At 34.1% G+C, this 115,343-nt stretch carries 85 protein-coding genes, 1 tRNA gene and 3 pseudogenes (2 of these 89 cut by a window edge); 35 read left to right on the top strand and 54 right to left on the bottom strand.

Annotation, left to right across the window (positions count from 1 at the left end; all coding sequences use genetic code 11):
• The 13 genes from P5P87_RS10495 to P5P87_RS10550 all read right to left on the bottom strand — a co-directional run.
• Nucleotides 1–444, bottom strand: partial view of a glycoside hydrolase family 95 protein gene (locus P5P87_RS10495; RefSeq protein WP_278022498.1) — the 5' portion only. Its footprint begins 1,440 nt before the window's first position; only the first 444 of its 1,884 coding nucleotides appear in the window; the start codon lies at nucleotides 442–444; the stop codon falls past the left edge of the window.
• Between the two features lie 127 nt (nucleotides 445–571).
• On the bottom strand, nucleotides 572–3,517 hold the full coding sequence (locus P5P87_RS10500; protein ID WP_278022499.1) for a discoidin domain-containing protein: 2,946 nt from the start codon (nucleotides 3,515–3,517) through the stop codon (nucleotides 572–574).
• A 190-nt stretch (nucleotides 3,518–3,707) separates the two neighbouring features.
• Nucleotides 3,708–5,240, bottom strand: a complete 1,533-nt coding sequence (locus tag P5P87_RS10505) for a RagB/SusD family nutrient uptake outer membrane protein (protein WP_278022500.1) — start codon at nucleotides 5,238–5,240, stop codon at nucleotides 3,708–3,710.
• Nucleotides 5,241–5,266: 26 nt separating this feature from the next.
• The gene (locus tag P5P87_RS10510; protein WP_278022501.1) at nucleotides 5,267–8,293 is read right to left on the bottom strand and encodes a SusC/RagA family TonB-linked outer membrane protein; all 3,027 of its coding nucleotides are present in this window, start codon (nucleotides 8,291–8,293) and stop codon (nucleotides 5,267–5,269) included.
• Nucleotides 8,294–8,741: 448 nt separating this feature from the next.
• Entirely contained in the window at nucleotides 8,742–9,008 is a 267-nt protein-coding gene (locus P5P87_RS10515) for a hypothetical protein (RefSeq protein WP_278022502.1), read from the bottom strand.
• 299 nt (nucleotides 9,009–9,307) lie between these two features.
• Nucleotides 9,308–10,180: a sodium:solute symporter family transporter gene (locus P5P87_RS10520; RefSeq protein ID WP_278022503.1), complete on the bottom strand. Its 873-nt coding sequence runs from the start codon at nucleotides 10,178–10,180 to the stop codon at nucleotides 9,308–9,310.
• A gap of 158 nt (nucleotides 10,181–10,338) precedes the next feature.
• Nucleotides 10,339–11,355, bottom strand: a complete 1,017-nt coding sequence (locus P5P87_RS10525; protein WP_278022504.1) for a GntR family transcriptional regulator — start codon at nucleotides 11,353–11,355, stop codon at nucleotides 10,339–10,341.
• 69 nt (nucleotides 11,356–11,424) lie between these two features.
• Complete coding sequence (locus tag P5P87_RS25875) at nucleotides 11,425–11,709, bottom strand: GH36 C-terminal domain-containing protein (protein WP_340696671.1); 285 nt, start codon at nucleotides 11,707–11,709, stop codon at nucleotides 11,425–11,427.
• The gene (locus P5P87_RS10530) at nucleotides 11,678–13,630 is read right to left on the bottom strand and encodes an alpha-galactosidase (RefSeq protein WP_340696672.1); all 1,953 of its coding nucleotides are present in this window, start codon (nucleotides 13,628–13,630) and stop codon (nucleotides 11,678–11,680) included. The genes P5P87_RS25875 and P5P87_RS10530 overlap by 32 nt, the downstream gene beginning before the upstream one ends.
• A 4-nt stretch (nucleotides 13,631–13,634) precedes the next feature.
• Nucleotides 13,635–15,614 carry a sialate O-acetylesterase gene (locus P5P87_RS10535; RefSeq protein WP_278022505.1) on the bottom strand — a complete coding sequence of 660 codons (1,980 nt, stop codon included), beginning with the start codon at nucleotides 15,612–15,614 and terminating at the stop codon, nucleotides 13,635–13,637.
• A 10-nt stretch (nucleotides 15,615–15,624) separates the two neighbouring features.
• Entirely contained in the window at nucleotides 15,625–17,580 is a 1,956-nt protein-coding gene (locus P5P87_RS10540; protein WP_278022506.1) for an alpha-galactosidase, read from the bottom strand.
• Between the two features lie 437 nt (nucleotides 17,581–18,017).
• Complete coding sequence (locus P5P87_RS10545; protein ID WP_278022507.1) at nucleotides 18,018–20,105, bottom strand: T9SS type A sorting domain-containing protein; 2,088 nt, start codon at nucleotides 20,103–20,105, stop codon at nucleotides 18,018–18,020.
• A 237-nt stretch (nucleotides 20,106–20,342) separates the two neighbouring features.
• Nucleotides 20,343–20,702: a carbohydrate-binding protein gene (locus tag P5P87_RS10550; protein WP_278022508.1), complete on the bottom strand. Its 360-nt coding sequence runs from the start codon at nucleotides 20,700–20,702 to the stop codon at nucleotides 20,343–20,345.
• A gap of 334 nt (nucleotides 20,703–21,036) precedes the next feature.
• Between P5P87_RS10550 and P5P87_RS10555 the strand changes: the two genes are divergently transcribed.
• Nucleotides 21,037–21,120 (top strand) — tRNA-Ser (locus P5P87_RS10555).
• A 162-nt stretch (nucleotides 21,121–21,282) separates the two neighbouring features.
• Nucleotides 21,283–22,887, top strand: coding sequence for a class I SAM-dependent methyltransferase (locus P5P87_RS10560; RefSeq protein ID WP_198856741.1), 1,605 nt, complete (start codon nucleotides 21,283–21,285; stop codon nucleotides 22,885–22,887).
• Between the two features lie 302 nt (nucleotides 22,888–23,189).
• Here the strand turns inward: P5P87_RS10560 and P5P87_RS10565 are convergent, their stop codons facing one another.
• The 6 genes from P5P87_RS10565 to P5P87_RS10590 all read right to left on the bottom strand — a co-directional run bounded on the left by P5P87_RS10565 (nucleotide 23,190) and on the right by P5P87_RS10590 (nucleotide 31,991).
• Complete coding sequence (locus tag P5P87_RS10565) at nucleotides 23,190–25,007, bottom strand: alkaline phosphatase (protein ID WP_278022509.1); 1,818 nt, start codon at nucleotides 25,005–25,007, stop codon at nucleotides 23,190–23,192.
• Nucleotides 25,008–25,403: 396 nt separating this feature from the next.
• Entirely contained in the window at nucleotides 25,404–26,939 is a 1,536-nt protein-coding gene (locus tag P5P87_RS10570; RefSeq protein WP_278022510.1) for a RagB/SusD family nutrient uptake outer membrane protein, read from the bottom strand.
• Between the two features lie 19 nt (nucleotides 26,940–26,958).
• Nucleotides 26,959–29,406 carry a SusC/RagA family TonB-linked outer membrane protein gene (locus P5P87_RS10575; RefSeq protein WP_278022511.1) on the bottom strand — a complete coding sequence of 816 codons (2,448 nt, stop codon included), beginning with the start codon at nucleotides 29,404–29,406 and terminating at the stop codon, nucleotides 26,959–26,961.
• Entirely contained in the window at nucleotides 29,342–30,328 is a 987-nt protein-coding gene (locus P5P87_RS10580) for an STN domain-containing protein (RefSeq protein ID WP_278022512.1), read from the bottom strand. The genes P5P87_RS10575 and P5P87_RS10580 overlap by 65 nt, the downstream gene beginning before the upstream one ends.
• Before the next feature lie 71 nt (nucleotides 30,329–30,399).
• Nucleotides 30,400–31,320: a FecR family protein gene (locus P5P87_RS10585; RefSeq protein ID WP_278022513.1), complete on the bottom strand. Its 921-nt coding sequence runs from the start codon at nucleotides 31,318–31,320 to the stop codon at nucleotides 30,400–30,402.
• Nucleotides 31,321–31,433: 113 nt separating this feature from the next.
• Nucleotides 31,434–31,991: an RNA polymerase sigma-70 factor gene (locus P5P87_RS10590; protein WP_198856736.1), complete on the bottom strand. Its 558-nt coding sequence runs from the start codon at nucleotides 31,989–31,991 to the stop codon at nucleotides 31,434–31,436.
• A gap of 412 nt (nucleotides 31,992–32,403) precedes the next feature.
• On the opposite strand from P5P87_RS10590, the gene P5P87_RS10595 reads away from it, so the two are divergent.
• Complete coding sequence (locus tag P5P87_RS10595) at nucleotides 32,404–33,384, top strand: bifunctional helix-turn-helix transcriptional regulator/GNAT family N-acetyltransferase (protein ID WP_278022514.1); 981 nt, start codon at nucleotides 32,404–32,406, stop codon at nucleotides 33,382–33,384.
• 107 nt (nucleotides 33,385–33,491) lie between these two features.
• Here the strand turns inward: P5P87_RS10595 and P5P87_RS10600 are convergent, their stop codons facing one another.
• Entirely contained in the window at nucleotides 33,492–34,175 is a 684-nt protein-coding gene (locus P5P87_RS10600; protein WP_278022515.1) for a S24 family peptidase, read from the bottom strand.
• Nucleotides 34,176–34,484: 309 nt separating this feature from the next.
• Between P5P87_RS10600 and P5P87_RS10605 the strand changes: the two genes are divergently transcribed.
• The 4 genes from P5P87_RS10605 to P5P87_RS10620 all read left to right on the top strand — a co-directional run bounded on the left by P5P87_RS10605 (nucleotide 34,485) and on the right by P5P87_RS10620 (nucleotide 35,942).
• Nucleotides 34,485–34,622, top strand: a complete 138-nt coding sequence (locus P5P87_RS10605) for a hypothetical protein (protein WP_278022516.1) — start codon at nucleotides 34,485–34,487, stop codon at nucleotides 34,620–34,622.
• Nucleotides 34,615–34,890: a hypothetical protein gene (locus tag P5P87_RS10610; RefSeq protein WP_278022517.1), complete on the top strand. Its 276-nt coding sequence runs from the start codon at nucleotides 34,615–34,617 to the stop codon at nucleotides 34,888–34,890. The genes P5P87_RS10605 and P5P87_RS10610 overlap by 8 nt, the downstream gene beginning before the upstream one ends.
• A 12-nt stretch (nucleotides 34,891–34,902) precedes the next feature.
• Nucleotides 34,903–35,619, top strand: coding sequence for a DUF3164 family protein (locus tag P5P87_RS10615; protein ID WP_278022518.1), 717 nt, complete (start codon nucleotides 34,903–34,905; stop codon nucleotides 35,617–35,619).
• A 122-nt stretch (nucleotides 35,620–35,741) separates the two neighbouring features.
• Nucleotides 35,742–35,942 (top strand): hypothetical protein, encoded by a 201-nt coding sequence (locus P5P87_RS10620; RefSeq protein WP_198856731.1) that lies wholly within the window; start codon nucleotides 35,742–35,744, stop codon nucleotides 35,940–35,942.
• Here the strand turns inward: P5P87_RS10620 and P5P87_RS10625 are convergent.
• Nucleotides 35,939–36,223 carry a hypothetical protein gene (locus P5P87_RS10625; RefSeq protein ID WP_278022519.1) on the bottom strand — a complete coding sequence of 95 codons (285 nt, stop codon included), beginning with the start codon at nucleotides 36,221–36,223 and terminating at the stop codon, nucleotides 35,939–35,941. The two genes, P5P87_RS10620 and P5P87_RS10625, sit on opposite strands and share 4 nt — an antisense overlap.
• A 129-nt stretch (nucleotides 36,224–36,352) precedes the next feature.
• Between P5P87_RS10625 and P5P87_RS10630 the strand changes: the two genes are divergently transcribed.
• The 26 genes and pseudogenes from P5P87_RS10630 (at nucleotide 36,353) to P5P87_RS10755 (ending at nucleotide 72,108) form a co-directional block, all read left to right on the top strand.
• Nucleotides 36,353–36,598: a hypothetical protein gene (locus P5P87_RS10630; RefSeq protein ID WP_099720049.1), complete on the top strand. Its 246-nt coding sequence runs from the start codon at nucleotides 36,353–36,355 to the stop codon at nucleotides 36,596–36,598.
• 319 nt (nucleotides 36,599–36,917) lie between these two features.
• A complete protein-coding gene (locus P5P87_RS10635) occupies nucleotides 36,918–37,205 on the top strand; it encodes a methyl-accepting chemotaxis protein (RefSeq protein WP_095931269.1) in 288 nt (95 codons plus the stop codon).
• Nucleotides 37,202–37,654, top strand: coding sequence for a CHAP domain-containing protein (locus tag P5P87_RS10640; RefSeq protein ID WP_278022520.1), 453 nt, complete (start codon nucleotides 37,202–37,204; stop codon nucleotides 37,652–37,654). The genes P5P87_RS10635 and P5P87_RS10640 overlap by 4 nt, the downstream gene beginning before the upstream one ends.
• Nucleotides 37,655–37,682: 28 nt before the next feature.
• The gene (locus P5P87_RS10645) at nucleotides 37,683–38,183 is read left to right on the top strand and encodes a hypothetical protein (RefSeq protein WP_278022521.1); all 501 of its coding nucleotides are present in this window, start codon (nucleotides 37,683–37,685) and stop codon (nucleotides 38,181–38,183) included.
• A 26-nt stretch (nucleotides 38,184–38,209) separates the two neighbouring features.
• On the top strand, nucleotides 38,210–39,286 hold the full coding sequence (locus tag P5P87_RS10650; protein ID WP_278022522.1) for a hypothetical protein: 1,077 nt from the start codon (nucleotides 38,210–38,212) through the stop codon (nucleotides 39,284–39,286).
• Nucleotides 39,274–40,389: a hypothetical protein gene (locus P5P87_RS10655; RefSeq protein WP_278022523.1), complete on the top strand. Its 1,116-nt coding sequence runs from the start codon at nucleotides 39,274–39,276 to the stop codon at nucleotides 40,387–40,389. The genes P5P87_RS10650 and P5P87_RS10655 overlap by 13 nt, the downstream gene beginning before the upstream one ends.
• Nucleotides 40,389–41,117: a hypothetical protein gene (locus tag P5P87_RS10660; RefSeq protein ID WP_278022524.1), complete on the top strand. Its 729-nt coding sequence runs from the start codon at nucleotides 40,389–40,391 to the stop codon at nucleotides 41,115–41,117. Before P5P87_RS10655 ends, P5P87_RS10660 begins: the two co-directional genes overlap by 1 nt.
• 43 nt (nucleotides 41,118–41,160) lie before the next feature.
• Nucleotides 41,161–43,065 (top strand): hypothetical protein, encoded by a 1,905-nt coding sequence (locus P5P87_RS10665; protein ID WP_278022525.1) that lies wholly within the window; start codon nucleotides 41,161–41,163, stop codon nucleotides 43,063–43,065.
• Nucleotides 43,034–43,777 carry a hypothetical protein gene (locus P5P87_RS10670; protein WP_278022526.1) on the top strand — a complete coding sequence of 248 codons (744 nt, stop codon included), beginning with the start codon at nucleotides 43,034–43,036 and terminating at the stop codon, nucleotides 43,775–43,777. Before P5P87_RS10665 ends, P5P87_RS10670 begins: the two co-directional genes overlap by 32 nt.
• A 2-nt stretch (nucleotides 43,778–43,779) precedes the next feature.
• Nucleotides 43,780–44,271, top strand: a complete 492-nt coding sequence (locus P5P87_RS10675) for a hypothetical protein (protein WP_278022527.1) — start codon at nucleotides 43,780–43,782, stop codon at nucleotides 44,269–44,271.
• Nucleotides 44,272–44,800: 529 nt separating this feature from the next.
• A pseudogene (locus tag P5P87_RS10680) lies at nucleotides 44,801–45,350 on the top strand (REP-associated tyrosine transposase).
• A 229-nt stretch (nucleotides 45,351–45,579) separates the two neighbouring features.
• Nucleotides 45,580–45,972 carry a hypothetical protein gene (locus P5P87_RS10685; RefSeq protein WP_198856724.1) on the top strand — a complete coding sequence of 131 codons (393 nt, stop codon included), beginning with the start codon at nucleotides 45,580–45,582 and terminating at the stop codon, nucleotides 45,970–45,972.
• Nucleotides 45,973–46,469: 497 nt separating this feature from the next.
• Nucleotides 46,470–47,750, top strand: coding sequence for a hypothetical protein (locus P5P87_RS10690; RefSeq protein ID WP_198856723.1), 1,281 nt, complete (start codon nucleotides 46,470–46,472; stop codon nucleotides 47,748–47,750).
• Nucleotides 47,751–48,224: 474 nt separating this feature from the next.
• The gene (locus P5P87_RS10695; protein ID WP_278022528.1) at nucleotides 48,225–54,950 is read left to right on the top strand and encodes a hypothetical protein; all 6,726 of its coding nucleotides are present in this window, start codon (nucleotides 48,225–48,227) and stop codon (nucleotides 54,948–54,950) included.
• The gene (locus tag P5P87_RS10700) at nucleotides 54,853–55,641 is read left to right on the top strand and encodes a hypothetical protein (RefSeq protein ID WP_278022529.1); all 789 of its coding nucleotides are present in this window, start codon (nucleotides 54,853–54,855) and stop codon (nucleotides 55,639–55,641) included. The genes P5P87_RS10695 and P5P87_RS10700 overlap by 98 nt, the downstream gene beginning before the upstream one ends.
• A 13-nt stretch (nucleotides 55,642–55,654) precedes the next feature.
• Entirely contained in the window at nucleotides 55,655–61,564 is a 5,910-nt protein-coding gene (locus tag P5P87_RS10705) for a hypothetical protein (RefSeq protein WP_278022530.1), read from the top strand.
• An 11-nt stretch (nucleotides 61,565–61,575) separates the two neighbouring features.
• Entirely contained in the window at nucleotides 61,576–62,730 is a 1,155-nt protein-coding gene (locus P5P87_RS10710) for a gp53-like domain-containing protein (protein ID WP_278022531.1), read from the top strand.
• Between the two features lie 23 nt (nucleotides 62,731–62,753).
• Nucleotides 62,754–63,122 carry a tail fiber assembly protein gene (locus tag P5P87_RS10715; protein ID WP_278022532.1) on the top strand — a complete coding sequence of 123 codons (369 nt, stop codon included), beginning with the start codon at nucleotides 62,754–62,756 and terminating at the stop codon, nucleotides 63,120–63,122.
• Between the two features lie 62 nt (nucleotides 63,123–63,184).
• A complete protein-coding gene (locus tag P5P87_RS10720) occupies nucleotides 63,185–63,496 on the top strand; it encodes a DUF5977 domain-containing protein (RefSeq protein ID WP_278022533.1) in 312 nt (103 codons plus the stop codon).
• A 32-nt stretch (nucleotides 63,497–63,528) separates the two neighbouring features.
• Nucleotides 63,529–64,056 (top strand): hypothetical protein, encoded by a 528-nt coding sequence (locus tag P5P87_RS10725; RefSeq protein ID WP_278022534.1) that lies wholly within the window; start codon nucleotides 63,529–63,531, stop codon nucleotides 64,054–64,056.
• Nucleotides 64,057–64,059: 3 nt separating this feature from the next.
• The gene (locus P5P87_RS10730; RefSeq protein WP_198856717.1) at nucleotides 64,060–64,707 is read left to right on the top strand and encodes a DUF5977 domain-containing protein; all 648 of its coding nucleotides are present in this window, start codon (nucleotides 64,060–64,062) and stop codon (nucleotides 64,705–64,707) included.
• Between the two features lie 99 nt (nucleotides 64,708–64,806).
• Nucleotides 64,807–65,811, top strand: a complete 1,005-nt coding sequence (locus P5P87_RS10735; protein ID WP_278022535.1) for a hypothetical protein — start codon at nucleotides 64,807–64,809, stop codon at nucleotides 65,809–65,811.
• Between the two features lie 8 nt (nucleotides 65,812–65,819).
• The gene (locus tag P5P87_RS10740) at nucleotides 65,820–67,499 is read left to right on the top strand and encodes an NHL repeat-containing protein (protein WP_278022536.1); all 1,680 of its coding nucleotides are present in this window, start codon (nucleotides 65,820–65,822) and stop codon (nucleotides 67,497–67,499) included.
• 12 nt (nucleotides 67,500–67,511) lie between these two features.
• Entirely contained in the window at nucleotides 67,512–67,976 is a 465-nt protein-coding gene (locus P5P87_RS10745; RefSeq protein ID WP_278022537.1) for a hypothetical protein, read from the top strand.
• 2 nt (nucleotides 67,977–67,978) lie between these two features.
• Nucleotides 67,979–70,768, top strand: a complete 2,790-nt coding sequence (locus P5P87_RS10750; RefSeq protein ID WP_278022538.1) for a leucine-rich repeat domain-containing protein — start codon at nucleotides 67,979–67,981, stop codon at nucleotides 70,766–70,768.
• 350 nt (nucleotides 70,769–71,118) lie between these two features.
• Nucleotides 71,119–72,108: a hypothetical protein gene (locus P5P87_RS10755; protein WP_278022539.1), complete on the top strand. Its 990-nt coding sequence runs from the start codon at nucleotides 71,119–71,121 to the stop codon at nucleotides 72,106–72,108.
• Nucleotides 72,109–72,247: 139 nt separating this feature from the next.
• Here the strand turns inward: P5P87_RS10755 and P5P87_RS10760 are convergent, their stop codons facing one another.
• The 11 genes from P5P87_RS10760 to P5P87_RS10810 all read right to left on the bottom strand — a co-directional run bounded on the left by P5P87_RS10760 (nucleotide 72,248) and on the right by P5P87_RS10810 (nucleotide 86,199).
• Complete coding sequence (locus P5P87_RS10760; RefSeq protein ID WP_278022540.1) at nucleotides 72,248–74,257, bottom strand: protein-disulfide reductase DsbD family protein; 2,010 nt, start codon at nucleotides 74,255–74,257, stop codon at nucleotides 72,248–72,250.
• A 221-nt stretch (nucleotides 74,258–74,478) separates the two neighbouring features.
• Complete coding sequence (locus P5P87_RS10765) at nucleotides 74,479–75,012, bottom strand: M16 family metallopeptidase (protein WP_278022785.1); 534 nt, start codon at nucleotides 75,010–75,012, stop codon at nucleotides 74,479–74,481.
• Nucleotides 74,897–77,269, bottom strand: a complete 2,373-nt coding sequence (locus tag P5P87_RS10770) for a M16 family metallopeptidase (protein ID WP_278022541.1) — start codon at nucleotides 77,267–77,269, stop codon at nucleotides 74,897–74,899. Before P5P87_RS10770 ends, P5P87_RS10765 begins: the two co-directional genes overlap by 116 nt.
• Nucleotides 77,270–77,354: 85 nt before the next feature.
• Nucleotides 77,355–77,666, bottom strand: a complete 312-nt coding sequence (locus P5P87_RS10775) for a peroxiredoxin family protein (protein WP_278022542.1) — start codon at nucleotides 77,664–77,666, stop codon at nucleotides 77,355–77,357.
• Entirely contained in the window at nucleotides 77,638–78,486 is an 849-nt protein-coding gene (locus P5P87_RS10780; RefSeq protein ID WP_278022543.1) for a TlpA disulfide reductase family protein, read from the bottom strand. Before P5P87_RS10780 ends, P5P87_RS10775 begins: the two co-directional genes overlap by 29 nt.
• Before the next feature lie 81 nt (nucleotides 78,487–78,567).
• Nucleotides 78,568–79,713: a TlpA disulfide reductase family protein gene (locus tag P5P87_RS10785; protein WP_278022544.1), complete on the bottom strand. Its 1,146-nt coding sequence runs from the start codon at nucleotides 79,711–79,713 to the stop codon at nucleotides 78,568–78,570.
• Between the two features lie 125 nt (nucleotides 79,714–79,838).
• Nucleotides 79,839–81,014 (bottom strand): RagB/SusD family nutrient uptake outer membrane protein, encoded by a 1,176-nt coding sequence (locus P5P87_RS10790; protein WP_278022545.1) that lies wholly within the window; start codon nucleotides 81,012–81,014, stop codon nucleotides 79,839–79,841.
• Nucleotide 81,015: 1 nt separating this feature from the next.
• A complete protein-coding gene (locus P5P87_RS10795) occupies nucleotides 81,016–81,246 on the bottom strand; it encodes a hypothetical protein (RefSeq protein WP_278022546.1) in 231 nt (76 codons plus the stop codon).
• Between the two features lie 17 nt (nucleotides 81,247–81,263).
• A complete protein-coding gene (locus P5P87_RS10800; RefSeq protein WP_278022547.1) occupies nucleotides 81,264–82,025 on the bottom strand; it encodes a hypothetical protein in 762 nt (253 codons plus the stop codon).
• A complete protein-coding gene (locus P5P87_RS10805) occupies nucleotides 82,003–84,834 on the bottom strand; it encodes a SusC/RagA family TonB-linked outer membrane protein (RefSeq protein ID WP_278022548.1) in 2,832 nt (943 codons plus the stop codon). The genes P5P87_RS10800 and P5P87_RS10805 overlap by 23 nt, the downstream gene beginning before the upstream one ends.
• Nucleotides 84,835–85,047: 213 nt before the next feature.
• Nucleotides 85,048–86,199, bottom strand: a complete 1,152-nt coding sequence (locus P5P87_RS10810; RefSeq protein ID WP_278022549.1) for a FecR family protein — start codon at nucleotides 86,197–86,199, stop codon at nucleotides 85,048–85,050.
• A 280-nt stretch (nucleotides 86,200–86,479) separates the two neighbouring features.
• Between P5P87_RS10810 and P5P87_RS10815 the strand changes: the two genes are divergently transcribed.
• Nucleotides 86,480–87,091 (top strand): RNA polymerase sigma factor, encoded by a 612-nt coding sequence (locus tag P5P87_RS10815; RefSeq protein WP_198858440.1) that lies wholly within the window; start codon nucleotides 86,480–86,482, stop codon nucleotides 87,089–87,091.
• Between the two features lie 43 nt (nucleotides 87,092–87,134).
• Here the strand turns inward: P5P87_RS10815 and P5P87_RS10820 are convergent, their stop codons facing one another.
• Nucleotides 87,135–87,884, bottom strand: coding sequence for an MBL fold metallo-hydrolase (locus tag P5P87_RS10820; RefSeq protein WP_278022550.1), 750 nt, complete (start codon nucleotides 87,882–87,884; stop codon nucleotides 87,135–87,137).
• Between the two features lie 25 nt (nucleotides 87,885–87,909).
• On the opposite strand from P5P87_RS10820, the gene P5P87_RS10825 reads away from it, so the two are divergent.
• On the top strand, nucleotides 87,910–88,863 hold the full coding sequence (locus P5P87_RS10825) for a LysR substrate-binding domain-containing protein (protein ID WP_233074219.1): 954 nt from the start codon (nucleotides 87,910–87,912) through the stop codon (nucleotides 88,861–88,863).
• A 205-nt stretch (nucleotides 88,864–89,068) separates the two neighbouring features.
• Here P5P87_RS10825 and P5P87_RS10830 read toward each other — a convergent pair whose 3' ends face one another.
• The 21 genes and pseudogenes from P5P87_RS10830 to uxuA form a co-directional block, all read right to left on the bottom strand.
• Nucleotides 89,069–89,974: a sialate O-acetylesterase gene (locus P5P87_RS10830; protein ID WP_278022551.1), complete on the bottom strand. Its 906-nt coding sequence runs from the start codon at nucleotides 89,972–89,974 to the stop codon at nucleotides 89,069–89,071.
• A gap of 126 nt (nucleotides 89,975–90,100) precedes the next feature.
• Nucleotides 90,101–90,982: a sialate O-acetylesterase gene (locus tag P5P87_RS10835; RefSeq protein WP_278022552.1), complete on the bottom strand. Its 882-nt coding sequence runs from the start codon at nucleotides 90,980–90,982 to the stop codon at nucleotides 90,101–90,103.
• Nucleotides 90,983–91,110: 128 nt separating this feature from the next.
• Nucleotides 91,111–92,760: a GH35 family beta-galactosidase gene (locus tag P5P87_RS10840; RefSeq protein WP_278022553.1), complete on the bottom strand. Its 1,650-nt coding sequence runs from the start codon at nucleotides 92,758–92,760 to the stop codon at nucleotides 91,111–91,113.
• A gap of 114 nt (nucleotides 92,761–92,874) precedes the next feature.
• Nucleotides 92,875–94,278, bottom strand: a complete 1,404-nt coding sequence (locus P5P87_RS10845) for an endo-1,4-beta-xylanase (RefSeq protein ID WP_278022554.1) — start codon at nucleotides 94,276–94,278, stop codon at nucleotides 92,875–92,877.
• On the bottom strand, nucleotides 94,247–94,735 hold the full coding sequence (locus P5P87_RS10850; protein WP_278022555.1) for a hypothetical protein: 489 nt from the start codon (nucleotides 94,733–94,735) through the stop codon (nucleotides 94,247–94,249). Before P5P87_RS10850 ends, P5P87_RS10845 begins: the two co-directional genes overlap by 32 nt.
• On the bottom strand, nucleotides 94,662–95,081 hold the full coding sequence (locus P5P87_RS10855; RefSeq protein WP_278022556.1) for a hypothetical protein: 420 nt from the start codon (nucleotides 95,079–95,081) through the stop codon (nucleotides 94,662–94,664). Before P5P87_RS10855 ends, P5P87_RS10850 begins: the two co-directional genes overlap by 74 nt.
• A 15-nt stretch (nucleotides 95,082–95,096) precedes the next feature.
• Nucleotides 95,097–96,461, bottom strand: a complete 1,365-nt coding sequence (locus P5P87_RS10860; RefSeq protein ID WP_278022557.1) for a glycan-binding surface protein — start codon at nucleotides 96,459–96,461, stop codon at nucleotides 95,097–95,099.
• A 31-nt stretch (nucleotides 96,462–96,492) separates the two neighbouring features.
• On the bottom strand, nucleotides 96,493–97,260 hold the full coding sequence (locus tag P5P87_RS10865; protein ID WP_340696693.1) for a RagB/SusD family nutrient uptake outer membrane protein: 768 nt from the start codon (nucleotides 97,258–97,260) through the stop codon (nucleotides 96,493–96,495).
• Complete coding sequence (locus P5P87_RS10870) at nucleotides 97,226–98,125, bottom strand: RagB/SusD family nutrient uptake outer membrane protein (protein WP_278022559.1); 900 nt, start codon at nucleotides 98,123–98,125, stop codon at nucleotides 97,226–97,228. Before P5P87_RS10870 ends, P5P87_RS10865 begins: the two co-directional genes overlap by 35 nt.
• Nucleotides 98,126–98,135: 10 nt before the next feature.
• Nucleotides 98,136–100,493: a SusC/RagA family TonB-linked outer membrane protein gene (locus tag P5P87_RS10875; RefSeq protein ID WP_278022560.1), complete on the bottom strand. Its 2,358-nt coding sequence runs from the start codon at nucleotides 100,491–100,493 to the stop codon at nucleotides 98,136–98,138.
• Nucleotides 100,494–100,503: 10 nt separating this feature from the next.
• The gene (locus P5P87_RS10880; RefSeq protein WP_278022561.1) at nucleotides 100,504–101,238 is read right to left on the bottom strand and encodes a TonB-dependent receptor plug domain-containing protein; all 735 of its coding nucleotides are present in this window, start codon (nucleotides 101,236–101,238) and stop codon (nucleotides 100,504–100,506) included.
• A 640-nt stretch (nucleotides 101,239–101,878) separates the two neighbouring features.
• Entirely contained in the window at nucleotides 101,879–102,535 is a 657-nt protein-coding gene (gene fsa, locus P5P87_RS10885; protein WP_198858447.1) for a fructose-6-phosphate aldolase, read from the bottom strand.
• A 610-nt stretch (nucleotides 102,536–103,145) separates the two neighbouring features.
• Nucleotides 103,146–104,472, bottom strand: a pseudogene (gene xylA / locus P5P87_RS10890) (xylose isomerase).
• Nucleotides 104,473–104,481: 9 nt separating this feature from the next.
• Nucleotides 104,482–105,963, bottom strand: a complete 1,482-nt coding sequence (locus P5P87_RS10895; protein ID WP_278022562.1) for a xylulokinase — start codon at nucleotides 105,961–105,963, stop codon at nucleotides 104,482–104,484.
• Between the two features lies 1 nt (nucleotide 105,964).
• Entirely contained in the window at nucleotides 105,965–106,261 is a 297-nt protein-coding gene (locus P5P87_RS10900; protein WP_278022563.1) for a LacI family DNA-binding transcriptional regulator, read from the bottom strand.
• A 106-nt stretch (nucleotides 106,262–106,367) separates the two neighbouring features.
• Nucleotides 106,368–106,973 carry a GntR family transcriptional regulator gene (locus P5P87_RS10905; RefSeq protein WP_278022564.1) on the bottom strand — a complete coding sequence of 202 codons (606 nt, stop codon included), beginning with the start codon at nucleotides 106,971–106,973 and terminating at the stop codon, nucleotides 106,368–106,370.
• A gap of 502 nt (nucleotides 106,974–107,475) precedes the next feature.
• Nucleotides 107,476–108,510, bottom strand: a complete 1,035-nt coding sequence (locus tag P5P87_RS10910) for a glycoside hydrolase family 43 protein (protein WP_198858451.1) — start codon at nucleotides 108,508–108,510, stop codon at nucleotides 107,476–107,478.
• A 21-nt stretch (nucleotides 108,511–108,531) separates the two neighbouring features.
• Nucleotides 108,532–109,965, bottom strand: coding sequence for an MFS transporter (locus tag P5P87_RS10915; protein WP_278022786.1), 1,434 nt, complete (start codon nucleotides 109,963–109,965; stop codon nucleotides 108,532–108,534).
• A gap of 275 nt (nucleotides 109,966–110,240) precedes the next feature.
• Entirely contained in the window at nucleotides 110,241–111,350 is a 1,110-nt protein-coding gene (locus P5P87_RS10920; protein ID WP_278022565.1) for an endo-1,4-beta-xylanase, read from the bottom strand.
• 64 nt (nucleotides 111,351–111,414) lie between these two features.
• Nucleotides 111,415–114,042 carry a glycosyl hydrolase 115 family protein gene (locus tag P5P87_RS10925; RefSeq protein ID WP_278022566.1) on the bottom strand — a complete coding sequence of 876 codons (2,628 nt, stop codon included), beginning with the start codon at nucleotides 114,040–114,042 and terminating at the stop codon, nucleotides 111,415–111,417.
• A gap of 250 nt (nucleotides 114,043–114,292) precedes the next feature.
• Nucleotides 114,293–115,343: pseudogene (gene uxuA / locus P5P87_RS10930) on the bottom strand (mannonate dehydratase); it runs 114 nt beyond the window's last position.

The raw sequence follows: 115,343 nt of genomic DNA on the forward strand, positions 1-115,343 counted from the left end.
TCTGGTGTAATTTACAGGTTGAGATTTAGTTTTATAATCAAATTTTAATGTCATGTCAGCCAAAACCTGATAGCATCCAAATTGTACATTGGCACCGTCACCGCTTCCTGAACCAGGACCTGTACAAACAAAATTTTGATTGATAAGCTGTTCAGCTTCACTGTTTTTATTGGCCAATAATAATTCTCTTATTTGCGGCAAAAAAGTATACGCTTTATAATTATTTGCATCTTGCGAAGATCCGCTCCAAAGTGTTATATCATTTAGGACTAATTTTTCGGTTTCAATTCCGCCATCAGGCATAATTCCTAAACGCCCGTTTCCTAAAGGCAATGTTTCTTCCCATTGAGAAGCTGGTTTTGTATACCATAGTTCTAGCTGATTATTTTGCGAATAACCTAGAAATGGCAGTAGTACAAAAAGAAACCGTTTGATTATTTTCATATTCATAGTTTTATTCTTTTGCCACAGATTAAAGAAATTATAATAATTTTTAATCTGCCCTAATTTGTATTAAAAAACTTTAAAAAATTTCTACAAGGTTTTTAGAAACCTTGTAGAAATAGAACTTTTATTTATTGTATGGAATCGCTTTTACAACTGGCTTTTCTCCATTTTTTAAAGCTGATTCATCAAATTCTATTATAACTTCTTTGCTTTCTCCTTTTAACAAAGTGAAATAGCTGTCGCTTGCAATTGCGGGTAATATCTGAGTTCCTAATTTATCATTTAAAACCTGCATCTGAATTCCAAAAGCAATTCCTGACGTACTAGAAACTTTTGCTTTTACCACATATTTTCCGTTTTGTTTTACCACTTTCGAAGTTACATTTACGTTTGCCTTTGGCAGATTGTTCAATGCTGTAAAGTCTTTCATATTGGTTCCTCTCCAATAAAAATTCTCACTGATTACCTTGTTCTGAGCGTCTTTTAGCTTTAAGCGAATAAAATGCACTGGACTTAAATCTGAAGTATCTGTACTATTTTCTGCTCCAAAAACCTGAAAATCGTATAAAGAATAACCCCATCCAGAACCTCGTTTTATGCCTAACATTCGAACATAACGTCCTTTTACCTCATCAAATGCTATATTTTGAAGTCCTTGTTTTCCGTCTTTTATTACACTTGCATCGGTCCAGTTTTTTGCATCTGAACTTATCTGAATTTTATATTCTTTCCCAAAAGCATTTTCCCAATTTAGAGTCACGCGATTGATCACGTATTCGTTTTCAAGATCTACGTAAATCCATTCATTGTCTGTTGAATTACTTGCCCATCTGGTATTAGAATCACCGTCAACAATGTCTTTTACATTTCCTCCATCTGTAGAAGATGCTGTAACATTCTTTTGAAAAGCCAAATCTTTCTGATTCGAGTAAAACGGAATCACAAAGCTTTCTGTTGCTGTATTTGAATAAGAATCTACAACTGCATTTTGTTGGAATTTCGTCACTGCTTTACCATCTAAATTGTAGACAATAGCTTCTGCCTTTAGATTTTTATAATCGGTTCCTGTGGTATTAATTACTTTAACCGAATTATTCACTGGACTCCACTGAATGTGCATAGGCTCACAAGCCGATTTTACGCCCCAATAGGCTCCCGTTAAATCATAATAATAATCGTAAGTCTGCCACACCATACTTGGATAAGACGATTGGCTCATCCAGATCATAATTCCCGAAGCGTCTTCCCACATATGGTCTAACCATCCTTCGTACATGGCTTTGTTAGTTTCAATGTTTAATAATTGGGCTTTTCTTGTGTATTCTTCCAAATTATTAGGTTTTCCATAGCGCTCGTTTATGCTTTTATCATAATTATCTGGAGTTGCATTAAATGCTTTTTGTCCAAAGAAATGCTTGTCCCACATATCGTTTCTTGGCCACCAGTCTTTTTCTGGAATAAATTTCTTGAAGCTTTCTATATTAGGAAAAACGGCTGTTCCAATTTCAGATCTTAAACCCCAGCTTGGACCGTCGCCTGTTCCTGCATAAGGTTCTGGATATTTTGTAAAATAGAATCTTGGATCTTTATTTCCCCAAAGTCCGCTTCCACTTAAATTTCCTGTATTGGAGCATGGTTGATAATAACGATCATTGTTGTCGAATGTTTTAATATTTTCGGCAATCCAACCATTTAATGGAGGTTGCGGAAGACCTTCGTTATTGCCGCACCAAAGTGCAATACTTGCATGGTTTCTAACGCGTTTTATTTTCTCGATTACATTACTGTTGAAAACGTGAATATCTAATGGCAGATTTGGATTGGCATTCAGCCAGAAATCATCCCAAACCATTATACCGTATTTATCGCAGGCTTGATAAAATTCGTCGTCTGTAGTTGATCCTAACCAATTGCGAATGATATTGTAATTCATTTCTTTATGAAGTTTGACTTTCAAGTCGTATTCTTCGCCTCTGCATCTCAGCATGTATTCGCTCATTCCCCAGTTTCCTCCTTTCAAGAAAACACGTTTTCCGTTAATGGAAATATGGAGCACGCCACCTTCTGTATCATAAGTATATTTTTTGATGCCAAAAGTTATTTTCTGGCTATCTGAAACTACATTTCCAATTTTAAACGTAAACTGACAAGTGTATAAATTAGGATCTCCGTAACCGTTTGGCCACCATAATTTCGGATTTTGAATGGAAAGTTCTGGAAACTGTTCTTTTGTTAATTTTACATTTGTAATTCCATCGGCATCAAGACTTACTTTTTTAGAAAAAGTGATATTTCCTGGCATAATAACTCCGGTAAGAACACCTTCCTGATTTTGTGCTGATGAATTTTTAAGGTCTACTTTTATTTCAAGATCGGCACGAGCATTTGTTGGCAAACTGGTATGAACCCAAGGATCTGCAATAGTTACTTTATCGGTGTTGCTTAAGAAAACGTCATCTGTAACACCTGAATTTAATCCTGGAACATATGGCATCCAGTCCCAGCCAGCGCTAGAAATATAAGTCGGACTTCCGTAATTGTTTAAAGGCTGTTTAGGAATGCTTACCAAAATGTTTAAAACGTTTTTTGCTTTACGATGCACCAATTTTGTAATATCAAATTTTCCTCGCTGCATCATACCGCTTAAAACTGCGATTTTTTTTCCGTTAAGGTAAATTTCTCCTTCGCGATTTATTCCTTCAAAATTAAGCCAGATAATTTCTTTAGTGAAGTTTTCGGGAATCGTAAATTCTGTTCGATACCAGAAACTGCGGTCATATTTTGCTTTGTCGACTTGATAAATATTATCGCCGAAATTTGGATCTTTTTCTAATCCGCTTACTACATAAGAATTAAAGACAGTTCCCGGAACAACTGCTTTTACCCAATCGGCATCTGAATAGTTTGGAGTAAATATTTTAAGACTGTCTTTTCCAATTTCTGCTTGGGGTTTTACTTTCCAAGCAATATCAGAAGAATTTAAGCTTACTCTATTTTGAGCATAAAAATTTAACGATAGGGCATTTAAAACAAATAAATAGAGATAAAACTGAATAGTATAGAATTTCATTGTTATTTGAATGATTATAAAATTGTAATTTATTAAAATAGGAGTGCCATTTTGGGCTCAGTTTCTAACAGAAAAGCTCAGTACTGTTACTACACCTATACCCAAAATGGCATTACAAATCAAAACTGTGATATTAACCAAATCACATGACCAAAAAATAAAAAATTACTATTTAAAGTTTTTTTAGATATTAATAACCAGGATTTTGATCCTCTGGACCAATTTCATCATTAAGCTTGATCTCTCCAATCGGAATAGGATAACGGTTGTGAAATTCAGCAATTGTACCGTTTTGTTTAGCCCATTTGTTGCGAGCACCTACTAATTCTACCAATTTTCCTGTACGAATAAGGTCCATTCTTCTCCAACCTTCAAAAGCTAATTCACGCATACGTTCATCCAAAATTTGAACTCTAAATTGCGTTTGAGAAAGTCCACTCCACTTCATTGCATCAGGCAATGTTCCTCCAAAAGCTCTTGTACGAACTTGATTTACATATCCTTCGGCTTCTGTTGTGTTTCCTAATTCATTTAAACATTCTGCGTAGCTAAGTAATACGTCAGAGTATCTGATATATGGTTTGTTTTTTCCTGAATTCCAAAACGATTGTTTTCCATCTACACGAATATCTTCGTATTTTTTAATGTGCGGATCCAACTCATCACCACCAAAACCAGCTGGAAGTGTTGGCACAACTCCTTTATAGGTAAAGTCATAACGAATGCTCGCCGCTTTACGCATATCACCTGCTTCCCATATTCCTCCATCAGTTTTATCTTTATAGCAATATTGAGTAGGAAGAATTAAGTCATAACCACCAAAATAAGCGTACTGATCCATGTTAGCCAAAACTCTTGAGCCTGTCTGCCATTGTATTTGGTTGTTATCTGGCCAGTTATTAGTATACTGCCATTCGTATAAAGATTCTGGAGAGTTAGCATGATCTGGGCTAAAAACATCTGCATAATTAGGCAACAAACTGTATTTTCCAGATTTAATAACTTCTTCAAACCATTGTTTTGCTTTGGCATAATCACGGTATCCTGACGCTTGTGGAGCATATAGATATACTTTCCCTAATAGTGCTTGAGCCACTCCTTTTGCAGGAAATGCAGGATTGCTCTGTGTTGCAGGAAGTTTTTCAACTGCTCTTTCCAAATCGGCAACTATATAAGAATACACCAAAGGTAGAGGCTGACGTTTTAAGCCAAATTCTGCCGATTTTGCTTTATCGTTAATTGGTATTTCTCCCCAATATTGTGTAAGCTCAAACATTAATGTAGCTCTTAAAAAACTAGCTTCCCCCATTAAAAGGTCACGTTTTGCGCTATCTTCTTCAGTATTGATTCCTAATGCTCTAATAGATTGTGCCGCTACTTCAATTACTGGCCATCTGTCATTCCATAATTGCCCAATTGCCTGATTCTCCTGGCTTAAAAAACCATTGTACAAATCAAGTCCTGCTTGGTTTGCATCTCCAGTTACCTGCAAAGCTCCTTGTTGCGCTTCGTCTGTACCAAGAGAAGTATAAAGACCAGCACGGTCTTTTTGCATATTTCTCCAATTCGTTATAGCTCCTAATAGAACAGGTTCTATTTTTCCTAAACTGCCATAAGCTTGGGCAGCAGTAAGTGAACTTTTAGGGTCTTCATCCAAAAAATCTGAAGAGCAGGATCCTGATAATATAGCTAGAGCCAAAAAGGCTATAATTTTTGCTTTCATAAAAATAATTTTTAAAATTAATTTGATTAAAGAGTTACATTTAATCCCATAACTATCATTCTAGACATTGGATAAGAATCTCCTCCTTCAGGATCATAGCCTTTATACTTAGTAATGATAAATAAATTAGATCCTGTTAGATAAAATCTTGCGTTTCTAAGAAAAACACTTTCTGCAACTTTATCTTTTAATGTATACGATAATGTAAGTGCATTTAATCTTAAGAATGAAGCGTCTTGAATTGCCTTATCTGTTTCGCCTAAAGTATATCTTCCTCCTCCATAATAAGCTCTTGGCACATCTGTATTAGTATTAGTAGGAGTCCAACGATCCAAAAGATCTGTGTGTGCTGCACTCATTCCTCCTGAGTTCATGTAACTTTCGTAAGTTCCGCTTGGTCTCTTACCTCCTATTGAATAAGCAAATACGGCATTTAATCCAAAACCTTTGTAATTAACATCTGTAGAAAAACCACCATAATAATCAGGATTTAAATCACCAACCACATATCTGTCCTGATCGTTTATTACACCGTCTCCATTACGATCTTTAATTTTAATATCTCCAGGCTGAACAGTTCGGCTTCCGTAATTTACTTTGCTAAGGTCTTCTCCTTGTTGTGCTATACCATCATATTGAAATACATAAACTGTGTTTACTGATTGGCCTAAGAAAAAGTTTCCTGTACGTTGGATCTCATTGTTGCTATAACCACCTAAATTGTATATCTCTGTAGCATCTCCATAAAGTTTTGTAACCTTATTTTTTGCTGATGATATGTTAGCAGAAACATTCCATCTTAAATCTTTGTTTTTAATAATGTCGCCGCTAAGCTCTAATTCGAAACCCTGATTAGTAGTAGCACCAATATTATCCAGCTTGTATTTATATCCAGATGAAACTGGCATATTGCGAATCATTAAAAGGTCGTCATTATTTATATGGAAATAGTTAGCACTTGCAGTCAGTCTGTTTTGGAAGAAACCAGCATCTAACCCAATATTAAATTGTTTTTGTTTTTCCCATCTTAAATCAAAATTATCAATATAGTTGTCAGACACATAAGTCCCAGAATTGTTGCTCACTTGTGCATTATACAAGGCAAAATATCTGTAAGGATCCACATTCTGATTACCAACCATACCATATCCTACACGAAACTTAAGCTGGCTTAATTTTTCAAATCCTTGAAGGAAATTTTCTTTAGCAATATCCCAACTTCCTGCTACTGAAGGAAAGGTTCCCCATTTGTTGTTAGGACCGAATTTAGAAGAACCATCTCTTCTTATTGTACCTGTAATATTATACTTTCCATCAAAAGTATAGTTCAATCTAGCGAAATACGATTGGTTTGAATAATTTGTAAATTTTGAACCCAACTGCGCATTATCTTTTTGATAAGCACCAGATAAAGCCATATAGGTCAAATCATCACTAACAAATCCGCGAGCTCTAACATCGGTTGAATTATCTGAGTTGCTCATCACAGAGAATCCTCCCATTAAACTTACATCATGCTTTTCAGCAAAGACTCTGCTATAAGTTGCGGTATTATCCCATTGGTAATTAAATTGTGAATATCTGTAATGATGCGCTTCTCCGTTCATAGAGTTTCTAAGCGACTGTCCTGTATAACTTGGCACATAATCAAAGTTTGCCTGATCTGTAACGTCTATAGAAAGAGTAGTTCTGATATCAAGTCCTTTTACTGGTTTTAGGCTTAAAAAATTACTGCTTGTAAGTCTATTACGTGTACTTGAATTTATGATATCAAGACTTTTTATCGGATTATAAAGATTTTGGTCAAATACTTCACCATATCTAAGATAAGTAGCCTTAGGATCTATAGGCAATAATGGATTTGCTCCCAATGCCACTCCAAAAGCGCTTCCTTCTTGATAGTTAGTTTCACTTCTTGAAAAAGTAGTATTGGTACCGAACTGCAACCATGATTTTAAATCTTGCGTAAGGTTAATTTTTCCGTTATATCTTTTAAAATCAGAGTTTTTAAGAAGTCCCTCTTGGTCAACATAATTAAAGCTTACAAAATAAGTTCCTTTCTCTCCTCCTCCGCTAAAGCTTAAATTATGGTTAGTTTGAAAGCCTGAACGCGTTACTTGGTCTAACCAATTGTAACTTTTACCAGTTCTATAAGATTCCAATTCATAAGGCGCAAATACTGTAGAACCATCTGATTTAATTTGATTGATATAAGCAAGACGATCAGCCCCTGGATGTTCATCCATATAGCGATTTGCATAAGCATCAACTCTTAGATCAAATAACTGTTGGCCATTCATCAAAGGGATAGTTCTTGCAAATTCAGATACACCTGTCCAGCTATCATACTGTATTTTTGCTTCTCCTGTTCTTGAACCTTTTTTGGTTGTAATTACGATTACTCCATTAGCCGCTCTTGAACCATATAATGCGGTAGCAGAAGCATCTTTAAGAATTTCCATACTCGCAATATCGTCAGGGTTAATGTTTTCAAAATTGCTATCGGTAATCAAACCATCAATTACAAATATTGGGTTACCTCCAAAGTTTAGAGAATTATTCCCCCTAATTCTAATTGAACCTGCTTGACCAGGAACAGCACTTTGTTGAACATATACACCAGAAGAACGTCCTTGAAGTGCCTGCACTACATTTGGCGTAGGAACCTCTCGAAGCTTGTCGCCAGAAACACTGCTTACAGCTCCTGTTAAATCTCCTTTTTTCATTTTGGCCCCCACGATTACAACTTCAGTCAGTTCTTGTGTACTTGGAGTCAAAGAAATATTAATTTCAGATTTACTTGCTGTTGCAGTCTTTGAATCAAATCCGATGAAACTAAATTCTAGTGTGGAGCCAGATTTTACGTTTGTTAATTTGTAACTACCATCAATGTCTGTAGCTGTAGAAATCTTAGTACCTTTTACCAGAATGGTTGCTCCAGGCAAAGGTAAGTTTTCATTATCTGTAACTTTACCGGTTATGGTTTGGGAATAAACTGTACCGGCAGAAAGCATAACTACTAAGAAGCATAAGTATCTTATTGCAATTCTCATAATAATTTGGTTTTTTTAGTTAATAAATTAGAGAGTTAGTTTTTTTATTTGTTTATTGAGCATCTAGAATATGAGAAAACGAATTGACTTATACTATACTATACTACAACATTACAAACATACAAATATTTTTATTACATCCAAATTTATGTTTAAGAATTTGCTATTTTTTTCAGTGATTTATTTCGTCTTTAATACAAATACACAGGAATAAAAACGAAAAACAGAATAGATGGCGAATCATTTTAAAGAAATATCAGACAAAACATTAAAAGTATTATGCTTAAAACAAGGAAAATCGTATGAATTTAATTCCTAGTCTAGCAAACTTAATTTTCAAAAAAAAAACAAGATTTTACTTCTTAAGTGAAACAAAAAAGATGCACTATAGTGCATCTCTATCAAAAAGTTTTAAATCTTAATTTCTCTGATTCTTAGAATTTTAGAACTATGCGACTCCCCATTTTGAAAATAATATAAAGATACTCAGCATACCAATCAATAAAAGGGCGAAATACCAATATCGGTTCTTCCAAGGAGTTAATTCAACCGATTCCAGTTTAATTTCAGCATAACTGTAACTAGGATAAAATTTAGAAACCACCAACATACATACAGAAGTAAGCACAAATAGCAAAGCTAACATATGCAGATAATGCAGTTGAATATCTAGAAGGTAATTAAAAATAATATAGCTAAGAATAAAAAATATCATCCCAATTTTTGTCGCTTGAGGCGGTACTTTTTTAAATACAAAACCTACTAGAATAATGGTAAAAATTGGCACACAAAACATGCCTCCTAATTGCTCGCAAATAGGTATAAAAACCTGCCTTGCTAAAAATGATAAATGGAGCTGAAAACATTGCTAGAGCCGAGACAATAATCTCAAACTTGCGTCCAGTGTAAACCAGATGCCTTTCTGTTACTTCTTTGTTTCTTTTCTCCAACCACGGTTTATAGAGGTTAAGCACAAATAATGTACTACTGCTATTAAGTCCCGCATTAAAAGTACTAATTGCGAGCACCCAAAACTACAGCGGCAGTTAAACCAATCATTACTCCTGGCAATGTATCTTTTATTACTAGCGGAAAAACTTCTGCTGTATTTTCTAATTTATCGTAAAGATGAACTCCAACTAAACCAGGAATATTAATAATGAAAGGGCAAAGCAACTTTCCTAAACAAGCCAATCCCATACCTTTTTGACTATGCGATAAACTTTTGGCCGAAAGCGCTTGCCGCACAATAAATTGTTCCATTCCCCAATAGTACAGATTCATGATAAACATTCCTGTAAAAATGGTATTAAGCGGAATCTCATCTTGAGATCCGCCAATAGAATTTAAATGTTCTTTGTGTTCTGAAAGCAGAATATGGAGACCTTTAAACCAATCTCCGTTCCCTAAATATTTGAATCCAAAATACGGAAAAGCAATTCCAATTGTCAGCAATCCGATACTTAAAACCGTGTCACTAATTGATATGGCGCGCAAACCGCCTAAAACAGAATAAGCACATCCTGTAAGTCCGATTACCCAAACCATAAACCAAATGTTCTGCCAATAGGTTAATCCTAAAGGTTGTAAAAAATTAAACATTCCGGTTAAGGCAACTGCGCCTCCATATAAAACAGCAGGAAGCAAATTGACCACATAACTGCAGAGAAATATTATCGAAACTAGTCTTTTAGTAGAATGATCGTAACGTTTTCCTAGATAATCTGGAATGGTCATGGCTCCAGTACGGAAATAAATTGGCAGGAAGAACTCAGCAACCAAAAGCATGGCTAGCACAGAACTTACGCCCCATGCTATCACGCTCATATTATTATTGTAAATAGATTCGTTTTCGCCTATAAACTGATTAGCACTGATATTGCTCAATAGTAAGGCTCCTCCAACGATAAAAAAATTATTGTTACGATCGGCAAAAAAAAGTCCATCTGTTGTCTGAACCTTTTTTTCCGAGTTTTTAATGCTGAAATTACGGCAACTAAACCTGTTATTAGTAAAAAACTAACAATGGATGAAACGTTCATAAATTACAACGAATTTCTATCTATAAGAATTGTTGGAATGATTTCCTGAGTTTTTTTTCTGTTTAAAACAAAATCGGTCGCTTTTTTTCCCATTTCTGCGAAATCAGTAGAAAATGTCGTGACTCCATCAAAAATGATCTCTTTTACTATATCATCATTGTGTGAGATAAACCCAATGTCTTTACCAATTTTCAAACCTTTAATTTTTGAGTCTTTCAACATTTCCCAAAGTTCGAGATTATGAATGGTAAAGTAAACTTTTCCTTTTTCTAGAGAACCAGCCGTATATTCCTCTTTTATAACTCCTTTGATATCATAATCTTTCATGAATCTTTTGAAGGAATTTAAAATTTCATTAGGTTCTGCAGACGACGGTTTAAAGAAGAAAACTAATTCGTCGTATTTTTTAATTTTATCTTTAAGTCGCACAAAAGCATTGTAAGACGAATCTCCAAACTCTTGTGCAACATAATTATAATCTTCATCTGTTTCTATAAAACGGTCTACCAATAACACTCTGTTTGTTGGAAGTTGTTTTAAGACATCTGGCGTTTTTTTGCTAGGAATCGGAGCAATAACAAACATTCCGTATTTTCCTTTTATATTCTGAACAATGTTTTCGAAAGTGCTAAAATTATTGTGATGGAAAAAAATATCCAATTGCACATTCTTTCCAAGCCCTTTTCTAAAATTCTCATAAAACGTTTCCTGAAAAATATCAAATGCAAAGATCAATAATGCAACTTTCAACTCCTGCTTTACATCATTAGTGGCAACAAAGTAACCCAATCTATTTTTAGATTCGATTATTCCTCTGTGAACAAGTTCTTTATAAGCTTTTGCAATGGTTTCTCTTGCAAAACCCAGTTCGCTTATAAAAGTATTTACAGACGGAAGCAAATCGCCTTTTGTGACTACCTTTTCATCAATGGCATTAATTATCCCCTGAACCAATTGCTCATGTTTAGATAAGGAATTAATAGATTCAAGATTTTTGATCTGCTGAATAATTTGCTTCATAAAACGTTTTAATAGGTATTTATTTAGAAAATATAGTATTACAAATATATACTAATGTTTATAATTTAGTTAAGCTTTAGTAATTTTTAAAACCACGCTGCTGTTTGATGGCGTAACATTTGGATTGATTCCCACTTGCATTAAGAAATCGCCAGAATAAACCGCTGTTTCTACTACTGGTTTTTTATCTGGATATACGTTGATTTCTTCTATTTTATAATTTTGATTTGCTTGCAATCCTTTTAATTTTATTGGAAGATGTGTTCCTGCTTCATATCTTGAATTAACAGAATAGCTGAAAACCACTCCTTCATTTCCATTTTTATTGACAAACATTACAGACGCAAGCATCATTTCCGTACGGATCTTGTAAACGATATTGGTCACCATGCCAAATAGTATTGCTTAATGCATGGTAATTTTTGATCGCTTGTTGTGTAAAAGTTAAGTCTTTATCGTTTAATTCTTTCACCACAATATCAAAACCTAATCTTCCCATCATAGCAACATCTGTACGGTATTTTAAAGGCTGTTTTCCCCAATCTGTAACGTGCGCTGCAATTGTTAAAGCAGGATAAAAATAAGAGTACTCATACTGCATATACACACGCTCTAAAGGATCTGTATTGTCACTTGGCCAGAATTCTGTAAAATATTTCAAAGCTCCGTAATCTACTCTTCCTCCACCACCAGAACAAAGCATCATTGGTACTGTTGGATATTTTACACGAATACGCTCTAATACTTTATAAAGTCCGTTTACATAATCTGTATAAAAGTTGTTTTGTTTGTCTTTTAAATAACTAGAATATGCATTGTAAATTACTGCATTACAATCCCATTTAATATAAGCCAATTCTGGATTTTCGGTAAAAAGATTGTCTACAACTCCATAAACAAAATCTTGAACTTTTGGATTAGACAAATCTAAAACCAACTGATTACGGAAATAATGTTCTGCTCTTCCTGGCTGTTTTACAATCCATTCTGGATGTTTTTTGTACAAATCACTTGCCGGATTTACCATTTCTGGCTCAATCCAGATTCCGAATTTTACCTGATTGTCTTTGGCTGTTTTAACTAAAGTTCCAATTCCGTTTGGCAATTTCTTTTTGTTAACTTCCCAATCTCCTAAAGCCGCATCGTCATTGCTACGCGGATAAGTGTTTCCAAACCATCCGTCATCTAACAAGAACATATCTACGCCCAATTTTTTACTGTCAGCAATTAAGACTTTCAGTTTATCTTCATCAAAATTAAAATAGGTTGCTTCCCAGTTGTTCAACAATGTCAAACGATCTCCTTTTCCGTCTAAGATTTTATAGTTTCTTGACCAATCGTGCAGATTACGGCTTGCGTGTCCTTTTCCTTTAGATGATAAAGTGTACCAGAATTTAGGTGTTGTAAAAACTTCGCTTTTAGCCAGTTTGTAAGCAGCCGCTGCATTATTAATTCCAGAGATTACTCGAAGGTTATTCAACGGATCTAGTTCTAAATCAGTTCTAAAGTTTCCTGACCATTCCAAACCTGCAAATAAAACTTTCCCTTCGTCTTCTGAAGCTGGTTTGTCCAAAGAAACCATAAATACTGAAGGCTGAAATAAATTGGTACGTGAGCCTAATTTAGTATCCAAAGTTTTAATTCCGTGAGTAATTTTAGCCTCCTCAGATTGCATTTCTTTGGCCCATTCACCATGATATTGGTTTAAATAGAAATTGTTGTATCCTTTTAAATATAAGTTAGCCGAAGCATATTTGTTTAAAGTAATACTTCCTTTTTCGTTATGCTGAATGGTTGTCCATTGCTCAATAACATCAGTATCGTAATACGCCTGAATAAACAAATGAACCTCAACAGGATATACTGGATCTTTTAAAGTGATTTCGGTTTGAGAAACTCCTGTACTAACCGTGTTGGTTTTATGGCTTACATATAACAAATCTAACGAAGTGTTTCCGTCAGCATGAGTTACGGTAATAGCTGGTTCTAATAAATTTTTAGATCCAGAAGCAGTATAAGCGGCATTATAAATACCTGAATAATCGGTTCCTTGACGAAACTGACTTTGTATTTTGGCATAATCTGAATCGTTTGCCAATTTTTCTCCTAAATAAATAGTACTTACTTCTTTGCCTTTATTTACCTGTAAAACCAATGCATTTGATTTTGTTTTTACAGCTATAATTTCTTGTGCTGTTATTGAACTGCAATAACTCGTGAGAATAAAAAATGCTATCGCAAAAGACTGCCTTAAATTGATACTTTGTTTTTTCATTTTATTATGTATTATTTTTTACTTCTTTTTCTTGTGTAATTCCTTTCCAATTATCTGTTCTAAATGATGATGCAGGAAGACCTGATGCATTTGTCAGATTTCCATCTGGATTATCTGCCCAGTTGTATCGAACCGCTGCAGGATTTGGAACGTTCTGCGCATATACGATCACTTTTCCGTTTACTATTTTTGCTTCTGCCCAATAAAATTTCTGATCTGCTCCCGCAATAGAAAATCCTTTCAGCATACCTTCTTTAGCTTTAATTTCAGTTTTAAAATCAAAATCTAACACAATTGTATTGTTTTCAATTTTAAACGATTTATAAAGCGGTCCCGAATAATCGATTTTGGTATTATACACTTTTGCTAAAGCAATATTAGCGAGACGACCTCCTACATCTTGTTTATTTTTTGGATGAATATCTTCTCCATTTCCAATATCAGTAGTTACGGCCATTCCTGTGTTTGGCAGTTTTAAAGCCATGAATTGTGCCTCTCTTAATTCTGCCCAATCCGAATCTCCAGGTTCTTGTTTCTGCTGTTTGTAATTGGCTAACTGCACAAAGAAAAACGGAAGATTTTTATCTTTAAACTGAGTTCGCCAGTCGTTTATAAGCGACGGAAATAATTTTTGATATTGAAAAGCTCTTTCTGCATTGCTTTCTCCCTGATACCAGATTACTCCTTTTATTTTGTAATCTGCCAAAGGAGCAATCATGGCATTGTATATTGCACTTGGCCTATTTTGCCCCTGAGCCAGATAAGGTCGTGCAGGCAAATCTTTACTGTCTGCACCTATATTGTATTTCCAATCTCCTGCTAAGGAAATAATTTCTTTATCTGATTTTAAAGCGATATTTTCTTCTCCATAAATACCTCCATTTCCTGCTCCGTCATATACTCTAATGGTAATTACGTTTTCTCCTTTTTTCAAATATTTTGATGGAATGGTATAATGACGCTCTACGTTATATCCTTTTGTTTCTCCCACATAATTTCCATTTACCCAAATCATATCATCATCATCGGCAAAATAGCTTAGAGTAAAATCTTTACTATTATCTGCGATGGCAACCTTTTTTCTGAACCAAACTATACCGTCAAAATTTCCTAATCCGTTGCTGTCAAAAAAAGAAGGAACTTTCATTGTTTTCCATGAAGCATCGTCAAAACCAACTGAAGCCCAAATTACTTTTTCGTTCTGATATCCTTTGTCAGCATTAGCTAGATGTTTTTCCCAAACTGCTAAATCAGCATTGTATTTTTTCTCTAAAGTTTCTCTGCTTGATTCAGATTTCATCGCTTCTATCTGAGCATCAAAATCATGAATGGTGCTTAACGCTCCAGAACTTGTCCAAGCTTCTATCAATGTTCCTCCCCAAGAAGAATGTATTAATCCGATCGGAATCTTTTTTTCTTTATAAATTTTTCTAGCAAAAAAATAAGCTGTTGCACTAAAATCTGCTATATTTTTAGAATCGCAGACATTCCATCCATTGTGTCGCACTTTTAGTATATTTAATGGCAAAGTGCTTTCTATATGTTCTGCTTGCAATAATCGAATCTCGGGATAATTGGCGTTTGCAATTTCTTCTTTATAATTCTCTATTTTTCCCCATCCTTCAAGCGGCATTTCCATGTTGCTTTGTCCAGAACACAACCACACTTCTCCAATTAGAATATTTTGAAGCGTTTTTACTTCTCCGTCATTTATTGCAATCGTATAAGGTCCGCCGTAAGCAGGCGTTTTTAAAACTACATTCCACTTACCATTTACAACGGCAGCTTTATATGTTTTTTTATCCCAAGAACTTGTAACTGATACTGATTGCTGATTGCTTTCTCCCCAAAACGGAACGGTGCTTTTTTGCCGCAAAACCATATTATCAGTAAAAAAAGAAGGCAACTTTACTGTAGCATTTGCTGCAACCGAAACCAGTCCTATTACAGCTAACAGAATATTTTTTAAAAGATATTTTTTCATGCTGAATCTATTATCGTTTTATGATTTTATACAAATGAGCATCTTTTGAACCAAGATTTACATTTAAAGTATTGTCTTTTATTTCGCTCTTTTGAGAAGTAAAAAGATCTTCGATTTGATAACTTCCTTTTTGAATATCTAATCTCTCCAATGGTAAAGCATAGCTTTTTGCTTCGTTTCCATAATTGAAAACAGCGATATACCAATCGTTTTCTATTTTCTGCTGAAAAACTTCAGTTGTATGTTTTCCCGTATTTCCTTCTACTGGTCGAAAAGCCACGCCATGAGCCACAATCTTAAGCAACTCTTTGTTCTGAAGCCACTCTTTGGCGCGTTTGCTCCAAATTCCTTCCTTACTGTAATCGTCTCCTGTGATTAATGTTCCTGTGATTATTGCAGAAATTAATCTTGCACGGTTTTCTCCCTCTGTAACATCAGCAAAAACAACATGATCGGCATCAATATAATCATACGAATAGGTTTGCCACCAGCCGTAATTCACGCTATTCAGAGTATATTGAGTTTGCTCGATAGTTTTCCAAGCATCGCATGCAATACGTCTTATATGAGCATAACGAGAGGTTGCCATATTTGGAGAAATTGCGGCATAAATAAGCATTTGTCCGTCTAGTGCATTTACCAAATGCTCCATTCCTACTTTGTAAGCCTGCATTCCTGTTGTGACATTTTTATCATAAAAAGAAGAAGATTCAGCCGCTGCATGTCCTAGAAAGTCGATTTTGATCATTTTGAAGCCGCACGCTTTTAGTTTATTAATTACATAATCAACACGTTTTAGCGTACCAGGATGTGTTGGATCAATTGCGCGTGCGCCATCAAAATCAAAATACGTATTTCCAGTTTTTGTCCACATTTCGCCAAAATTATAATCACTTCCTTCTGCTTTACGGTTTGGTCCGTCTTTCCAGCCCCAATCTGTAAAAGGTGCCCAATAGGCTCCTGGTTCTAATCCTTTACTTTTACAGTAATCTGCAAATTCTTTTAGTTTGCTGAAATCTCCTGTAAAACCACCTTTTACCATATTATCCCAAAATGAATCAAGATCGATATAAGCTGTATTTCCTACTCGAAACTGCGGAATTTGATTCGCAAAAAAATCAGCAACTTTGGTCGTATTCTCATAATTGATTTTTTCCATCAAAACGCCCCAGCTGTTCCATCCCACTGGAGTTGGCTTATCCCATTCAAAAACATATGGTTTTTCTACAATACGATTGGTTTTAGCATATTCTTCCATTCCGTTTCTCCAATCGGAATAATATCCAACAAAGAATTTTGGCGACAATACTTTGTTTCCTCTTACCAAACCGTGCGCAATGCTGTCTCGCGTTATTTCTTTTTCAGAAAAACCTGCCCAAGCCGAGAATAAAGGCTCTTTATTTTTGTTGATTGATTTTACAGCACTTTTCCAAACGGTATGTTCTAAAGAACCTACTATAAAACCATTTCTAGAAGTGTTATTAAATACTATTCCAACTTCTGCACTTGTATTATTTGAAATTGTATCTAATTTTTTAGAATTATAACTCGCCCAAGCATCATTATCATAAGGAACAAAAACAGTTTGCAAGTTTTCTACTTTATCAAAAGTAATTTTTCCTAAATCTAATGGCGCAATATAATTGGTTGTTATTTGCTTCTCGTTTCCTAAAATTTCAATTTGAGTTATAAAATAAGATTGATTATTATAGGTAAAGAAATTTTGAATTAAAGTTGGATTGTTTTTATCCTTATAAGTTAGAATATACTTTGTCCCTTTTCCTAAATTATCTGTAAAAGCTTCTTTTGATAAAACGGCTTCAGGATAATCACTAATAGAAATTGTTTTACCATTAACAACAACCGAAGTTTTTGCTCCAGAAAAAATATTTTTACCAGATTGGCTTACTGCTATTGTTTTGTTTTTAGCATCATAAGTAATGTCGCCATTTTTTCCAAAAGTCATTTTTATGCTTTTTTGAGCCTGCATAAATGGACTAAAAAAAAGCATTATTATACCAGACAAAAACAGCTTTTTTATTAATAAACAATGTGGTTTCATTAATTTTATTTTTGGTTATTATACTATTCTATACTACAATGATACGAATTAAAATTAACCCTGCAAGAACATTGCAAAAAATACTGCTTACTTTTTTTGCCCAAATAAACATAATTACCTAAAAATCAACATTTAACACAATTACAAAAGAGCTTGATTTTTTTTCTTCAAAATAGTCATTTTGACAATAATTATGACATAATCTCAAAAATCTAACTAAAAATATACATCTCAAAAAATTTTATAAATCAAAAATTATCATTTTAACATTCTAGCCAAAACAAAAAATCCCGATTCTCAACTAAAGTGAAAATCGGGATTTTTGAAAGTTTTAAAAGTCTTTAATTCTTAACAAACTTAAAGTTTTGCACCGGATGTCCAGTCGCTTTTACTTTTACCATATAAACACCCTTTGAAAGTCCGTTTACTGGTATTTCTGAACTAATCATGTCTTCGGCAGTAATAGCATTCTTCCAAACTTCTTTTCCGCTTATATCATATAATGAAATTGTCGCTGTACCATTAATTATTTGATCAAACTTAATTCTAAAACTGTTTGATGCAGGATTAGGAAAGACATAATTTGTAGAAGCAGTTGGCCAATTGTAACTTGGCGCACTTAGCACTCCTGCGTTCGAAATAGCATAAATAGCCGCATCTGCTTGAGGCAATTGAACATTCAATGTGCTTTGAGCAGTACTTGTCGCTCCAGAATAAAGCTCTTTGACTGTATAATTTCCTGATCCAAGTCCTAGACGACTAAAACTGATATTATTTGTCATCGTTGTATTTCCGTAATTAAAAACAGCTACATAAGTAACGTTGTTGTATGTTGCAGAAAATACATTTGCGGCATTGTATCCTGTGTTTCCATCGGCAGGAATAAAATGCATCTCATTACGAACAACATTCATTACATCATTATTTTGCAAAAGACTTTGTGCAGTTGTTTTCCACTGACCCGCAACAGAAAAATCATCACCTGCAATTACTGTTCCTGTAACCACGCCGCTTAATAATCTTGCACGATTTTGCCCTATTGAAGCAGTCCCAAAAACAATATGATCTGCATCTATATAATCGTAAATTTGATTTTGCCACCAGCCATAAGTTGTACTATTCAAAGTATAATCTGTTTCGTTTATGTTTGTGTAGGCATCGCATGCTATACGTCTTACGTGCGCAAAAGGGCCAGTAGCCAAATTAGGAGATATTGCGGCTTGCACTAACATCGTTCCGCCAATTTCATCAATCAAATATTTCATTCCTTCCTGATACGCTTCCATACCCGTATGAAGCTGATTATTTGCAAAACTGTCAGCTTCAATACTCGCATGCGTTAAAAAGTCAATTTTTATCATTTCGAATCCTGCGGTTTTGAAACGATTTATAAAATAGTGAATTCTAGCCTTAGTTCCTGGACTTGTCGGATCCATAGCATAAGCTCCATCCAACTCTAAAGGATTTCCGTTAACTTTTGTCCAACACTGATTATAAGTATATGAACTTCCTTCAACCTGACGATTGTATTTTCCCCAATCTACAAAAGGAGCCCAATAAATTCCAGCCTTATAACCTTTACTTTTTGCGTAAGTGACAAATTGAGCTAGCTCAGCATCACTCATATTGTCCCAATAAGAATCAAGATCAATATATAAAGTATTGTCTTGAGTTTTAAATGAAGGACAATCATTATGAAAAAAATCTACAACTGCTTTTGCTTTCGTCAAGTTAATATTGGTTTGCATAGCTCCCCAGCTGTTCCATCCAATTGGTTTTGGCGCTGTCCAGTCAAAAATATATTTAGGTTGCATTGCTGCATTTGCTTGTGCAAATTCTTCGAATCCTGTTCTCCAATCGTCTGTAGCATTAATCATTACTTTTGGAGAAGGGCAACTTGTCTGCCCCACATTTACCCAACCATGTCCTCTTGCATCTCGGGTTACATCTTGTTTTGTCCAACCTGCAATTACCGAAACATAAGCTGATGAAGAACCGCCGCCACTTACTGTAACACCTGTTTTCCATTTTGTATGCTCCAACGAACCAATTACCAAACCTTTACGATTGGTATTATTATAAATATTAGTTACCTCAGATGCTGTAAAATCAGCCGAATTTAAAGTATAAGCATTATATCGAATCCAGGCATCGTTATCGTAAGGAACAAATACAGCTCTAGCATCTCCTGTTCCAAAATTTGGCGTTACCTGATTACTGGTTAAAGGAGACATTTTATAGCAGTTTGAACCATTTCCTGTCAGCACAACTTGTACAGCCAGATAATTTTTATTGGTATAGGTATAAAAAATCTGTCGCATTCCGAGCGAATAATTTCCACTTAAGGTAAAAATGTGCTTAGTTCCGCTTCCCACATTATCGGTAAATGATTCTGAACTATAAACCGCTGAAGCAAAATTAGTACTCACATACTGCTGATCGCTATTTGCATAAGCAGATGCATTGCTAATTACAGTCGCACCATTAAATTTTATGCTATACGTTTTATTGGTTAAATTATAAACGATACTATTATTTGTTCCAAAAGCAATAGTTTGGTTAGTTCCTGCTTGCTAAAGGTGTTAAAATAAATTTGTCGAGATTAGGAGCCCATGAGTTGGTATTATCCCAAAGCAAAGTTGTTGTGCCGCTGTTCAAATAAACGTTTATGTTTTTAGAAGCAGACTGTACTCCATCCTCCACTCGGTTCGCAAGGAATCGCAATCGCCGCGGCAGAACCAGCTGTTAATCGAATCGCACGTGGATCTCCCGTACAATAAAACAATTGCAGATTGTACCAACCCGTTGCTCGCTACAGTAACATTTACAGAAACGCTACCAGTACCTCCTAAATTACCGACAATTTTTCCTGAACAGGAATCGCAGTTTTGAATGTCAGCATTTCCAGTGCGGGTACCATTTTCAAATTCGTAACTCTGACTCCAACTGCAAATCGTTAATAAAAATAGCATTAAAGTCAGTAGTTTTTTAACCGATACTTTTTCTTTTGTAATTTTTTCTTGCATAGTTTTTCAATATTAGTTAGTAAGATTTAGTACTATTCTGTACTATACTACAATAATAAGAAAAATATTAGTATAACATTAAAAATCAGACGATTTAATTGTTTAGTTGAAACAAATTAAACAGAGAGCCAATAAAACTGATGTCTTTTCTCTGCTAAAATATTTTTAGATTACAAAGTCTCTTTCTCTGTTGACTTTGAAAGCCTTAACTTTATTGATCGCTGTTCTTTTTACTACTCTATTATTTTCTTTAGAAATAATTCAAAAAAAATTTTCACAATTAAAAAAACGCCTTATATTTGCACTCGCAATCACGCAACGATTGCGACATACTGGAGAAATGGCAGAGCGGTCGAATGCGGCAGTCTTGAAAACTGTTGACTGTAACAGGTCCGGGGTTCGAATCCCTCTTTCTCCGCTGAATTTTAAAAAACCTCAATATTCTATTGAGGTTTTTTTTGCTTTATACAGAAGTTTACTCGGCTTTTCAATTCAATTTATAGCAAAACCTTAGCATAAAAATCATGTGCATTAAGTAAGAAAAAAATCATTATTTTTAACTAACCTTCATTTTTGCATTATGACCGATAAATCACAACTCTTAAGTTCCATTTTCAGGCATCTTGACGGCTTAGTTACTGCGCCTGTAGCAATAGCGCTAAAAAATAAATCTGTACTAGATTTTATCTTAAATAAAAAGCAAACCACTTTATCTGAACTTACATCGGTTTTTAATGCCAACGAAGGCTATCTAAATATCGCTTTACGAGTTCTCGCTTCTCAAGGATTTTTAGATTATGAAATCAATAATAAAACACAGACTATTTCAATTTCTGTAAATGAGAAAACCGAAATTGCTTTTTCATTATTTCATCTTTACAGAGATGTTGTAGAATTGCTTCAATTATCTATACATTTTCATCCGCGTTTGTTTGAAGACACTCCTTTTGAAAAACTCAATATCATTTTTGAAAAATATAAAAAGAGAGACGAAATTGAGCCTTCCAGTGATCCTCTAACGAATAGCATTCAAGAGCAAATTTTAAAACATATTGAAGGTTACCTCATCGGACCAACTATCGTGCGATTGGCAATGAACGGAATGTTTCATAAGTATTTTATGGAAACTTCTTTTAGACCTGAAGAGTTTCATAAATCGCCCGAAAATTTTAAAAAGATTTTAGACTTTTTTGTTCATCTGGGATGGTTTCTAGAAAAAAATGGCAATTATCAATTTACCGAAGCTGGTTTATTTTTTGCTAAAAGAGCCAGCGCTTATGGAGTTACGGTTTCCTATCTGCCAACATTTGCTAAAATTGAAGAATTGATTTTTGGAAATCCGGATATTTTAATAACTGCCGAAGGTGAAAACGAACTTCATGTGGATCGCGAAATGAACGTTTGGGGAAGCGGTGGCGCTCACGACACTTATTTTAAAGTAGTCGATGAAATCCTTATAAAGCTTTTTAATCTTCCTATTGAAGAACAGCCAAAAGGAATTCTCGATATGGGTTGCGGAAATGGCGCTTTTCTACAACATATTTTTGAAGTAATTGACAGGCAAACTTTAAGAGGAAAAATGCTCGACGAATATCCGCTGTTTATAGTTGGAGTTGATTATAACCAAACCGCTTTGAAAGTAACCAGAGCCAATCTGATCAATGCAGATATTTGGGCAAAAGTAATTTGGGGAGATATTGGCCGTCCCGATTTGCTTGCAGAAGATTTGCAAGAAAATTATAATATTGATTTGAAAGATCTTCTTAATGTGAGAACTTTTCTAGATCACAACAGAATTTGGCAAGACCCTAAACATGTTAACGAGAAAAGAGTCAGTACCTCAACTGGTGCATTTGCTTACAGAGGAAAAAGAATTAGCAATAATCTTGTTGAAGACAATCTTTTAGAACATTTACAAAAGTGGTCACCGTATGTACATAAATTTGGTCTTCTTTTGATTGAACTTCATACCATAAATCCAAAACTTACGGCCAATAATTTAGGCCGAACTCCAGCAACAGCTTATGATGCTACTCATGGTTTTTCGGACCAATATATTGTTGAAATTGATGTTTTTAATGCAATTGCCGCAGAAGCAGGATTATTTCCTGATAAATCTATTTTTAAGAGATTTCCTGACGCCGATACAGCAACAGTGAGCATCAATTTGTTGAAAGGAAAATAAATAAAATGTAACGTTTAAAATTAGCCGAAATAATATATTTCACCCCGCTGGGGCTCTTTCTTAAACCGCAATTCTATTTCTATAAATATTTCGTCCCTCTGGGACTTTTCTAAGACACAATTTAAAACTAATATATAGTTTCATTGGGATTTGAAAAACGTTTTCAAGCTCTGGAAGAGCGAAATATTTATAGCTAAAAATTCAAGACACAAAATAAAAGCTCCATCGGAGCGACATATTTCTGAAATTAATAAAGGAGCGACCTTTCCAGACGCTCCTTTAATTTGAATTTATTTAAGAAATTATTTTCCTCCAATCAATTCCATAATCTTGTCATAAATTGCCGTATTCTGATAAACTCCCATGAATTTCTCAGATCCTGGACCGTAAACAAAAACAGGAACCGGAATCGCCGTATGATCATTGGTACTAAAACTTCCGTGAACGTACCCTTTTTCAATACTTCCGTCAATTAATGATAATCCGCCAGTTTCGTGATCTGCGGTTACGATCAAAAGCGTTTCGGGATTTTTATCTACAAATTCCATTGCTTGCCCCACCAATTTGTCAAAATCAAGCATTTCTCTCACAACATATTCTACATTATTCTGGTGTCCGCCGTAATCAATTTGAGCGCCTTCGGCCATAATAAAAAACGGATTCTTTGTTTTCGAAAAAGTGTTTGTCGCTTTCGCCAGAGATTTCGTTAGAAAATCTCCTCTTCCATTTTTTATAGAAACTACCGCTGCATCTTCTAAAACGACAAATTTGCTGTTTTTAATCGTATCTAAACTCGAGAATTTATCTGAGAAAGTGTATCCTTTTTCGATTAAAACTTTAGACAAATCTTTACCATCTTTTCTAGAAATAAATTCTTTCTGACCTCCTCCAATCAAAATATCTGACGGACTTGAAAGAAAATCGTTAGCAATTGGTTCGCTTAAACTTCTTTCTGGCTGATGTGCATAAAACGCAGCTGGAGTTGCATCAGTAATATTTCCAGCAGAAATAATGGCCGTTTTATAGTTTTTCTTTGCCAATTGTTCTGCAATCGTCTGAAGCGGTTTCCCTTGTTCATCAACACTTATAAAACGATTATTAGTTTTATGTCCCGTAGCCATTGCCGTTGCTCCTGCGGCAGAATCTGTGATATAACTATCTGAAGCTTTTGTGATCGAGAATCCTTGAGTTGGAATATTAAATAAATTCAATTGCCCTTTGTTTGCAGTATATCCAGAATAAATCTGCGCTAATCCCATCCCGTCTCCAATTAAAAGAATAACATTTTTTGGGCGTTTATTCTTGAAAACATTTTTAGGAACATAAGCTTGGTGAAATTCTGTATTCTGGTAAAATGTCGTTTTAATGTTATTTATAAATTGAGTTAGTTCGTCTACTTTATCCGTTCCTATAAAATCAACTTTTAAATTCATCAAAGTCATGTACGTGTTTACGTTGTCTTGCGTAGCCCAGAATCTTATTTTTTTCTTTTGATCGTGGACTTTTTTGATAATTGCCTGAATTTTTTCAGAATCTGGTCGCGTCAAAACTCCTTTTCCGTTCCAAACTGTGATTTCATGTAAATCTTCGCTAATCATTTCAACTCTCGCTAATTGATCTGAAGTATAATTTTCATTCAATCTTCCATCAAAATAAATGAAATCTGGATATTCCTTCCATAGTGACGGTAAAGGTCTGTTTCCAGAAATAACCACTTTTATGTTTTTATTCGAAATAATATCTGGAAAAGTCTTTAATTGCTGTACAATTGTTTTTAGAGTTGAGTCGGCATCAGACTTAATATCAATCATTAATATTAAAGGTTTATTGCTCGGGTAAGCTTTTCCTTCCAATGTTTTTAATTTGTTTGAAAGAGGTTCCAAATACATGCTTTTAAGTGTATTGTGAGAAGCAATTTCTTTAGAAGTATGTGCTACAAACAATTCATTATTTACTAAAAAGACATCGGCTTCTATAACGCCCGTTTCATTAGAATAAGCACCATAAAAAGGTAATTTACTTTCGTAATCGTTATGAGAATGAATATTTGAAGAACTGTATTCTTGCGCTTGAACGAACAAGCAAAATTGAAGGCAAAAAAGGGTGATTATTTTTTTCATCGAAAATGATTTTTATTCTTTTAAAGCTGTAGGTAACTTTATTAGAAATGGGTTTCTGCAATTTATTTTTAACACATAGAAACATAGCTTTTCTTTATGTGTAAAGGCGTTTCACTAATTTAAATACAAATAGTAAAAAGTAATCTTGTCATTTCGACGAAGGAGACTCGAGCGATAGCGAACAGGCAAAGCAAATCTTCGTTAGCAACTCGGCAAAGATTGGGGATTTAGATTGTGGAGCTTCTAGTGAGGATTTCTCCTTCGTCGAAATGACAAGATTGTGTGAATGCGTTCGACTTGCCATTCCTCGGAATGACAAACTTTATTTTTTACAACTGCAGTCTCCTGACTAAGACTGCAGCGTAAAAAACTAAAAAAACACAATGAAATTATAGATTACCAGCCTTGGTTTTGAGTCAAAGCTCCTTTACTTACTGCGATTTCATCTGGCGGTATTGGCCAAACGTGGTGAATTGCAGGATTGAAATTACGAGCAGGATAAATAACGCTTCCGTTATAATGATGCAATGGTTTCGCGTACGTTTCTTTTGCATCTCCCCAACGCACTAAATCGAAATGGCGGTCTGTCCACTCACCTGCTAGTTCACATCTTCTCTCTCTTTTTAAATCGACCATTGTAGCTCCAGAAATATCTGTAAGACCTGCTCGGTGGCGAATCATATTGATTTCTGTATCTGCATTTTGACCCTTCATTAGTTTAGCTTCCGCTAACATCAAAATCACATCAGCATAACGTAAAAGAGGAACATTTAAAGCTGTAGAAGGCTTGTCTCCATTCGCATTTACATAACGAATATCTACTCCGCCCGAAGTTGTTTTGGGATAACTAAACGGCTCCATATATTTTTTAAACTGATAACCCGTTCTGTTACTTGAACTTACTACGTGATTACCTTCATTAAAAGTTACTGTTTCCCCGAAGTAAACAAATTTGTCTCCTTTTTGTAAAATCGTAGCGCTACGTCTTTTGTCGTTTGGCGCATACGTATCAAATAATTCTTTTGTCGGATAGAAATTTCCCCAACCATTGTAAACTCCCCATCCTTTATCTTCTAAACAAACTCCAGGAAAAATAGAACCTAAAGAAGTATTCTCTGCACTTGAAGTTACAGACCAGATATATTCTGAAGACCAATTGTTGCTGATTTTAAATACATCTTCAAAATTATCCAATAATTTGTGTTTTCCGCTAGCCACAATCATATTGGCATATTTGATCGCATTGTCCCAATCTTTTGCATACAAGTAGGTACGAACCAAATAAGCCCAAGCCGCAGTTTTGTGAGCGCGACCACGATTGTCTGGTGTAAGCTGATCAAAATAAGGCGACAAATCTGCGGCTTTAATTAAATCTGCGGCAATGTATGCGTAATTTTCAGCAACATTTTTAGCGCGAGGCACATAAACATTTGTTGGGTTTTCTCTTTCCTGAATTGGAATTCCCGCACGATCGTCTCCGTAATGGTATGCCAATTCTAAATGCATTACAGCGTGATTAAAATAAGCTTCTCCTAACATTCCGTTTTTTGTACTTTCATCCAATGCAATATTTGGAATATTACGAATTACGTCATTACAACGTTTCATGATTTCGTAGTGAATTCTCCAAATATCTTTAGTATCCGATTCTGATCCGTCTACAATAAAGTTTTTAATTCTTTCTGCATTTTGTCTTGGTTTAGTCCCAATATCATCGCTGGCATTATTCAGCCAAAAGAAACCACGACCGTACATATTATCATCAGAATACAAAGCATAAATTGCATTTACTCCTGCTTTTGCATCTGCTGGCGTTTTCCAGAAATTCCCGCTCGAAGGAGCTCCTTGTGGCACAACATCAAGTTCGCTTTCGCAAGCCGAAGTACTTACCAAAAGCACAAAACTCAATAATAAAAGACTTATTTTTTTCATTTTAATTGTTTTTTATTTTTTAAAAAGTTGCGTTAACACCTGTCATGTAAATACGAGAAAGCGGATAACGTCCTAAATCCATTCCGAAGTTTTTAAGTCCAACTTCAGGATCCATTCCAGAATATTTTGTGATTGTAAATAAGTTTTGTCCCGAAATAAAGAATCTCAGTTTCGCTTTTCCGTTCAACCAGCTTTCTTTAACGGTATAACCAATCGAAACGTTTTTCAATCTTAAGAAAGAAGCGTCTTCAATAAAAAGATTAGAAATACGACCGAAGTTGTTATTGTTATCTGTTGATGAAAGAACTGGAACATTTGTATCCGTATTGGTTGGAGTCCAAGCATCTTTTGATTCAGCCAATAAATTGTAACCTGGGAAAGAAGCATTTAAACCTGTATGTTTTACCGCATTGAAAACGCTGTTTCCTGCAGCTCCGTTAAAAAAGATGTTCATATCAAATCCTTTGTATCTGAAATTGGCATTCAAACTATACGTTGTTTTTGGAAAAGGACTTCCTAACACTACTCTGTCGCTATTGTTGATTACGCCGTCTCCATTTTCATCTTTAAATTTAATATCTCCAGCAACCGCGTTTGGCTGATACATTACACCATCTTTGTTTACATACGCTTTCACCTCATCATTACTTTGGAATAATCCGTTTGTCTGATATCCGTAGAATGCTCCAACTGGACTTCCAACTTGATAAATATTAGCTAATGGCAAACTACGAACTCTGCTTAAACCAAGCGGCTCTAATGAATTCAAATCGTCTTTAATAGAAACAATTCTATTGCTTAAGAATCCAGCGTTTGCCGTAACATCAAATTTAAATTCTCCGCGAGTTTTTTGGTACGTTAAACTCACCTCGATTCCTTTGTTTTCTACATCTCCTGAGTTTACAATTCTTCCTTGTGGCGTTCCAGAAACTCCAGGCAATTGGTCACGAACCAACATGTCTTTGTTTTTCTTTACATAAGCATCAACAGATCCAACCAAACTATTATTTAGCATCGTAAAATCTAAACCAATATTAGTCTGCTCAGAACTTTCCCATTTTAAATTCGGGTTTGATAATTCGCTTTCAGCATAACCATAATTAATTGATGGCACTGCTCCAATTAAAGCTTGAGTTTGAACTAAAGGCACACTAAATTGATATGGCCCAAGATTTCCTAAGTTTCCAATTTGTCCCCAGCTTGCTCGAAGTTTTAAGTTGCTGATGATTGGCTCAATACCTTTCATGAAATTTTCTTCAGAAATTAACCAACCTGCAGAAACTGAAGGATACACTTTCCAACGGTTATTTTCTAATAATTTTGAAGTTCCGTCACGACGAACAATTCCAGAGATTAAATATTTCTGACTGAAATCGTAATTAATTCTTCCCACATAAGACGAAATAATTTCATCTGATCTTCCAGCTGCGGTCTGCTGAATTAATTTTGCATTTAATAAATAACGCTGTGATGGATCTTCGTTATCAAAACCAGTTCCTTCAATAGTGTAGAAGTCTCTTTTTGTTTCTTGATACGTATATCCAGCCAAAGCTTTCAAATTATGTTTTCCGAATGATTTCTCATAAGAAATAGTCTGCTCGCTCAATAAATCTGTAGTAGTTATATTTTTCAGCGTCAATCTGTTGAAATCAAAGATTTTTCCTGGTTCTGTAACTTTTACTGTAAAATCTGATGCATTGTCTTGAATTCTTGTATAACCCCAGTTCGATTTCACTTTTAGTCCTGGAACAATTTCCCATTCTGCATACGGATTGATCAAAATTGTTGAAATAGGGTTCTTATTGTCTAATCTTTTCAAATACGCTACCGGATTGATAACGTCTCCATAAGAACCAATATATTTTTCTGGAACACCGCCAAACTGACCTGAACCATCTTCTCTATAAATCGTTGCATTTGGCGGATACAAAATTGCTGCTTGAATTGCTCCTGTATACGAACTTGACGTATTAGCAGTCTGACCATCAGTTAATGAGTATGAAATATTTTCTCCAATTGTGAAATTATCTGCCAATTTGAAAGAAGAATTTGCTCTTACTGTATAACGTTCTCCATAAGTATTTAGCAAAATACCTTCGTTTTTTCTATAACTTCCAGAAAGAAAGAAATTAGATTTTTCTGTTTTTCCATTTACCGAAAGCGACAAATCTTGAATTTCTCCTGTACGGAAAATTTCATCCATCCAGTTGGTTTTTGTTGTTCTTGCCGTTGGTTCAAATGCAGGATCAAAAGCAGGAATTCTTGGCAAACCTGCATTGTCTCTTGCTAAATTCATAGCGTCAGAATATTCTGCGGCGTTTAAAACCTGCAATTTTTTAGCAACATTCTGAAAACCTCCCTGATAGTTTACATTCACATTAATTTTATCCGAAACTCCTTTTTTAGAAGTAATTAAAATTACCCCACCAGAAGCTCTTGCACCATAAATTGCTTGCAGAAGCCGCATCTTTTAAAACGTTTATCGATGCAATATCATTTGGATTTATAGTATTTAAAGAACCACTGTAAATGATTCCGTCTAAAACGATTAAAGGCGTTTCAGCATTCAAAGATCCAATACCACGAATGTTGATTGTTGGCGATGCAGTTGGGTCACCACCATCATTAATTACAGTAACTCCGGCAACTGTTCCTTGTAATAATTCGGCTGCGTTGTTGTATGTTCTGCTAGAAGTCTCTTTCATAGAAACAGAACCAACTGCTCCTAAAACTTCATTTTTTTTCACACTTCCGTAACCCATAACTACAACTTCTTGAAGCTGTTTTACGTCGGTTGCTAATTTTACCGTGATGTTTTGCGAACTAGTAACTTTTACTTCTTGTGTTAGATAACCCACGTAAGAAAAAACAAGTGTCGCTTCTGAGGCATTTACTTCTAATTTAAATGTTCCGTCAAAATCTGTTGCTGTTGTCGCATCAGAACCTTTATCTTTAATTCCAACTCCTGGTAAAGGCATATTGTCATCTCCGCCAAAAACAGTTCCCGAAACAGTGATTTTATTTTGATCTGAAGAAGCAACTTTCTGATTTTTCTTGATTACAATATTGTTGCTCACAATCTCATATCGAAGTGCACTTCCGCAAATTTTATCCAGCGCCTGCTCAAGTGTTACATTATTCAGTTTTAAACTTAATTTCTGATTGGCGTTTACTTGGTCGCTTTCGTACATAAAATGCACATCAACCTGATTTTCAATTTTTTGAAATATATTTTTTATACTCTCATTATCAACTTTTAAAGTCACTCTTTTGTTAATATCAACATTCCCAGCTTTTACTGTTAGTGCGGTAAAAAACAAAGTCATAAATAGGAATAATTTTGTTCCTATTGTCCTTATGCTGGCATACCGCATTTGCTTTTCATTCATAGTCTTTAGATTTAGTGTAATTGTTTTGTTTATTAGGTTGCTACGTAGTTTTATTTTTATTGTTTAAAGAATTATTCGATTTTGTAAACCCCAGAATCCATTTTGTATTGGGCATTGACGATATTGCACACCAGTCCAATTACCTGATCGGCAGGCAGTTCTTTAAAATAGGCGCTAATCTTTAAATCGTTTAAATTCTTGTTTTTGACTTCAATCGCAACATTATAATTACGATTGATTGTGGCCACAACTTCAGAAAGAGGCGTTTCTTCAAAAACCATAATATTTTTTCGCCATAGCGAAATGGTATTCAACGGAACATCTTTAAAGGCTTGAAGCTTGTTGCTTTGCGATTTAAAAATCACTTTCTGTCCTGGAGTTACATATACATTTTCGTCTGTTACAGTCGATTTCACGTTTACTCTTCCTGTTGCAACCGAAACTTCTTGTGTCGTTTGATCTGGATACGCTTGAACATTAAAACTAGTTCCGAGAACTTTGGTATCCATTTTATTGGTATGAATAATAAAAGGATGTTTTTTGTCTTTGGCTACATCAAAAAAAGCTTCACCACTTAAATACACTTCTCTCGTATCACCTTTAAATTCCTTCGGATATTTAAGTACACTTCCTGCATTTAGCCAGATTTTTGTTCCGTCACTTAATTTTATCTGAGCATGTTCTCCTAGTTTTACTGTAAATTGCTTGTTTTCAACAGTATTTGATGTTGCATAAAAAAACACTGACAATCCAACAAGGAAAACCAAAGAAGCCGCAACAGCCAAGTTTTTATATTGAAGTGAAATAACTTTATTGGTATTCTTTATTTGTCTTAATTCTCTTTTCAGTTTTGAGCGGTCTGATTGAACCACTTCCATATTATCAAAAAAATCATCAGTACGATCGTACCATTTGTTCCACATTTCTTGTCCTTTCGGAGAGTACTTTCCTTCTAAAAAATTTTTGATTTCGTTATTTGAATTTTCAGGCATTATAATTTCTTTATGTCTTTAATAATATGTCTTGGGAATTGTAATTTTAGGTAGGCGCAAAAGGTTACGCTTCTGTTAAGAAAAAAGCTTAGTTCTTAATCTGAAGTTTACTTTTAATTGAATTCGCCCAAATGCGTACGCATAAATTTGAGCGCATATGTAATATGATATTTTACAGTTTCGATTGAAACATTCAATTCTTCGGCAATTTCTTTATTGGTGTAATGTTTTACTCGGCTGAGAATAAAAACCTCTTTTGATTTTTTAGGAAGTAATGATGCCGCTTCGTCAACTGCTTTTTGCAATTCATCATAATAGATAGAATCTTCGATAGCATTATAACTGGTTTGCGAAGCAGTATTTTTATCTAGAACCTCCTGAATGTATTGATCGGTAACTTCGTGCGATTTGATGTAATCTAAAGTCATGTAGCGAACCGAAGTGTAGATGTAAGCCGCAAAACTTTTCTGGATCACAATTGTTTTGCGTCTTTCCCAAATAGAGGTAAAAACTTCTTGCACAATTTCTTCTGAAATGGCGATTGATTTCATTCGGAGATATACGAATCGAACTAACAGATCTCGATATCTGAAATAAAGTTCATCAAAAGCTTTGTCCTTGCCCGATTTTAATAATTCAACAAGTTCTTCGTCTGTAAACTTCTTATACATGATTCATTATTTTATGATTAATCAAATGAAAAGCGTGAGCCAAAACACTTTTTCTGATTTTGTCTTGATAATGATCGTGCTGTTTAAAAATTGGCATATATAAAGTATTGGGTTCTTCTTATATGTCTCCAAAATTAAAGCTGAGGGTAGGTCGATTAGGTTACGTTTACATTAATAAAACCCTTCTAAAACGAAACATATTATTAACATTTGAGATCGAAAATTAGCCGCTACATAAAGGTTAACAGCATTTAGAACAAAAACTAAGAAACTTTGTTTGAGATAACAGTCTTTCTCTTATAAAAAGCAGAATTGAAGCGAAAAAGTGCTTAACAAATAATTAATAGGAATGTCTTAAAATGAATTTTATTCAGTTGAAATTCTTTTCAAAAAAAATAAAAATTGAAAATGGTTGACAAAAGCAACTAAATTTATATATTTGTACCTCAACAATACAATATTACAAATCATGACTACTACGACTTCAAAAATTAGAAGTTTCAATAGATTCTATACGGCGCATTTAGATATTTTAAGCCAGCATTATTTAGACAGCGAATATTCTTTGACTGAGATACGAATTCTATATGAAATCAGCGAAAGCAAAACTATAACGGCCCAAAAAATCACAGAAATTTTAAATCTAGATAAAGGATATTTAAGCCGGATTTTGAAGCGTTTTTTAAAAGAAAATTTAATTGAGAAAGTCACTTCTTCTGAAGACAAACGTGCTTTCAATATTAAATTGACTGATTCTGGAAATGAATTATTAAGCGTATTAAATGATAAATCTGAAAACAAGATTGAGGGTAAAATTGAAAAACTAAACAATTCTGAAAAAGAAATTTTAGTCGATTCGATGAATACAGTTAGAAATCTGCTGACAGAAAATAAAATAACTCGTGAAGATATTACCTATCGCCATAATATTACTCCTGGCGATATTGGCTACATTATTTATTTACACGGATTTATCTATGGAAACGAATCGAATTTTTCAACTGATTTTGAGAAATATGTAATCAAGACTTTTTACGATTTCTTAGAAAAATATTCGCCAGAAAATGACCGAATCTGGATGGCAGAATACAATAATAAAATTGTGGGATGCGTTGCTATTGTGCATCAACCTAATGAAGAAGCGCAATTGAGATGGTTTCTTCTCGATCCCGCTTTTAGAGGTCTCGGAATTGGTAAAAAACTCTTAACTGAAGCTGTAGATTTTTGTAAAGAGAAAAAGTTTAAAAATGTGTTTCTGCTTACGACAAGCATGCAGGATAAAGCACTTCAAATGTATAAAATAATGGGATTCGAACTTACAAAATCTGAAGAAGTTCACGAATGGGGGAAGACGTTTTATGAGGAGCGTTATGATTTGAGACTTTTCAAATAGAATTTATAAAACATGAAAATGCTTTAGCCAAAACTTCAAATGTTTAGCTAAAGCATTTTTAATATCCTCTTTTTATTTAAAAATAAGTCTAAATTTTATTGAAACAATTACATCATAGTATTAATACGAATACTAGCTTTTATAAGAGCCAATGCCGATATTTTTGATACATGAATATCTTTTGGCTGATGATGCGAATTCTGACTTACCAATTTCACATAATCCTGTCCTTGATCAGATTTCTGAACGTATTTTACGGTGATGTATTCTTCCCAGTCATTCAGTTTAACACTTAGAAGATACATTTCACCAAAAAAGATATTTTCAAATTCCGTTTCCTTATAAAGAATAATATCTCCCGATTTCAATAAAGGATACATACTATCTCCTGTAACAGAAATTGCCCCATCGCATTTTGGAAGATTTGGAATTTTTATTGTATCCAAAATTCTTTGCGGTTCCCCACTACTAAATAGCTCTCTTAAACCAGCAACTGCCTCCAAATCATACAAAGGTATTTCTTGATTTGCATGAAGCGAATCGACTGTTTTTCTATCACTATTCATAACCATAACGCTAGTATTTTCTTCTTTAATCATAGGTCCGTTTCCTGTTAACAGCCACTCTGAACTTAGGTCTGGATAATAGTGTAATATTTTACACGCTTTATCTGTTCCCATATTGTTGCTATTGTCTAAAAATTTATTAGAAAATCCTAAATCATTACAAAACTTATATTTAGTAATCCCTTTATAATCAAGATATTCCCGCACTCTTTCCGTTGACCCCATAAAAAGACGTATTATTTTACGTTAAAAATTTGTTTTAATGTATTATTTTACATTATATTTGCAAAGTAAAGAAAAATAAAATTGAAAAACAATAGGTTAAGCTAGAAAATATTGAGCAACAATAAAATAAAACAATTTTAAACAACACACAAACAATTGATTTACAAAGAATAAACAATAAATATTCGTAAAAAGAAAAATACTACCCTAAAACACAAAAAGAATGGAAAATACTACGAATCTAAAAATAGCTCTTTATAAAAAATCTGAAAACAAGAAAATAGCATTAAATCTTTAATCCAAATTAAAATGGGAACAAATCAAATCAAAGAAAAAATTCGGGAACTGGAAAATTGGCTGATCGAAAATCCAAACAGTCCTGAAAGAAGTTTAATCGAGTTTGACATTAAAAAATTAAAAAATCAATTAGAGAAAAATTATGAGTAAAACACAAATCGAAGAACGTATCGCATTATTATATCTAGCACTTCAATATTGTTCTGAAAGAACTAAAACTTTTACAGCTGGAGAGAGAATCTGCATTAATCAGGAACGTTTTCAATGGATGCATATTCTGGATGATGAAACTGCTTCTCCACGCCCTGTTTCTCAAAATATTGAAAGTAAAATAAAAGAGGTTTTGAAACTTGCTTTACACCATAATTTCAAACCTTATTATGCAGATCCATTTAAAGAAGAAATATTAATTTACTAAAAGCCAATTATTATGAACACTACAACTGCAAACAATTTTAAACCTGTTATGGACTTAACTCAATTTTCTGCGCAACAATTAAAAGAAGCACTTCAACGAGTTGAAAACAAGAAAAATGAAGAAAGAGATGCTTATAAAAAACTAGTTGCCGAAACGATTCCAAAAGCGCTTTCTAGATTACAGCAAACTTCTGAAATGATGCAAAATGCAAAAACGGAAACTTTTAGACTGTTTGAAACTATTCTGGATTTAAAAAATCAGGTTTACGGTTTTAAGGAAAAACAAATGTCACACACTTTTTCTAATGACAAAGAAGAAATCACGATCGGTTATCGTATTAATGAAGGTTGGGACGATACTGTAACTATTGGTATTGAAAAGGTTCAGAACTATATTTCTTCTCTTTCAACTAGTAAAGAAACTGCTTCTTTAGTCAAAATTGTTTTCAATCTTCTAAAAAAAGATGCCAAAGGAAACCTGAAAGGCTCCAGAGTTTTGGAACTTCAAAAGCTGACAAAGGAGTTTAACAATGAAGAATTTACAGATGGTGTAGAGATTATTGCTTCCGCTTTTAAACCTGTACGTTCAAGCTGGTTTATTGAGGCATGCCGAATTGATGAAAATGGCGTAAGAACCAATATTACACTATCGATGTCTTCTGTAGATTTTTTACAAGGATATGCTTTTGATTTTTTTAACCAGCAAAACGAACAAAATCATGCGACTTAATCACGACATTTATTTATCACTGTTATTAACGATCCTGTTAATTCTAACCAATTTAAAACCGATTCTTTTATTTAGAGAATGGTTTTATTTCAAATTAAAAACAACTTTTAAACAATACCTGAATGAGCGTAAAAATAAAGCCAATTACAGATCATGAAAGCTACAAAGTAAATGAACATACTATCTTTAAAGACAGACTCGGAAACTGGAATTGCACTCATGACTTATCCCAAAAAGAACGACTGGCTTTTAATCAGTACGAAAGTATTGTAATCAAAAATCCGAGATTCAAAAAACACACAACAGCCACTTACAAAGGCTAAAAACGACCTCTCAACCTGCAGCCGAAAAAAAGCAGGTAAATAAAAATGGTTCCTGTTTCTTCTTCTTTCTGAAGAGAATCAGGAACCGACAAACGGGCGATTTCTGCCCTTATAATAAACAGCCAAAACTCATTCTTTCTATTGGAATCCAAACCTAAAAAGGTTTTGGAAACAGGATTGTCATGCGGGGTTTGCTGACCTAAATTGTTAAATAAAATCTTTAACAAATACAACCTCAGAACGAGGTTCAATATAAAAATGGCATCAGGAAGTAAAACCATTTATTGAATATGATCAAATGGTTTGGCTGTCTTAAATATGATGTCTTTATAATTCAAACTATTAACTCTTTTTCAAACTTCGTTCTTCTTAAAATTTTCTTTTTTCTATCATTCAAAATATTATCTCTCATGCCTATATCTTCAAACAGAAGTCTCGGAATTCAAAAAAATAAATTAATGCGTTACAAACTCATTAAAGAACTGTATCAAAAACACAAAACGGAAGATATTCCAACTACTGTTGTGTGGCGTAAATACGTCTATCCGGTTTACCCGATTTCGAGAACTACTTTGTATGAAATTCTCTGTACACCTATCACTTCTGAACTAAAAAAAATAGAAGAACTTATGAGCAATCAAAAAAGACCTTCTTAATACTTGTAAAAGAAAAAAAACTTCTTTTTTAATCTTCAAAAGCATCCTTTTTGTGATGCAAAGATGAAGCATTTACTTCATCTAAAACGACTTCTGTTCGCTTTCCTTACAACTCTGTAAAGCCCTAGAATACAAATGTTCGCAGACCTTGCATTCATTTTATTTAGGGCTTTTTTTACCCAATCTTTGCAATCTCAAAAGGAAACAAATGAACCTCAAAAACTAGATAAATCTTCTAGTTAAGCTTCCTCAAAAAACAACTTTCAGGTTGTCTTTCAAAAACATTTTTTAATCCAACATTAAACTTTAAACACATTCAATGGAGCAGTTTTTATACCCCACTCTAACCGCATTTTTTGCCGCTTTTATTACTTGGTTTTTCTCTATGCGAAAATCACTGGCAGAAGACCGCGCAGCAGAACTCGACAATGCCGTAAGTGCCGTAAAATATTACCGTGATCTTCTGGACGATATTACAGCAAGACTTACCGCCGCTACAGAAACCATAAAAAAAATGGAAATACAGCACAAAGAACTCATGCTGATCAACCAGCAATTGGTTGACGAACTACAAAAATTTAAACAATTAAACGGAAAAAGCTCATGACACTAGCTCAAAAAACGATCGCAATCGCAACGGCACAAATTGGTGTCGAAGAAATGCCAAGAAACAGCAACTCAGGCCCTGAAGTCGAAATTTATCTACGAAGCGTCGGACTTGGTAAAGGATACGCCTGGTGCATGGCTTTTATTTATTGGTGCACACAGAACGCCGCCGCCCAAATGAACGCTAAAAATCCTTTAAAGAAAACGGGAGGTGTTTTAGATCAATACCATTCGAGACCTCTTTTGGTAAAAAAAACACCTCAGCCTGGAGATGTTTTCATCATGGATTTTAATAACGGCACAGGTCACGCCGGATTTGTCGAGAAAATTGCAGGAAACACCATTTATACCATCGAAGGAAACACCAATGATTCTGGCGGGCGCGAAGGCTATAAAGTAGCTCGAAGAAAACGCGATATAAAAAGTATTAAAGGCTTTTTACGCCTCTAAAACCAAAACTTAAAAATCAATCTTAATTATGACAAAAAAACTAAAATGTCTTGTTTTTTCTTTTTTCATTATCCTAATCATGATTTCGTGTCGAAGTCCGAAACCAGTGCAAAATGAAAACAAAACTCAGACTATTACTATTACAGAAACTTTACACGATACAGTTTTTAAAATTGCTAAAGACAGCAGTTCCTACAATGCATTACTAGAATGCCTTAACGGAAAAGTGATTCTTAAAAATGTTATTCAAGCCGAACCAGGGCGTACATTAAAAAGCCCAAGGGTTCGACTTGATAACAATAAACTCCAAGTAGACTGCAACCTCAAAGAACAGGAACTCTACGCGCATTGGAAATCGAAACAGGTTAAAGATGTTCAAGAGAAAACGATTACGATTACTGAGTTTACTAACTATCTCACTTTTTGGCAGAAAGTCCAAATCTGGCTAGGAAGATCGCTACTACTTATCCTGCTTTTCCTGATTGGAAGATTCTTGTACAAAACCTATAGACCTGAATGGTTTAAATAAAAAAATTTATTACTAATACTTAAAATATGTCCGCAAAATCCCATTTTTTTATAGAGTCGGGAGGTTTTCCCGCGCAGCTATCAGGTCAGGACTTTGGACCTCAATCTGAAACTGTTTTCAACCTCACTTCTAGATTTTCTTTAGACGCGCCCAAAAAAGCCTTTTCGATTTGCAAAGGAGTTGTTTTGATCCAGCCTCAAACTGGCAATCCTGATAAAGTGAATCTAATTCTTCGTCCTTACAACCAGCCATTTCCTGGACTGAATATCAAATATTTTGTTTACAGAGGTTTACAGAAAAGTGACTTTTTTACTAATGATACAGAGCCTTTAATTAAAAAGAATGAAGGATCATATTCTGATTTTATTGACAAAATAAACATCGATTTCAACGCTTTTCATAAAGATCGTGTAAAAAAAGAAGGTGAAACAACTACACCTATTCCTGTTCCTCCTTTCACCGCTAAATTTATTGGTTATGATGCAACTCTAACTGACACAACAATCCTGCTTTCTGACTTCTTTTTTAAAGAATCCAAATTTGTCGCAGCTGGCGATACTTTTGATGAGAAAGACGATTTCGAATTACCATTAATAGATATTGGAAAATCATTAGGAAATTTTGCCGAAGGCGAATGCGGAATTGATGTTGTTCTAAATTACGGCGATTACAAACATGATTTTGACAATACTGAGTTTGCTTTCAATTTAGAATATGCCCGCAAACCTTTTGCAGAAATTACGGTAAATGGTTCAACAGATTTCATTAAGAAATTACAGCGCGAGCAAAGCACTCAATTTATTGATATTGCGGCTTTTTATGGGTCGCATGTTGAAAATGGAGTTGTTACAGCAACTGTTTCTGGAGTTCAAACCGAGAAAAAAGGAACAGCTATTTTCAGTGATTTGCTTAATAAGTTTTGGACAAAAAACAATTGGTACGTCTATATTCAAAGCGATCGTACACGCAGTTATGATTTTTACAAAAACTATAAAATTGGTGAAGGCTCTGAAAACCTAAAAACAGGATTACTGAAAGATACAGCAACCAATGAAATACCTATGGCTGCTGTAACTTATGGCGCTTCTGGTTGGCGGTTCTAATTAATACACAAAACCAAGCTAATACGGTTACAACAAATAATCTGTACTTACAATTTTCAACCGACAACAATAACAACACTGCTTTTTATGGACAAATTGGTAAAGTTGCCAATGCACAAAAAGATAATTTTATTAATGCTGACGGACTACGATTACCACATGATGAAGAAGGAAATTATAGCGAGTTAACCTCTAAAGTACAATTGACCACTCCTGCTGTTGAAGGTAAAAACATTGTCGCATTAAGTATTTTGATTTATCAGGGAAAATTAAATACTTATAAAATTCGTGAAGAAGAAGACGAAAACGGAAATCCTATAGCCGTAAATGGTGTCGCCAACTTTTTTGATGATGTCTTTAATTTAATTAAAGCGCAACCATTACTAAAATTAGGCAGTGACGAAAGTTATTCTAGAATGACTTCTGAAAAACTAAATCTAATTAATGAGTTTTATGATAAAAAACAGCAGGGAATTTCTGTTGCGCAAACAGTAACGGTTAACGATATCATTGAAACAGGAATTGAAGAAAAACCTTTTGTTGAACGTGTAACCTATCTTACAGAAGCGGCAGATGTTATGAATAATGCTGTTTCTGCAACTGGAAGCACTACTCCAGATACTAAATCTACAGCTTCTGCCAGTGGTGCAGTAACTAAAAGCAAAACCTATCAGTTGCCAGATCCTTACTATTACAATTTAAAACTGTTTACAGACAGCACACAAACTATTACAGGACTAGAACTAAAAACACTAGATGGCTCTACACCCAACAAAATTATCCTAGGATTAACTAAAGAGGAAAATGAAATTATAAAAGATTTGATTTCTAGTGATGTAAAAAATCCTCGTTTGTTTTTGATTGATCTTTTTGAAGATGAAAATGAATTGATTTCTCCGGAAAATATCAAGTATCAGAAATACAAAGTTGGTGTTGTGGCTGAAAATGCTGAAGGCAACAATGAATTGATGGAAGAGCTAGAGAATCCTGTTTTTGTTTATTCTCTTGATAGGAGATATCATTTTAGTAAGGGGTATAGCGAGTATATGCCTGAACAAGAATTACAAAGCACATATTTAATAATAAATAAAGACCTTGAATAATGGTAGTACTTTTATATAAATCAGGAATACCTGTAAAATTATCTGAAAAGTTCAGTAAATTAGAATTTGATATTGAAGGCTTTTTAATAGGATTTACATTCAAAGAAAATACACTAAGCGATTCTATTAATTATCGTTTTTATTTTAAAGCAGAGTTTAAAACAAATGACAAAAAAAGATCTGATTTAATTGATGCATATTATGACGAAACTCAATTTCTTAAATATATTGAAAACACAGGACCGGATATTCCTTTAGGTCGAGACATGATTTTTAAGTATAAATTTAATTTTGACAAATATCTTGCAAGACCAGGAGATTCTATTTCTGTTGGTGTAACCAATTTTAATGCTCCTTATGATTTCTTTTATGACCGAAAAAAATATGAATTTAAAATTGAAAGTACGTTAGACAATAAAGGAATCAGAAGTTATTCTGATTCAACAACAGAAGGTTTTGAAAAAATTGATTATATACTTAGATTACCTAATAAATTTACATCACAAACTATTTCGGTTCCAATAACTCCAGCAAACAGATTCGGTTATCATTTTTATAATAAAAATCTAGGAAATTACATTAATCAATATTCTAATGATGCTGATAAAAGAAAATTAAAGAAGATAGTTATTTTAATTATTTTTAAAATACGAGAAATTGTTGAAGATATTTTTCCAATGCTATTAAGTGACGAAGGTTCTGATCTTATTTTAGAAGGAGTCTGCTAATAGTAATGATATAGATTTAAGTGGTTTGTCTGATCTCGAGAAAATGTTATTTCTTTTAAAGAAAAGTTGGGGGTATTACTATGATCCAAATTCAAATTTACCTCATCGAAGTATTTTAGAACCATTCTTTAATGAGCAATCATCGTATTCTGATTTTGAATATTATTATCTTGGCTTAGTAAGTTTTTATAATAAAACTTATAAAATGCCTCATACATTATCAACATTTCCACAACAAATAAAATATGAACATTTACTAGAAATACTTCCGATTAATGCTCTTTCTGCGTTACCAATTGAAATTATAAAAAAAACACTATTACTTTTTATTAAAACAAGAAATATTACAGAAACTGAAGAGCAATTTATAGTAAGGTTAGTTTTATCTGTAGCACAGAATCAAGCCAATGATTTTCTAGACTTTCTCCTAAAAATAGAGAATGGTGTAAATACAAATTTTGATTATCTGTTTCATATGCTTGATGATGCCAGAATTGAAAGAATACCAGTTGCCAGTTGGATTGCAGATGAAAAAACAAATAGAATGGGTTTTGTATATGCTGTTTATCAATTATGGAAAGTATCTAAATATAATTTAGTAAATTCTTCCAAAGAAATTAATACGGAGTCTTTCTTTTTTAATGACGGTATTAATTTCTATAAAAAAGAAAATGGCCATTTAAAATCGGTTGTTTTAGAATGTGGTAGAATTTCGTCAGTTAATTCCGGAGATCCTGAAATGCAACTTCAAACCAATACTTGGGTAAATTATCAAACTGACAAAACATTAAAAAAGGAACTTGTGACTATCAATAAAAAAATTGCCACTACCAATTTATACTTAAGTACTGACGGTCGTTATTTAGCTGATGCTCAAAATTTAGATAGAAATGAAACAATTCCTTATACTTACCATTTATATCAATCGTTAACATTAATTGGCCATCAGGCTGATGATAGAACTATCTTACCAAATGACCAGCCTATACCTGCTTTTTTGTTTTATTATTCTGATGATTTTAAAAGAATTTTAAAAATTGATGCAAAAATAGCATTAGCGATAACTATTGGAATAGAGGTAGTATTATTTTTTACTTTTGGAGGTATTACCCAATTAAAAAATTTACAATATTTAAAACATATTACAAAAATTCGTGCCGCTCTTAGTGGTGAATTAGTTGCAACCGAAGAGGTATTGGTATGGACAGGTCTTGAAGCAGGTGCATTTACAACTTCAATTTCAGCTTCAACAATTTATGCACTTGGTCAATACAATGCTATACAATTGCCTACCGAAGAACAAAGAAAAGCTAGAGAAAATGCTAATAAAGCATTCTTATATATAGCTTTGGTTTCTGGTGGAGGAACTATTTATTGTAGATATAAAGCAGTTACTGCGGCAGAATATGCTTTGATTGATGCCGCAGGAACAATTGGTATGCCCGCTGAAGTAAAATCGGTAATGCAAACACTTCTTGGAGATAAGGTTAACGACGTAATTTCTTTTGAAACAAAATTATCGACTTTACCTCAACTTGAAGCAACTAATGTTATAATTACAAGATATACAAGTTATAGTGATGATCTTAAACGAGCTTTCTACAGAGATTTTGGTGAAATACAAAATTCGGAAACTAAATTTTGGAATTCTTTAAATAAAACTAGTACACTTGATAATTGGGAAGAGTTAAAACGACTTGATGTATTAGAAAGAAATGAAATATCAGTTGTTTCAAGTACAGCAAGAACTAAAGCATATAAGAATTACTATAGTGAAGATTCATCAAGATGGTATTTAGAAAGAGCTAGAATTAACAACAGACTATCATTCATGGATAATCTCGGAAACGAAGAAGGTATCTATTTTGATGTACTTGTTAACAACCCTAAAAAAATACCCGAACATCTTGGTGTTGATGCTCGCAAAAAAATTACTGCTGAAAAATAATAAAGATTTTTGGTTGATAAACGATTTTGATAATGTAACAATTAATAAATTACAACCACATTTAGAAAAAGCAAAAGCCATAGCCCTCGAAAGCACTGGAGGTTATAATGATTGGTTTACAGATTTAAGTAAAAAATCTCGAGCTGAAAAATTTTTAAATGATGGAGCTCGATGGTCTAATGGTCAATTAGTTGAAATACCAAGTGAAAATTACTTAAAAGCAACAATAAATGCTGATGAAAATGTATATTTAAGCGTTGATATTGCATTCTATAATAAAAAGGATGTTAGAATAAGCGGTATGATTCAGGAGATCGATGGCTTGTTAATAAACAATAGTACAGATAAAATTGAAGATATTATTAGTATGAAACTAGCAAAAAGAAGACACAGTTTCGACACTGATAAAAACAAGTTAACATTAATGAAAAACTTACCTGATGATGGTTTGGAAATGAAAAACTATATATTAAACAATCCTTTATTTACTTTGTCAGATGACATTAAAAATAATGCTATAAAAGCCAAAATCATTTATACGGATCTAAAAACTGGAGAAGAGATGATTGTTTCCCCTTCAATATTTAAATTAAAAATCAAGTCATCTTATGATCCAATAGAAAATTTTCAAAAAATACATCCAGAGACTCTTAATACCACTAAAGAAATATTAATAGAGAGCTCATATCAATCAATAAAAAATAAATTTTAATCATGAGAAAAACGAGAGCAATATATTTTGAATACAACGGTATTGTAGAGCATTTCGATTTTGGCACATTTTCATTATGTATGTATTATGCTACATTAATAAATTCTTTAAAGGCAAAAAAATTGTTTGAAGCTACTATTTCAGAATGGAAATATAGAGTTGAATATGATTTACCTGAAGACAATTTCACATCTGATGATGATATTGCACACTTTCAAATCTCGGAAATAACAGAAGCAATTGAATTTATTGAAGACATTTTAATTCCTTCTTTAAACAACGAAACAAAAGATATCTTATTGAAATATGGCGGGAAATCAAATTTCGTAAAACTATATTATAATAATGCTGGGTTTCTAAAATTTAATGGAATTACTGAGAATGAGTTTTTTGAAACTAAAGGCGAATCTTTAGCATATCACATGAATAGATTAAAAATAATATTGCAATATTCTTTAGATTTTAGTCAACCATTTATGGTTTATGTAAACTAATATAATACCTGTCTTGCCCTAAAATAGATTTACAAAAAGATAACAACAACTCAAAGAAAAAGAATCTTTGAGTTGTTTTAAATCAAAAGAGAAATTTCTCAGCTTCCCCGCTGGCGCGAGCGTCCCGCTCGTGAACGCAAAGTTGTCTTGTCCTAAAAATAGATCTACAAAAATAAAACAAAAGAGAAAACCAAATCTCTTAAACTCAAAAAAAATACATTTTAAAAACTCTGGAAACTTACAATTATAAGCTTCCCTACTCTGCTATTGGCTATATCTAAGTCAATACAAATCTTATTTCTTTGTTTTACACTTCTGTAAAATAAAACCCTATTGTGACGCCACTAACACAATTTTTAAGCATTCAGATTACTTGCAATCCCCTGCTGGCGCGAGCGTCACGCTCGTGAACACAAAGTATTTCTTACATTAGCTCAAAAATAATAAATGAGCAGAAAATACCCCCCGCTGGCGCGAGCGTCCCGCTCGTGAACGCAAAGTATTTCTTACATTAGCTCAAAAATAATAAATGAGCAGAAAATACAAATTTGGAGATAAAACTGGAGCTTACTTTCTAAGTTTTGCTACGGTATATTGGATAGATGTTTTTACAAGAGAAGAGTATTTTGGGAATATTGTAAAGTCATTAGACTACTGCAGAAAGAACAAGGGAATGGAGATTTATGGATATTGCATAATGCCAAGTCATGTTCATTTAATTTTCAGATCTGAAAATGGAGATCCTTCTGGCCTTATTAGAGATTTTAAAGGTTTTACCTCTAGAAAAATGCTCAAAGCAATTGAAGAAAATCCGCAAGAAAGCAGAAAAGAATGGATGCTGTGGATGTTTGAAAGAGCCGGAAAGAAAAACAGCAATGTAAAATCCAGGCAATTTTGGCAGACAGAATAACAAACCTATTGAAATCTGGTCTTTAAAGGTTTTTGAGCAAAAGTTAAACTATATTCATAATAACCCTCTCGAAACTGGTTTTGTAACTAATCCTGTAGATTGGAAATACAGCTCTGCCAGAAATTATGGCGATAACGATCAAACTGTTTTAGAAATTGATATTAATTGACTTTCCTGTGTGTGCACGAGCGAGACGCTCGCGCCAGCAGGGGATAACGATCAAACTGTTTTAGAAATTGATATTAATTGACTTTCCTGTGTGTGCACGAGCGAGACGCTCGCGCCAGCAGGGAGGTTCGATAGTCAAAATTAAACATGTTAACCATCATAGATATAATCTACAACCAATATTTGAAAATCATTATACGTATTTTGAAATCCAATAAATTATAAAGAATATGAAGAAAGCGGAAGAATATAATCTACACTTTAGTACTTATGAATTTAATAACACAACAATACCTAGTGTAGGATGCAGTTTAGTAAATGGGTCTAGTAAAAATAATGAAATAGCAAGTTTTTTAGAACCAAATGGAATTCGTTTGACACAGCAAATAATAGATGATATTACCTCTTTAAATTTAGACTTAAATATACCATTTGAGGGTTACAATATTTGGGGAGGAAATCAAGATGAAAGTGTTGAAATAAAGTCCCCTCCCTTTAGAGCTGTTTTCAATACAACTGGAAAACCAGTGGAAGTACCTATTTCAGATTTTTTGCAGATTTTACAAGAATGGAAGGCTTTTTTACAAACTATACCGAATCCAAATTGGCTCTATAACAGATAAAAACCTGATTATACGGATTTTACGTGGATCAGCTTTGAATATTACGAGAATGCAGAACCTCTTTTACCCTCACTACAGTAAGTCAGAATATCTGTTGCAGATACCTCCCGCTGGCGCGAGCGTCCCGCTCGTGAACGCAAAGTTGTCTTGTCCTAAAAATAGATCTACAAAAATAAAACAAAAGAGAAAACCAAATCTCTTAAACTCAAAAAAAATACATTTTAAAAACTCTGGAAACTTAAAATTATAAGTTTCCCTACTCTGCTATTGGCTATATCTAAGTCAATATAAACTTTATTACTTTGTTTTACAGCTCTGTAAAACAAAAACTATTGTGACGCCACTAACACAATTTTTAAACATTCAGATTACTTACAATCATCCAAAACTCACAACTGTTTGTAAGTGTCTTATATATCTGAATGAATTACGGTAATCCCCTATAAGCCCGATTAAAAGCCTATAAATTATTTAAACCCGTAAAAAATTAATTAAAAATGAGTACAAATCACAACAGAATCAGAGTGGCGGACTTAGAAAAAAATCAGCCAAACAAAATTTTAAAAACGAATGAAAATGGAGAATTAGAGTTTAGCGATGCAAACGCATTGCTAACAGATACCGATAATGTAAAACTCTCAGGTAATCAAATAATTAGAGGGGAAAAAGTTTTTTCGAACACAAATGGAAATGCATCTTTAAATGCAACTGTTAGTCTATCTGGTGCATCGGCTACTAATTTCAGTAGTGTAAATGATGGATTTGCATTATATGTGGCAGGTTTTAATAATAAGAAAGAAATAGCAAAAATTATGGCTATTGATGGAAGTGCGACTGTATTGAATTTATATAATCAAAAAAGTGCGACTGGAGATTTTCTAAAAGCTGTTGATGCAAACAATAATACTGTCACAAAAATAGATAAGGATGGTATAGTTACTGCAAAATCCTTTGTTAAAACTGGCGGTACAAATGAGCAATTTTTAATGGCAGACGGATCTGTAAAATCAGGCAACCTCCAAGCCGAAAGTTACAATGCTCTTGACTGCACCACCGAAGGCAAAGCACTCGATGCTAGACAAGGAAAAGTCTTAAAGGATATGATTGATAATAAAACCATAAATTTTGCATCTGATGCAGAAACTCAAATTAACACTGCGATTTCTGAAGATAGTAAAGTAGTTAGCCGCTCTAAGCTTTTCAATTGGTGGCAGTGGGTTAAGTCTCAAGTTACTATAATTACAGGAAATTGGACTTTTAAAGGTGCTTTTAAAGTTGATACAAATCAGGAAATTAATCTAACCTCGTCTACTCAATTTGGAACTTCTAGTTTTCTAAGATTAAATCCTACAAACTCAAATAATCCATATGGAGTTGATTTGCAAACCACTGGAACACTTGCATTTACTGGACAAGGTTTCGATTTCAAAACTGGCGGTTATGGAACTATGTATACAAATCCATATGGTCGATTAGTGATAGATGGTCAGTCCCAAGGACTTACTCTAACTGGAGGAGGCCAAGATATGTCAATTGACGGTTTAACTTATATTAACGGACTCGCATTTTATAACGGTGGCGAAATTGCAACTATTGATACTCTAGCAAATAGCAACTATGCTATCGACGGGCCTTTATCAAGCAATGATTTGGATGCATACTACCCTAGAGCACAAAAAGGCTTTAAATTACATTGTTTAAATATCGCTAGTGGTGCTTTATGTTACGAAAAAACCGATACAGGATATTGGATTGAATATCCTATAAAACAAGTATAATTCAGAAATTTCAACTTGACATTAGTCATTAGATGAATGGATTTCTTTCATTGTAATTTGCAAGGAACTTTGTAATAAAGTTCCTTGCTTTTTCAAAACTCATAAACAAAACTTTTTACTGTTTGACATTGAATTAAAGTTTTATCAAAAAACAGTCAATTCTAAATTTACTCCCCATCCAGTCTCTTTACAACTCTGTAAAGCTCCAGAACATCCATGTTAAACCGCTAAGCGACTCTTTTTTAAGCTCCAATTTTAGGCTCATCTTTACATTGTCAAAAGAAAAAAGGAGGTTTTAAACCTCTTAAAAACTTTAATCTTTTGAAAAAATCACTAAGCGGATTATTTACTAAAACTGCTTAGAAAAATCTCGAAAAAAACTATGCACTTACGCCTCAACGATTGGTTCGATCTAACTACAATTTAATCATTCAGAATACGAACAAAAATTAAAGTCAAAAACAAAATTAGAATATGCCAACTAATCCAATTCCTGCGGTTCCGATTCCTACAGCACGATATTATCCGAGATTGTCCGAGATAATTACTGTAGACGATTTACCAGAATTCTTATCGTTTGTCGAAGATGGTTTGAATTCCATTTTTGATAAAATTCACTACAAAAATTTACAATACTCAAAAGGATATCGTGGAGATTCTGCCTTTTACAGTCTTGACATTGTTTCAAGTACAAAACTGGCGCTACCTCTTCCTTTTGGTCTAGGTTTGGTCCTTAATCCAGATCTAAAAGACAATGACTCTTCTATATCATCATTTCCCATTACATTAGAATATCAGTGGGAAATCTTGGCTTTCTTAAAAACATTCAGCTCAAGCAGTTTCTCTTTTTCTATGGAGGATTTCTATGCCGTGGGGCTTCAGGTTTTCCGCATCAGCGAAGAACAAGTTGTAGCTCATATGATGAATATTTTTGTGGAAGCTCAAGAAGGAAAAACAAAATACGAACAGCTTTTAGAAGACATTAATTCCTTGGCAGAACTCCAAGGCGATCCTACTTTTGAAGAATTAGGTTTTGCTGAAGATGTAGATCAATCTATTGACAGCATTCTTACATTAATCAAAAACAATAGTGCTATTACAAAATCAATTCCGCTATTACTATTTGGAACTTATATCGCTAGAGAGGGTTTTACTTTAGACGAAATCAAGCAAAAATTACAAGATTTCTACAATATTGTAGCTCCAGACGGAATCGAAGCACATATTAAAAGAATCATTACGCCAAAAGCAAAAGCTACCTTAGCTTTAAATGCTGGTATTGAGTTCCCTAGAAACATTTTAAAACCTGTTAACCCCAATGGAACTGATTTTGGCAATGGAACTGAAAAATCGATGTTCGTATTTGCTCAAGCACAATTGTATGCCGATACTGAATCTGGCATTGGCTATCAAGCAGAATTAGGAGGTTCATTAACGCCTCCTAATGCCATGATTGGCAATACAGGTTTACTTCTTCAGTTAGATACTTTAAAAGTTGATTTAAGCAAGAAAACCAATATTCCAGAAGCCGATGCTGATGGACGTCCAAATGATTTCGTTGGAGTTTATGCGCGTGCTGTTTCAGTAACCCTTCCTTCAAAATGGTTTAATGATATTCCTGAAACTCCAGGAAGTACATCTCCAACATTAAAAATTGGTGCATCAGATTTATTAATAGGTACAGGCGGACTCTCTGGAAATATTTATCTAGAGACAGTTCCAAATACAGAGGGTACTTTTAGTTATTTCAGCGATAAATTCAATTTTAATTATCCAATCGCCATGTTCGAAAAGGACGAAAATGGTGTGGCCAATAAAAAAGAAATTACCGATTACTCCTCTTTGCTTGTCTTCTTGCAAGAATTGAACAGTAAAAATTTGCCGTACGCTTTTGATTATCCGTTATCGTTAACAACTATTAACGATTCAATCACATATGTTTTTACCGAAGCAAAAGATTATCAAAGCTTTGTAACCGAACTTTACGACAATACACTTTGGAAAACTATTGGCTCTGAGAAAAAAGGTTTTAAAGTAGGTTTCAATAAATTTGATATTACTTTCAAACAAAATAAAGTTGTCAATTCTAACATCAAAGGAGCTTTAGAAATTCCAAAACTTAAAGAAAAAAACGGTACTCCATTAAAAGTTAATCTTGAAGGTCACTTGCAGGATGATGGAGATTTTAACCTTACTGCTTCATTCCCAAAAGATAATAAACCAAAAGCAAATTTATTTGATCTTGTAGATATTGATTTCCATAGTTTCGAACTTGGTAAACAAGATGAAGATTACTATTTAGGAACCTCTTGTTATGTTTCTTTTCCTCAAGATACTTTAATGGGAAGCTTATTAAAAGGAAAAGGATTTGAAGTTGAAAAACTGCGTGTGTATAGCGATGGAAATATTGAAGTTGAAGGAGGATCTATTCCTATTCCAATCAGTCTTTCTGTCAATTTAGGTCCAGTTCAGATGGCAGTTACAAACATCAACTTTGGTTCTACCCAAATTAACGGCCGCAAATATAATTTCTGGGGATTTGATGGTGCAATCAGTATCAATCCGCTTGGAGTTGATGCTCGTGGTGAAGGAGTAAAATACTATTATTCTACAGATGGAGGTCCAAAAGATTCATTCATTAGAATTCAGACTATCGAAGTCGATTTAATTATTCCAGGAACTGCTACCGAATCTTCGGCTATGGCGATTATTCACGGTATGATTTCGCTTCCTGAACCAGGAAAATCGAAAGAATTTATCGGTGAAGTTGGTTTAAAACTTCCAAAAGCAAAAATCTCAGGAAGCGTTGGCATGCGTTTTATGCCCAAATACCCTGCTTTTTTAATTGATGCAAGTATAGAACTACCTGTTCCTATTCCGCTTGGTTTTCTGGCTATTAATGCCTTTAGAGGCTTATTAGGATTTAGATATGTTGCCACCAAACAAGCTGTGGGGCTTACAGAAAACAATTCTTGGTATGATTATTATAAACATCCAAAACCAGGAATCAACATTAAAAAATTCAGTGGCCCGCCAGATTCAATGCAGTACAATTCTCCATTCTCTATTGGGGCTGGAGCCACTTTTGGAACAGTTGCCGATGGCGGACATGTATTGTCATTAAGAGCCATGCTTTTATTGTCTCTGCCTACTCTATTTTATATCGAAGCAGGACTGAATGTTATTTCAGGAAGATTAGGTCTGATTGAAGATGATCCAAGTAATCCGCCGTTTTTTGCGATGGTTGCCTTTGGAGACGATTCATTAGAGTTAGCAGCTGGTGCAGATTTTAGCATTCCTAAAGATGGCGGTCAGATATTCAAACTCACTGCATTATTAGAAGCTGGTTTTTTCTTTAAAAATCAGAAACCTTGGTATGTTAATTTCGGAACAAAAGAAAGACCAATCGAAGCTGACGTTTTAACCTTATTTAAAGCAAAAGCTTTCATCATGCTTTCTGCTCAAGGTATTGAAGCTGGAGCAAGATTAGATTTCAAACTAGAAAAGAGTTTTGGCCCTGCCAAAGTAAAATTATGGGCTTATTTAGAATTAGGTGGAAAAATCTCGTTCAAACGTCCGCAAATGGGTGGTTATATTACTGCAGGAGGAGGAATCCAGATTAAAATTTGGATTGTTAATGTTGAAATCGAGTTAAATACCATATTCTCTGTAGAGTCATTTAAGCCATTCTTAATTTATGCCAGCCTAGAATTGCGCGTTCGTGTAAGGATTGGTTTTGTAAAAGTGAGTAAAAGTTTTACTATTGAATTACAATGGGATCTCAACCGAATTATTGACCGTACACCTTACAGTCCGCTTCCAAAAGGAACTGTAGGTGACGGCTTAGATAATAGAACTTTGGAGAATGTCAAAGGTGTTCATATGTTAACCAATCAGGCTTTTGCTTTAGATTATTTCAAATCTGTGGGAGAAAAAGACTATGATCCAAAAAAGTTTGACATTCATGGAATGCCTAAAGCAGAACTTATTACCAACGTAATCCCTTTAGATACTTATATCGATATTAAAATGGCTAAAGGTTTATTGCCTAATCCTGAATTATCTCAAAAAATAGGAGGTTATACTGCTGAAGCAAAAAACTACACAGACATGATGCCTCCGATAGACAATAATCCTAAATCTTCGCAAAAAATACGTAGGGTTAAACATGAATACGGAATTAAATCAATCAATTTAAAATCATGGAATGGCTCTAATTGGGTAGATTACCATCCTTTTGAAGCTGTTGTAAAAGATACAGAAAGAAGCGACGCGTTAAAGAAATTACCTTGGGCACAATGGCAAAAAGCAATTGACCAATATGATTCTATTCGTGTACTGGCAACAGATCCTTTTTCTTTTTTAAGTGCAGGAGAACCAGGATGGCATATTCCTGAACAATTAGGAATTACACCTTCTCGATTATTCTGTCCATCATCCGAAATTGAGAAACAGCACACTGATTTTCTTAATAAGCAAATTGGTCAGCGCTATTATGTTCCAACGCAATATGAAGCAGATAAAATCAATGGATTGTTTTTTAAATTAAATGGAGAACTTCCTGAAATTACTGGCAATTATAAAATTGAAGGTGGAGATTTCATGAGTATTACTGCAGATAGAAATCCTCATGGTTATAGTAAATCACTTTCATTTAAGAACGAGAATGAATTAGAAATTATTTTCCCTGAATCGGCTATTGATCCAGTCTTACAGCTTACAACGCAAGCGAAAGAAGTAAAAATTTCTGCTTATACAGCTGTTTTTGAAGATGGCGATAAACTGACATCTTATGTCCCTATTCGCTTTAGCAAAACTAATTCGGGTACTTTTTCGGATGAGCAAACGTATACCAAAGCAGAATTTTTAACTGCGATAACTTTATTTAGCGAAGAAATTGAAGATCAGAAAATAAAGATTGACAAAATTGTAATTAGTCCAGTTTCAGCAAAGGCAAAACGCATTAAAGAAATCAGAAATAAAATGGTCGCTTTATTTGATGAGACTTATGGCGATCTAACTGGAGAAACTGAAATTACATTGACAGATCCTGCAAAGATTGCAGAATACAATTTGCTTACAACTGAATTGAATAATCTGAAATTGGATGCAGGAAACGACAATATTAATTCTGGAAATAATCCAAATGCATTGACTTTTACTCACTATTATGGATATAATGGAAGAACTCTGTATGATTTTGATCAGGTAATTAAATTCAATGATTCGTTCGTAATAACATTCCATCCAAAAGAAGATACAAAAACTACAATCCTATTACAAGTTGATTCTGATGGAAGCATCATTAGAGAACGCCTAATTAATGGAATTGTAACTTCTTTACAAATTGTAAAGGGTAATTTATTAGTAACTCAAGCCTTGAATGCAGAACAATGCAAAGGAATTGGAGAAGCTATTATCGATCTTGATCTAATCATTGGATGTCAATCTCCTATTTCTGCAACTGCAATTGTAGAAATGGACGAAGAGTTAAATCCGATTTCTGGAACACAGTATTTAAACACGTATTCTTTAGGTTTCAATAAGATACTTCCGTTAACAAACAATGATTTGCTTTGGGTAAATACATTATTTAATGAAACCCAAATTAGCTGGATTAAAGGAGACGATCGAACTGTTGTTTATCATTCAAAAATAAATGGAGAAGTAACTAAAGTTCTCAAGCAAAATGATACTGAATTCACTTTGATTACGAAAGACAAAAAAATCATTCGTCTGAATATCAACAATACAGCAAAAGTAATTTCTGTAATTGACACAAAAGTTCTTTCTGATACAGCAATTATTGAAATCATCGATGCCATTAGTGCCAATAATAAAACTTGGGTTTCAGTCAAGCTTTCAAATAACAAATTTGGTTTAGTTCAAATTAATGGAAGTACAATCAATTTGTTGAAAAATGATGCGATTTTTGAATCAAAGGTTTACTTATCTAATAATGTTTTGAATGATAACTCTATTGTTGCTTACAATGAAAATTATCTGTTTGTATTTAGTGAATCACTAGAACTGAAAAGACTCGTTAAACGAGAAAATGAAATTAAAGATGCTTCAATTATTAGGGTTCAAAATGAACCATCTGTAAATGAAATTGTAATGCTTTCTGGCAAGCCAAAAGAAAAAGGCGTTTATTTCTCATTGTTTAGTGATGCTTTTGACAATTGTTCTTTATATCCTACTCCAAATGTTTCTGTTACATTGTCTACGACAGCTTTAACAAACGGAAGCATAAGTTTAATTCCGTTAAGCACAGTTACTGGATTAGATTTTAGAAGAAGTCTTAAAAACTCAAAAATTATTATTACTGATGCTATTATTTGCTCAAGTCTAGAAAATGTTGAAGATCCAGAACTTGATTACACAACTTACATTCAAAGTGTAGAATGGTTGAGTAAAGAAGATTATTATCATAACAAAACTATTTTGGATATTCCGGCTGTCGCTGAACAGTTTAAAGCAATGAAAGATGCGGTACAAACTACAGTACAACCAATCTGGAGACCCAATACAACATATTGCTTAGATTTTACTTTGACAGATACGGTTGATGACAATAAAAAGAATCCAACTGAATTTAAATATTTCTATGGATTTAAAACACATGGACCTATTGGACATTATCGTGTTAAAGATCCTGTAAGACCAGAAAATCAAGATGCACCTACGAAGAATGAATTGACTGAATTATCTAAATCACCATTAACGTCATTAAGAAGTTATCTAGATTACAATCGTTCTTACCCTAATGCAGATGGAAGTTTGCTACAGTCTAAACCTTCATTCTACGGTACTGACCAATGTAAAATCTCTTTATTCTTTACTAACACATATACTTCTAATATGTTCAAAAAATGGGATAGTTATGATACTGGCAGGCCAGAAATTGATGGTGTATTAAATCTTTATATCAAAGATCCTCAGACTGATGTGCTTATTAAATATCCGCCAGAACCGATATTCGAAGAAGAAAATGAAATTATTTATCCAAAAGCAGAAGAAATAGACAATGAAAGTGAAAGATGGACTGATGATAATGATCCTAGGCTTCCGTTAGGAATTAGAATTGTAAACAATTTCATTAGTGATAATCCTGGAATATGCAGACTTAACTTTAGGAGATCCTTTAAAGCCAAAATCATTAAAATACAAGACAACATTAACCAATTTAAAACCTTCTAAACTATATACGGTTTTAGTTAATAATTATTTTGATGGTGCTCAAATAGGAGTTACAAGCGAAAGCAAAAACATCTTGGTACATCAATTTGGATTCCAAACTTCGCGTTACAAAGATTTCAAAGAACAAATTGAAAGTTATTTTACTGATCAAGAAAAAACTAAAGGAGCTTTATATGATGTAAATGTTAATATGAATCAAGAACGTATTGATGCTTTGCATTATCTAATTGCGCCAAAAGTCTCGAATGCAACCAACTCTTTAAGTGATTCTATGGCAACAAAGTATCAGCATTTATTTGATCGTGCCTTTGAAGGAATTTTAAAATTATCTCCTCTTGATCCGGCTCAAACTACTGAGGTAAATAAAATTATTGATACCAATACAGGAGCAACAATTGCACTTTTAGTCCGTAATCCTGAACCATTTAATATTCCGAAAATGCCTTTAGAAGAAATTCAAGATACTATTTCGGTTTTAGATGAATTAGGAAATGTAAGATCCGATTATAGTGTGTTGCATTCAAAAGATTATTCGCAGGCATTGATTATGAATCCTGATAAAACAATTTTAGAAGTAGAAAAATTGAAAATCAAGTTTAAATACAAAATGTGGAATACCGAAGGAAATGGAACTTCTCCAACTAGTACCCTTGATACACAAATACTACCATTAAACAATATAAATCTTTAAAAAAACAAGAAAAATGAGTTCTATAAATCTTCAAGAAAGCCAACTTTCAGGCTGTGAAACTTATGTTGCAATTGTAGTAGACGAATCGGGTTCTATCAATAGCGATGAAGCACAGCAGATTCGTTCGGGGCTAACTTCATTTATCAATTCTCAGACACAAAGTAAAATCACACTTTCGTTAATCGGAATGTCTAACAGCGATACTGCTGTTAGACTCGATAACGTAATTGAAAAAAGGATTTCAAGCAATAAAGATTCTTTTATAGATTGGATTAATTTATACGGGAATGGCAAAGAAAGCATTCAATCAGATTATTGGGCATCTGGTTTAAATGTAGCTAAAAATCTTCCGGTTGCTCCAGATATCGTTTTTGTAATTACAGACGGTTTGCAGGTTAACAATTCTGATTTCTTAAAAAATCTGTTTACTGATTTGAATCTAACTTCAAAAGTTTTTGTGTACGGAGTTACAAGCTCTTCAAACAATACTGAAGAGCTAACAACTCCTCTTACTAACTTTTTGGGAAGAACGCCAGTTGCAAAAGACAGTACATCTTCTGTCTTAGATTCAGATTACGTAAGAGTTCCTGATTTCAGTACTTTAGGAATTGAATTAAACAAACTTGCTTCTGATTTATCTCTTTTACAAATTGGGTGTTTTCCAAGTGTAAGTATAATTGAGAATAATTTAACTTATCCTTCTTTAAAGAAAGGATTTAGAGTTAGTGCATCATGTGGAAATTTAGTTTTAAAAAATAAAAGCCGTGTTCCTTTAACTTTAAGTGCTGGAACAAAAATTCATGACCAAAGAAACTTAAACGGGCTTGTTTTTAAGCTTGCTAATTCGGTTACAATTCTTGGGAAATCAGAAGTCGAAGCACCAATTCGAGTTGATGGAAAACCTTTAGCTCTTGGTTCTTTTTCGGCTCTTGTATCGCTAAACAATGTTTTTAATCCTTTAGGAATCAGTATTAATTTCAATGTTAAGAGAGAATCATCAGTTATCAATATTTCTTCAGACAAAACAAATCTACAGTCAACTTATTTGCAAGTTGGAACGGCTGGCTCAAGAGGAATTGAAAGTACAAAAGGAATTCATCTTCGCTGGATGTTGGCAGGTAGATTAGGAAAAAAACACCTTCCAAAAGGAGATTTATATACTGATTCTAATTCTAATTTAAGCTTCAATAAACCAGATGACTTTGTTAAAGTTTATAGAGCGCCGTATACAAAAATTAGTCAAAACATAGATTTAACCCAAAATCCTAATGTAGTAGATAATAAAAAAGCACTTTGGATTTACAAAATGGCAAATCCGCAAAGATCTGTTTATGTAAATTTCTTAGATCTCAAAAAATACAAAGCCATTAAAGCTAGCTATGATCCGTTGACTAATCCAATTGCTTTTATGCAGGCTTATGGAAATAGTTTGATCGAAATTGAAACCAAAACAGATTTATTTTTTGCTGTAGAATTAGATTTTTCATCTTCAAACAATTCAAAAAGTGTAAAATTAGAAACGCTATCAGTTGCAGAAAACCAAATCATAGCAGATAAAAGAGTTACCAATCGTAAAACCTATACTTCAACACAACTAAACCAGCCTATTCGTTTAGTTGCAGAAAATGGAAGAAGTATTCGATTTAAAGCAAGCAATTGCCTTTTAAAATCAGTTCAACTTGAATTTTATTCTGATTTTATCACCAATACTAATGCTAATGGAGATTGGTTTTTAAAAGGAAAGTACGGATTAAGCACAGATGATTTTACAGTTTTTGAACAGCTTGAGCCAAAATTAAATGCGGTTCATGGAAAATGGCTGAAATTTAACGATGGTGAATATGTAAATATTAAAAATTATAGGGATAAATGGAATAGAATCACAAATGACAACGACATTAGCGACGAAAACATTAAAGAAATTGTCTCTAGATACATCTCTTTAAGCAAGTTATCAGATAATCCGACTGCAGAAGAAGATATTCCGCTTGGAGATAAAGTTCCTGTAAATGAGCCTGGACCTGGAGAAGAACAAAAATATGCTCAAAATTTAACCAGAGTATCTTACTTAGATCTTTTAAATATTGCGGCAAACGATTATCATGTTGCCCGCATGTTAGGTTTAGGCTGTTTAGATATTGATGACGAAGTTTATTCTGGCGAATATGTCTACTTAACAGAATATACTACTTATGGCAGTTTGGAAGAGGGCATTGAAGGAAAAGAAGTGCAGCATCTTTCTATGAGTATTCCAACTTCTATAAACACAGAGCGTATGCCTCTTCCTATTCAGTTAAGTAAAATTGTCCCAGGTTTAAATGTGGATTCGGAGGATAATCCAAATGCTAGAATTACAGATTCTGAAGGCTATAGTTTTGATGGAAAGAAAAGATTTGTAAGCTTATTTATGGATGATGTTATGGACTACGATGTTGTAGAGCCTAACTCAGGAAAAGACTTCTTTAAATCATCTTTAGAATATGACGGAACTGCTTTTACATTTCCAATTTACTTAGGAATCGATCATAAAATTGCTACAGAGCCAACATGGAAAAATCCAGAATTATCGCATGATGTCGAATACAAAAGTGTCAATCAAAATCTGAAAGAATCTAAGTATGAAACTGTTCCTATTATTATTCCTAAATCTGGAAAATCAATTTTAAATGCAATTCAGGAAGAAACCGGAGAAAACATTTATATCTATCAAGGATACGGAATTAATATTTTCTCAAGAGCATCATCTGGGCGTCAAATTAGCATTAAATCGAACATTAAACCAGCTAATAATTTAATGCCTCCAAGTAATATTAATGCACTTCTTGTTACCGAAGAAAGACCATTGACGTTTACCTCTTTGTCTGAACAAGAATTATTAGGCAAGATTACCGGAATTGACAAAACATTGGTTAGAATTATGTTTGACTACTATTCGGCTCAAGAACTTTTAAGTTATTCTGTTCCTAAAGAAATCTCCGTTGAGGATGCTGAGAAAAAGAAAGACACAATTTTTCCTGATAGCGAGGAAATATTTGCTGATCATTTTAAACTGTATTACAAAGACGGACTTCCAGAAGTTGAATATGGCCAAATTGAAAGCATTGATAACAATTCAGTAAATAATCTGACTTCGATTGTTAAAATAAGAGAATACAAGATTATCAGTAGTGGTCAAGAAGTAAAAATTGGTTTAAACAACACCAACAAAACCAGATTTAATGGAGGAATATTAACCATTGGAGACGAAAACTTTTTAATTCAAAACATTCAAGTTCAACTTAAAAAAGATGATAAAAATAATGATGTTTTTGATTATGCTTTGGTTGAAGTATTAAAAAAGGAAGTAACCGACAGGCTTCATGCTGATGGTGATGCAACGATAGATTCTGACCAAATTAAAAACATCCAAATTCCTGAGAACAAATTATGTACACTGGTGCAAAACATGCAGACAGTTGATAATTGGCATCAGCCACAAAGTGATTTTAAAGTTCAATATCCTACTAATTTAAACAATATTCATCGAGAAGTTATTGAACGCAAAAACGAGAATGGAAACAACTTACAATTAGAAAAAACAAGAGGAGTTTGGAAAGATGCTACAATTGAAAGGCATTTTGAAGTTTCTTACGAAATGGATGATAAGGGAGCTTATAAATTGAATCTAGAAGGTGATCCAATTAAATTAGATGACAAAAAACATTTAGGATTATACAAAATCATTTTCAAAAACTTTAGTTTAGAACAGCATCCTCAATTCAAATCAGAAAATGGAAATTCTGTTGAATGGTCTAATGGAATTGTGCGATTATTTAGAAAAAGCGCTATACAGCCAGGAAATCCTGTTCCAGTACAATCAAGGAAAGAGTTTAAAGTTTATAAAGCAGAAAACATTGGTACAACAGGAAATTTAGTTTTATACATTGATGATCCTGATTTTAAACTTGGTGATTATGCTTTGCAAACCATGGATGAAAATTACGATGAAATTTTAGGTGCTGTAGATGGTCCACGCGAAGAAAATGAAGCGCCAAGCTATACAGCTGGAACTGTTTCACAAAGTGTAAATTATTATCCAAGTTACAAAGTTTACCTATACGCAGATCCTGTTTCTGGAATCACAGAGCAAAATATTCAGCCACGAGAAAATGAAAGTACGCACTATTCTATTTTCGGAATTAGCACACATTCAAAAACAGAGATTGGCTATAAATCAAAGATTAGTATCCCTAGTCCTATGTATGCTGTCCGCGTTGAGAAACCCAAAAAACCGAAAGAAATTATTGGAGGCAGTTTGTATGCAACTCGTCCTGATTTTTACAATCGTTCTTCGTACACTTTTACAACCAAATATGAAAAAAATCGTAAACCCTATGGCTTATTACATTACAGGGCCAATGATGAAGATTTTCTTAACATTTTATACGAACCTGAAACAGTAAGTGTAATTCGCGAACAATTAAACAAATTGGGCGGAAATGATGAAATTGATTTTAACGAAAGATGGAGCGACTTTTTAGACTTTAATAATCTTGCCGAGACAGGACATTATAAAATTTTACCTGAGAATGATACTGCAGAAAACTATCAGTTTCCATTGCCTGACAACCAAGAATTCATAAAACTGATTAATGATTTTATTGAATGGCATAATGCAACACAAGGCGTTACAGAACCAACAATAACTAAAATTACATCACTAAATCAAGTTCTAATTTCGCAACAAGTTGAAAAACCAATGTTAGCAGTTTATTTTGTTGAACAAGCCATTCAAGCCGCTTTTGTTCCTTTAACTGAAGTACCTGTTGTATACGATTATATTAAAGGGAATAATTATGTTCCCGTTAATAAAAAACAAACTATTAAAGATAAAAACGGAAATGCTTTAAAACCAACTGATGCCGATTTTGACATTGCACCAATGATGAAAATCATTAACGAAAATGATAACCAAGTGCAATTCACCGATTTTAATTTGGATGGAAACTCACAAAACATTTATTTCTATGCAGTTCGAGAAATGGATATCAAAATGAATTTTGGAGAATTCAGCGACCTTATGGGACCTGTAAAACTGGTGGCTTCTACACCACCTAAAACACCTGAAATTAAAAGAATTATGCCAATTCTTGGAAATCAAGTTCTAAGAATTAAGCCTGCTGTTCAGATCGAATTAAATGCTTATTCGTCACAATCTAAAATCAAAAAAATAAATGTTTACCGTGCCGAAACCATGCTTGAAGCGCAGTCAACAAGAACAATGAAACTGGTTAAAGAAATTGAGATTGATGAAGATACTTTATCTGCCGATTTTGAAAATGTCTGGACCATTTATGATGATTTTGAAGATTTAGAATATACCCCTTTTGGTGATGCTCTTTTTTACAGAATTACTGTTTCAAAACAAATTGAATATGCAGATTCAGAATCGCCAACAGACAATCCTTTTATAAAAATTGATTATGCGCCATCTCAGCCCTCAAAAATTACGGCAACAACAATTGTAGATACTGTTTCGCCTGAGTCTCCAACATTAAAAGCCTCAGGAATTGCTACAGGAACTAATGGAGCAATTTTAAAACCTATCGTTTTCAACTGGAAAAAAACAGTTTATAATGGCAAATATCATTTATACAAAATGAATAATCAGGGTAACTGGGAAAAAATTCATGAGATTTCTACAAATCTAGAAGAAGTCATTCTGCCTTTACTGGAGACAAAACCAAAAACTGATGAATTGATTATTAAAGATGAAAACGGTAAAAGAGTGTATCATCATTTTAAAATAATTTCTGAAAATTCGTCTGGAATGTTGAGCAATGACGAAAAAAATCCTAACTCTTTAAAAACTGACAATACCAATGATACAATTTCATTGGTATTGACTTCAGGTCTTATACAAACATTTAAAAGCAAGAAATAAAACTAAATAAAATGGCAACAAGTAGAAATGACTTTCACAACAAATTCAATAACGGAGATGTTCCTACACACCTTGACTTTGTTGAAATTTTTGACAATTTCGTTCATAAAGACGATGACAAGGCTAATTTTCAAATGGTCGAAACAGGAACAGATAATGAGCATTATATCACACCAGCGCTTTTAAAAGCGACTTTTCAAAATGCAGGAATCATTGCTGGCAATTGTTATGTACCAATCAAAAATTTTCAAGATGGTTTTACTGGATTATCAATTCAGCTAGATCCAGCACCTATTGCAGACAGCGCTAAAGTATATAAAAATGGTCAATTATTAAAAGAGATTGAAGATTACAATGTAAACAATGACAGTGGTGTAATCACTTTTTCAGCTCCAATCAGCAATCGAAATATTGAAGTAAATTATTGGGCCAAAAATGCAGATACAGAATCAAGTGATCCTAACACTGACCCGATTCTTGGAAGTTTATCTGTACCGTTCAAAGAAAATTTTGACGAGGATACCTTCAATAATGATAAAATTACTCTAACAGAACTTCCTATCAAAGATAGTGTTCGAATCTACAAAAATGGTCAGTTGCTTAGAGAAGGAACGGGCAAAGATTATGTTGTAAACTATAATAGCGGGATTATTACATTTTCTGCCGTAGTAAGTAATCGTAATATAGAAGTTGATTACTGGTATAAAAGCACTGTCACTTTATCGGATTTAGAACTAAACTCTAAATATGTTGACTTAACAACACCACAGACCATTGGCGGGAATAAAAATTTTGCAGAAACAATTGAAGCCAAAGGTTTTATTAAATCGGGCGGAACTTCTAATCAGTTTTTAATGGCAGACGGTTCTGTTTCAACTTCTCCAGGTTCTGATTATGATGCTGGACATTTTATTAGTACGCTTTCTTCTGGAGGCTACCAAAAATTTAGTAACGGATTAATTCTTCAGTGGGCTTATTTAATCAACAATACAAATACTTATACTTTTCCCTTGACCTGGCCAAACAAAGCTTTAAGCGTTACGGTCTCTACTGTAAGAACATCTTCTGGAAGTAGAGGAACCAATCACGTTGCCAATATTACAAGTACAAATTACTATGCAGTTATTGATGGTACTTATGGTTACATGTTCGCAATTGGGTATTAATTAAAATTAAAAAAATAAAAATTATGTATAAAGCAACATATAACAAAAACGGAGAATACACAGGTTTTTATGTCGAAGGAATTCATGAAAATATTCCAGAACCAAATATTGAATTAACTGAAGAAGAATGGCAACAAGCATTGTCAAAAAATTATAAAGTAATTGCAGGCAAACATTGCCATTCTCCTTTTGTTCAAAATAAAGAAGAGCTTTTAGCAAACTTAAGAACCACTAGAAATGCACTTTTAATGGATAGTGATTGGACTCAAGTAAAAGATTCACCGCTTTCTGAAGAGAAAAAAATGGCATGGAAAAATTATAGACAAAAACTAAGAGATTTAACTGATTTAGAAGATCCAACTATTGTTGTTTGGCCAACACTTCCTTTATAATTCACCTTTCTTTTTATGGTTTTGAAAAAACTTAAAAAATCAATGTTCTTACTAAAATAAATATGGAAGAAAATATAACATACAAGCCTTTTGCTTATATAGATCAATATAATCCCGCAGAAGGAGCAACGGTTTATTATAATACCGAAAAGACCTCAACCGTAAAAAAGAATGATTGTCTCTACGGAACATCTGGAAATCTAGTTACTTTAATTGCTCCTGCCAATAAATTTATTTCGACAGAAAGCGTTGCAGATGCAAACCTGCAAGCTCAATCTTGGTTAGATGCAAATGCACAAGCTTATGCTAATAATACCGAATTTGCACTATTAGAGCTACAGCATGGAGAGGAGAAAACCCTTCTTGTGTATTAGAACCATCTACTACTATGTTACCTTTTGATTATATGATAATTAGATACAAGTGGGCCTTAGGTGCTGGTCGTGATTTGGATACTTTTACCGGATTTGTCAGTACTGGAACTGAATGGGATAGTAAATACATGGGATTTGGTCATGGACATGGAAATGAATTACCAAATAATAGCACAGCAATGCAATCCTATATTATGTATGCTGGTGACAATAGAAAAGATAATGGAGTCGAAGCCTGTTTAATCAATTTCGACAAACTTCTCTCAGACTACACTACTTTAAAATCAGTTCCCGTTAGGATGGCTACAGCTTGGTTTGGAGAAATCGGAACAGGTAATATCGATGTCGAAATTACAACATACTCTGGAGGAATAATGCAAAAGGTTGATGCAGACTATGATTTTATCAATATCGGAGGTTCGCAAGTACAACAACTTACCTTTTCTAAAAACGTTCCTAAACCACCTTCATGGATAAATGATATTGATCAAGTAACAAATATTGGATACATAACTTACGATAAAAACACTTCTACAGCGAAGGTTGCAATAACTTATTAAAATATGGAAAATACAGGATATAAATCTTTTGAAACATTAGAAAGATACTATACAGATGATGGTACTTCAACGGGAGAAACTAAACCCAATATAGTTACAGATCCAGATTATATTGCTCCTTTTCTAGATACAACAACTTGTCCACCAGGCTCAAGATTTTATAATACCGCACAGACTAAAACTATAACTAGAAATAATTGTGGTTCTGGATATTCGGGTAGTGATGCCACACTTACAGCCTATCCCAATCAGTTTGTTTCAAATGAAAGTGTAGTAGATGCAAATAACCAAGCAATTGCTTGGTTAGAGGCTAATGCTCAGATATATGCCAATAATGTGGGCACATGTACTGCAACAATTTTAGACACTATTCCTCCAACTGCTCCAACAGGATTGAGATGCTATTCTTCAGATGAAAATCATCTAACCTTAGAATGGAATGCATCAACAGATAATGTTGGTGTGGTGCGATACGAAGTTTTTAGAAGAATAAACAATGGCACTTACGGAACTGATCCATATTACGGAACTCCAAACATTACTGGTGTTTTTTATGCCACAATAGATGAAACATATTATTTTAAAGTAAGAGCCAAAGATGCAGCTGGTAATTATTCTCCGTTTAGTTCTGAAATTTCTGGTTCCGTATAAACTTCCTATTAGAAATATCAAAGACATAATTTTTGGCTACAGACAAAAAGGTCTATGTGATACATAGACCTTAAAAATCATTAATTAAATACCTCAAAAATGAGCACAAATCACAACAGAATAAAAGTGGCTGATTTAGAAACAAATCAACCAGATAAAATTTTAAGCACAAACTCCAGCGGCGAACTGGAGTTTCGTGATATTAACAGCATCAAAACCGATAGCTATAATGGATTGGACTACAGCGAAGAAGGAAAAGCTCTGGATGCTAGACAGGGGAAAGTTTTGAAAGATTTGATATATACTAGTGCTTACGCCCCACATTTAGAAGAGTTAATTCCAAATTACTTTTTACCGAGCGAAACAAATAACATAATATTAAAAGGTTCATTTTTTACACCAACGACTACTGTCGCAATAGAAGGACAGGTTATAAATTATGTTAAATTCAAAAGCGATAATGAAATTCATGTAAATTTAACTACTGGTCTAAATGAAGGTATGTTTGATGTGACTATTAACAATAATCAAATATCAAAAACATATACTGACAAGTTATTAATTAACTTGGGAGAAGTAAGCTATCCTACGGCTTCATCATGGTCGAACTTTTTATCCACTCCTATTATTTCTGAAGATGGAAGTATAAAAGTCTCAACTAGTGGAATTACTCAAGGCGCTGATTGGAAAATTATACCTGCAAATGAAGATTTTCGAATAATAGCTGTCAGCAAAGAATCGCCTTTTAATCCAGGTTATTTATTTGATGCCTATAATGCAGGCGGAACAATTCAGTTAATATCTACAACTGATAATGCAAGAAAAGTTTGGTTTATGTTTAGATGGTTCTCTGCTTTAGGAGGGAATGTTAGAGTCTGGAATAGTTTTGGCGAAGATTCTACAGATGCAAAAGATACAATCGCTTATGGTCCACCACATGGCAAAGTTGCTACAATTGAAAGAAAAGCTGGCATTTGGAAATTCTATGTAAATAACATATTAATTAAATCATATACTGCAAGCATAAATGAAGAATTACTGATTCGATTTCGTGTAAATAATCAAGAAGTGACAGGAATTAAATATGTAAAATTAGCAACTTAAAAAATAAAATGAGCACAAATCACAACCGAATAAAAGTATCTGATTTAGAAACCAATCAACAAGATAAAATTTTAAGCACAAACTCCAGCGGCGAGCTGGAGTTTCGTGATATTAACAGCATCAAAACCGATAGCTATAATGGATTAGACTACAGCGAAGAAGGAAAAGCTCTGGACGCTAGACAGGGAAAAGTTTTAAAGGGCTTGATAGACAATATTAAAGACACTCTCAAAACTTATTTTGACACCATCTACTTAGGAATTTCTAACGATCAAAATGTTTTGGGAATTAAAACATTTCTTAATGGTAAATTAGGCTTAAGAAATGCTGCAAATACTTTTACCTCTTTTTTTGCAAATTCTAATACTGCTTCGAGAACTTATACTCTACAAAATAGAAACGGAACTTTGTTAGACAATACTGATTTATCAACTATCAATTCTTCATTAGCGACCAAACAATCTGTTTTTACAGGAATTACAAATTATATTCCTAAGTCTTTAAGTGCAACAACATTAGGTTCTAGCAGATTAATCGATAATGGTATTTCTTTTGGAATAGGAACATCTAAAATCCCAACTAAGGATATTACATTAGGAAATCAATCAACAAAAGAAATTGGTATAGAGCAAAGCACAAACCAAAGTTCAGGTGCAGATTTAACTATTTCAGCTGGAAGAACAATTAATTATGGAATTGATAACGATTTTGTCTCTTTAAATAATCCAAAAGCTACAAATTATGGGATGGCAGTAGATTTACATGGCAACTTATATTTCGTGGGAAATCAAATATGGATCAGATACTTTGACACAAGTACATTTGTAAATGTTGGATTACTAGGTACTCAAGCTGCCCATGGAGGAATTTGTTTTACTCCATCTGGCACATCTTATATTGGTTCTTCAAACGGAAATGTATATCGCCGACTCGTTGGAGAATCTACATATTCAGTTTTCGCATCTAATTTAGGAGATATCAGAGGCTTAGCTTGTGCACCAAATGGAGATGTTTATTTGGCGAATAGAACCCAAATATACAAAATGGCCTCTGGGACCGATGTTTTTTTATCCTGTAATCAAACCATAAGGTCATGGTGGGGATTATGTGTTTCTCCAAACGGAGATGTTTATTGTTGTGAGGATTGGGGTAATGTATATATACAAATTAATGGAAGTACAACATTTGTTCCAGTAGCTTCTGGAAATTTCCGATCAATGTGCGCTTCTCCAAATGGTGATATTTATGGAGCAACAGAGTTTGGACTAATATACAAGAGGACTTCTGGTTCTGGACCATTCATTCTTCAAAATGCTCCTACCGGCGGATGGAGAGCAATGGCTGCCGATGCTAAGGGAAATATATATGCAGGTCTTAGCAATGGCGAGATATACGTTCAAATAAATGATAATCTAGGAGCACCTGATTTACATGGAGGAGCTCTTAATTTTAAGGCAGGCAGTGGTAAAGGAATAGGTCAATCAAGAATTAATTTTATTACAGGCCAAAAAACAACTTCAGGAACTGATATGCAAATTGAAACGGTTAGAGCATATATAGATGAAAATGGATATATGATTTGGGCAAAAATGCCTACATATCCAGATAATGCTTCAGCAATTGCAGGAGGCCTTCCAATTGGGTGCGAATACAAGACTTCTAATGGAGACCGCAAAATAGTTTATTAAAAAAGTATAAAAATGAACACAAATTACAACAGAATAAAAGTATCTGATTTAGAGACAAATCAGCCAAATAAAACTTTGGTTACCAATGAAAAAGGCGAATTAACTTTTAATGAAATACCTGAAAAAACCTTTAAAACAATCAATGGAGAATCAATTTTAGGAAGTGGAAATATCGACTTATCAAACAAACAAGATATTTCCAATCAAATTAATGTAACATTACCAGCCACTGTTCAAGATACGTGGCATGGGAAAACAGTCAAATTTACTGGTACAGGAACATTAATAATACCTAATTCGTTTATTAACTCAGGAATGTGTTTTGAAGGAATTACAAAAGCTGGCACATCATTAAACTGGTCTATTACTGCTCCAAAAACATTTGAATTTGGAACACCTCCTACAGTAATTGAAAAACAGATATTCACATTTATGCAAAATGAGGGCCAGCATTCAATAATGATTTTAGGACTTTAATTATGGGATTACGAAAAACAATATTTGGAAGAGTAAAATCAAAACCTAATACTTTTATAGGAGGTATTGCAGGGACAATAAACACGCCTGCATTGTTAGCCACAAAAATAGGTGTATCTGCCAGCCAAATTAAAGACTTTAAAGTGATTGGTAATGATATTCAATTTAAAATAAACATCATTTATCAAATACCTTCTAATGCTTTTAGTGGAAATACTAATATTACGTATTTTAACGATTCAGAAGGATTTGTAAATTCAATAGGAACAAGATCATTCTATAACTGCACTTCCCTATCAGATTTTATAGCAAACAATGTAGAATCAATAGCTGGTACAGCTTTCTACAATTGCACATCGATAACAAGCTATAGCTTCCCTAAAGTTACGACTATTGACAGTGTGCAAAGTGGTACACTGCTTGGCACATTTTGGGGCAATACCTCTCTACTGACTTTCTCTGCTCCGCTGCTTACCAGCATTACAGGAACCGGAAAATGTTTTGAGGGTGCAAGCAAAATGACAACCTTCTATGCTCCAAATTTAGAAGGCGACATTCCTGGAGCAAGCTTTAATCTATGCACAGCATTAAATGAATTTACAGTAGGCCCGATTACAAGCATAGGTGGCGGATGCTTTTATGATTGCTCTTCTCTGACTTCTCTGACTTTCAATAGCCTGGATACATTAACAGGAGTAAACGCATTTAGAAACTGTTCAGGCTTAAAATATTTTTCAGCAAACAGCCTAAAAGATATTCCCACCGGAACTTTTACGGGCTGCATCAGCTTGGAAAATGTTTATATAGCCTCATCCGAATCTATTCCTTCCAGCTGCTTTGCCAGTTTTTCCAAACTGAAAAGCATAGACATTTCATCGGTCAAAACAATAGCCAGCGGAGCTTTCAGCAACTGCACTTCCCTATTGGATTTTAATGCAGACAATGTAGAATCGATAGCAGGTACGGCTTTCTACAATTGCACATCGATAACAGGCTATAGCTTCCCTAAAGTTACGACTATTGAAAGTGTATCAAATGGTGGGCTGATAGGCACATTCAAAAACAACACCTCTCTGCTAACCTTCCATGCTCCGCTGCTCACCAGCATGACAGGAACAGGAAAATGCTTTGAGAGCGCAAGCAAAATGACAGCATTCTATGCTCCAAATTTAGCAGGCAGCATTCCTGGAGCAAGCTTTAATCAATGCGCAGCATTAAATGAATTTACAGTCGGTCCGATTACAAGCATAGGCGGCGGATGCTTTTCTGATTGCTCTTCTCTGACTTCTCTGACTTTCAATAGCCTGGATACATTAACAGGAGTAAACACATTTAGCAACTGTTCAAGCTTAAAATATTTTTCAGCAAACAGCCTAAAAGATATTCCCACCGGAACTTTTACGGGCTGCATCAGCTTAGAAAATGTTTATATAGCCTCATCCATATCTATTCCTGCCAGCTGCTTTGCCAATTTTTCCAAACTGAAAAACATAGACATTTCATCGGTTAAAACAATAGCCAGCGGAGCTTTCAGCAACTGCACTTCCCTATTGGATTTTAATGCAGACAATGTAGAATCGATAGCGGGTACGGCTTTCTACAATTGCACATCGATAACAGACTATAGCTTCCCTAAAGTTATGACGATTGACAGTGTATCAAATGGTGGGCTGATAGGCACATTCAAAAACAACACCTCTCTGCTAACCTTCCATGCTCCGCTGCTCACCAGCATGACAGGAACAGGAAAATGCTTTGAGAGCGCAAGCAAAATGACAGCATTCTATGCTCCAAATTTAGCAGGCAACATTCCTGGAGCAAGCTTTAATCAATGCGCAGCATTAAATGAATTTACAGTAGGCCCGATTACAAGCATAGGCGGCGGATGCTTTTATGATTGCTCTTCTCTGACTTCTCTGACTTTCAATAGCCTGGATACATTAACAGGAGTAAACACATTTAGCAACTGTTCAAGCTTAAAATATTTTTCAGCAAACAGCCTAAAAGATATTCCCACCGGAACTTTTACGGGCTGCATCAGCTTAGAAAATGTTTATATAGCCTCATCCATATCTATTCCTGCCAGCTGCTTTGCCAATTTTTCCAAACTGAAAAACATAGAAATTTCATCGGTCAAAACAATAGCCAGCGGAGCTTTCAGCAACTGCACTTCCCTATTGGATTTTAATGCAGACAATGTAGAATCGATAGCAGGTACGGCTTTCTACAATTGCACATCGATAACAGGCTATAGCTTCCCTAAAGTTACGACTATTGAAAGTGTATCAAATGGTGGACTGATAGGCACATTCAAAAACAACACCTCTCTGCTGACCTTCCATGCTCCGCTGCTTACCAGCATGACAGGAACAGGAAAATGCTTTGAGAGCGCAAGCAAAATGACAGCATTCTATGCTCCAAATTTAGCAGGCAACATTCCTGGAGCAAGCTTTAATCAATGCGTAGCATTAAATGAATTTACAGTCGGTCCAATTACAAGCATAGGCGGAGGATGCTTTTATGATTGCTCTTCTCTGACTTCTTTAATTCTTAATCATGTAACGTCAATTGGAACAAATGCCTTTTATAATTGTACTGGCATTAATAATATAAGTCTTCGAGCTTTAACTATCTGTGGTGATACCATAACAAACAACAATGTATTTTTTGGAATCAAATTGGGTTGTAATATAACTGTACCTGTCGCCTTACAGACCGTAAACGCAGGAGCACCAGATGGTGATTTGGTTTATGCTCAAACTTCTAGAAATGCAATTATAAATTATATATAAAAACAAACTATTCTAATTTGATGATAATTAAATCTTCTTTAGATTGTGATGTTGACGATTCTTATAAAGAAACAAATGTTTTTCTCTTTACTAGCAACTTAAAGAAAAAGCACTCAAAATATAAAAATGATGGGGAAGCTAACAAAATTTGATAGTTTATATAGATAATTAAAATAAAAACATAATGCACAATAGATAAAAGCCTTTCGATTCTAATGACTCTCATTTCTTAGAATTCTTAAGATGTTATTTTAACATCTTAAGAATTTAAACCTCGACTGAAATTTGACCATGTTTTATTCAAAAATAAAAAATAACAAGCATTAATAACAATTACAAATCAAAGTTAAATGAGCACAAATTATAATAGAATAAAAGTCGCCGATTTAGAGACAAATCAGCCTGATAAAATTTTAAAAACAAACGAAAATGGAGAACTAGAGTTCAGTGATATCTCTGAAAAAGAATCTGATCCTGTTTCCGCAACAACTGCTGGTATTGTTAACAATACTGCCTTACAAGAATTAGGAGGTGCAGATAAGACAATTAATGGCATTAGGATAGGAATGGGTGGAGGTAATCTAACCCAAAATACGGCTCTTGGACGAAATACACTACTTTATAATACAACTGGAGAATATAATACTGGCCTAGCAAGAAATACTTTAGTTTTTAATACCACGGGATCTTATAATACAGGGGTCGGTAGCGGTGCTTTGAATGTAAATACAACCGGACAGCGAAATACAGCCATAGGGTCTAGAGCCTTAAGTCGTAATACAACGGGATCATTTAATACAGTTCTAGGAGAAGGCGCAGGAACACTTCAAACTACAGCCAATAATAACATTTTATTTGGATTTCAAGCTGGTAGAGCAATTACTACAGGAAGTAATAATCTATTGATAGAAAATACAATTAATGATGGCGTGACAACCGGAAATAAAAACATAATACTAAATCCTTTAAGTACAGGCGTTACTGGCATTCATGCCGGAAATAATAATACCTTGATTGGAGGACTAATTAGTTTAACTGATCTCAGTGATCATATAATTATTGCCACAGGAACTGGAGCTATGGGGTTTATTAGTGACAATACAGGTTTAACACGAGTCCCTAGACAGACCAATGCTTTAATAGCAGGTGACACAACAGGAAAAGCTATAATCACAAAAGAGTATCTAGCTACTAGTTTACCTTCCTTGACAACAACAAATGTTGCTCCATCTTCTGCCACAGCAACAGGGGTTAAAGGAGATATTAGAATAGACAATGATTATGTTTATATTTGTGTAAATACCAACACTTGGAAAAGAAGTGCATTAACAACTTGGTAGATTAAACAACTATTTTTAAAACTTAAAAACAAATCTAAAATCAAAGCCAGCATCAGATAACAAAAAAGTCGCCTTATGCTGGCTTTATTATTAGAAAATAAATGAAAAGATTATGCAAAAGCAATCTTTTTAAAAATATTTACTTCTTAAACTTCCCAATTCCACTCTGCAACCATCCATAATACTCCTCAATATTCGGATTATAAGCTGACGGCTCTGTCAAGTTCACACTATTATGATCTACAATTACATAAAACGGCTGCGCATTTGCCTTGTAAGTTTTAATCTGTAAATCGCTCCATTTATTGCCGATTGTTTTAATCTTTTTTCCTGTTGTTTCAGAAATGTATTGTTCGGTTTCTGGAAGCTCTTTTTTATCATCAACATACAATGAAATCAAAACCACATCGTTATTTAAAACACCTAAAACTTTAGGATCTGACCAAACTAACTCTTCCATTTTTCGGCAGTTTACACAAGCATAACCTGTGAAATCTATTAAAACTGGTTTTCCAACTTTTTTAGCATATTCCATTCCTTTATTATAATCATGAAATGTAATAATATTTTGCGGGCCGTGCTCTGCTCCTTCTGGCAACGAACCTGTAGTTTTTAACTCGGAATTGCCCGAAACTCCCAATCTGTTTGGTGATTCGCTGTATTGCATTGGTGGAGGAAATCCGCTAATTAATTTTAATGGAGCGCCCCAAAGTCCTGGAATCAGATAAATCGTAAAACTTAAAACAATCAATCCAAAACCTAATCTTCCAACTGAAATATGATTTAAAGGAGAATCATGTGGCAACGTAATTTTTCCGAATAAATAAAAAGCCAGCATTCCGAAAACAGCAATCCAAATGGCAAGGAAAACTTCTCTTTCTAACCAATGCAATTGCAGAACCAAATCGGCATTTGATAAAAATTTGAAAGCCAAAGCCAGTTCCAGAAATCCTAAAACCACTTTTACCGTATTCAGCCACCCGCCCGATTTTGGCAAAGCGTTTAACCAACCTGGAAAAGTCGCAAATAATGAAAACGGAAGCGCAATGGCAATCGAGAAACCTAACATTCCAACAATTGGTGCAATTCCGCCTTTTGAAGCCGCTTCAACAAGTAGTGTTCCAACAATTGGTCCTGTGCACGAAAATGATACAACCGCTAAAGCCAAAGCCATAAAGAAAATCCCAATTAGCCCACCTCTATCGGCTTGCGAATCTACTTTGTTGGCTAATGAACTTGGCAGTACAATTTCGAAAGCTCCCAAAAAAGAACAAGCAAAAACAACCAATAAAATAAAGAAAATCAGATTAAACCAAACATTGGTTGAAAGTGCATTCAATGAATCGGCACCAAAAACTGCTGTTACGATTGAACCCAATAAAACATAAATAATTACGATTGAAATTCCGTAAATCAGGGCATTTTTAATTCCTGCCGCTTTGCTTTTACTTTGTTTGGTAAAAAAACTTACCGTCATCGGAATCATTGGAAAAACACAAGGCGTCAACAATGCGGCAAATCCAGATAAAAATGCTAAAATAAAAATCGTCAGCAATCCTCTAGATTCGGTTTTCTTTGATGAGCTGGCAATTTCTTGTTTTGATTTTTTTTCTTCTGTCTGAGAAACAGATTTTTCTTCTTTAGTTACAGAATCATTTTTTACGACTGCAGTTTCTTCGGCACAAGCCAATTTCTTTTCTTTCGGAATTTTAAAAGTTAATTCTTCTGTAGAAGGTGGCAAGCAATTACTATCGTCGCAAACCATAAAATCGACCTCGGCAGCAACATCTGAAATATCGTCTGAAATGAATTTGATTTTTTGCGTGAAAAGTGCTTTATCTTCAAAATATTTAATTTTCATATCGAAGATTTTATCAACTGTTTCGTGTCCTTTATCTTCGGTTGTTTTTCCGATTAATTCGATTTTTTTAGGCTGATTTTTAAAAGTAAAAGCCGTTGGCGAAGGCCCGCCTTCTTCGATATATTGTCCGTATAAATGCCAGCCAGATTGTATTTTCGCCTGAGCTTTTAAAATATATTCTTTATCTGAAATTTTTTCTACAGTTGTCGTCCATTTTACCGGATTATACATTTGCCCGAACATGGAAAACGAGATCAATAACAGAAATGCAATTATGGTATTTTTCATTTGTTTTTGGTTTAATTTTTTGAAAAAAAAGAGCTGTCGGCAAAACAGCTCTTTTGGTCTTTCACCGAAAATGGCTTACTAATTCAGATTCTAAAATGAAATAATGAAAGACGACTATTAAAAATTGTTGATTTTAGATTGCAGATTTTAGATTTAGTGACAAACTTTGTCAAAGTTTAAAACTTTGACAAAGTTGAATTATCGAGACTGAATACTAAAAACTACTTCAACGGATTTCCATCTTTAGCTAGAGAACCCGATTTGATAATGATCATTTTATCCAGCTGAATGTATTTCTTGATGGCATCGTTTACTTGCTGTAAAGTTGCTTTTTCGATATCTTTTGGATATTGATCGATATAATTTGGCTCTAAACCTCTTTCGATAAAACTTAAAATCGTTCTTGCCATTCCGCTTGTGGTTGCCATTCCTACTTTAAAGCTTCCAATTAAATTGGTTTTCTTGTTTTGCAACTCGTCTGCTGTGATTCCGTTTTTTATCCATTTATCAACTTGAACCATTGTTGCATCTAGACCTTTTTGAAATAAATTCGGGTTGAAAGAAGCGTTGACAAACCAGTAGCCTCCAGTTTCGATATTTCCGCCCAAACCAGAAGAAATGTTATAAGTTAAACCGTCATTATCGCGAACTGTCTGCATTAAACGGCCTGCAAAACCTGCACCTAAAGTATAATTTCCGATATAAAACGGAATATAATCGGCATCGGCTCTTTTTAAACCTGTAAATTGTCCTATGAATAATTCTGCACTTGGTTTTTCTGGAATGGTTACTACTTCTGTTTTTGATGCTCGCTTTTGTAGCTTCTTCAAATTTTAATTTTTCTGTAACTCCTCCATTCCAATTTTTGAATGATTTTTGTAATGAAGCTTTTAAGTTTGCACCATCGGTGTCTCCAACAATTACAAGTCTCATAGAAGCTGTGCCGAAATATTTTTTGTGGAAAGCTTTTACTTCGTCCAAAGTCGCGTTTTTGATATTCGCAATATTGTCCTCTACACTTAAACTGTAATTTGGATTTCCTTTTGGATAAATTGCTTGCGATAAAGCAATACTTCCTCTTTCGCCTGGATCATTCAGATCTTGCTGTGTATTTCCAATAAACTGCTGTTTCAAATTCTCGAATTCTTTTGCATCAAACAACGGATTTCTCAGTTCTTCTGCCAATAAAGTAATTACTTGATCTAAGTCTTTTTTCAAACATTTAAATCCGATATTGATTTTGAAAGTCGAAGCATTTACATTTAATGAAACTCCTAGTTTTTGCAGTTTTTCTGAAAACTTAAATTTGTCATTCAGCGTTGTTCCTTTAGATAACATTGAAGCTGTTAGCGCTGGAATAACATCATTTTTAGTTTCGCTGGCATAATTTCCTAACGAAATACTTGCGGCAACCGTAACAAAATCTTTTGCTGAAGTTTTTACTGAAACCACATCAATTCCAGATACTTTTTCTCTTTTAAAAGCTGAAGCCGATTTTTCGATTAAAGTTTCTGAAGAAATTAATTCTTCTGCTGTATTTTTTACTAAAGCTGGAGCAGATGAAGACTCTTCATAAACATGTCCTTCATCTGAATGTCTATAATAAAACGGACCATTTTCTGGCATATAATTGTTGGCTTTCGCCGAATCATTATTTTGAGCACCAGCTTGTTTCGGAATAAAATATCCTGTTGTACTTTGATCTTCAACCAAATATTTATTTGCCACACGCATAACATCAGCTGGAGTTACTTTTTTCAATCGGTCAACTCCTGTAATGTAAGCTGTCCAGTCGCCAGAAGCGATTGCTTCGTTTAATGCTGATGCAATTACGCCAGAACCATCGCGCGCTAAAATAGTCTGTGCGCTAATTTTTGCTACAACTCTATTTACTTCATCCTGAGTAACGCCTTCCTTTTGAATTTTAGCCACGACTTCACTAATTTTAGTATCGATATCTTCATGTTTTGAAGTCGTCGGAAAACCAACACCAATCGTAAAAAGTCCAACTTCTTTAAAATTAGTTGCACTTGCATAAGTATAAATTCCTAAACGAGTGTCAACAAAAGTTTTGTTTAAAATTGCTGATGGCCCAACACCAATAATCTGAGCCAAAATATTCAACGCAGGAAGATCTTCATGCAAAGCTCCAGGAATTTTATAAGCTTTGTTTACAACGCCTAATTCTCCTGGTTTTCTAACGATAATTTTACGTGCGCCATATTGTTGAGGTTCTTCTGTATAAGGCTGTGGCATAGCATTTGGCGCTTTTGTAATTTTGCCGAAATATTTTTCGATCAATTCAAAAACATTCTCTTTTTTGAAATCTCCAATAATGGTTAAAGTCGCATTATCTGGCCAATAATAGGTATTATAGAAATTTTTCAATACTTCAATCGGAGCTTTTTCAATATCCGATTTCCACCCAATTGTAGAATGATGATATGGATGTGCAATATACGCCGAAGCCCAAATTTCTTTATCCAATAAACTGTTCGGATCATTTTCGCCACGCTCAAATTCGTTACGAACCACCGTCATTTCTGCTTCTTTATCTTCTTTTAATAATAAAGAATTACGCATTCTGTCGGCTTCGATTTGAATTGCCAGTTCTATTTTATCACTTGGCAATGTTTCAAAATAATTGGTTCGGTCGTACCAAGTTGTAGCATTTAACTGTGCTCCCGTATTTTGAAGCACATCTGTAATTGTGTTTCCGTTCTTCTTATTGAAAGTCGGAGTTCCTTTAAACATTAAATGTTCTAAAAGATGCGTTGATCCTGTGTTTCCTAAAACTTCGTGTTTAGATCCAACACGATATACAATTTGTACCGTTGCAACTGGCGAAGCATTGTCTTGCAAAAGCAAAACATTCATTCCGTTTGGCTGATATAAATATTCTTCAATTCCGCCTAACTCTTTTATTTTCTTAAAGTTAACCGATTTACTTTGCGCTGAAACAAGCGCGCAGAAAGCTAATGAGCAATAGCCCAGAAAGATGTGTTTTTTCATTTTTTGTTGATTGAGATATTTAGCTTGAAGTAACTTTGTCAAAGTTTAAAACTTTGACAAAGTTGATCTTGCATTTTTAAAAAGCTTAAGATTTACTGAAAATTTCTTTTAGTTTAGATTGCAATTCAGCTTCTCTAAGATTCTTGGCAACGATTTTTCCGTCGGGTCCAATTAAGTAGTTGGTTGGAACCATTTTTACTCCGTATAAAACGGTCGCTTCATTTTGCCATCCTTTTAAATCAGAAACATGTGTCCAGGTTAAACCGTCTTTTTCGATTGCTTTTTCCCAAAGTTTCTTTTTATCATCTAGAGAAACTCCCAAAACATCAAATCCTTTATCGTGATAGGTTTTGTAAGCCACAACTACATTAGGATTTTCTTTTTCGGCATGGACCACACCAGCTTGCCCAAAAATCTACTAGAACATATTTACCTTTGTAATCTGATAATTTTACTACTTTTCCGTTAATATCAGTTTGAGAAAATTCAGGAGCTGCAACGCCAACTGCTGTTTTTTCGTTAAGATCAATCGATGCTTTTAATTTTTTTCCGTAAAATGATTTTTGAATTTCTGGAGATAAAACTGCATAATATTCTTTTACTTTTTCTGGAGTTCCGTAAGAGACAATTCGGTCTTCAATTACTAATGCTCCACCTAAATTGTCTTTATTTTTTCTGATGAATTTATCTGTCAAATCATCCGCGAAAGCGCCAAGATCTTTCCATTTTTTATCCATCATGGTTTGCTGTTCTGGAGTTAGTTTTACTTTTCCGCCTTGTGTCAGTGAATCAGATAATTTGTAAATCGGACCAGCAACTGCTTGTATTTTTTTGAATTCGTTATCGTAATACGATTTGTAAAGTCCGTTTTGAGTAGCTCCAGTTACTTTGGCTTTAAAAACAGAATCTTTTTTGGCTTCAATCGTAATATCTTCATTATCTAAAAGAAAATAAGCTCCATATTCCTGTCCTTTAATTTTAATGGTATGAAATAAAGGTTCTCCTGTTTTTCCTGCAAAAGAAAATGCACCTTCTTTTACCTCAGCCGAATCAATGATTTTTTTATCTCCTTTTTCATCGGCGTATTCCAGATAAACAGTTCCTTTATCTAATCCGGCAATTTTCCCGTTTATTGTATATCCTTCTTTCTTTGTGCAAGAAGTAAAAGCCGTAAGCGCCAATGCCAAAAACGATGATTTTAAGATTGTACTTTTCATGATGATATTTTTTGTTTGTTATTTTTTTAATTTTTATTCAAGGTAATTCAACTTTGTCAAAGTTTGAAAACTGAGACTTAATTACGATTTCATAAGTTCTTTCAACTTAGCTTCTAATTCTGCACCTCTCAAATTTTCTCCGATAATTACACCTTTACCGTCTACTAAATAGGTTGCTGGAATTGCTTTTACGTTAAATGATTTACTCACTTTATCGTCGTCTAGAAGATTGTGCCATTGCATATTTTCCTGTCCAAGAGCTTTTTGCCAAGCTTTTTCATCTTTATCAATTGAAACGCTTAAAATTTCAAATCCTTTGTTTGAATATTCAGCATAAGCTGTTTTTAAATTCGGAATTTCTTTTCGGCATGGACCGCACCAAGATGCCCAAAAATCTACCAAAATATACTTTTTACCTGTTACGATATCTTTTGCATTAAATGTTTTTCCGTCTTTATCTTTTAATCCGAAATTGGCAATGCTTGTTCCTACTAAAGATTTCGGATTCAAATCTTTATCTAAAATCTGTCCGTAGTAGCTTTTCTTTGCCACATCAGAAAATTGCTCGTAAATTGGCTTTTGTTCTGGAGTAAAATAACTGTATGAAGTCATCATAAAAAATGGTCCCCACCAATTTGCTTTATGTTTCGCAATAAGAGCCAATGTTGTTTTTTCGACATTTGTAAAAAATGCTTTTTCATCTGCTTCAAATTTTTTCCAAACTGGAAGATTCTGAAGTGAATCTACCGCTTTTGTATTTTTATCGCGTCTTGCCGCACCGATTAATTTGCTCAATTCATCTGAATCTTTGGTGTGATACGCTTTATAGTCTTTATCAAGCTGATCTTTATAAACAATTTCTTTTGCATAAAAATCATGTGATTTAGAGCCCGTAATAACTACATCTTTAAAAGTTATCCACTCTCCTTCTTTATCTGAAACCGTACCAGCTGCCGATATTTTTATTTTTGCATTTTCGACCATTACAGAAATATTTCCTTTGTTTTTACCAAAGACAACATAGAAAAAACGTGGCTCATTTAATTTTCCTGAAAAAGTAAATTTACCGTCTTTAAGCGTTGTTTCAGCAACTGGCAGTTCAGAAGTATGTGTTCCCCCTGGTATTAATTTTACAGCTGTTCCATCGATTAACCCTGTAACATTTCCTTCAATAGAATAAGACGTTGCTCGCAGGAGAAGCTGTTTTTTTCTTTTGTGCCTGACCATTGTTTGAAATCATAAACAAACAGATGCACAATCCTAATATTTTATATTTAATTGTATTCATTTTTGATTGATATTTTAAGAAAAGCTTCCTTTTCGGAGTTCCTAATCAGGAAGCTTTACAGTTATTATTTGTCTACGTTTTGCGTTATTGTTCCGTTTCCTGGATTATTTATTGCTCCTTGCGGGAACGGAGATGTCCATAAATGAGAGTCTGAAGAAAGTGTATATGTTTTACCTCCAACCACTTTTGTGAAACTAACTTTGTAAACTCCTTCTGCATTTAAACGGCGTGCGTCTGCATATGGAATAAGCGTCATGATTAGTTCGTTGTTTTTCGTTCTGTAAATGGCATTCAGAGCTGTTGTTTTATCAGTAGTTGAAATATCTTGATAAGAAGCTGGAAGAATACGTGTTTTACGAACGGTATTTAAAACGGTTAATGCATCTGCAATTTGTCCTGCACGTGCTAGACATTCTGCTTTTATTAAATATACTTCTACTGTTGTGATTCCTCCAAAATTGAAAGCTCCGGTCAAAGTTCTTCTATATGAAGTCTCAGCACCTACTGTTCTAATTTTCCATCGAGAAATAAATCTTGCATCGCCCGTTTCAAAACGCTGTGCACGTTCTACTGGAATGTCAAATTCTGCTCCTAAATTTGAAGAACTTCCGTGACGAAATGTGTAATTTTCTACATAATTGAATCCCATTGGAGACGGAGTTGTAGTGTACGAATTCGGAACATCGATCACTGCTTTATTGGCATTGTAATATCCAATCCAATCGTATAATTTATTGTTTTCTGCTAATGCTAAATCGGCATTTTTTAAAGCTTCTGTATAATTATTCATCTGCAGATTTACTCTTGCATTGAAAGCATAACCAGCGCCTAAATTTGGGTGCAGCGCCGTCTGAGAAACTTTTGGCAGATAAGGCAGCGCATCTTTAATATCATTTAAAATAAAATCATATAATTCCTGAATGGTTACCTGTTTGCTTGGCGCATTAATATTAGCACTCGTAATTAACGGAACTGATAATTTTGTCGATGCTATTGAAGCCACATACGTATCTGCGTAAAAATTTACCAGATTAAAATAATTCATGGCACGCAACAATTTTGCTTGAGCCCAAACAACTCTTTGCTCCTGTTCTGTTGCTTTTGTTGCTGTTAAAGCATTTTCGATTATTAAATTAAAAGTCGAAATTCCTTGATAGCCTCCATAGTAAGTTCCTTCATCTGATGGTTTCAATTCGATACGATTTGCATTTTCATCCCACATATAGTTTGCATTATACAATCTATTGCTCGATAAAGTTGTCTGCGTTTACAAACTGGTCGTTTAATACGTGCAAAGCAGGTAAAACATCTACTCTTTGGTTGGTGTATTCGTCTCTTAAAAAAGCTTCAAAATCTGCCAAAGTGGTTGGTGTTTTTGATCCTTTTGGAATATCGTCCAAATAATTTTCGCAAGATGCCAAAGTCAATCCTAAAGCCAATAGGCACACTGCCTTTTTATATATATTTTTCATCGTCTAGTCTTTAAAAATTAAAAGTTAACATTTACACCAAAAACAAAACTTGGAGATTGGAAACCATTCAATAAGAATTTGGCATCTCTGCTTTTTGCTGCAGTAAACACATTTTCGGCATTTAGATTAAAACGCACTCCGTCTAATTTTACTCTCTTCATCAATTCTTTTGGCATTTGGTAAGCCAATGAAACGTTGCTTAATCTAATGTTTGAAGCGTCTAGAATGTTAATGTCTGCGTATGAATAAATAGTTTGTGAATCTGAACTGAAATCGGGTTCATACTCATAAACAACTCTTGGAACATTTGTAAATGCTTCGTCTCCTGGCTGCTGCCAACGATCTCTAATATGATTGTTTACAACCGTAATATCTGTTACATAACCACCCATTGCGCCATTGTAGTTGTTGTTGAGCATTGGCAAGAATGTATTTTTAATTTTATGGCCTAACTCATATACAAAAAGTGCCGAAAGCGAGAAGTTTTTGTAATTGGCAGAAGTATGAAACGAACCGCTGTGAATAGGTACTGTTGAGCCAAAATCTTTAATAGCATCGACCTGACCCGGATTGTATTTTACAGCTGTTCCGTTTGCGTCATAAACCTGTGGCAATCCTGTGCTGCTTAGTCCTGCCCATTGGTAACCATAAATTGAGTTAAAACTTGTTCCTACTCTTGGAAAAGCTTGTGCTTGATCTAACTGTAAATAATAAACCGGTGCTTTTACGTTTATAAAATCTACTTTATTTTTATTATTAGCATACAAAATAGCAAGCATCCCATGAGAATGAAGGTGTTTTTACGATTGTTCCTCTCAAAGTTACCTCGATTCCTTTATTTGTCATTCCTCCGTTGTTGATGGTATAAGTAGAATAGCCCCATCCTTCTGTTGGAATTCCTTGGCTGCTTGCTAATAAATCTTCTCCTTTTTTGTTATAAAGGTCTAAGCTTCCGTTTAATCTGCTTTTGAATAATGAAAAATCCAAACCAATGTTGGTTGTTGTTGTTTTTTCCCAAGATAATTCTGGATTTGGTCTCGATCTCACAGTTCCTTGAGTTCCTCCAACATTTGAATTAGAGTTGTAATACGCTGTTAAATAAGGCGCTGTATCTTTAGCAACATTTCCTAAAATACCATAAGAAGCACGTACTTTAAGCGCATCTACCCACGAAACTTTAAAGAAAGATTCTTTATCAATATTCCATCCCGCACCTGCAGACCAAGTTGGTTTATTTTGATATTTACTGTCTGTTCCCCAAAGATTAGAACGATCCATACGTATACTTCCAGAAACGGTGTATCTTCCGTCATACGTATATCCGCCTGTAGAGTAAACAGATACAAAACGGTTTAGCATTTCTTTTTCTAATGAAAAATCGTCTTGAATCATGTAGCCTCCAAAAACTCCTCCGTATACTTTAAGCAAATCTGCCTGATTTATTGGAGCAAAACCTAAAGTCTGCGAGTCATAACCATAACGTGTATTATTGCTAAATTCTAATTTTGTATGACGAATTTCCATACCTGCAATGGCAGAAAAATCATGTTTTTCATTAAAAGTCTGATTGAAATTTAACTGCTGACGGAAATTATAAGCGTTTGTAAACTGATTGGTTTCTTTTATAATATCGCCATAAGGAAGATTGTAAACCGCTTTATTGTTTACAATAGTAACCAATTCGTTTACTCTCTTTCTTACGTAATAAGAATCCTTTTCATTAAGCTGTTCTGCACGATCTGAACCATATTCGTATTGGAACATTGCATTGTATGTAAAGGCTTTGCTGAATTTAACGTTAAACTTTGCGTACGTTCTGTTTAGGAAGTTTTTATTTTCAACCAGATTTCTTCCAAATTCATCCATTGGCGTAATATCCATATTATACAATCCGTAATTCTGCATAGACTGAAGCGTAAAATTATTGTAGCGAGATGCAGCAGTCGAAACAAAATTAGTTCCGTCGTTATTTACCAGTTGATTGTACGGCTGAAATTTAAACCCAGGCAATGATGCAAGATAACTTTGCGTATCGCCAGTTCCGTAGTTTAAATAAGTTCCTAAATCTAAAGATAGCCAGCTGTTAATTTGAGTAGAGTTTTTCAAATTGATTCCTACTGACTGGTTTTCAGAATATCGATCTTCAAGCTGATTGTCTTTGTAAGTAATCGATGCATTAAAAGTATTATTTTCTGTAGCTTTACCTAAACTAAGATTGTGTCGCATAAAATACTGATCTCGTTTTGCATATTTTGCAATATCATCATAATACTTATATCCTTGTGCGCCAAGAGTATTCAAACGGCTATTCATTTCTGTCATAGAAATTTTGCCGGCATAACCATTTAATAAAGTATTCATTCCTAAACTCGTAAATGCAGCATTATTTAATAATGATTGCGCATAAGTTCCAGCATTTGCACCTTGTAAATTAGGGTTTCCAGCCGCCCAACCTTTTTCTAAACCAATAATATCAGCAGAATCGGTAAGGTTTCCGGTATAATTTCTATAAGGTGTAACGGTTAAATTGCTTGAAAACGAGATATTTGTTTTTCCAGCTTTTGCTTTTTTGGTTGTAATAACCACTACTCCATTTGCTGCACGAGAACCATAAATAGAAGCCGCCGCTGCATCTTTTAAAACTGTAATTGTTTCAATATCTTCTAAATTCAGATTCGGCACATTTTCTTCTATAGTGGCATAAGGCGTTAGTTTTGTACTTTCTACAGGAAATCCGTCAATAACATACAAAGGATAAACGACACCTCGCATAGTTGTTGTACCACGAATTTTACCATCCTGATATCCAACAATACGTCCTTCCAAGATTTTATCCATACTGCTCAAACGCTGCTCCTGAAACTCTTTTGCTTTTAAATTGGAGAAAGAACCTGTTATTTTTTCAGCCGAAATATTTTGGTAACCAGTCGTTAAAACCAAACCTTCTAATTCCTGCACGTCTTCTTTTAAAACAACATTGATAACGCTTCTTCCTTCAACTTTTATTTCTTGTCTTACATATCCTAAATAAGAATAAGCCAAAGTAGTTTCGCCGCTTACTGCAATAATTTGATATTCACCATTAAAATCGGTATTTACACCTCTTCCAGAACCATTATCTGCAACTGCTGCACCTACCAAAGGCATTCCTTTTGCATCTGTTACTCTACCTTTTACGATAAAATCTGCAACAGGTTTTTTCTCCTCGGTTTTTTCGGGAGCGATTTTTCTAGGCGTCAAGACAATATGGTTTCCAGACACCTTAAAATCGGTACTTGTATTATTAAAAATTTTATTTAATATAACTTCGATTGAAGCTTCGTATGCATTTACGTCGATTACTCTGTTTAAATCTACAGATCTTACATTGTAAACAAATCTGTAATCTGTAGTATATTCAAGCCTTTCAATTACTTTGGCAACGGTCATGTTGCTGGCATTAAAAGAAATCTTGCTTTTTTGAGAATAAGTGGTTCCGGCGTGCATTACTGTTAAGGCAGTTAGCAGAAATAATGTGGTCAATTTCATTTTCAAATCAAATTTCAAAAAAGGCTTATCAAACCTGATTCTGTTCAAGAGTTTTTTCATACTTTTAAAATGTTTTTTAATGTTGGTTGGTTAATTAACTGACCGCATATACTCTACCGGAAATGTTGGCGCATTTTCCGGTTTTTTTATAACGATCCTTTTCATTTTGGATTTTTGTTACATAGGCCTCTTTATTTTAGATTTTAGATTCTTGATTGTAGATTTCTCAATCTTGCTTCTTATATTTTTTGTCTTTTTTCTTTTTCTCCCTCTCTATTTAATCGTTATTTTGTCTTGGTCAATGTTGTAATCAATCGCATAACTGTCGCTGAAATATTTCAAGACCACTTCAATTGGCTCATTATCAAAACGGGCATTGAAAATTTCTCTTCCGAGTGTTTTATTTTTATTGATGAAAGTCACATTATATTGACGTTCTAACTTTTTGATAATATCATCAAAAGATGCATTTTTAAAAACCAGACTCCCTTTTACCCAATCAGTATAATAATCTGTATTAACCTGTTCGATATTTATTCCGTTTTGTCCTTTTTGAGTTGATCCTTTATAACCTGGCGTTAAATAAACCTGATTTTGACTTGTTTTTTGATCTTTATAAAGTGAAACTTTGCCTTCGACCAATACAACATTTGTACTGCTATTATTGCTATATGAGTCTACATTGAACTTAGTTCCTAAAACCTCAACATTGACTTCTTGTGCATTTACCGTAAACGGATGGCTTTTGTCTTTGCTAACTTCAAAATACGCTTCGCCGGTTAAATACACTTGTCTGTTTTTATTTTTGACAAATTGAACTGGATATTTAAATGAGGTTCCTGAATTTAAATGCACCAAAGTTCCGTCTGATAATTGTACATCGAATTTTTTTCCGTACGGGATTTTCAGAGTGTTGTAAACCAACTCTCCATTAGCGAAAGCTTTATTATAAACCAGTTTGTTTTTCTCTTGTTTTCCAATAATATTTCCATCTTTATCCGTAACATTTTTTTCTTCTGAAGTATCAATGTTTTCAGATGCTCCGTTACCAAATTGTAAAACAATTTCGTCAACTCTCGGTACAATAACATTTTGTTTAACTTGTTCTGAGCTAGAATTTTTATAAAAATAAAATCCTCCCAAAGCCACAATTAAAACCGTCGCATATTTATAATATGATGGAAATCTTCGTTTATAAAAAACATTATTTTCCTTATTGATTCGTTCCGAAAGCTGTTTTCTAACTTCAGTCGAATCAAAAGTGTTCAAAGCAGTATCAATTGCATAATTGGTTTGCACAAAATCCTTAAATACAATTTGATTCTCTTCTTCTTTTAACCACTCTGTGAGCTGCTCAATCTCTTCTTGAGAAGCTTGATTTGTGATAAATTTAACAATTAGTCTCTCTGACTTTTTTACTGTCATTTTAGTCGTTTTTAATATTATTACGAAGCCAAAAAACAAAACCCTAACAATTTGATAAAGTTTTTTTCATTTTACTGATTTTTTTATTTTTCACAAGTCTTTTCTCTCAATAAAACTCGATTAATTTGATAGATTTTATAAGGTAAAAGATTTATATTTGCATTTTTATTCCTTTTTTATTTGTAATAATTTTCGAATAGAAAGGCAAAAAAGAGGGCGTTTTGAGCAAATTCAATTCACTTTTTGACCTCAAAAACTATTAATTTATATATTTGTTTTTATGAAGATGGATGATTACAGCGATAATACTATTCTAATTGAGTCTCTACAAAATGGAGATGAAAGCGCTTACACGTATCTTATCGACACTTATCATCATAAACTTTGTGTATATGCTAACAGCTTGGTTAAGAATGTTTACAGCGCAGAAGATATTGTGCAAAATGTTTTTATTAAAGTTTGGGAACAGCGTACAAGATTAAAAGTAGACCATTCTTTAAAAAGCTTTCTTTATAAACTGGTTTATAATGAGTTTATCGATTTATACCGAAAAAACCAGTCTTTATTTTCTTTAGAAAAATCGTATTATGATGCCTTAAACGGAATTGTTCAAGAAGAAGATTCGGAATCTTTTCAAAGAGTTTTGAATGCTGTGAATAAAGAAATTCAAAACTTACCGCCAAAATGTAAAGAAGTTTTTATTTTAAGCAAAAAAGAAGGTTTGACCAATATAGAAATTGCAGAACATTTGGATGTTTCCATCAAAACGGTTGAAGCGCAGATTACCAAAGCATTCTCAATTCTGCGTACTTCTTTAGAAGAAAAAGTAAAAAGTGTTTTGTTTCTTCTATTTTCTGCTAAAAAAAAATTCAGACTAAATAATTTAATCTGAATTTTCCTTTTATTGTTTTAAAGCTGAAATTGATTGCAAAGCTTTAGGATACGTATTTCATTTTTTCTTCGATAAATTCTAGAATTGGCTCTTTCATATCGTGATAAAAAAGCACTTTCCAGTTTTCATCTTTTGCTTGCTGTTCCCATTTTTTACGAGATTCTCTAGCGCGTTTTCCGTCAAAATCAGTTTTATAGGCAACATGCATTGACCAATATATTTTTTGCGGTAAATCGTCGGCTCCATAAAAAACAATTTCGTCATCGGCTTTGATCCAAAAAACTTGATGAAATTGGGTATGCCCAGCCGAAACTTCATAGAAAATTTCGTCGGTAATTTGTCCGCTGTCAGCATTTAATAATTCCACATTTGGAAGTTTTTCGAGCTGATTCAATATTTCAGGAACGTAAGACGGATTATTGATTTGTTCTAAAGCAAAATCTATTTCGCGTTTTTGAATATAAATCGTTGCATTTGGAAAATTTTGAATCAGATTTCCGTTTTCAAAATAACCAATTCCTTCAATATGATCTTTATGCAAATGCGAAACCAAAACTTTTGTTATCTGTTGAGGTTCGATATTGTTTTTTCGTAAAATTTCATAAATAAAAGGAATGCCATTATTTACAAATCCTAATCCGAAATCTAATAAAATAACATCATTATCGGTGATAACAACAAAAGGCTGAATGGCCATTTTTAAACCTGGATCGTTTGATTCGTCTGACAAAAGTTTAAATTCTTTTTTAGAATTGGCAACATAATTTCCTTCTTGTAATGCTATAATTTCCATTTTGTTTCTGCTTTAATTTTGCAACATGACAAAGTTCTTAAGAATTTCTATATTTGTAAAACCTTATTTTTCGATAAAATCAATCGATAAAACCGATTTAGAAATGGAACTTCGTCAGCTTAAATATTTTCTGAAAGCAAAAGAATTACTGAATTTTACTGAAGCTGCTTCGGCACTTTTCATCAGTCAAAGTACATTATCGCAACAAATAAAACAGTTGGAAGATGAATTGCAGGTTCCTCTTTTTAACCGAATCGGAAAGCGAATAACTTTGACAGAAGCTGGAGATTTGTTTGCCGTTTACGCACAACAATCGGTCAATAAAGCTTCTGACGGATTGGAATTATTAAAAGATTTAAATAAACTCGAAACTGGAAAAGTGGCAATTGGCGTAACGTATGCGCTACGTCATGTGGTTACAAAAGCACTGATTTTATTTAGTTCTGAATATCCAAAAATACAATTCGAAATTATCTTTGGAACTTCGCAAGAACTCATTCAAAAACTAAATCATTTTCAGCTTGATGTTATTCTGACTTTTGAAGAAATTGCTTCTGAAGCACATTTTAAATATCTGGAATTGTTTACATCGCCAATGGCTTTGGTTACAGCATCAGAGACGCCTTTGACCTATAAAAAAAGTATTTCTCTAGATGAGGTAAGTTCCTTGCCGCTTGCGCTTCCGTCGAGTGGTTTCAGTACCACACAATTTATCAATAAAGCTTTTGAAAAAAGTAGTTTACACCCAAAAGTTACGATTGAAATAAATGATATTCCCACTTTGCTCGAACTGATTAAAACGGGAAAATGGCATACTATTTTGACCAAAACCACTATTGAAGACGAGAAAGATTTGTACGCAATTCCTATACAAGGCAAAAATATGACACGAACTGCGATGCTTATTTCTTTGAAAGAAGTATATGAGAAAAAAGCGGTGACGGCGTTTTTGAAAATGCTAGTAGAAAATTTGAAATAATTTTTAAACATCAGTATTTTACCGCAAGTCCCAGCGGGACGAAATATTTATAGAAATAATTATGTCGCTCCTCTGGAGCTTTTGCCAACTGTGGATCAATTAATCTATAAATATTTCATTCCTCCGGAATTTGTCCTGAGAAAAAATTGTTTACGGCAAACTTTGTCAAAGTTTAAAACTTTGACAAAGTTCTCGTATCTATAGTTTATTTCAACTCTGCTTCAAAAGGCGAAGCTGGCAAGTCTTCTTTATTGTATAAATTAGCTTCAGAAGGATTATCTGCCCAAGCATAACGAACTTTTACAGGATTTGCAACCGAGTCATTCCAAACTACGATTTTATCACCTTCGAAAATTGCTTTTGCCCAAACAAACTTTCCGTCTGTTCCTGAAATGGCAAATTCTTTTAAATCGTTTCCTTTTTTAATCATAAAACCTGTTCCAATATCTGAGAAGCTTAAAATCAGTTTATTCCCATTTTGCTTCATAGATTGAAAAATCGGACCTGAGGCAGTTAAGTTTTTTTCTCCATAAACCAATTTTCTAGCTTGCAATGACAATCTTTTTCCAACATCATATTTGTCTAAAGGATGAATATCGTTCCATTCGCCTAAATCTATTGTTATGGCCAATCCTGTATTTGGAACTTTTAGCGTATTTAATTGCTGTTGTCTTAAGGTAGCCCAACTGCTTTCTGTTGGTTCTGTTTTTGACTCCATAAAATTTGGAAGCTGCACCAATAAAAATGGCAATTTTTCCTGTTTCAATTGCGTACGCCAATTTTCAATTAAGGTTTCCATTAAAGCTCCATATTCCAAAGACTTTTTGGTATTAGCTTCTCCTTGATACCATAAAACGCCTTTTATTGGGTAATTTTTCAAAGGTGCAATCATCGCATTGTAAAGCCCAACAGGTTTCCAGCGAACGAAAGTCTGTCCAGGAAGCGGTTCCATTTTTGAGCCTAATTTGTATTTCCAAGTTCCCTTTAAATCAATAGTTTTATCTCCAACAATTAGCTTATATGGTTTATCGGTTACAAAACCTCCTTTTCCTGAATTATTGATGATTCGAACTGTAATTTCATTTTTTCCTTCTTTTAAAATAGCGAGCATTAAAAGAATAAATTCTTGGCGGATATTGGTACGAAGTTGTTCCAACGAAACGCCCGTTTACAAAAACGGAATCGGCATCTACAATTCGCCCTAAAATTAATTTTGCCTGATTTTCATTTGCTTTTTCTAGTATAAACTCTTTCTTAAACCAAACTGAACCGTTTGTTTTTCCGAGTTCTCCGTCAGCCCAATAACCCGAATTTGCATTTCGTTCCAATCTGAAGTCTCTGCAGAATTTGCCCATTTATTTTTAACACCAATATCGGTATTGTTTAATAATTTGTACCATTCTGAACTGACTTTACGATCGTTTTCATCTATTTGTTTTTCGAGTTTTCCGTCTTTGAATTTTAAATATTCTTGATAATATTCGGGAAACTTTTTAATGCCTTCTTCGCTAATCCATGATTCGGCAGGAGAACCACCCAAAGCGCTATTGATTAATCCAATTGGAATTTTATACTTTTCGTATATTTCTGAAGCAAAGAAATATCCAACTCCTGTAAACTGTAAAACATTAATTGGATTTGCTTCAATCCAAGAACCAGATGAAAAATCGTTTCTTTCTTTTTCGAAATAATATTCATCGGGAACTAAAAACTGACGAATATTAGTATTGGCAGATTTTGCAATTTCTTCTTTGTATTTGTCTTTCAAACGATCCATTGGAAGTTCCATGTTCGATTGTCCAGAGCACAGCCAAACATCTCCAAAAAGAATGTTTTTCAAGACAATTGTGTTGGACGCTTTTAAAGTCATTTCGTAAGGTCCGCCTGCTTTTTGAGAAGGAATCTGAATGGTCCATTTTCCGTCTTGAGCTGTTGTGGCTTTGTATGTTTTACGATTAAATTCGAGTTCGACTTTTTCGTTTGGCGACGCCCAGCCCCAAATATTGACTTTTGTATCGCGCTGCAATATCATTCCGTCACTTATCAATCGCGGAAGTTTTATTTGCGCATTAATCGCAAAACTTAAAAGGACTGCTAGTAATGTTATTTTGCTTTTCATTTGATATCTTTTTTTTGCCACAGATTAAAAAGATTAACATAGATTAATTTAAAAAAAATCCTTTTAATCCTTTTAATCTGTGGCTAATATAATTAGTGGAAATTCGTGAAATTCGCGGCGAAAAAAACCTATTCGTAACTATATAATTTTATTTTTTGAATTTCGTAATCTCCAACTGAGATTCTTAAATGTCTTCCTTGATGCGTTTGATCTCCGTTGAAATGTCTTATGGTTCTCCAAACTTCATTTTCGAATTTACCAAAATCTGTTTTTAGAATTCCAGCATTTACATTTTCCTTTAACGGTTTAAAAGTTACCACAATTCCTGAACCTGAAATATAAAATTCATCTTTAGCGATTTCTATAATAATAGCGCTTGACATTGGCCATGTTTCAGCTTTTGCTCCATCAGACCAATTTAAGGTATAATCATGTTTAAAAGTGAATTCGTAATCACCCATTTTTATGATTTGTGTATTATTTTCTTTGTCTAATAAAACACCATCGATTTTTCCTTGTCCTTTGTATTTTTCAATTGTCGGAGTTAATTGTTGCACCAAATCGTAGATTTTACCTAGAGGTTCTTTTTTTGCATCGGCTACAGATTCTATTGAAAATGGAGAAAATCCCATTGCTTCATAATGTCCGATAGCATATAATCCTTTAAATGGAGCTGTTTCATCAAAACGATGTTCTGGAATAAAAAGTGGATCTCCTTGACGTGTAAACAAATCGTTCCATTGTTTGAATGACGGATTGTAGAAATCTGGCGCTAAAAAATCTATTGAATTTCCAGCGGCTTTCCAAACGTCCATAATATGAGGCAATGGTCCTGCACTTGGATATTGTCCTGGCTTTTTTTCTGGCGCATTTAGGGCAGCGTTAACAAACATCGGAATTGGATAAGCATCTTTTCCTGCTTTGGCAACGATATTGGTAAATTTAGAAAAATACCAAGCCATGAAAATTTCGTCTGTATGCAGTCCTTTTCCAAAAACTTCTTCCCAGTTTCCTTTGGTTTTGAATCCGTTTTTCTTCCAGATTTCTAAAAATTCTGGAACTAGTTTTTGCTTGTTTTTTTCTAAATATTTGATCAATTCATCTGGAACTGGTTTCTGAAATGCAGCATTCGCTAAAGCATGATAATCACGAGCTGTTGGCAGCATTCCGATTTCGTTTTCAACCTGAATCATGATTACGGTTTGGTCTTTTTGATCGAAATCTTTAATATGCGCCATCAGTTTTTTAAAAGCATTCAAATCGGCTTGAAGATTATTTTCGCTGAAAGGCGTCAAAATTTCATGGCTTTTATTTTTATCGTCTTTAACTCTTGGATATTTTTTCTGGTTAAGTTTTATCCATTCTGGAGCATGGCTTGACATACTGTTTTTCCATGATCCGAACCAAAGGAAAACGAGTTTTAAGTTTTCTTTTCTTGCACGACGAATTAAGTCATCTACTAACTGAAAATCAAATTTACCTTCTTGCGGTTCTATCAATTCCCAATAAATAGGTGTTAAAACCGTGTTGAGGTTCATATCTGTCAATTTAGACCAAATGGGTTCCATGCTTTCCATACTTGTTGCAGAGGAATTTCCTAATTCTCCGCCTCGTATTAAGAATGGTTTTTGGTTTACAATTAATTGTGTTTTGTTTCCTGTTTTTTGAAGATGTGGTATGTTTTGACTAAAACCAAATTGTATTGTCAAGAATGCAATGAGAAACAATTTGCCTTTTGTAAAAACTCTTACTCGATTTGTTTTACGATTGAAAGCCATTTTGATTTGTTTTTTTGCTCTGATAAATCTTGAGCGATAAAAGTTAAGAAAATAAACAATCCATAGTGCAGACCTTTTCAGACTTGCACTATGGATATATTACTAATTAAATATTTAAGGTTTTTGTAATTCTCCTGAGAAACCTAAACTCACATCTTTTCCGGCAAGACCGTCTGCTGTGCCTTTATATGCATGTTTACGAACATAATTTGCATCCCAAAGATTTGGAGACTCGTTTGGAAGCCAGTATTCATGTTCTTTTGAATTATCGGATACTCCCCAAATTGTGATTCCGTATTGCTGACCTGCGGGAATGTATTTTTTGTACATATCAATAACATACTGGTACATTTCTGACTGAGAGGCTTGCTGTGCAACTGTTGGCGTAGCAGTTCCTAATCTGATATCTAATTCAGAAATTTTAATCAATTTTCCTGTAGTCGCCAATTTTTGGAACATTTGAGCAATTTTGTCTTTATCTGTATTTAAATCAATATGCATTTGTGTTCCAATTCCGTCAATTCTAGCGCCTTTGCCTTCAATGTATTTTACATATTCGATTAATCCGTCACATTTGTCTAATCTAGATTCTAGGTTGTAATCGTTAATGAAAAGTTTATCTGTTTCATTTCCGTATTGACGTGCTAGTTTGAAAGCTGTTACAGCGTAATCTTTTCCTAGATATTTAATCCATGAGAAATAATCTGCGGCTGTATCGCCTTCTGTTCCGTTTCTTAGCGTTCCATCTTCTTTCATTGGTTCGTTTACAACATCCCAAGCAAAAACGCTTGTTTTGTAATGTGTCATCATTTTAGAAATCCAATCTGTCATAGCATCTCCAATAATTTTAGTTTTCTCAGCATCTGTTTTTTCAATTGTCACTGGAGCTGTTGCACCGCCACCAGCAGATGATCCGTCTGTTACTGTAACATTATCAATATAATAGGTACCAGCAAGTAATCCTAAATCAAAATTGAAACCTGTTTCTGTTCCAGCTGCTGTTATTTTCCACTCAATTAATTTCCAAGTTGTAGAAGTTGCCTGATTTCCTTGGTATTGAGCTGACCCTCCTGTTGTTGAACAACGTACAGAACCTGGTGCTTCTGAACGAATCATATACGAAATTGTGTAATTTTTTCCTGCTGTTAATGTTGAAGTAAAATCTGCATGAATTTGCGTTTTCCATTCTCCACCAGAATTATCGGTTGCGTTGATTACTTTCATTGCGCCGTTTCCTTCGTAAGCCTCTGATGCCGATGCCGCACTCAAGGCATCTGTAGCTCCATTGTATTTTGCCCATCCGGTTATTCCTGAATTAAAATTACCGTTGGTCACCAAATTGGTTACAGCTGTAGCCGCATCAAGATCAACAACTGCAAGTGTATTGGCATCAATCAAGTAAGTTACATTTGGAAGATATCCTAAATCTAAATTAAACTGAAAACTTGTGCTTCCTGATTTAAAATCGCCTGGCGCTAATTTAATTTTAACTTGCTTGCCAAGAAGAAGTCGTTTCAAAAGCTTCTGTCCACGTTCCTCCAGTGCTAAACCAATCTTTATATGGATATTGATTAGCTAATGATCCATTGAACGAAATGCGTCCTTTTCCGGCAACATCTGATTTTATATAAAATGAAATTTCATAATTATGCCCATCAACTATTGGCACATTTGGCGAAGTTAATTGCAAATTGTAAGCTGCAGAAGAACTTGCGCTAGATTCTAATTGAATTGCAGACGAAGTGCTTGTTAGTCCGGCATTGGCAACTGTTGTAATGCCTTTTCCTGGGTTATTTCTAGCCCATCCTGTGAAAGTTCCGCTTTTAATAGGTGTTAGATCCAAGACATTTGTACCGCTTGAACCTGGAATTACTGTTGGGGCAATAATACCGTTTAGATAACTAGCATTTTGATTGGAATGCCAAACTAAAGTGTGTCCGAAAACTGTTAATCCAGCACTTTTTGTTGCTCGCAATAAAAGCATCTACGGTGGAAAAGTTAATTTCTCCTTTAGAGTTTACCATTGCACCGTGCTTCATTTCGTAACCTGGCGTTACTTCGTCAAAATTTTCGTTTACGATTTTTCTATAAGCAGCATCGCTCATGTATAAACTTATTCCGATTCCGTTTCCTAAAGTAAAATCAGAGTAGTTTTTTAATGGTTCGTAACGGCTAATTTTTTCTACTAAAGCCAGCGGAAGTTCAGCTCCTGTTACTTCTCCGTGCTCTGGGTCTTTTCCCCACTCCATCAAATTATCATCGCATGATGACAAAATCATTAGTGATGAAGCAATTATTGGTATGATATATTTATATTTCATTTTGTGGTTGTTGGGTTAGTTAAAATCATTGTAAACTGGCGTATCTAATGGTACAATTCTCCAGTTGTCAGTGTACACTTTTACAGAAGTTGCTTTTGAAGGGAATTCTACTTCGCTTGCATTTCCTGTTACGTTAGATAGTTTTACATCAGAATTTTCGAAGTAAATTCCAAAGTTTTGGTACGTTGCCGCTTCACGATATGCTAAAACTGTTTCGAAAGTAAATGCTTCTTTAGACCATGCATAGAATTTGTTTAACGGAATTGTAACTGTGATCCATCCTGTTGTATTTACGCCAATTGCTTTACCATCTTTAATCCAAGGAACATAATTGTAACAAGCTCCTGCCCATTCTCCGCCATTAAAGTTATTGATCATACAAATTTTTAAGAAGCCTGATTCTCTCCAAACATCTGGCACATAGATATCAAACTGAAATGCTACTTTGTCTAATGCTGTACTTGCTGGAATGTATGGGGTTAATTGTGCTCTCCAATTGTCTACTCCATTTCCTGCTGTCCAAACTTCAGAACAACGGTTTTTAGCGGCATCAAAAGAAGCGATACGAGCTGGACGATGAGGTACGTATTTTCCTTGAGATGTATTTCCTGTTCCTAAAACTGCCGATTCTATATCTGTTGGCTGAATCATACTTGTTGAAGTTCCCCAATATCCATGAGAACCTTGTCCGTCAAAATCTAATAATATACCTTTTTTGAAGTTAAAATATCTTGGAGAATAAACACCTCCATTTGATGTTTCTGCGTAAATTGAACCTCCTAAATCTGAAATTCCGTTTGGAACAACTACTGTAAAAGATTCTCCTTCTTCGTCTGAAGTGATTCCTGTTGTTACTTCAACATTTCCTGGAAAAACTACTTTGCTTACTTCTGTTAAGCCTGTTCCTGAAACAATAATTGTTTCTCCTGGATTTGGCATTGTATTGGACATACTTATAATAGAAGGTTTTCCTGCGCGAATTTGAAAAGGAAATGTGACTTCGTTATTGTCATTTACAAAACGAATTGTATTTCTTACTGATGGATCTGCATCTGTAATTGGAGTATCTGCTGAAATGCTCACTAACATTGAGGTATTAGAAACAAAAACAACATTGAAATAAGTAGAATATCCGTTAATATATACTTTCTTCAAACCTGCAAATCCAGAACCTTCAATGCGCAATAGCTGTCCTAAACGAGCAAAACTAACTTCTCTATCAGGTACAGATGAATTTACATCTTCTAAAAACACTTTTGTAATTGTAATTGTGCTTCCTTCTGAATCGTTATTATCGCAAGAAGTAAACAGCATACTGAAAACCATCATGCTAAAGAGTGCGATGGGCGCCCAATACTTTTTATTTAAAATATATTTCATATTTATATCTTTTAGTTTTTTATTTCTGAAACTAGAATAAGTCTTTTATTTTCTCTTCTGTAAACTGATACGGAACAGGATTTTCTCTCAATAATGGATTCTGAACTAATTCAGATTCTGGATAAGGAAGTGTGAAAATGGTCGCGTCGATTACACCAATTGCTCTCGGACTTGTCGCTTTTGAAGCATCAACCGTAACTGTATTTGTGGCTGTATCGTACAAAATTGGAGTTATTGTTCCTCTGTTTTGTCCTGTAACGTAGTTAATTACTTCTTGCTGTTTGTAGTAAGCTCTACGAACTAAGTCGTACCAATATTGTCCTTCCATACATAATTCAACTCTTCTTTCATGAATAATATCTGCATAAGTCAAAGTTGTTTTTGGGTCTAAGCCTGCACGTGCACGAAGTCTATTTACGACTGAAATGGCTGTTGCATCTGCTGTTGAAGCATTGTTTCCTAAAGCTGCTTCTGCGTAATTCAAATAAACTTCTGCAAGACGTAACATATAAGTGTTTAAAGCAGAATTCATACGGGTAATTTTAGAATTATCTTTTGTAGAACCTACGACACCTTTTTTAACCGTTAGGAAATCTGCAGTGTGATCTACAGTATAACCGCCATTTGCTTTATTAATTTCAGCATAATGATCGCCATCTCCCATAAAAGTTGCTCTACGGCGAAGATCTTTTGACTCATATTCTTGTAAAACATTATAAGAAGCTCTTGTCCAGTATCCCCAAGCAGCATCGTCTCCTGTAATATCAGAACCTAAAGCAAAATAAGCTTGCTTGCGTATTGTTTACTCCGTAATCTCCGTTTGGAACCCATTGCAGTGCAAACATTGATTCTGAATTATTATTATTATCAATCATGAATAAATCTTCATAATTTGCCATTAAACTATATGGCCCAGAACTCATTACTTTTTCTGCGACTTTTTTAGCCAAATCAAGATATTCTTGGTTGCGGGTTCCGCTGTTTGGGTTGTCGCTTACTCCCGAAAATGACAAGTAAACGCGAGATAGCATTCCGAATGCGCTATATCTTGTTAAACGTCCAGATTGACCAGCAGTTTCAGGAAGATATTTTGCCGCAAATTCTAAATCACGTATAGCGAATTCATAAACATCTTTCATTGGATTTTTATTCACAATTGGATTTTTTACCAATTCGCTTGGATTTGTAGAAATGATTACATCTCCCCATAATGAAGCCAAATACCAATAAGCCGTTCCTCTCATAAAACGAGCTTCGGCAATGTATCTATCCTTAACTGCATCACTCAACGGGCTTCCAGAAATCCCGATGATCACGTTATTAGACTGTTGCACTACATTATACAATGATGCCCAAGCCGAAACCAAAGGTCCTGTTAATCCTGTTTCTGTTAAATCTGTAAACGGATAAACGTAATCTGAGAAAGGCGCATACATGTTTGCAGCACGTCCGTCTCCTAATCCGTAATAAAATTTATCATTAAAATCGAACCATACTTTGTTGTACAATGGTCCTGTTGCTGCCTGAAAATCAGACTCGCTTTTATAAAAATTCTCTTTTGTAATTACATCATTCGGTTCAACATCTAAAATGTCGCCGCAACTCGTCCAAACAAATGGCAATGCAATAATTAAAGCCGTATAAAATATTTTCTTTGTTTTCATTGTGCGTTTTTTAGAAATTAACAGTTAATCCAAGTGTAGTGATTGTTGGTGAAGGATAACGTCCGTTATCTACACCATTTAAAAGCTGATTTTGGTTTATTGCTCCAACTTCTGGATCGTATCCTTTATACTTCGTAAAGGTTAAAACATTCTGCATGTTTGAGGTCACTTTTACATTTGAAATTCCGTACTTAGAGTATAAGTCTTTAGGAAGATTATACGATATTGAAATGTTTTTAAGTCTTACATAAGATCCATCTTCTACAAATCTGTTGCTTAAACGATAATTAGATGCCGAAGAAGCCGAAGAAGTCGCAATTCTAGTCATGTAAGGATCTCCACCTACAATCTGAACGTTACGATAATCATTTGGTCCGTTCGGATCGATTAGTTCTAATTGTGCATATCCTAAAGCAGTTTTTAATAAGTTGGTATTCTCACGAGGGTTTTCTAACCATCTTCTTTGGTAATTTAGAACTTCATTTCCGTAAGAACCGGTAAATAAAATGCTTACATCAAATCCTAAGAAAGAAAAACTATTATTAAGTCCGAATGTAAAATCTGGATTAGGATTACCAATATAACCAGCATCTTTTTCGTTGATTACACCATCTTTATTCGCATCTTCAAACATATAATCTCCAATCCAAACACCATTTTCACCAATTGCCATTCCTTCAGGCAATGCTGTTGGTTTTACTACTCCGTTGGCATCTTTATAATAGAAATCTGTTGCTTTTTCAAAACGTCCGATTACTTTATAGCCATAAAATTGTCCTAATGGCTGTCCAACAGCAGTACGAGTAACAACCGTTACGTCTGAACCTTGTTGTAAGGTCTGATCGTAAACACCAGATTCTGAATTCAGTTTCAATACTTTAGATCTATTCACTGAAATATTGAAATTTGATTTCCAAAGAAAATCTTTTCTCTGCATGTTAATCGTGTTAATAGTGAACTCAAAACCTTTATTTTCAAGAGATCCAATATTAGCAAAAGGTGGCGTTGTAGCTCCTTGCCCTGTTGTTCCTACATAAGCAGGAAGTGATAATCTTAATAATAAATCGTCTGTTTTCTTGTAATAAGCATCTGCTGTGATTTCAATTCTATTGTCTAGAAGTCCGATGTCTAAACCAATATTAGTCTGGTTTGATTTTTCCCATTTAAGGTCTGGATTTGCTGTATTAGTTGCAATTTGTCCGCTTCCCCAATTTGTAGCAGAAGTACCGTAAACAGAAGTGTAAGCATTATTTGGTACGCTTGAGTTACCTGTTACTCCCCATCCAGCACGTAATTTTAGGTTGCTAATTGTCTGGTTTTCTTTCAAAAATGATTCATTTGAAACTTTCCAAGCTAATGCAGCAGATGGAAACCAATCCCATTTGTTGCCTTCAGCAAATTGTGAAGATCCGTCTCTTCTAATTGTTCCTGTTAGAATATATCTATCATCAAATGTATAAGTTGCTCTTGCAAAATAAGAACTAAGCGATTTTGTAGAACTTGCATTTGAGTTTCTTGCTGTTGTTGGGTCACCTGCATTTAAATCTGTTGCTCCGTTTGTTAAATAGCCTGAACGGTAACCGTATAGATTTTCCCAGTTTTGCTCTTGAAGCTCTTGAGCCAACATCGCATTAACATTACTTTTTCCGAATACTTTATTATAAGTCAATGTATTTGTCCAAATCCAGTTTTCGCTAGTAGATTTTGTTCTTGATCCTTCTCTTACTTCGTTTGATAATGCTCCAAAAGTATAAGATGGATTAAAAGTATATCTATTTCCAAAACCATAATCTATAGAATATTGTGTTTTAAGTTTTAAATCTTTTGTAAAACCAATTTCTGCATACACATTCCCTCTAATTCCGTAATCTTTTCCGTGATTATCTTTAAGCATTGCAATTCCGAGTGGGTTGGTTTGAACGAATTCAGTTGTATCTGGTCCATCAAAAGTTCCATCAGCATTACGAGACGCTACGTTTGGAGTTTGTTTTAGTGCCGTTAAAATCACAGAATCATCATTAACTGTTGTTACCTGATTGGTTTTGTAGGTATTTAAATTCACTCCAACCTTCATCCATTTTTTTACTTGAGAATCGACTACAGCTCGAATCGTCATACGATCAAATGAAGATCCGATTATTGTTCCTTCCTGATCAAAATAAGACATTCCTAATGCATAAGTGGTAGTATCAGATCCGCCTGAAGCAGATAAATTATAACTCTGGATTAAACCTGTTTGAAATAATTCGTCTTGCCAATTTGTTCCTTCTCCTAATAAATCAGGACGAATAAAATAAGGGTCTCTTTGTACGATTCCTAAATCTGCTCTTGTGTTTTTAAGCGTTCCATATTCTCGCAAATTTAGCACTTGCAATTCTTTAGGCATTTGCTTGCCATCCTACATAACTGTCAAAATTTAAAGTCAAATCTCCTTTTCTACCTGTTTTAGTTGTCACCATAATTACTCCATTTGCAGCTCGAGATCCATAAATAGCAGTTGCAGAAGCATCTTTCAAAATATCGATCGAAGCGATATCTTGCGGGTTAATTCCTGAAAGCGGATTTGTATTTAATGAACCAGAATTACCATCTATAATGACACCATCAATTACATAAATTGGCTCATTAGAACCTGTAATAGAACTTATACCACGAATACGCACCGAAGAACTTCCGCCTGGTGTACCACTATTCTGCTGAATCTGCACCCCAGCAGCTCGTCCTTGTAATACCTGATCTATAGTTGTAGAAACAGATTGTGTTACTGCCGCACTAGATATAGAAGAAATAGCTCCTGTTAAATCTGCTCTTTTTGCAGTTCCGTATCCAATAACAACAACTTCTTTCAAGTCATTTAAATTTTCTTCTAGTACGGCATCAATTTTAGTTTTATTGTTCACCGCTACTTCGTGCGGTTTATATCCGATAAAGCTGAAAACTAAAATACTATTAGTAGGAATAGATTGGAGCGTATAAGTTCCGTCAAAATTCGATACTGTACTTGTTTTAGTTCCCTTTACAATAATATTGACACCCGGTATTGGTCCGGCACCATCAGTTACAGTACCTGTAACAGTAATTTGTGCATTTACCGAAGCAGAAAATACTATCATCAGGATTAAGAACCCCAAATTCTTAAAGTATTTAGATCTGCTTTTAGTAATTAAAAAGTTAGTCATAAATAATTGGTTTAATGAGTTAATAGTTGGTTTAGTTAGTTTCTATTTGGCGACTATAGTATTACTTTCAATTTTTAACATTTCAAGCGAATAACAACTTATAGTCAAAACAAATATATGCAAAAAACAATAACACACAATCGGTTGCGTTAATTTTTATTCTCAATTTGAAAAAAATATCATTAAAAAAAGAATTATACGCAGTAAAATTTAAAAAATATTAAACAATCATCAAAAACAGTATTTGATATAACGAAAACGTTAGAGATAATAAATCGTTTAATTCAAAATCTTAAAAAAAACATAAAATGTTAAATTCTTATTTTTTTAAGCAAGTACTAAAACGATGTAGTAACCGTCGTAAAATTCGTCATAAAATAAATTTTTGTCAATCCCTTATAAAACGGGACTTAAGAAATATTAAATACTGAAAACCAATACACTAGACCCTATAATGTATATTTCTTACAAAACTTAAGAAAGAAACAATCGGTTGCTTTTATTTTATAAAAAAACTCCCTTCTAAATAACTAGAAGGGAGTTTAAAAACTATAAAAAATGAAAAACAAAAATATTATAAGTTCATCTTTTTAGCATCTTCAACAAATTGTTTCAGACCAATATCTGTTAACGGATGTTTCAACAATCCTTTAATCGCAGAAAGGGGTCCTGTCATTACATCGGAACCAATTTTTGCACAATTGATAATATGCATCGTGTGTCTCACAGAAGCCGATAATATTTGAGTTTGATAATTATAGTTATCATAGATTTCTCTAATTTCCGAAATCAGATGCATTCCGTCTGTTGAAACATCATCTAAACGTCCTAAAAATGGAGAAACGTAAGTCGCTCCTGCTTTTGCCGCCAATAAGGCTTGTCCAGCAGAAAATACCAAAGTTACATTGGTACGAATTTCTTTTGAAGAAAAATATTTACAGGCTTTTACACCATCACCAATCATAGGCAATTTCACTACGATCTGAGGATGTAAAGCGGCCAATTCCTCGCCTTCTCTTACCATTCCTTCAAAGTCGGTTGAGATTACCTCAGCAGAAACATCGCCATCAACGATATTACAAATGTCAAGATAATGTTTCAGGATATTTTCTTTTCCTGTAATTCCTTCTTTTGCCATTAAAGACGGATTGGTAGTTACACCATCTAAAACGCCTAAAGCCTGCGCTTCTTCAATATCTTGAAGATTAGCAGTGTCAATAAAAAATTTCATAAGTTTTTTGGTTTATTAGTTGTTATAAATAATTCTTTATCATCGAATGAATCGCATAGTGTGTCATTTCGACGAAGGAGACCCGAGCGATAGCGAACAGGCAAAGCAAATCTTCGCGAGAAACTCGACAAAGATTAGTTATTTACTTTGTGGAGCTACTTACGGAGATTTCTCCTTCGTCGAAATGACAAAACTGTACGTTTTTTTCTTTGTGTAGATAAATTTAGTAGAGACGCACTGCAGTGTGTCGAAATTTTAGTGAGTGAAAAATGTGCATTTCGATTGATTCTGCTCTTCAAAAAACCTTCAATAAAAAAAACTCACTTATTATTTTATCAAACTGACTTTTTATTCATTTCAATTTTCAAAAAACAGTAACTAAACCTTCAATCTGTTTTTCTTGAATCTTAATGTAAAAAAGCCATAATCTTAATACACATTTTCGAAGTTTTTATCTAAAAAAACATTTTTAGACATTTTAACGTTTTACAACTATCATGTTTAAAAATTAAAACTTTTTCTAGATTTTTTTCTCACTAAATATTTTGGAGAAACCTAACAGTCCCGATGCATCGGGGCTGTTAGGTTGAATATTTAAAATCTAAATCAATTAAATATATTGATTAATGATATTTTCAAACAATTCTTGTTTACCGCTTTGAAGATTTAATTCTCCATTTTCGTGAGCGATAGTATAAAGATCTTTTAAACCTAATTTACCGTCAGCAAAATCTTTACCTTTTCCAGAATCAAAAGAGCTGTATCTTTCTTTTCTTAATTTTTCGTATGGAGAAGAAGAAATGATTTTATCAGCAGTCAGTAAAGCTCTTGCAAAAGTATCAGCTCCACCAATGTGCGCTAAGAAAACATCTTCTAAGTCTGTAGAGTTTCTTCTAATTTTAGCATCAAAGTTAACTCCACCACCTTGTAATCCGCCAGCTTTTAAGAAAACTAACATTGCTTCAGTAGTTTCTTGGATGTTATTCGGGAACTGATCTGTATCCCATCCGTTTTGGTAATCACCTCTGTTAGCATCGATACTTCCTAACATTCCAGCTTTTGCGACCACTTCTAATTCGTGTTGGAAAGTATGTTGCGCTAAAGTAGCGTGGTTTACCTCGATATTGATTTTGAAATCTTTATCTAAACCATAATTTTTTAAGAATCCAATTGCAGTTGCTGAGTCAAAATCGTATTGGTGTTTAGATGGCTCCATTGGTTTTGGTTCGATGAAGAAAGTTCCTTTGAAACCTTGAGCTCTTGCGTAATCTCTAGACATTGCTAAGAATTGCGCCATATGGTCTAATTCTCTTCCCATATCTGTGTTAAGTAAAGACATATAACCTTCTCTACCTCCCCAGAATACATAGTTTTCTCCTCCTAAAGCGATTGTAGCATCCAAAGCCAATTTTACTTGTCCACCAGCTCTTGCTACTACATTAAAATCAGGATTTGTAGCCGCACCGTTCATGAATCTTGGGTTTGAGAAACAGTTTGAAGTTCCCCAAAGCAATTTAATTCCAGAGTCTGCTTTTTTCTGTTTTAAGTAATCTGTAATGAATGCCAAACGTTTTTCTGATTCTGCGAAAGTTGGCCCTTCGTTAATCAAATCGTAATCGTGGAAACAGAAATAATCGAATCCCATTTTGCTAATGAATTCAAAAGCAGCATCTGCCTTATCTTTAGTCGCCTGATACGGATCTGATGAAGCATCCCAAGCAAATTGCTTGCGTTCCTGGTCCGAATGGATCGCTACCTTGTCCGCAGAATGTATGCCAATAAGCGATAGCAAATTTAAAGTGCTCACGCATTGTTTTCCCAGCCACAACTTGGTCTGGATTGTAATATTTAAATGCCAAAGGATTGTCAGACTCTTTTCCTTCAAATTTAATTTGGCCAATACCTTTGTAGTATTCTTTATCTCCTAAAACTATCATTTGATTCTTTTATTTATTTGTTAATATTAATTCTAATTCTTGTTTCCATTTTTTATAAGTCGCTTCGTATTCCTCTTTATTTTTTAGAGGCAAAAAAGTCATTACGTGATCGTTTGTTGTAATTCCTGAACCAAATTTTTCAAAGTCACCATCTGTCAAGCCTACTGCTCTTGCTGCTCCTACTGCTCCGGTTGTATTGTAAATTTCTATTTCATGTCCAATTAATGTGGCAACTGTATTAGAGAAAATTTCGGAACGGAATAAATTATCATTTCCGGCTCTAATTACATTAATCGTTGCATTGTCATCTTTCAAGCATTCCATTCCGTACACAAAAGAAAACGCAATTGCTTCCAAAGATGCTCTGAATAAATGTGCGCTGGTATGAATATTAAAATTCAAGTTTAAAATATGAGATCCAATGTTTTTATTATTGAACATTCTTTCGGCTCCATTTCCAAACGGAATAACAACCAATCCTTGTGAGCCAACATTTATCTGAGACGCCTTTTCATTCATTTCTTCATACGACTCATTTCCGATATTGTTTCGCATCCATCGGTATTGAATTCCTGCTCCATTGATATTCAGTAATTTTCCAACTCTCGGATTTGATTCCGTATAATTTACATGAACAAAGTTGTTTACACGAGTACTTTTTCCTGAATTTGTTTCTGTAACAGCATAGAAAACGCCCGACGTACCACCTGTCGCTGCAACTTCTCCCGGTCGAAGCACATTTAATGACAAAGCATTATTTGGCTGATCTCCTGCTCTGTACACGATCGGAATTCCTGCAGGAAGACCAGATTCTTGTGAAGCTTTTTCAGTAACAACACCTTGATTCGTAAAATTCTCTACAATTTTTGGAGTTAATACTGTATCAATTCCGTAATATTCTAAAAGCCAGTCGGCTACTTTATTTTCTTTATAATCCCAAAGCATTCCTTCAGACAAACCATTTTTGGTAGTCGTTACTTCGCCCGTTAATTTCAAAGCGATGTAATCTCCCGGAAGCATATATTTAGAGATCTTATTGTAAACTTCAGGTTCGTTTTCTTTCACCCATTTTAGCTTTGAAGCAGTAAAATTTCCTGGCGAATTCAATAAATGCGACATGCATTTTTCTTCTCCAATTTCGGCGAAAGCCTTATTTCCAATTTCAACCGCACGGCTGTCACACCAGATAATTGAGTTTCGAAGCGCACTTCCGTCATTGTCCACAATCACCAATCCGTGCATTTGGTACGAAATACCAATTCCCTGAATTTTAGAAGCATCGATATTTGATTCTTTAATCGCTCTTTTAGTCGCTGTACAGATGTGCTGCCACCAGATTTCAGGATCTTGCTCTGCCCAGTCTGGGTGAATCGAAAGGATTTCCATTTCGTTCTGCGGTTCATTCAGAACGATTACTTTTTTGCCCGTTTCTGCTTCTACCAAGGCCGCCTTGACAGAAGAACTTCCAATATCATATCCGATATAATACATACTATAATGATTCTCTTATTATTAATTTTGTTGGCACATAACACTGCGTTTCTTCGTCATGCGTGATAAATGCCGCTGCTTTGGTTCCTAGTTCTTTAAAATCAGTTGAAACAACCGAAATTCCTTTGTATATAAACTTTTTCATTGGGGTTTCGTTATAAGATAAAAATCCAACGTCTTTCCCTGGTTCATAATCTTTCTCTTTGCACTGTTCTAAAAAGTGTCCCAAAATTCGGTCGCTTACACTGATATATGCAATTCCTTTCTCGATATTGAACTTTTTTGGATCCGTAATCACTTCATATTCAAAACCAAAATCGGCACAGAATTTTTTAAAATATTCTACCGTTTCCCACGGATGATTTGTAAAATCTGGATATACAAATTGTATTTTTTTATACTTTTTAAACAGATCTCGTTGCTTCTTTTAAAGACTCATAAAACGCTTTCCCGAAATCCTGAAAAACATAATTATTCGCTTTATCTGCTCTAATATTCCAGTCAATCAAAAGCAGTTTATCTTTTGAGATTGCCGACAATGCTGGCGGAATATCCTTGTGGTCAAAATTCATTACCACATATTTGTAATATTTCCCGATTCCGTTATTAATGATCGTTTTAAAAACATCAATATTATAATGGTGAAACTGCACATCGATAATCACATTATCAGGCAAATTATTCACAACCGAATGATACAAAACCTCTTTATAAGCCTTAAACGTATCCAAAACCAAAAGCACTTTTCTTGTTTCACCCGCTACATAATAGCCTTTGTTAGGCACAGAATCGATTACTTTTTGATCTTTTAAAATTGAATACGCCTTAAAAACCGTATCTCTTGAAAGCTGATATGTTTTGCAAATCACATTTACAGACGGGAGCAAATCTCCCTTTTGCAAAATATTTTCCGCAATAGCATTTGTAATTCCGTCAACCAACTGCTGGTACTTCGGAATATCACTTTCGTGATTTATTATAAATTCAAATTTTTCTTCTTCTTTTAGCATACCGTTCTGTTCCGTTCTGTTATGCTAAAGTAGCTAAAAATCTTTTATAAAAAATTATTTTTTACATGAATTATGTTATTTTTTTTAGCTCCGGAAGAGCGTAATATTTATAGAAAATTAAAATGCACATAGATTAAAAACTCCGGCGGAGCGACACATTTATCGCAAAATAATATATCACCCCGCTGAGGCTTTTTACAATTGGGCGTTCTAAAAATTCTATAAATATTTCGTCCCTCTGGGACTTCGCGAGTAACTCCAAATAAGACTCCCATCTTTGTCGAGTTTCTTGTGGAGATTTCTCCTCCGTCGAAATGACAAACTAGATGAAATATCTATAGTATTTTTTTCTATCATAGCTCTGGAAGAGCGTAATATTTATATAAAATTAAAATCCTCACCTATTAAAAGCTCCAGTGGGGCGACATATAACACATCATTATAAAACTCAAAAACAACACAACCGATTGTATTTTTTTTCAAATTTTTTTACACAGAAAAACTAATCTATTAATCTTCTTATTCCGTAAGGATCTATTGTGATAATCGAACCATCTTCTAAATAATCGATTTTGGTTACTTTCATGCTTCGCAAATGTGTTACTCCTTTTGACAAACTAGAATCGTGGTAAAACAAATACCATTCGCCTTCTACTTCGCAAATCGAATGATGTGATGTCCAACCCACAACTGGATTCAAAATTCTTCCTTGATATGTAAAAGGCCCATAAGGATTATCGCCAATTCCATAACATATAAAATGTGTATCTCCTGTCGAATAAGAGAAATAATATTTTCCGTTATATTTATGAACCCAAGAAGCTTCAAAAAAACGACGATCGTTATCGCCTGCTTTTATAACTTCTCCATTTTCATCCAGAATTAAAATCTCTTTTGGCTCTTCGTCAAATTCCAACATATCTTCTCGAAGTCTAGCTACAATAGGGCCTAACTCTTTTTCATTTGCTAAAGGTTCTTCATTATTCTGATCGTATTTGTTATTTCGGTATTTCTGAAGCTGTCCGCCCCAAATTCCTCCAAAATAGATATAATGTTTGCCATCCTCGTCTTCAAAAACTGCTGGATCAATACTATAGCTTCCTTTTATAGCCTCTTTTTCAGGAATAAAAGGTCCAACAGGCGAATCTGAAATAGCCACTCCAATCTGGAAAATTCCGTTAGCGCGTTTGGCAGGAAAATACAAATAATACTTTCCGTTTTTGTGGGCTGCATCTGGCGCCCACATTTGTTTTTCCGCCCAAGCAACATCGTCTACGTGTAACGCTACGCCATTATCAACCGCTTCTGATGAAATATCTTCCATCGAAAAAACGTGATAATCTTCCATCCCAAAATGATCTCCATTGTCATTAAATGGAATTCCAGCATCGATGTCGTGTGAAGGATAAATATAAATTTTACCATTAAATACATGCGCCGAAGGATCGGCTGTATAAATGTGTGATACTAAAGGCTTTGAAATCGCCAGTTCATTAATTTCCTCAAAATTAATGTGTTCAATGCTATCTTCAGGCATAGTGATATTTTGTTTAAATAATTAAGTTCTTCGTTCTTTAAGTTCTGTTTCGATTTGCACTTCCATTTCTTTATTGATTTTATAGAAAAACAGCAATCCAGCTCCAATTAAAAAAGGGATTGCAGGGAAAATACTCACTAGTAATTTGATTCCGTTTATAGCTGTTTCTGATTGTTGAGAAGCATTTGGAACGTAATGGAAATAGCCTAAAAACAAGGTTGTTAAAGCGCCACCAACACTTAATCCTGTTTTCAATCCGACCATCATTGCAGAGAAAATAATGGCCGTTGCACGACGGTTATTCAGCCATTCTGAATAATCGGCAACATCGGCAATCATAGCCCAAAGAATTGGTATTGTGATTCCGTAGAAAAATCCGTGTAAGATTTGAGAAAAAAACATCAATCCAATTGAAGCTGGCGGAAAGAAATAGAAAGCAATAATGAATAAAGTCGAAATGAATAAAAACACTCCAAAAACATTTCGTTTTCCATATTTGTCTGCCAAGTTCTTAGATAATGTAATACCGACAATCATAAAGATAATTCCTCCCGCATTGAATAAACCGAAGCCCGCAGAAACTGGATCATTACCAAAATGATTTAGCCCAATCGTAGTTAGAAAATCTAATATTGGCTGAATAAAAACGGCTAACTGTTCTTTGTTTACATAGTTTTCAAAATAATATACATAAGAACCGCCTTTCATCGCCAGGGTCACAAAAACCAAAGTCGTCAGGGTAAGCATAATTACCCAAGGTCTGTTTTTGATTAAATCGCTTAAATCTTCTTTAACGCTTGATTTTTGTTCTGGTTTCGGAATGATTCTTTCTTTCGTCGTTAAAAAAGTAATTAAAAGCATGATTGTTCCAATAATTGCCAAAGCAGTCATTACTTTCTCGATTCCAATTGCTTTATCACCATTTCCAGCACTTTTAATAATTCCAAGCATAAAAACCTGAACAAAAAACTGAGCAAACATAACCGCCACAAAACGGTACGAAGACATACTGTTTCTTTCTTTCATATCGCCTGTAATGACACCGCTTAAGGCAGAATACGGCAAATTGTTTCCTGCATAAAAAAGCAACAATAAAGTATATGTTACAACGGCATAAATTACTTTTCCTTTATAAGAGAAATCGGGAGTTGAAAATGCTAATAAGGCCACTACTCCAAGCGGAATCGCTGTTATTAAAATCCATGGTCTGAATTTTCCCCACTTGGTACTCGTTCTATCTGCTACAACTCCAATAATTGGGTTAAAAATAAAAGCGGCGATTAATCCAACGATCAGCATAATAATGGAAGAATCAGTTGGCGACAAGCCGTAAATATCGGTGTAGAAATACGCCAGATAGGTCATCAAAGTTTGAAAAACGAGATTGGCGACAAGATCTCCTAAACTGTATCCAATTTTTTCTTTGATGGATAGTTTTTGTGAAATTTTAGTCATTGGTGGGTTTGTGGTCATTTTGTTGGTTAGTTAGTTTTTACTCCTGCAAGGTTTTCATAACCTTGTAGGTTTCCTATTGATTAAAACTGCTCTTCAATTTTATGCCTACAAGGTTATGAAAACCTTGCAGGAATGCAAATTACAATTAAAACAATCGGTTGTGTAAAATTAGACAAAAAAACATATTATGCAAATTTACTTCACTTTATTTAAGTTATTTTTCAAACCACAACCGATTGTCGGGTAATTCATCAATCCTTACGCCATTTTATTATTTATTCTTTGGTCTCTTTAAGATTTAAAATACTATCGTAAGCTTTTTTATGTCTTAAAGTTGCATCAAATGGTAACGGATAATTTGTTCTTCCTTTTATCGGCCAATCATTTAACCAAGATTGTCCATCATGAACGCCCCAAAAAGTAACTCTACTGATTTTATCTTTGTGTTTCAAAAATAATTTAAAAATCGAAGCGTAACGTTCTGCAAGCTTGTTTTGAATAGAATCTGGCAATGCTTTAGGGTACGGATTCATTTTCGCGCTTCCTTCAAAATTTTGACTAATTTCTGCCCCTTTTAAATCCCACGGGTTTGGTAATACTGTAATATCTAATTCTGTAAACGCTACTTTAACTCCTAAAGCCGAATACTCTAAAATACTTTTCTCAATTTCTTCTATTGACGGGCTTCCTAACCTCCAATGTCCTTGAATTCCAACGCCATCTACTTTTCCTCCTTCTGCTTTTATTTTTTTGATTAAGGCAATCGCTCCTGCCCTTTTTGCTGGTTCTTCAATATTATAATCGTTATAATACAATTCTGCTTTAGGATCTGCTTTTGTCGCTAATTTGAATGCATCAACAAGATATTTCTCTCCGAGTGTTTTCAAAAAAACAGATTGTCTCAAAGTTCCGTCCTCATTTAAAGCTTCGTTTACAACATCCCAAGAATTGATTTTTCCTTTGTATTTGGAAACAATCGTATTGATATGATCTTGCATAAAAGCTTTCATTTCTGTGCTGTCTGCGATTTTCTCCATCCAAGGTGCCAATTGGCTGTGCCAAATCAAAGTATGTCCGTGAATAAACATTTTATTCTTTTCTCCATACGCGACAAATTTATCTGCTAAAGTAAAATCATATTTGTCTTTTTGCGGATGTACATACATAGATTTCATAATATTCTCAGCCGTAATTGCATTAAATTCTTTTCGAATAAGAGAATCTTCTTTAGCATTTTTGACTTCGATTTGATCCGCACTTAAAGCGGTTCCAATATAAAAATCGCTTTTATAAGCATCTTTTAATGAAGGCGTTTCTTTTTGCGAAGTGCAGCTCATAGCCAACAAAGTCGTGACGGCAAATAAATAAGGTTTAATAAATTTCATATCTTTTGGTTTAATAGTTAATAGCTTTTATTCGTTTAGTTTTGTCCATTCCTGAACAGAAGAATCATTCCTTTCTAAAACTCTCTGGCGGCCCCAAATACGACTCCAAAACTTTTCCTTCTTCCGTTTCAATTACAATTTTTTGAAGCACTAAAGCAGAATCAATCGCATAAATTTTCAAAACATGATTTCCTGCATTTTCTATTTGATGAGTTGAGGTTATAATTTTAATATTGTTTGCCACCGATTCTGCCCAATTTTTCTCCGAAGAATCTTCGTTGAGGTTCATAATTTGAGGTTTTTCTGAATCGAAAGCAATTCCGTATTTTAATCCGTCCCCTATTTTAAAATTGATTGTCGGCGAAAAATATGCTTTTACCTTTACTTTTCCTTTACTGAAAAAACAAACATCATATTCTAATCTTGGCGATTGTTCTGAAATTTCAAACGGTTGAATATTTGAAGGCTTTATAGTTATTCCAGAATCTGTTTTACCCAAATTTGGAATTAAAGTCCATTTTACTAAATCTGAATTTATAGCTTTAGAATAATTTTTACTTTCTATTGAAATGTAACCGTCATTCTCTATAAAACCATGAGCATTTTCTAAATTTTTAGTAATCGATGTTTCAACCTTTGGAGAATTCTCAGTCGAAATTTTTGCTTGAGCTTTGATTGAAATTTCAACTGTTTTTGTTTTCGGAATCACATTTTTTTCTGGCTGTTGCCAATTATCGTAACCAATATGCGTTTGTGCCATCATGTGATTCCATTTGCCATTTGCCAATTTCGTATGATAATAATTGGTAAGCTCACTATCTTTTTCAAATAACTCTTTTACTTTTTCAGCATACGCATTTGCAACGGCATTACCTTGTGCTGCATACAACTGATTTTTGGCTGTTGCAACATACATTTCATTTAAATTGGAACTAGCCAAAACTGGAAACAAAACCAATTGGTAAAAAGCATCTTTATATTCTGGTTGTAATTTTTCGTTAATAGAATTGGCTTTTTCTACCAACTTTTGATAATCAGCAACAACTCGATCAGCTTCGTTATAATTGGTTACGCTGTATGTTTTAGCATCTAATAATTCCGGTTTTCTTCGCGCGTTGTATTTGGTATATAATTTTAAAATAGTGGCAATTTCTTCTGTAAACTGATTTCCGAAATTTTCTTTTGCCCAATTCACATAATAATCTTCTAGATTCTCCGCATTAAACTTTTCAGGATTCCAAGCCATATCCAAGAAAAAGGCAATCGGAAATTCCATTGGTTTGATATCGCCTACATTTACAATCCAGATTTTATCAACTCCATATTGATATGCTAAATCCATTTGTTCCCAAGTACGCTCAATTTGGTTCGTATTGATCCATTTATAATTTCTCGGTCCTCCAACATAATCGTAATGATAGTAAATTCCGTAACCGCCTTTTCTTGGTTTTGAATCAAGCTCTGGAAGTTTTCGAATATTCCCCCAATTATCATCACACAATAATAGTGTTACATCATCTGGAACAGTCATTCCTTTGTCGTAATAATCTTGAACTTCTTTGTAAAGCGCCCACATTTGAGGCGTTTCTTCAATCGGTTTTTTAGTTACTTCTTGAATGATATTTCGTTGGGTTTTGACAATATTTTCTAATAAATCAATTGCAGTTCCTTCCGTCATAGGTTCGTCACCGTCACCACGCATTCCGATTGTAACAATTGTTTCTTTATTTCCCATTCGTTTAATTCCGTCTTTCCAGAAATTAATCAAGGCTTCCGAATTGGTATTAAAATCCCATTTCCCATTTGATTTTCCCCATTCCGCGTGTGCTCTTGTTAATGGTTCATGATGCGAAGTTCCCATCACAATCCCGTATTCATCGGCCAAAACAGCATTCTGCGGATCTTCAACATAAAACATTCTGCCCCACATTGCTGGCCACAAATAATTGCCTTTCATTCTCAAAATCAATTCAAAAACCGTATCATAGAATTTTGAATTGAATCCGCCATATTTCTCAAAAGCCCATCCTGTTAAAGCTGGAGCTTCATCGTTTATAAAAATTCCACGATATTTTACTTTTGGTTCTCCCTGCGTGTGAACTCCAGGCAAAACATGTAATTCTGATTGTTTTTTCACTGGGACATCTGCCCAAAAATACCAAGGCGAAATTCCAATTTGATTCGATAAATCGTAAATTCCGTAAATCGTTCCTCTTTTATCTGAACCTGCGATTACAAGCGCTTTTTTAATTCCTTTAAACGGATTTTCAACAATCTGTGTTGTAAATTTTTCCCATTTTCCCTGAAGCGCACTTCTGTCGATTTTTCCTTTTTGGACTAATTGATCAATGATTTTACTTTTTCCTAATGTTCCAATTATGACAACAAAATCTTCTCCTTCAGAAATTTTTTTAATTCTTTTTGGATGTAAATCTGAAACTTTAAAAAGATCGTTTTCTAAATGTCCAACCACTTTTAAAACTCCTGCATAATCTTTATCATCAACTAAAATCGAAGCCGTTTTTCCTTTACTTACTAAAGGAAAGTTTCCAGCAGAAGCCTGATTTACTACATATTTATCTGGATTTATAGCGTACGAATTTGTACTTAATCCGATTAGGAGAAGTAATAGAATTAGACATGAAGTTTTAATTTTTAAACACATAGAATCATAGATTTTCTTTGTCTGCAAAAGGTATTTTATTTGTTTAAACAAACATAGTTTCTGCTGTTTTAAATCCGACAGGTTTAAATTCATTACAATTAGCACCAGTTTTGTCATTTCGACGTAAGGAGAAATCTTCGCAAGAAACTCTACAAAGATTGGGTTTACGTTTCGGAGCTACTAACGAAGATTTCTCCTTACGTCGAAATGAAAAAACAGTACGTTTATAATCTTAAACCTAACCTGTTAAAAAAAATGTTAGGATACTTAACTTTATTTATAGACCCAATTTATAACCAATTCCCATTTCCAAACCTCTCAATTCAGCAAGACCTTTTAATCTTCCTGTTAAAGAATAACCTGGATAAGTTTCTGTTGCTTCATCAACTCGATGAAGAAAACCATGATCGGGACGCATTGGAAAACTTATTTTGGTTTTGTTCATCAACAACAATAATTTCTCCACAATTATTTCCATTTTAACATCGCCGTTTAAATGTTCTGATTCCCTGAAAATAGTTTCGCTTTCGCGGATAGTATTTCTTAGATGTAAAAAGTGAATTCGCTCTCCAAAATCGTCAATTATTTTTTCAAGATTATTTTTTGGATCTGCACTTAATGAGCCTGTACAATAACACAATCCGTTTGCTGTTGAAGGAACGGCGTTGAAAATAGCTTTCAAATCGGTTTCTGTTGAAACAATTCTTGGAAGTCCTAAAACCGAAAACGGTGGATCATCTGGATGAATCGCTAATTTTTGTCCGTTTTGTTCTGCGATTGGCGTTACTTCAGATAGAAAGTAAATCAGGTTTTCTCTTAGTTTTTCGTTATTAATAGCGAGCATAATTATCTAAAAGCGATAAAATCTGTTCTGCCGTAAAATTGATTTTGCTTCCTGGCAATCCCAGTAAAACATTTTTAAACAGTAAAGCTTTTTCATCTTCAGATAATTGATTACCAAATTTTAAAGCTTTTTCTTTTTCAGTATCAGAATAATCATTTTCAGAATTCGGTCTTTTCAAAAGAAACACATCAAAATAAGTAAATGCATCCTGATTGTATAGTAAAGCTTTGCTTCCATCTTCATTTATAAAATTATGATTGGTTCTTACCCAATCCAGAATTGGCATAAAATTGTAGGTTATAATTTTGATGCCGCAATCTGCCAGATTCTTTAAACTGATTTTATAATTTTCAATGTATTGCAAATAATTTCCAGAAGCGCGTTTGATTTCTTCATGAACCGGAAGACTTTCAACCACAGTCCATTCCAAACCATAATTGCGAATGATTTCCTGTCTTTCTTTTATTGCTTCAATCGTCCAAAT

This window comes from Flavobacterium ginsengisoli, assembly GCF_029625315.1.
GTDB classification, from domain to species: domain Bacteria; phylum Bacteroidota; class Bacteroidia; order Flavobacteriales; family Flavobacteriaceae; genus Flavobacterium; species Flavobacterium ginsengisoli.

What these genes read in the sequence shown, in the direction of transcription:
- P5P87_RS10550 (WP_278022508.1), bottom strand. Translation starts at nt 20,702, where the DNA reads ATGCAAGAAAAAATTACAAAAGAAAAAGTATCGGTTAAAAAACTACTG.
- P5P87_RS10795 (WP_278022546.1), bottom strand. Translation starts at nt 81,246, where the DNA reads ATGAAAAATATATATAAAAAGGCAGTGTGCCTATTGGCTTTAGGATTG.
- P5P87_RS10785 (WP_278022544.1), bottom strand. Translation starts at nt 79,713, where the DNA reads ATGGTCAGGCACAAAAGAAAAAAACAGCTTCTCCTGCGAGCAACGTCT.
- P5P87_RS10825 (WP_233074219.1), top strand. Translation starts at nt 87,910, where the DNA reads ATGACAAAGTTCTTAAGAATTTCTATATTTGTAAAACCTTATTTTTCG.
- P5P87_RS10920 (WP_278022565.1), bottom strand. Translation starts at nt 111,350, where the DNA reads ATGAAATTTATTAAACCTTATTTATTTGCCGTCACGACTTTGTTGGCT.
- P5P87_RS10720 (WP_278022533.1), top strand. Translation starts at nt 63,185, where the DNA reads ATGGAAGAAAATATAACATACAAGCCTTTTGCTTATATAGATCAATAT.
- fsa (WP_198858447.1), bottom strand. Translation starts at nt 102,535, where the DNA reads ATGAAATTTTTTATTGACACTGCTAATCTTCAAGATATTGAAGAAGCG.
- P5P87_RS10645 (WP_278022521.1), top strand. Translation starts at nt 37,683, where the DNA reads ATGACAAAAAAACTAAAATGTCTTGTTTTTTCTTTTTTCATTATCCTA.
- P5P87_RS10800 (WP_278022547.1), bottom strand. Translation starts at nt 82,025, where the DNA reads ATGCTTGCTATTTTGTATGCTAATAATAAAAATAAAGTAGATTTTATA.
- P5P87_RS10690 (WP_198856723.1), top strand. Translation starts at nt 46,470, where the DNA reads ATGAGTACAAATCACAACAGAATCAGAGTGGCGGACTTAGAAAAAAAT.
- P5P87_RS10740 (WP_278022536.1), top strand. Translation starts at nt 65,820, where the DNA reads ATGAGCACAAATCACAACCGAATAAAAGTATCTGATTTAGAAACCAAT.
- P5P87_RS10560 (WP_198856741.1), top strand. Translation starts at nt 21,283, where the DNA reads ATGACCGATAAATCACAACTCTTAAGTTCCATTTTCAGGCATCTTGAC.
- P5P87_RS10675 (WP_278022527.1), top strand. Translation starts at nt 43,780, where the DNA reads ATGAGAAAAACGAGAGCAATATATTTTGAATACAACGGTATTGTAGAG.
- P5P87_RS10915 (WP_278022786.1), bottom strand. Translation starts at nt 109,965, where the DNA reads ATGACTAAAATTTCACAAAAACTATCCATCAAAGAAAAAATTGGATAC.
- P5P87_RS10685 (WP_198856724.1), top strand. Translation starts at nt 45,580, where the DNA reads ATGAAGAAAGCGGAAGAATATAATCTACACTTTAGTACTTATGAATTT.
- P5P87_RS10615 (WP_278022518.1), top strand. Translation starts at nt 34,903, where the DNA reads ATGAACACTACAACTGCAAACAATTTTAAACCTGTTATGGACTTAACT.
- P5P87_RS10810 (WP_278022549.1), bottom strand. Translation starts at nt 86,199, where the DNA reads ATGACAGTAAAAAAGTCAGAGAGACTAATTGTTAAATTTATCACAAAT.
- P5P87_RS10635 (WP_095931269.1), top strand. Translation starts at nt 36,918, where the DNA reads ATGGAGCAGTTTTTATACCCCACTCTAACCGCATTTTTTGCCGCTTTT.
- P5P87_RS10540 (WP_278022506.1), bottom strand. Translation starts at nt 17,580, where the DNA reads ATGACTTTTGGAAAAAATGGCGACATTACTTATGATGCTAAAAACAAA.
- P5P87_RS10815 (WP_198858440.1), top strand. Translation starts at nt 86,480, where the DNA reads ATGAAGATGGATGATTACAGCGATAATACTATTCTAATTGAGTCTCTA.
- P5P87_RS10650 (WP_278022522.1), top strand. Translation starts at nt 38,210, where the DNA reads ATGTCCGCAAAATCCCATTTTTTTATAGAGTCGGGAGGTTTTCCCGCG.
- P5P87_RS10910 (WP_198858451.1), bottom strand. Translation starts at nt 108,510, where the DNA reads ATGCCTGAAGATAGCATTGAACACATTAATTTTGAGGAAATTAATGAA.
- P5P87_RS10530 (WP_340696672.1), bottom strand. Translation starts at nt 13,630, where the DNA reads ATGAAAAAACAAAGTATCAATTTAAGGCAGTCTTTTGCGATAGCATTT.
- P5P87_RS10665 (WP_278022525.1), top strand. Translation starts at nt 41,161, where the DNA reads ATGTTATTTCTTTTAAAGAAAAGTTGGGGGTATTACTATGATCCAAAT.
- P5P87_RS10780 (WP_278022543.1), bottom strand. Translation starts at nt 78,486, where the DNA reads ATGAAAAGTACAATCTTAAAATCATCGTTTTTGGCATTGGCGCTTACG.
- P5P87_RS10820 (WP_278022550.1), bottom strand. Translation starts at nt 87,884, where the DNA reads ATGGAAATTATAGCATTACAAGAAGGAAATTATGTTGCCAATTCTAAA.
- P5P87_RS10525 (WP_278022504.1), bottom strand. Translation starts at nt 11,355, where the DNA reads ATGAAGCAAATTATTCAGCAGATCAAAAATCTTGAATCTATTAATTCC.
- P5P87_RS10565 (WP_278022509.1), bottom strand. Translation starts at nt 25,007, where the DNA reads ATGAAAAAAATAATCACCCTTTTTTGCCTTCAATTTTGCTTGTTCGTT.
- P5P87_RS10705 (WP_278022530.1), top strand. Translation starts at nt 55,655, where the DNA reads ATGAGTTCTATAAATCTTCAAGAAAGCCAACTTTCAGGCTGTGAAACT.
- P5P87_RS10880 (WP_278022561.1), bottom strand. Translation starts at nt 101,238, where the DNA reads ATGATAGTATTTTCTGCTTCGGTAAATGCACAAATTACTGTTACAGGT.
- P5P87_RS10860 (WP_278022557.1), bottom strand. Translation starts at nt 96,461, where the DNA reads ATGAAATATATTTTAAATAAAAAGTATTGGGCGCCCATCGCACTCTTT.
- P5P87_RS10905 (WP_278022564.1), bottom strand. Translation starts at nt 106,973, where the DNA reads ATGCTAAAAGAAGAAGAAAAATTTGAATTTATAATAAATCACGAAAGT.
- P5P87_RS10620 (WP_198856731.1), top strand. Translation starts at nt 35,742, where the DNA reads ATGAGCGTAAAAATAAAGCCAATTACAGATCATGAAAGCTACAAAGTA.
- P5P87_RS10725 (WP_278022534.1), top strand. Translation starts at nt 63,529, where the DNA reads ATGATAATTAGATACAAGTGGGCCTTAGGTGCTGGTCGTGATTTGGAT.
- P5P87_RS10660 (WP_278022524.1), top strand. Translation starts at nt 40,389, where the DNA reads ATGGTAGTACTTTTATATAAATCAGGAATACCTGTAAAATTATCTGAA.
- P5P87_RS10600 (WP_278022515.1), bottom strand. Translation starts at nt 34,175, where the DNA reads ATGGGGTCAACGGAAAGAGTGCGGGAATATCTTGATTATAAAGGGATT.
- P5P87_RS10605 (WP_278022516.1), top strand. Translation starts at nt 34,485, where the DNA reads ATGGGAACAAATCAAATCAAAGAAAAAATTCGGGAACTGGAAAATTGG.
- P5P87_RS25875 (WP_340696671.1), bottom strand. Translation starts at nt 11,709, where the DNA reads ATGATGCTTGCGTCTGTAATGTTTGTCAATAAAAATGGAAATGAAGGA.
- P5P87_RS10640 (WP_278022520.1), top strand. Translation starts at nt 37,202, where the DNA reads ATGACACTAGCTCAAAAAACGATCGCAATCGCAACGGCACAAATTGGT.
- P5P87_RS10755 (WP_278022539.1), top strand. Translation starts at nt 71,119, where the DNA reads ATGAGCACAAATTATAATAGAATAAAAGTCGCCGATTTAGAGACAAAT.
- P5P87_RS10585 (WP_278022513.1), bottom strand. Translation starts at nt 31,320, where the DNA reads ATGCCTGAAAATTCAAATAACGAAATCAAAAATTTTTTAGAAGGAAAG.
- P5P87_RS10505 (WP_278022500.1), bottom strand. Translation starts at nt 5,240, where the DNA reads ATGAAAGCAAAAATTATAGCCTTTTTGGCTCTAGCTATATTATCAGGA.
- P5P87_RS10895 (WP_278022562.1), bottom strand. Translation starts at nt 105,963, where the DNA reads ATGTATTATATCGGATATGATATTGGAAGTTCTTCTGTCAAGGCGGCC.
- P5P87_RS10760 (WP_278022540.1), bottom strand. Translation starts at nt 74,257, where the DNA reads ATGAAAAATACCATAATTGCATTTCTGTTATTGATCTCGTTTTCCATG.
- P5P87_RS10580 (WP_278022512.1), bottom strand. Translation starts at nt 30,328, where the DNA reads ATGAATGAAAAGCAAATGCGGTATGCCAGCATAAGGACAATAGGAACA.
- P5P87_RS10735 (WP_278022535.1), top strand. Translation starts at nt 64,807, where the DNA reads ATGAGCACAAATCACAACAGAATAAAAGTGGCTGATTTAGAAACAAAT.
- P5P87_RS10535 (WP_278022505.1), bottom strand. Translation starts at nt 15,614, where the DNA reads ATGAAAAAATATCTTTTAAAAAATATTCTGTTAGCTGTAATAGGACTG.
- P5P87_RS10710 (WP_278022531.1), top strand. Translation starts at nt 61,576, where the DNA reads ATGGCAACAAGTAGAAATGACTTTCACAACAAATTCAATAACGGAGAT.
- P5P87_RS10625 (WP_278022519.1), bottom strand. Translation starts at nt 36,223, where the DNA reads ATGGTTTTACTTCCTGATGCCATTTTTATATTGAACCTCGTTCTGAGG.
- P5P87_RS10805 (WP_278022548.1), bottom strand. Translation starts at nt 84,834, where the DNA reads ATGAAAAAACTCTTGAACAGAATCAGGTTTGATAAGCCTTTTTTGAAA.
- P5P87_RS10510 (WP_278022501.1), bottom strand. Translation starts at nt 8,293, where the DNA reads ATGAGAATTGCAATAAGATACTTATGCTTCTTAGTAGTTATGCTTTCT.
- P5P87_RS10745 (WP_278022537.1), top strand. Translation starts at nt 67,512, where the DNA reads ATGAACACAAATTACAACAGAATAAAAGTATCTGATTTAGAGACAAAT.
- P5P87_RS10670 (WP_278022526.1), top strand. Translation starts at nt 43,034, where the DNA reads ATGCTCGCAAAAAAATTACTGCTGAAAAATAATAAAGATTTTTGGTTG.
- P5P87_RS10835 (WP_278022552.1), bottom strand. Translation starts at nt 90,982, where the DNA reads ATGAAAAGCAAAATAACATTACTAGCAGTCCTTTTAAGTTTTGCGATT.
- P5P87_RS10870 (WP_278022559.1), bottom strand. Translation starts at nt 98,125, where the DNA reads ATGAAAACAAAGAAAATATTTTATACGGCTTTAATTATTGCATTGCCA.
- P5P87_RS10770 (WP_278022541.1), bottom strand. Translation starts at nt 77,269, where the DNA reads ATGAAAAAACACATCTTTCTGGGCTATTGCTCATTAGCTTTCTGCGCG.
- P5P87_RS10695 (WP_278022528.1), top strand. Translation starts at nt 48,225, where the DNA reads ATGCCAACTAATCCAATTCCTGCGGTTCCGATTCCTACAGCACGATAT.
- P5P87_RS10500 (WP_278022499.1), bottom strand. Translation starts at nt 3,517, where the DNA reads ATGAAATTCTATACTATTCAGTTTTATCTCTATTTATTTGTTTTAAAT.
- P5P87_RS10570 (WP_278022510.1), bottom strand. Translation starts at nt 26,939, where the DNA reads ATGAAAAAAATAAGTCTTTTATTATTGAGTTTTGTGCTTTTGGTAAGT.
- P5P87_RS10610 (WP_278022517.1), top strand. Translation starts at nt 34,615, where the DNA reads ATGAGTAAAACACAAATCGAAGAACGTATCGCATTATTATATCTAGCA.
- P5P87_RS10575 (WP_278022511.1), bottom strand. Translation starts at nt 29,406, where the DNA reads ATGCGGCTTCTGCAAGCAATTTATGGTGCAAGAGCTTCTGGTGGGGTA.
- P5P87_RS10840 (WP_278022553.1), bottom strand. Translation starts at nt 92,760, where the DNA reads ATGGCTTTCAATCGTAAAACAAATCGAGTAAGAGTTTTTACAAAAGGC.
- P5P87_RS10730 (WP_198856717.1), top strand. Translation starts at nt 64,060, where the DNA reads ATGGAAAATACAGGATATAAATCTTTTGAAACATTAGAAAGATACTAT.
- P5P87_RS10830 (WP_278022551.1), bottom strand. Translation starts at nt 89,974, where the DNA reads ATGCTCGCTATTTTAAAAGAAGGAAAAAATGAAATTACAGTTCGAATC.
- P5P87_RS10715 (WP_278022532.1), top strand. Translation starts at nt 62,754, where the DNA reads ATGTATAAAGCAACATATAACAAAAACGGAGAATACACAGGTTTTTAT.
- P5P87_RS10515 (WP_278022502.1), bottom strand. Translation starts at nt 9,008, where the DNA reads ATGATATTTTTTATTCTTAGCTATATTATTTTTAATTACCTTCTAGAT.
- P5P87_RS10750 (WP_278022538.1), top strand. Translation starts at nt 67,979, where the DNA reads ATGGGATTACGAAAAACAATATTTGGAAGAGTAAAATCAAAACCTAAT.
- P5P87_RS10855 (WP_278022556.1), bottom strand. Translation starts at nt 95,081, where the DNA reads ATGAAATATAAATATATCATACCAATAATTGCTTCATCACTAATGATT.
- P5P87_RS10590 (WP_198856736.1), bottom strand. Translation starts at nt 31,991, where the DNA reads ATGTATAAGAAGTTTACAGACGAAGAACTTGTTGAATTATTAAAATCG.
- P5P87_RS10630 (WP_099720049.1), top strand. Translation starts at nt 36,353, where the DNA reads ATGCCTATATCTTCAAACAGAAGTCTCGGAATTCAAAAAAATAAATTA.